This window comes from Chelonobacter oris, assembly GCF_000772535.1.
In the GTDB taxonomy this organism is placed as follows: domain Bacteria; phylum Pseudomonadota; class Gammaproteobacteria; order Enterobacterales; family Pasteurellaceae; genus Chelonobacter; species Chelonobacter oris.
On sequence record NZ_JSUM01000011.1, the window covers coordinates 1 to 115,343 of the forward strand.

Below are 115,343 nucleotides of genomic sequence, written 5' to 3' on the forward strand. Positions count from 1 at the left end.
AGACGTCAATACTAAATCAGTCTATTTTTTAATCCTAAAAAAATAAAAACTTATTTGTAAAGTCGTTTGTGAAAATAAATATTGCTTGATAAAATCCGCAAACCTTAATTTTAGGTCTATTAACAATGACGAAATTAAGTAACAAGCTTCACTTTGTAATATATTAAAAACGTTCATCAAGAAATATTCAGAGAATCGAATGAATATGATTACAAAAGCGGAGTAAAAAATATACTTTATTTATGGCATAAATAAGGTGATTTTAAAATATATCTTATAAGGAATTAAACCCATGAAATATAACGCTATCGAGGAGCAAGCAAGCAAGCAAGCAAGCAAGCAAGCAAGCAAGCAAGCAAGCAAGCAAGCAATAGTTTGTCATATTAATGCTGATAACAATAAATCTTTTTTAACTAAAAAAACCTTCTTCTTAAATACATTATATGCAAGCCTTCTTCTTGCAATTTTTCCCTCTGCCTATGCTTCAACCGTGGTAGAAGCCAATATTGATCCTACCGTAAATAATGATCAACCCGATTCTACGGCAAAAGCGCATAATAAAGGCGGCGACAAGCCTTACAATTATTACAATCCGGGCAACCAAACCTACGATAATGCCAATGAAGGCATGAATAACGGCGATGTTTATAATAATAATGTCGCGCATGGCATGGCAATCGGTTATATGAGTAATGCGGTTGCCGATACCAAATTTAATCAAAATGATAAAGAATACTCTTCCGGCGCCGCTATCGGCGACTACGCCCGTTCTACCGGCCCGCTATCATTAGCCGTCGGGCATTTTGCAACCGCCAATGAACCTTCGGCGACTGCTGTCGGCACCGCCGCATTGGCTTCCGGCTTTAATTCTTTGGCAATCCAGCGTCAATCCGCCGCCACTAAAGACTATGCGATGGCTATCGGTGCAGTCGCATTAGCCGACGGTAAAGCCAGCCTGGCCATGGGGCAATCCGCCACGGCGAAAGGCCACCAATCGATTGCGATAGGCAGTTCCGCCATTGAAGCCGAAACCGTGGCAGAAGACGGTAATACGGCAACTAAAACCAAATATGATGCTGAAACCAACACTCAATCCCTTGGTTACAGCGCCGTTGCTATCGGGACAACCGCCCGCTCAAACGGGAACAAATCGATTGCTATCGGTCATCAGGCTCAGGTGAAAGTCGGTAACGGTACTGATGAAATAAAAGACGATGAATTGCGTAAAAGTGCAAGCTCCATCGCTATTGGTGATCAAGCCGCCGTTGATAATGCCGCCAATGCCACTGTTATTGGCACAAAGGCAAAAACAATTGATACTACAATTAATGGTACTGCCTATAAAGGCGATAACGCCATTGTGGTAGGGCAAAATGCTCAAGGTTCTATTGATGCGGTTGCTATCGGCCAAAATACCATCTCACAACGTACTACTGATGCAGCAACTATTGCTATCGGTCAAAATGCGCAAAGTTACGGTGGTGTTGCGATTGGACAACATGCTAAAACGCTTAAAGACCCGACTAAAGAAATTGCCAGCGCTTCAGTTGCCATTGGTCGCTACGCTACCACTGGTGAATATGGTGTTGCCATCGGTACTAGCGCTGCCGCAGGCGCTAAATTGGGCGATCTCAAAGCGGACGACAATGGAATGCCATATCGTGAAGCAACTGCCATTCCCGGTGCACTTTATACTACGGCAGTTGGTATTGGTTCAAGTGCAACAGCTATGAGCGCAACCGCACTTGGTCATTCCGCCAGCGCTTCTGGCAAAAATGGCATTGCCATCGGTAAAGATTCCAAAGCCGAAGGCGAGCAATCAATCAGTATCGGGGTCGGCAATAAAGTCACCGGCAAAAATGCCGGTGCATTGGGTGATCCGTCTTATGTCAGCGGTGAAGGCACTTATACCATCGGTAATGATAATGGCACGGCAGAGGCTCCGATTGCCGCCAAGAACGCCGGCGTATTCGGTAATAAAAATACGATGGACGATAAAGCAGAAGGCAGCCGTATTATCGGTAATGAAAATATTGTCAAACAGGTCAATACCTTTGTAATTGGTAACAAAGTCACCACCAGCCAAGCAAACAGCGTGATTTTAGGCAATGAATCCGCTGACCGCGCCGCCACCGCAGAAGATACGGCGACAGTCAATGGCTTTACCTACAGCGGATTCGCCGGTAAAGGCAGTGAAGCGAACGGTGTAGTGAGTGTTGGCGCAAAAGATAAAGAGCGTCAAATCATCAATGTAGCCGCAGGTAAAATTGCCAAAGACAGCACCGATGCCGTTAACGGCAGCCAGCTGTATTTGGTCGCAAATGATTTGAGTGTAAAACTGCCGGCGGAAGGCCCTGTGGTCTATACCACGGTTGAGGGCGATAAAGTCTATAAAGTCGACGGAAAATTCTACAAAACCCCGACACCGAATGGAGGAGATGAAGAAGTTTCCCCTGACAATATTATTGCTTCCGTACAAAATGCCAACGGGGACAACAACACAACAACACCGACTACATTAACCAATGTGAAAAGCAATTTAACGCCGGCAGAAGACACCACAACCAAAGCGCCTGAATTGCCCGAAGGGCTAAAACAGAATAATGCGGCAACCGTAAGTGATGTTTTAAATGCCGGTTGGAACCTGCAAAATAACGGCACGGCAAAGGATTTTGTGCGCCATAACGACACTTTGAACTTTGCTGACGGTGCAAACACAACAACGGTGATTGATACTGCCGACAATATCAGCAAAATTGCAGTCAACGTAACAGGCTTGCCGATCAGCTACACCAATCAAGACGGCACGCCGGTCGCAAAAGTCGGTGATAAATATTATACCTTAGATGAAAACGGCAAACCGACCGAGACTGAAGTCCCGGCTGATCAACTGCTAACAAATTTGATCAACCCTGCCGCCGCAAAAGATAAAAGCGGTGATCCGACGGCGCTGACAAACATCAAGAGCGGTTTGACAACCTATACCGAAGGTGCGCCAAACGGTTTAATCAATCTAAACGGTACAGCGCCGACAGTGACTGATAATACAGCCGCAACCGTTGGCGATCTGCGCAAAATGGGCTGGATTGTCAGTGCGGACAAAACGACCGGTGACTTAGAGAACGCTTACAACGGGCAAGTGAAAAATGCGGGCGAAGTAAAATTTATCGGCACCAACGGGGCGATCGTAAGCGGAAAAACAGAAAACGGCGTACATACCATTACCATTGACGTCGATACGCCGGATACCGCCACAACGGTGAAAGAGGGTAAAAATATTACGGTCACGAATGACGGGAATACTTACACTGTCGCCACAAAAGACGATTTGGAAGCCGACACCCTGAGCGTCGGACGCAAACCTGTCGACGGCGCCGAGGGTAAAGACGGTAAAATTTCAGTCACCGATGCCAACGGCAAAGAGAGGGTCGGCATTGACGGTAAAGACGGCGCTATCGGTCTAACCGGTCAGGCAGGCAAAGACGGTAAAGATGCCAAAGCCGCAATCACGGTAGCGGAAGGTCCTGTCGGCGTTGACGGCACGGACGGCACGGACGGCAACAACGGGAAAGACGGCATGGATCGGATCACCTACACCGATAAAAACGGCACACCGCATACGGTTGCAACCATGGAAGAGGGGCTAAAATTTGTCGGCAACGACGGCAAAGAAGTCGTCCGTAAACTCAATGAAACATTAAAACTCGAAGGCGGGATTAATAAAGACGATTTGTCAAACGACAAAAAAGTCTCTACGTCTAATTTAGGTGTCCGTTCCAATGAGAATAACGATGGTCTGGAAATCGTGATGAACAACAAACTCGACCTGACTGAAGACGGCGGCGTGAAAATCGGTGACGTTAATTTAGACAAGGACGGGTTGAATAACGGTGGAAACAAAGTCACCAACGTTGCCAGCGGTCTGGACGGTAAAAACCTGTCGGACTTACCAGACAATGCCCCGGAGTTAACCAATGCCGCCAATATCGGCGATCTGAAAACAGCGGTTGAGGGCGCTAAAACCAGCATTACCAATGCCGCCAATGGTGGTGGATTCGGCTTGAAAGATGATCAGGGCAATGAAGTAAAACAGGATCTGGGTTCATCGATTCAGGTACAGGGCGGTGATAACATCACCACCGCCGTTGTTGATGTGGAGAATGCCGACGGTTCAACAGGCAAGGCACTGAAAGTCAATCTGGATAAAGACATCACCTTGGGCGATGACAAAGACGGCGGCAGTGTCACTTTCGGCACAGCCGACAATGCACCGAAATTGAGCGCAGACAAGCGTGATCCGACAGCGTTAAGTGTCGAAAATAAAGCCGGTACGCCGACGAAAATCACCAATGTTGCCAGTGGGTTGGGCAACAAAGCCGACGGTACGCCGAATAACCTGAGTGATATTCCAGAAGCCGATTTAGCGGAGATTGCGCACAATGCCGTTAATGTGATGGATTTGAAAAACGTCACTTGGAATATGACGACACAAGCCGACGCCGAACAAAACGTGGCGGCAAAAAATATCAGCAGCCAAACCGTTACCGTCAATCATGGTCGAAATACCCAAGTTTCGGCAGTAAACGCCGATGACAAGGGCAACTACAACTATTCGATCGATGTCACCGGTATCCCGATGGAATATGTCGATGCCGACGGTGACAAACTGATTAATATCGGTGGTAAATTCTATAAAGAAACACCGAATGCAGAGGGTAATCTGGTCGGCTCAACACCGGCGAAAGTGTTAATCAGTGCCGATAAGCCGATGCAGTTGACCAATGTCGATAAAGGTGCGGTTAACGACAATTCGACCGATGCCGTCAACGGCAGCCAGTTGAAAGCGCTGGGTGACGTATTGGGCGGAGATAACATCAGCTATGCCGACAACGGCACGACTGCGCAGTTAAAACCGGATGTCTTTAAAGATCTTACCGCAGCCAACGGCGGCAATACGACTGTTGACGGCAAGCCGTTTACTCAGCCGACGAATGTCGTCAATGCGGTCAATACGCTGAATACCGAAGGCACAAAATACTTTAAAGCCAATTCAACCGAACCGGCAGCCAAAGCGGAAGGGAAAAACAGTGTGGCTATCGGGCCGAACAGCGTCGCAAAAGTTGAAAACGGGCTTGCTATCGGCAATGGTGCAACCGTTGCCGATACCGCCCCGATCGGCTCTGTTGCTCTCGGCAGTGGTTCCGTAGCCGCCGCCCCGCATATCGGCAATTACAGCTTGAACAATTATCCTGTTGCCGGCAAAACCGGCGCCGGAACGCAAGTTGTTTCCGTAGGCAGCGAAGGCAATGAACGTCAGATTCAGCATGTCGCACCGGGCGTACTATCCGCCACCTCGACCGACGCCGTGAACGGCAGCCAGCTCTATGCAACCAATCAGCAAATTGGTCAGACCGCACAGAATATCACCAATCTGCAAGGTCAGGTACAGGATCTGGATCGTGATATGCGCGGTGCCGGCGCCTCTTCCGCAGCAATGGCAAGCCTTCCGCAAGCCTACCTGCCTGGACACAGCATGGTTGCCGCTGCCGGAGGATCATACGGTGGTGAAAATGCCGTGGCACTGGGTGTTTCCCGAATCACCGACAACGGTAAAATTATCATTAAATTAAATGCGGGTCACAACAGTCGCGGCAAAACCTCGGCCGGTATCGGTGTAGGATACCAGTGGTAATTCCGTCATAACCAAACCGCACCGACAACGGTGCGGCTCTTACCTAATTTAAGAAGGAAAAAAACGTGAAATTAAGCAAATACATTTTATCCGTTGCCGCAATCGCAACCCTGACCGCCTGCGGAAACTTGAGTAATGTCACAAAAGAAGGGACGACCGACAACCCGGTCTGGCCGGAAATTGAAGATGCCGGCGTAAACTTCAGCGGTTCGCAATACGGCATTTGGCCTAACTGGGACAATGTCCGCATGATTGAAAAAGGCATGAACAAGGATCAATTATATTATCTGATTGGTCGTCCGCATCACGCCGAAGGACTGTTCGCCGTACGTGAATGGAATTATGTTTTTAATTACCGTGAAAACGGCGAACACAAAATCTGCCAATACAAAGTGCTGTTTGATACCGACATGAACGCACAATCTTTCTTCTGGCTGCCGGAAGGCTGCGGCAAACAAAACAATCCTTATGAACTGTCAGGAGATTTTCTGTTTGACTTTGATTCCGCCAATCTAAGCGATAACGGTCGTAACGTGCTTAACCAAGTTGCCGCCGAATTAAAAACCAAGCAGGCAAACAGCATCACCATTGAAGGATTTACCGATCGTTTGGGCAGCGACAGCTATAATTTAGCCCTTTCGCAACGCCGTGCCGAAACCGTAAAAGGCTATCTGGTGGGACAAGGTCTGTCTGCCGCCATGATTAACGCTATCGGCCGTGGTGAAGCGGAGCAAGTCAAAGCCTGCAACGATATCGAGGGAGACGCATTGAAAGAGTGCCTGCGCCCAAACCGTCGTGTTGTGATCAGCAGCGCACAATAACCAACTGATATTTATTAAAAAACCGCACTTTGCTTGTAACACAAAGTGCGGTTTTTTTGATGCTTAGTTTATCAGCATTATTCTACACGTTCACCGTGCAGTACCACATCCAACCCTTGGCGTTCTTCGTCTTTTTCCACCCGCAAGCCGGTGATTTTATCCACGATAAACAGTAAGATTGCACTGCCGACGGCGCTATAGGCGATTGTAATCAATACGCTTTGCACCTGTACCCAGATACTGGCGCCGCCACCGGTAATGTCGGTCGAAACAAATACGCCGGTTAGAATCGCACCGATGATGCCGCCGATGCCGTGAATCCCGAAAGCATCTAAAGAATCGTCATAACCTAACCAGTATTTCAGTTTGGTTGCGCCCCAAAAACAGATCACACCGGAAATCAAACCGATAGCAACCGCACTTTGCACACTGACAAAACCGGCCGCCGGCGTGATGGCAACCAAGCCGGCGATCGCACCGGACGCCAGACCCAACGCCGACGGTTTATGCCCGAACAGGCGCTCGGTTAAAATCCAAGCCAGTGCAGCGGAAGCCGTCGCAACTTGGGTTGTCGCCATCGCCATACCGGCACGGCCGTCCGCCGCCAGCGCTGAACCGGCGTTAAAGCCGAACCAACCGATCCATAGCATAGACATACCAATCAAGGTTAATACCAAGTTATGCGGCGGCATCGCTTCTTTACCGTAGCCGATACGTTTTCCCAGCATAATCGCCCCGACTAAACCGGCAATACCGGCATTGATATGGATAACCGTACCGCCGGCATAATCCAATACGCCGTCTGCCGCCAACCAGCCGTCCGGCCCCCAGACCCAGTGTGCGGTCGGTACATAAATCAGCAATGACCATAAACCGGTGAACAATAAAATCGCTGAGAATTTAATCCGCTCCGCAAAGGCGCCGGTGATAATCGCCGCCGCAATAATGGCGAATGCCATTTGGAACAGCATGAATACCGATTCGGGAATCGTACCCGCCCCCGGGAAAATCGTCAGTTGTTCACTTTCGGTAAAGACGTTCAGCCCGCTTAAAAAGAAACGTTCAGTGCCGCCGATAAAACCGTTATTCGAGGTAAATGCCAGACTGTAGCCGAAGCAGATCCATAACAACGAAATCAAACAGGCAACGGCAATACTTTGTACCATTGTCGCCAATACGTTTTTCTTGCGTACCATGCCGGCATAAAATAATGCCAGCCCCGGCAACGTCATAAATAATACCAACAGCGCCGATACCATCACCCATGCCGTGTCGCCTGCGCTGATTTCCGACATCGGGCGTACCCAATCCGCTGTTTCCGCCGCCAAGGTTGCGGTAGGCGCAAGCAATGCTCCCAGAGTCAAAAGTTGTCTTTTCATCTTCTCACCTATAAGTTGTTCCGAGTTTAAAATTAAATCAAAAATAAAAAGTGACGGCTTAAATCGCATTTTCATCGGTTTCCCCGGTGCGGATACGAATGACTTTATCCACCGGTTTGACAAAAATTTTGCCGTCCCCGATTTTCCCGGTGCGGGCGGTTTGGCAAATGACCTCGACAGCCTGTTCCGCCAACTCATCGGTCAGCACAATATCGAGCGCAATTTTAGGCAGGAAATCAACGGCATATTCGGCACCGCGATACAGTTCGGTGTGCCCTTTTTGCCGTCCGAAACCTTTGACTTCGGTAACCGTGATGCCCTGAATACCGATGTCGGACAAGGCTTCACGGATTTCATCCAATCTGAAGGGTTGCACAATGGCAGTGATTTGTTTCATACAGTTTCTCCTTAGAACAAGTAATAAATTACAACTCGAATCAGGAGCAACATGTCAGTGTCAAACAAATATCGTATGACACTAACATTTGCTTTCCGAGATAAACATCAAAAATAAAAGTCAAAAATAAAAAAGTACTGCTGATTATAAAAATTAAAATTACAAAATGTTGTCGTACTGCTCCATGATTCGCTTCGGCCATACGCTGGATTGTACTTGTCCGATGTGTTGTTTGTGCAATAACAACATTGCCAGACGGGATTGCCCGATACCGCCGCCGATAGACTGCGGCAATTTACCGTTTAACAGATCCTGATGCCATGCAAATTCCGCGCGTTCCTCGTTGCCGGCGATAGCCAACTGGCGACGCAGTGCGGTTTCATCAACCCGAATACCCATTGACGACAGCTCAAATGCCGATTCCAACACCGGATTCCAAACCAGAATATCGCCGTTCAACCCTTTGTATTCGCCTTCACTCGGCGTAGTCCAGTCATCATAGTCCGGCGCCCGACCATCATGCGGTTTACCGTCCGACAACTCGCCGCCGATTCCGATTAAAAATACGGCACCGTATTCTTTGCATACCGCACTTTCACGCGCTTTTCCGCTCAAATCCGGGTAGCGACGTACCAAATCTTCACTGTGGATAAAAGTGATTTCCGGCGGCAAGAAACTTTTGATCCCGAACTGCACCTCTACCATTTGTTCCGTTTCTTTGATGGCCGTATAAATCGATCTGACCGTTTCTTTCAGATACGCCAGATTGCGGGAGCCTTGCGGAATCACACGCTCCCAGTCCCATTGGTCAACAAAAACGGAATGGGTTTGATCCAGACTGTCCTCGTCGGGACGCAGTGCGATCATGTTGACAAACAGACCTTCGTTCGGCTGAAAATCAAATCTGCCCAAGGTGTGTCGTTTCCATTTTGCCAAAGAATGCACGACTTCAAAACGAACGCCGTGAATTTCACGAATATTGACCTGTACCGCATTTTCTACGCCGGACAGGTTATCCTGCATACCGTTTCCGACTTGGCTTAACAATGGGCCTTGCACTTCAACGATTTTCAAATGCTCTTTCAACATCTGGGTAAACGTATTTTTAACAAAACTGATTTCTTGTTGTTGTAAAATAAATGAGTTTTTCATAATTTTTCTGTTCTTTTTAAAAGGGTTTTCTGGGATTATTAAATAAAAAGCGGGTTTAACCTCGTTTTTGTGCATTATTCAACAAACAAACAAAAATTTCCAATACTTTTTTAATTTTTTTTGATAATATGCCTCCATCAATCAATTTAATTGTGATTTCTTTGAAAAAAAACTAAAGTTGGAGAGGCTTATGCAACAGGTTACTCAACATGTCGCTCAAATAGATGCGCTGGATCAGCAAATTCTGCGGGTCTTGACCAAAGATGCCCGTACCCCTTATGCCGAAATGGCAAAAAAATTCGGTGTCAGCCCCGGAACCATTCATGTCCGGGTCGAGAAAATGCGTCAATCCGGTGTTATCGAAGGCACCAAAGTGCGGATCAATGAACGCAAGCTGGGCTACGATGTCTGTTGTTTTATCGGCATCATTTTGAAAAGCGCCAAAGACTACGATGCGGTCATCACAAAACTGCAAACCTTCGATGAAGTGGTGGAAGCCTACTACACTACCGGCAATTATTCGATTTTTATCAAGGTGATGACGCACACGATCGAAGAGCTGCACTCTGTGCTGGCAACTAAAATTCAACTGATTGATGAGATCCAGTCCACAGAAACGCTAATTTCCATGCAAAATCCGATACTGCGTGATATAAATCCGTAATCGTTTGGCGTAAAATGTCTCTTTTTTATAATGATGTAATAAATATAATAACAAGGAGATGTTTATGGCAGATGTATTTCATTTAGGTTTAACCAAAGCAGATTTGGAAGGCGCAACGGTTGCGATCACGCCGGGCGATCCTGCTCGGGTAGAACGCATTGCCAAATTGATGGATACCCCGAAATTCTTGGTTTCAACCCGTGAGTTCACCTCATGGTTAGGCTATGTTGACGGCAAGCCGATTGTGGTGTGTTCGACCGGTATCGGCGGGCCGTCGGTTTCAATTGCGGTGGAAGAGCTGGCGCAATTGGGTGTGCGTACTTTCCTGCGAATCGGTACTACCGGCGCCATTCAGCCGCACATTAATGTCGGCGATATTTTAGTAACCACCGGTGCGGTTCGTCTGGACGGCGCCAGCCAACATTTTGCTCCGCTCGAATACCCTGCAGTGGCTGATTTCCATTGCACTTCAACCCTCTACCAAGTAGCGCAACAAAGCGGCGAAACCACTTATGTCGGTATCACCGCCTCGTCCGATACTTTCTATCCGGGGCAAGAGCGGTATGACACCTACAGCGGCCATATCTGCCGTCGCTTCAGCGGTTCACTGAAAGAGTGGCAACAGCTTAACGTGATGAATTTTGAAATGGAATCGGCGACCTTATTCACCATGTGTTCCGCATTGGGCTTAAAAGCGGGTATGATTTCAGCCGTGATTGTAAACCGTACCCAACAAGAGATCCCGAATGAAAGCACGATTAAAGCGGCTGAAGGCAAAGCGGTGGCATTAGTGGTCAAAGCGGCCGGCTTACTCGCCTGACCGCTTTTATCATAAACAAAATCCCGTTTGCACATGGTGATAACGGGATTTTTTACGGCTGTTGTACCGCACTTTTCAAGATCACGTACAACTCGTCTTTCAAACGCAACTTCTCTTTTTTCAGATTCTCCACCTCGGTGTGCGTACCCAGTTCGATATTACTCTCAATTGCGGCAATTTTATGGTCCAATTCATTGTGCTTGTCAAACAAACGGGCAAAATGCGCATCTTCCGATTTCAATCGGCTGATCAGCTCACGGTATTCAGGAAACATGGTAAACTCCTTGTTGATTATTAAGGGAACTTTCTTCCTTATTCTATCATCGTTCGATAAACCGAATTCAGCGCCAGCTCACAAAAGCGGCGTTCATATTGATTTAATTTCGCTAACGTGATTATCATTTTTTACCGTCGTCTTGATTTGCTGCAATAATTGTTCACAGCAACGATCCAACAAGTGATAGGTTTGCGCAAAATTATCGCTGTACCACGGATCGGGAATATGATCAAACCCCAGATCGGCAACCAAATCGGTAATTTTGCTGATTTTTTCCTGCTTGCCGAACAGCCTCTGCAAATCCGACAAGTTGCTGTCGTCCATAGCAAACAGGTAATCAAATTCATTCAAATCGTTTTTTCGTAGCTTACGGCTGACAAAACCTCGGGGATCAATCCCGTTCTGTCGTAACATTTTTGCCGTACCGCAGTGCATATCTTCACCGTCATGATAGCCTGCCGTCCCGGCGCTGTCGGTCGCTACCCTAGCCTGTAATCCGGCTTGCGCAATCTTATGGCGCAGAATATATTCCGCCATCGGTGAACGGCAGATATTTCCCAAGCAGACGAATAAAATTTTCACGCTATTTCCTTGCGCATATCAAAAAGCATGGCACTGTGATCAGCGCCCGTATTGCGATGGATTTTCCGCTATCGACGCAGTCCGGCGACAAATGCGACAGCCTCTTTGCTCAGACGGGTGACTTCCTCCCAATTGCCTGCGGCAATCGCCTCATTCGGCAGCATCCAAGAGCCGCCAACGGTAGCCACGCAATCCAGCGCCAGATATTGCGCTACATTTTTCAGACCGATACCGCCGGTCGGACAGAATGTCAGCTGCGGCAAAGGCGCCGAAATCGCTTTCAGTGCGGACGCACCGCCGTTGGCTTCCGCCGGAAAGAATTTCAAATGGTCATAACCTAATTCAAGTGCGGTCATCATTTCGGAAGGCGTCGATGTTCCGGGCATAAGCGGCACATCGCCTTGCACCGCATGTTTCAACAGCGAAACCGTCGCCCCCGGTGAAATAATAAATTTGGCGCCGGCATCTCGTGCCGCATCATATTGTTGCGGCGAAATCACCGTTCCCGCCCCGACCAACGCTTCAGGCATCGCCTGACTGATAAGCCTGATCGCATCAAGCGCAGCACCGCTGCGCAAGGTAATTTCAAACACATTAATTCCGCCGGCCGACAACGCCTGTGCCATCGGCAAGGCATCGTCCAAATTTTTAATCACCATCACCGGCACCACCGGTGACGCGGCAAAAACCGCACTTGGCTGTAAACTCCACTGCATGATCACTATCCTTATCGGTTAAATAGAAAAACAGAAACGTCTCCACATGAAGAACGACTGTGTTAAAGATAACAAATTCTTACCGTGCTGTCGCACGGCTGCGGGTGCAAAGTGCGGTTTATCCGGCAAAATGTGATCACGATCACGGCAAGTATTATCATCGCAGCCAATAACACAAACGGGCAGAAAATCTGCCCGTTTGTCGCGTCGCCCGTCAACTTAACGTGACGGTAAATACCGTGTCGGATCAACGGATTTCCCTTTGAAACGGATTTCAAAATGTAACTTGACCGAATTGGTGCCCGAGCTGCCCATTTTGGCAATTTGCTGACCGGCACTCACCTCTTGCTGATCTTTAACCAAAATACTTTCGTTATGGGCATAAGCGCTGAGGAAATCATCATTATGTTTGATGATAATCAGGTTACCGTAGCCGCGTAACGCATTGCCGGCATACACCACTCGTCCGGCGGCGGCAGCATTAACCGCCTGTCCGCGCGATCCGGAAATATCCAATCCTTTGTTACCGCCGTCTGCGGAAGAAAAGCCTTGAATCACCTTGCCGCCGGTCGGCCAACGCCAACTGATAGCCGAGTTGACCGCACTTGGCGGAGTGACAGCCGCCGTAGCCGCTGCCGTTGCGGCGGTTGCCGTGATCGTTTGTTGCGCCTGTTGCTGCGCCATGGTTGCCGCATTACCTGCGGACGCTTTCACCGGTCCGGTGATAGTGCCGTCAGAACCGTATTGTGTGTTATTCGGTCCCGGCGTATAGGTTACTGCCGGCGGTGTCGGCACTGTCGGTGCTGTGGCGGTGGCGGCTGTTGCAGCGGCCGATGCCGCCGTTGCCGTCGCAACCCCGTTACTTGCGCCTGCATTACCGGAACCGATTTGCAGTACTTGCCCGACCCGCAGATTATACGGCTCGCTCATATTGTTTTTTGCCGCCAAATCCGCCACGTCCAGCCCGGAAATATAGGCAATCAGGAACATGGTGTCGCCTTTGCGCACCGTATAGGTTTCGCCTTTATAGAATCCTTTGTCGATTTGATTATAAATCGGTGCATTGGTCGTGGTGTCGCGCGGAATACTGAAATCCTGTGAAACATTATTGGTACGGGTTTGGCTGGTTGCCGTCGGCGCCGCTTGCTGCACCTGTCCTATCGGCTGCTGTACCGCACTTTGCACGTTTTGCTGCACTTGTTGTGCCTGTCCGATCGGCTGTTGCACCGCCTGCTGTACGCTCATGTTTGCCGGCATACTCTGCTGCTGAATTTCAGGCTGCCAACTGCCGCCGCTTGCGCCGCTGGTTTCAACCGGCTGCATAATCCCCGGCGATAGGTTGCCGTCGGCACTTTGCACCGGCGCACCGCCGGAACTGGTACAGCCGCTGATCACGGCAAGGGCAAGTGCGGTGGCAGGAAAGAAGAACAGTTTACTTTTCATGTTTGAATCCTTGACTTTGAATAACGTAAGACTAACGTAAAATAAAATAGGCGATAACGGCTAAGACTACCACGCTCCAGCCGATCACTTCAATAGAACGGCGTAACTTGGCCTCAACTTTCGGGCCGCCCCAAGCCGATAATTTCGCCACCAGAATAAATCTCGCCGCCCGTGAAATAAATGCAGTGAGTGCAAAAGGCAGCAACGCCATATGCAGCAAGCCGCCGGCGATGGTAAACACTTTATACGGGATCGGTGAAAAACCGGCGACAAACAGCACTAAAATCCCCCACTGATGAAACCAGATCGTGACTTGCTCCAGTTTGTCCTGATAGCCGAATTGCACGATATAGTGTTGTACGAAATCAAACGCATAGTAGCCGACAGCATAACCGACCAAGCCGCCCAACATCGAAGCCAGTGCGGTGAAAAGTGCATATTTCAGTGCTTTTTGCGGATTGTTCATCGACATCGGAATCAACATCACATCGGGCGGAATCGGAAAGAAAATCGCCTCAATAAAACTGACGAAAGCCAACCAGTACACCGCCAAATGGTGGCGCGACCAACGCATGGTCCAGTCATACATTTTTCCAAAAATTTTCATTGCAGCGCTCCTGCCACTAACGGTACGAATTTAACATCTTCGATTTTTTCCACGCGGTATTTATCGCCGACCCGTGTGATCAATTGTAATACTTGGTTTACTTCTCCCACCGGAATCACCAAACGGCCGCCGTCTTTTAATTGTTGCAGTAAGTCAATCGGCATACTGTCGGCGGCGGCGGTGACGATAATCGCATCAAACGGGGCTTTGGCCGCCCAGCCTTCCCAGCCGTCCGCATGACGCAACTGAACATTGTGCAATTCCAGTTTTTTCAGGCGGTGAATCGCTTGCCATTGTAATTTCTTAATACGCTCTACGCTATAAACCTGACGGCACAGTTTCGCCAAAAGTGCGGTTTGATAACCGCTGCCGGTGCCGATTTCCAACACCGTATCCTCCGCCGTCGGCTGCAACAACTCGGTCATTTTAGCGACAATATAGGGTTGAGACAGGGTTTGTCCCTCCCCGATTGGAATCGCCATATTTTCATAACAACGACGGGTAAACGCTTCCTGCACAAAAAAAGTTCGCGGCAGTTCATAAATAGCCTGCAACACGGCTTCATTACGAATACCCTGTTCGTGCAGGCGCTGTACCAAACGGCGTTGTTCCGCTTTAGACATAGTTTAATCCGTATCCACCCAATGTTGCAGACGCGGTAACGATTGATGGGCGGTCATATCGGTTTGAATCGGCGTCAATGAGACATAACCGTTCGCCACCGCATGGAAATCCGTCCCCTCGCCGCTGTATTCCGGCAAACCGCTGGCGCCGACCCAGTAAATATGTTCGCCGCGCGGATCAATCTGTTTAACCATCGCACTGGCGGATTCACGATAGCCCAGTTTGGTGACTTTCAGCCCCTGCAATTGCGAATAAGGAATATCCGGCACATTGATATTGATGATTTCCCGTTGCCCCAGTACGTTGTCATGTAAAGTCGGGATAAGATCGCACACCACCTGCGCCGCCGTTTCGTAATAGATCCGTCCGTCAAGGGAAACCGCGATCGACGGCAACCCCAAATGCCGCCCCTCCAACGCCGCCGCCACCGTGCCGGAATAAATCACATCATCTCCCAGATTGGCACCGGCATTGATGCCCGACACCACCAAATCGACCCGACCGGCCAGAAAACCGTTCAATGCCAAATGGACACAATCCGCCGGCGTGCCGTTAATACAATAATCACCGTTCGCTAATTTTAGCGGACGCAGCGGTTCAACCAGCGTCAACGAGCTGGAAGCGGCACTGCGGTTACGATCTGGTGCGACGATAGTGACGGTGGCAAATTTACGCAACGCCGCCGCCATGGTTTGAATTCCTTCGGCATGAATCCCGTCATCGTTACTCAATAAAATATGCATAGATGTCCTTCTTTATTCTTCGTCAGTTGTCAATAAAGCCAGCTCCCGCACCAGCGCAGTGGCGTAACTGCCGCTGTCGAGATAAAACCGCAGCCGCAATCCCGCAGCCTCAAATTGCCACTCCAACTGTTGCGGCTGTGCCAGAATCAAGCGACGGGCATTCTGTAACCGCTCTTTGTGCATCAACTCGAGCAATGCCTGATGCCGATCGACAATCGCCTGCTCGCGTAACAGCGCCTGCTGCGCTGTCTGCAAGGCTTGCGAACCGACAAGCGCCGCCGTCAGCCCGAGATCCCGTTGTTGCAGCCGCTGTTGCAATGCCGCCAATTCGGTTTCCGCGGCGACAAACCAACTGTGCGAACCGTGCAGTTGCAGCACATCGCCGCATAAAACGGTTTCTGCCAAACCGTCCTTAATCCGTTGCGATACCATCAGATTGAATAATTCGCTGCGGGCGGCGGAAAGATAAAAACTGCGTTTTTTACGATCCTTAACGTGAATCTCGCCTTGCGCCCAGCGTATCGCCTGCGTCAGATTGTGGCCGTCACGCCCGAAACGCTGTTCGGTGAAATAGTTTGGAAAACCGTGATTTTTCAGCTTAATCAGACGCCGGTTCAGATCCGCACTTTCGGTTAAATCCCGTAATAGAATCTCAAAATGGTTTCCCTGTAAACTGCCGATACGGATTTTGCGGTTATGCCGTGTTACCGTCAGGATTTCGACCCCGTCCGGCGCAAAATGTGAGAAATCCGGCGTCTCTTTTCCCGGTAAATGCAGGCAAAACCACTGCTCGGTTACGGCATGACGATCTTTCAGTCCGGCATAACTCATATTTTTAGCTGAAATTCCGGCAAACGCCGCCAGTTTTTCGCCGACAAACAAGGTATTGGCATCGGTTTTTCGGATTTTCAAGGCAACGAATTCCCCTTCGCCGCTGAGGTCGTAGCCCAGTTCCTCTCGCACAATAAAATCGCTGAATTCGGCTTTTAAGCGGGCGGTCTGTTGCGGTTTGCCGTATAAATAGTGTAATGCCGACATTATGCCCCCTTAAGCAGCAGGGCAACAGCTTCACAGGCGATGCCTTCGCCGCGGCCGGTAAAACCCAATTTTTCACTGGTAGTGGCTTTGACATTCACCTGCTCAATGCCGCAGGCCAAATCCTCGGCAATGCGGGCGCGCATCGTATCAATATACGACCGCATTTTCGGCGCTTGCGCAATAATCGTGACATCGACATTGCCGACCCGATACCCCTGTAACCGCACTTGACGATAAGCCTCGCGCAGCAAACCGCGGCTGTCGGCACCTTGGTATGCGGCATCGGTGTCGGGGAACAACTTGCCGATATCGCCCAATGCCGCAGCACCCAATAACGCATCGGTCAGGGCGTGCAATGCGACATCACCGTCCGAATGCGCCAACAAGCCTCTCGGGTAAGGGATCGCAACCCCGCCGATCATAATCGGCCCTTCCCCCCCGAAAGCGTGTACATCAAAGCCATGACCTATGCGTATCATTGATTATTCTCCGTTGTGGTTCGTTTGTGCAGGTAAAATGCCGCCAGCGCCAAATCTTCGGGGCGAGTGATTTTCAGATTGTCGGAACGGCCGCTGACCAAGTGCGGTCGGTAACCCGCCGACTCCATCGCCGAAGCCTCGTCAGTCAACGTGCGGTTTTGGGCAAAGGCGTCAGCATAAGCGGCACGTAAAAGTGCGGTCGGGAAGAATTGCGGGGTCAGCGCATGCCATAATTGTGTACGGTCTTCCGTCTTAAGAATCTGCTGCGCTTCATCGGCACGTTTAATCGTATCTGTCGCCGGACATGCCAAAATAGCCCCGTTTTGATCGTGAATCTGCAACAGTTTGTCCAAATCTTGGTGAGTCAGGCAGGGACGGGCGGCATCGTGTACCAGCACCCAACTGTCGGCCGGCGCCCGTTGCAGCGCAGCAAAGACCGATGCGGCGCGCGAATCGCCGCCGGTCACGATTTGAATGCGGGTGCAATCCTCCAATCCCAACGCGCCGATATAGGAATCGTTTTCAGCCACCGCTAAAATAATCCGCTCAATCGGCGGATAGCCTAACAAAATGTCCAGCGTGTGCTGTAAAATGGTTTTGCCGTTTAACGTCAGGTATTGCTTCGGTTTGTCCTGCTGCATACGGGCGCCGATCCCGGCAGCCGGCACGATCGCAATAATTTTTCGGGTTGTCATTATTGGTATTCGTCCGCTTTCATCAGGCGATAAAACACTTCGTTGCTTTTCACCATATCATGTTCGAAACGGGCGCGCTCTTCCACCGCAGCAACGCCTTCTTTCAAATCCTTGATTTCCGCCATAATCAGCTGGTTCCGTTGCGCTAACTGGGTATTTTCCAGTGTATGTTGTTCGATTTCCCGCTCTACCTGCTGATAATCACGATAACCGTTTTTCCCAAACCAAAAGCTGTATTGGAACAACAGCAACAATCCACCCAATATGATGATCAATACTCGCATAATCGCCTGTTTTTTTATCTTGCCTGAAATAGCGAATAGTTTACCTTGAAATGTGACAAAAATGGAATTTTAAAGCGCCGTGTTGTAAAAAAAGTGTTAGGCAAAGCATGAAAAAACCGCACTTTGCATCGTCAAAAACAGACTAAAGTGCGGTTAAAACGTTCACAATATGTGTTTAGATCGGTTTATTACGTGCGGATAAATAATTGACGATGGCTCAACGCCGGCAGTTGACGGCGAACTTCCGCCAAGCGGGCAAAATCTATCTCGCCGACCGCAAACCCTTCGCCCTCGCCGACACCGCTGACAATCTCGCCCCACGGATCGATAATCATACTGTGGCCGAAAGTGGTGCGCCCGCTTTGGTGACGGCCGCCTTGTGCGGAAGCAATCACATAACACTGATTCTCTACCGCTCTGGCGCGCAATAATAATTCCCAATGCGCCTTGCCGGTGGTATACGTGAAAGCCGCCGGCAATACCAGTACGTCATACGGTGTCTGTGCACGGAACAGCTCCGGAAAACGCAGATCGTAACAAATGCCCTGTCCGACATTCACCTCGCCGATTTGCAGCGACGGCACTTGATAACCCGCCTGAATACTGTCTGCCTCACAATACTTTTCGCCGACACCGCTTTCACTGATTCCGGAATAGCTGAACAGATGAATTTTATCGTAACGCGACAGCAACTCCCCCTGCTCGCCGTAAACCAGCAGTGTATTCAAAACTTTGTTTTCTTCATTTCCCCGCAGCGGAATAGAGCCGGCAAACAGCACAATTTGCAACTCTTTCGCCAAATCCGACAACAGCTGTTGCAACGGCCCTTGCCCGAATGTTTCGGCAATCGCCAGCTTGTCCTTTTCATCCGTTGCCATCAACGGCCAATACTCCGGCAGCAATGCCCACTTGGCACCCGCCTGTGCCGCCTTGCGCACCAAAGTCTGCATTGTCTCGACATTGCTTTTCACGTCGGTTGTAGAAACCATTTGAATGGTTGCGATTTTAATAGCCGCTCTCGTCATTTTGCCTATCCTTCTTCCATTTTAAGCTTTTTGTTTCAGTATCCCTTGATTCGATTGAGAAAACAAGCAGCGTGCAAGGTTTTTCAAAAATATCCTCCATTGACAAAATATAAACAATCGCTTCTTATGAAGAATCGTGTTCTGTTATGCCTATGCAGATAGGTTATTGTTACTGAAGCCGATTATTAAACAAACTGCATATGCAGAAAATATAAACACCATATTGAGTGTAAAAACAGTTGTAGTCTGAATCTGAAAAGGGTAATATTCGCCCGTTTGTAAACTAATGAAAGGAAAACAGAGTATGAACAAATATTTTGCCGAATTCTTCGGCACGTTCTGGTTGGTCTTCGGCGGCTGCGGCAGTGCCGTTCTGGCAGCGGCTTATCCTGAGCTGGGCATCGGCTTTGCCGGTGTCGCATTGGCTTTCGGTTTAACCGTGTTGACCATGGCATACGCTGTCGGCCATATCTCCGGCGGTCATTTTAATCCGGCGGTGTCGGTCGGTTTACTGGTCGGCGGTCGCTTCAGCGCAAAAGAGCTGCTGCCGTACATTATCGCCCAAGTCGTGGGTGCCACTGCCGCTGCGGCAGTGTTGTATTTCGTTGCAACCGGCAAAGCCGGATTCGATGCCGCCGCCAGCGGCTTCGCCAGCAACGGTTACGCTGAACATTCCCCGGCTCAATACAGCATGGGGGCTGCATTGGTTATTGAAGTTGTGCTGACGGCCTTCTTCTTGATCATCATCATGGGCGCAACCGATGAGCGTGCACCGAAAGGCTTCGCCCCGATTGCCATCGGTTTGGGATTGACTCTGATTCACTTGATCAGCATTCCGGTAACCAACACCTCGGTAAATCCGGCACGGAGTACCGGTGTAGCCTTGTTCCAAGGCGGTTGGGCAATCGAACAATTATGGCTGTTCTGGCTGGCGCCAATCGTTGGTGCCGCCATCGGCGGGATCATCTACCGCACTTTATTGTCCGGTCAAAAATAATCCCTCACACAAAAGCTAAGCAAGCGGCTTCCGGCAACGGAAAGCCGCTTTTTTATGCTATAATCCCGCCGATTATCTCTAACACCAACACAGAAAAATGGCAAAATCCAATTACATTACCCGTCATGGCTGGAACACGCTGGATCAAGAATTAAAATTTCTATGGCGTGAAGAGCGGCCAAAAGTAACCCAGGCGGTATCGGAGGCGGCGGCATTAGGCGATCGCAGTGAAAATGCCGAATATATTTACGGCAAACGCCGATTGCGTGAAATCGATCGACGAGTGCGCTTCTTGAGCAAACGCTTAGACGTGCTGCAAATTGTCGATTACCACCCCAAACAGGAAGGAAAGATTTTCTTCGGGGCGTGGATTGAGCTGGAAGATCCGAATGGACAGACGAAACAGTACCGTATCGTCGGCTGTGATGAGTTTGACCCGCAAAAAAACTGGATTTCGATCGACTCGCCGGTGGCAAGAGCCTTAATCGGCAAGGCGGTTGATGACGAAATCAACGTCAACACGCCGTCCGGCAAGGCGATTTGGTACATCAATAAAATTTGGTATCAAAAAGATTAAATGCGGCTCAGAATACGCAAGAAAACCGGTTGATAATGCGATTGTCGACTTAAACGATCACCTACTTTTTTGATGCCGAAAAAAGCGGCGACCGTCATCACAAAAATAAACACAGCCAACAACAATTCATGCTGCAAAAATAACGAACCGATTAACGTCGACACTAAAAGTGCGGTCAGCGGCACGATATACAACAATAATGCCGATAACAGCAGCGATTTTTCCTGCAAACCAATTTCAATCCGCTGCCCAATGTACAACGGTTGGTTTACCGCCATTTCAAACAATAACGCACCGTCATTTTGACCGCCGCTGAGCTCGGACAAGGCTGCCGCACCACAGCTCGCTTGTGCGGCGCAGCCGCAACACCCTTTTTTGGTTTCACACCGCACTTTGGCAATGCCGTTACGGTATTCGATGACAAGTGCGGTTTCAATCAGCATAATTAATTCGCCTGCCGCTCAAAACTGACGTCTTTCACAATCCGTTTTGCGGTAATTAACGGGATTTGCCCGATCAGGGTGATTTCACGATTCTCACGCGTTTCGGTATAAATAATATTGCCCGCCTGCTGCCAATACTGTTCGCCGAGATTGTCGGCAATGTTGTGATTGATATACAGGCTGAACGAAAACAATCCGTCACTGAACATCACACTTTCCAGCGTACCGATTTCCGTCTCGTAATTTTCCCGTTTAACCACCTCAAATCCCGGCGGGATCCAAGCCGGCCGCCACTGCGATTGCTCGATGGCGTTTCCGCCCGGAATATTGATTAGCGGTGGTAAGTTCAACTGTTCAAGTAAACTGACCAACGCGTGTGAATTTCCGCTCTGCTGCAAGTCAATCATGCGAAACTGTTCCAGCAATTCGCTGTTGCGATCAAGAATATCGCTGCGCAGCAATAAATGGCTCTGTTCATCAATCCACAATACATACTGATAGCGAAAATCATCTTTCGGCAACACCCGAACCACCTGTGCAATTCGATCGGCAATCCGTGTTTTTCCGGCATCAATAAAATCATAATAAGCTTGTAGCTTGGCATAATCCGCATAAACCGCACTCGGTAGGTTGTCCAGAATATGCGAGCCGCGAATACTGAACGGCTGGTAGCCGCCGCCATAATAGCTAATCACATTGTCGCGCTGTACAACCTCTTGCTGGACGCCGTCCAGTGCGGACAGCTGCGCATAATGGCGTCGATCGGCAAAAACATGCCGATACTGATAACTGTTGACCTGAGAAGGCAGAATCTGAATGAAAGAGGTTTCATAATTACTGCTGCGCCATGCCTGTGACATTTGCTGCAACAGACTCAACAGGCTGTTACCGACCGCAGCGGACTGTTGCAATTCGTCCGATGACGAAACCGCCGATTCACTTTGCTGAGAATTGGCGCTAATCGGCAGCGCCAATGCCGCACACACCAACATAACTGTTTTTAATGACTTCATAACGTTCTCAGAATAAACTTCTCAAAATAAACCGCCCAAAACAAAGTCACCACCGCAAAGGTGGTGAACATCATACTTAGAAAACCGCCGCCGTTTACTCGTGATCGGCAGCCGCACTCAATTGTTGGCTATTTGCCCGACGCTGCAATTCGTAATTTTGCAACATCATATTGATACGTTTGCTTTGCTGTTCCAGTTGCGCCTGAGTCGGCACATCCCGACTCGGTGCATTATAGCTTACCTGCTGAATATTGTCGGTAAACGGTAATGTCTGCAATACCGGATTGTCGGCAACGACAACACCGTTATCGCTTTGCAGATAAGACTGTACGCCGAACACCGCTACCAGACAAACGCTCGCCGCCACCGCAATCTGTGTAAACGGATTCAACCAGCCTTTTAAACGATGCACAAACGATACGCGTTGTAGGGCAAGCGGTGCGTATTGCGCCGCTTGCGGCGTAGGTTCCGCATCAATCAGATCCGCCATTTTTGCGGTAAAATCCGTTCCCAACAGTACCGTCGTTTCCCGACGGACAACCGTACGAACCAAATGGTAGCGATTCCATGCCTGCTGAAGTTCTTCATCTCGGCAGAGCGTATCAAGCAGATGATCGTTTTGATATTCTCCGTCCAGATAAGCTGAAAGTAACTCTTTTTGCATTTTAATCTACTCCGCTATTTTATTGAATCCAGTAAGTCTACATTAAATTTCGTTATTGATGAGCGGCGAGATTTTACTGTCGATGATTTCCCTCGCCCTAAAAATCCGCGAACGTACCGTTCCGACCGGGCAATCCATAATCTCAGCAATTTCTTCGTAACTCAATCCTTCTAGCTCCCTCAATGTAATTGAGGTTCTTAACTCTTCCGGTAGTGCGGCTATCGTCTCAAATACGACGTTTTTCAATTCCGCCGACAGCATCAAATTTTCCGGTGTATCGACATTTCTCAAATTGTCCCCGGCCTCGTAAGTTTCCGCGTCCTCCGCCTGAATGTCCTCACTCGGCGGACGACGTCCCTGAGCCGTGATGTAATTCTTGGCGGTATTCACTGCGATGCGATAGAGCCATGTATAAAACGCACTGTCGCCGCGGAACAACTCCAAAGAGCGGTAGGCTTTGATAAACGTTTCCTGCACCACATCCGGAATGTCGTTTGCCGATACATAACGGGTTAACAAACCGGCGACTTTATTCTGATGGCGTGCAACCAACAAATTAAATGCTTTTTTATCACCTTGCTGTGCCTTTTCTACCAGAGCCTGATCTGTTAGTTGTTCACTCATCAGAAGTGAATCTCCTTACCTCATATTACGCTAACAATCCAATTGCAATGACAGCAGGTCGGTATACTGAATTAGAGCGCATGTGTTTTCAAAAGTTCAATTTTTTATAAAAATTATACGAATTATTTATCCGCCAAGTGATCTTGAATACGTTTTACCATGGCGGCCAGCTCGGCGGTAGGCGCTGTTTGCTGATTCATTAACCAACGGAACAGCTCGGGGTCGGTATACTCCAGCAGCTCGACAAAAGTGGCTTTTTGCGGTTCGGAAAGCAAATCAAAACAGTTTTGGTAAAACGGCATAATCATGAAATCCAGCTCCAGCATTCCGCGCCGACAAGCCCATGCTATTTTTAATTTATTGTATTTACTCATTTTATTCTCCAAAGTGCCGTTCAAACCCTTCGACTACGGCGGGAATAATAGCATAATTCTACCAGTCACAGACATAAAAAAACCCGATATTACATCGGGCTCTTTCAATGGAAGCAGAATTATTTGATTTTTGCTTCTTTATAGATAACATGCTTACGAACAACGGGATCGTATTTTTTGATCTCCATTTTCTCAGGCATATTACGTTTGTTTTTCGTCGTTGTATAAAAATGACCTGTTTCAGCAGTAGAAACCAGTTTGATTTTCTCACGAGCGCCTTTGCTTGCCATAATTCAGATCCTTAGAATTTTTCGCCTTTGGCACGCAAATCAGCCAAAACTGAATCGATGCCTTTTTTATCGATAATACGCATACCTTTCGCAGATACGCGCAAGGTTACGAAACGTTTTTCACTTTCAACCCAAAAACGGTGAGAGTGCAGATTCGGTAAGAAACGACGCTTAGTCGCATTCATTGCGTGCGAACGGTTGTTACCAACTGCCGGACGCTTGCCTGTGACTTGACAGACTCTAGACATGGTTAATTCTCCAATAAAACTTAATTAAGCTCGAGCTTCCGTGGTTCGGATCCCGCCTCGCGGTAACCTCGTCAGGTATGTAACCCGACCCACGCCAATATTAAAGGTGGGGGATTATACCATTTTTTTGGCACGACTCAAGCAGAAAAATCGATTAAATCGCATTTTCGGCACTCAGGATCGTTCGGCGCCAATGTTGGATCCCGCCGCTTTCATAACCAGCCTTGTTCACAAAAAGAGCGGTAACACCCCTGCCCGATGATAAAATGATCGAGCACCCGCACATCGATCAACTCACACGCTTGTCGGATCTTACGGGTAATATGATGATCCGCCTCACTCGGCTCGGCAACGCCCGACGGATGGTTATGCGCCAAAATCAGGGCGGCGGCATTATGTGCAAGTGCGGTTTTGACAATTTCGCGCGGGTGAACGCTGGCGCTATTGATACTGCCGAGAAACATCTCCTCTTTTCGTATCAAGCGGTGTCGGCTGTCGAGAAAAAGCACCAGAAAAACTTCGCGCTGTCGGGTTTCCAACTCGGTTTGTAGATATAACCGCACTTTTTCCGAATCATCAAATTGGATTTCACGCTGCAATTCTTGTTGCAGGTAACGTTTTGTCATCTCTTTACAGGCTTGCAGTTGGATAAACTGGGTCACACCCAGCCCTTTCATTCGGCAAAACGCCTGCTGATCGGCACTCAACAATTGGCGCAGCGATCCAAAATGCCGTAACACTTGCGCAGACAATGCCATAACCGGACAGCCTTTAATTCCGGTGCGCAGAAAAATCGCTAACAGCTCTTGATCGCTTAACGCTTCGCTGCCGTGCCGCAACAACTTTTCTCGCGGCATTAACGGTTCGATCATCATGTTTCCTCCATCATTCTGCGCCTTATTCTGCCTGAATCCTATATCGGAAAAACCGCCGCTCATAATTTTTGCGATCCATAATCCAAATATGATCTTTGCCGCCGCTTTTACCGATTGTGATTAGCTGAACAGATAAAATTGCAGTAAAATAAGCGCCATCGTGCCATTCATATAGGAATAACAAGATGAGCAATTTGTACGGAAAACACATTGTTGTCGGCATCAGCGGCGGCATTGCCGCCTATAAAAGTATCGAACTGGTTCGTCTGCTGCGTAAAGCCGGCGCGGAAGTGCGGGTGGTGCTGACCGAAGCCGCCGCTCACTTTGTCACGCCGCTCACTTTACAGGCGATTTCCGGCAATCCGGTAGCGAACTCGCTGCTCGATCCGCAAGCCGAATTGGCGATGGGACACATTGAACTGGCGAAATGGGCGCATTTGATTGTTATTGCACCGACCACGGCGGATCTTGCCGCCCGTTTGGCGATCGGCATGGCCAATGATCTGCTGAGCACAATCTGCCTGGCAACCACCGCACCGATTCTGGCGGCGCCGGCAATGAATCAGCAAATGTACCGCCAGCCGGTGGTTCAGCAAAATCTGTCGACCTTACAACAACGGGGAATCATGTTGATCGGCCCGAATGCCGGCGAGCAAGCGTGCGGTGATGTCGGAACCGGGCGCATGTCCGAACCGAGTGAAATTTTTGCCGCCGTTCAAACCGCACTTCAATCTCAAGCCGCCCAAGTGCGGTCTGCCAAACCGTTTAACGGTTTAAAAATCGCCATTACCGCCGGCCCGACCAGGGAAGCGATTGATCCGGTACGTTTTATCAGCAATCATAGTTCCGGAAAAATGGGATTCGCCTTGGCACGCGCCTTTGCCGAACAAGGGGCGGAAGTCAGCTTAATCGCCGGTCCCGTCAGTCTGACCACACCGGAAAACGTACAACGTTATGACGTAGAATCGGCACAACAAATGCATGATTTAACACTTTCGCTGGCAACACGACAGCATATTGTGATCGGCTGTGCCGCCGTTGCCGACTATCGCTCGCAAACCGTTGCGGAACAAAAACTTAAAAAGAAAGACGACAGCGAAACCATGATGCTGCAACTGATCAAAAATCCCGATATCATTGCGACCGTCGCCGCACTATCCGACAACCGCCCTTTTGTGGTAGGATTTGCAGCGGAAACCCAAGACGTTCAGCATTATGCCGCCAAAAAATTGCAACGCAAAAATTTGGATATGATCTGTGCCAACGATGTGGCACGGCAAGGACAAGGCTTTAACAGCGAACAAAATGCCCTGACGGTCTTGTGGCGTGATCGGCAACAAACTGTGCAACAGCAACAATTACCGTTAGCCGACAAATACGAATTAAGCCAAAAATTGGCAACATTGATCGTAAAACAGTACCAAATCACCCTATCTGATTAATCGGAAGCGATAATATAATGAAAAAAATTGATGTTAAAATTCTGGATCAACGCCTCGGCACTGAATTTCCACTGCCGACTTATGCCACCCCCGGTTCTGCCGGTCTTGATTTGCGTGCGTTATCCACTGAACAGATCACATTACAGCCGGGTGAAACCCGCCTGATTCCGACCGGCCTGTCCATTTACGTTGCCGATCCCAACTTGGCGGCTGTGGTTTTACCCCGCTCCGGTCTGGGTCATAAAAACGGGATTGTATTGGGCAATCTGGTCGGGCTTATCGACTCCGATTATCAAGGTCCGTTAATGGTTTCACTTTGGAATCGCGGCAACCAGCCCTTTACCGTTGAAATCGGGGATCGGATCGCACAGCTGGTCTTTGTGCCGGTGGTACAGGCCGAGTTTAATCTCGTCACCGAATTCGAACAGAGCGAACGCGGCGAAGGCGGATTCGGCCATTCGGGAAAGCAGTGATCCCTCATGAGCATCACCGTTAATCATAGTGAAAAACGATCGGTAAAAGAACGTCGTAAGCAAGTGCTTACCGTTCTGGCGCACTTGCTGCATTCGGAAAAAGGCATGGAACGGATCACCACCGCCCGTCTGGCGGCGGAAATCGGTGTTTCCGAAGCGGCGCTGTACCGCTACTATCCGAGCAAAACCAAAATGTTTGAAGCCCTAATTGATTTAATTGAAGAAAATTTACTGCATCGAATTAAACAATCCATTAAAAGCGACACCGATACCGTCGTGCGCATTCATAATATCATGCAGATGATTCTGGATTTTGCACGCAAAAATCCCGGTATGACCCGTGTTTTGAGCGGTCATGCGCTGATGTTCGAAGATCCCGGATTAAAAGTGCGGGTAGCCAAATTTTTCGACAGCCTGGAATTGCAATTCAACAATATCCTGCAAATGCACCGTTTACGTAACGGCAAGCCGTTTACAACCGATGAAAAAGTAATAGCCGCTCATCTGGTGACGTTCTGTGAAGGGCAGTTTTTACGCTATGTGCGCACCAACTTCCGCCGCAGTAATCAGGTGGAATTCGAACAACAATGGCCGCTATTTGCGTCCTTATTAAAATAACGTTACTATGCTTATTCCCTGGCAAGAATTGGCGGCGCAAACCCTTGAGAATATCCTTGAGTCATTTATCTTGCGTGAAGGTACCGACTACGGTGCGGTAGAACTTACTCTGGCACAAAAAAAAGAACGACTGAGGCGCCAGTTAGAAGTGGGAAGTGCGGTACTGGTGTGGTCTGAATTACACCAATCTATTGATATAAAAGACAAAAAATTATTTTTACAAGGCAAATAAGCCATAAAAATGACTGCCCATAGTTAAAAGAGGTATCTATGCAAGAGCAATTCTCAGCAAAACCGACATCGCCGGATCCGACTTTGGAATGGTTTCTTTCCCATTGCCATATCCATAAATATCCGTCTAAAAGCACCTTGATCCATGCCGGCGAAAAAGCGGAAACGCTATATTATTTGATCAAAGGTACGGTTTCCGTGTCCATTAAAGATGAAGACGGCAAAGAGATGATTTTGTCCTACCTGAATCAAGGGGACTTTGTCGGCGAAATCGGTTTATTCGAACAAGACAGCGAACGCACCGCTTGGGTTCGGGCGAAAACGACCTGCGAAGTGGCGGAAATCTCTTATAAAAAATTCCGTCAGCTGATTCAAATCAATCCGGAAGTACTGATGTACCTTTCCGAGCAGCTGGCCAGACGCTTACAGCACACCTCCAAGCAAGTCAGTAATCTGGCCTTTCTCGATGTAACCGGGCGGATCGCACAAACCCTGCTGAATCTGGCTAAAATGCCGGAAGCGATGACCCACCCGGACGGCATGCAAATCAAAATCACCCGTCAGGAAATCGGGCAAATCGTCGGCTGCTCACGCGAAACCGTCGGCAGAATTCTAAAAATGCTGGAAGATCAAAATCTGATCTCGGCACACGGCAAAACCATTGTCGTTTACGGCACACGCTAATTTCTCTGCTGCCTTCCGTTAAATGCTCCGCTGTCAGGAGCATTTTCATTTCCAATGTTCAATAACGGCTAAAAAAGCCCGTCTTCCATATTCAGGAATAATTTTCATTTGTAAAAACAAGCGGGATTCTTTATGATAAGATTTATTTAAAATCCATCTTATTATGTGAGGCCTACTATGAAAAAAGACGAAGTCGGACACCATTTTCTTGCGCGGCTGGGCAAAACCCGTCTACGGCCGGGCGGACGCCGTGCAACGGAATGGCTCATCCAACAAGGTCATTTCAATGCCGAAACACAAGTGCTTGAAGTTGCATGTAACATGGCGACCACTGCTGTCGGCTTGGCAACACGGTTCGGTTGTCGAATTGAAGGCATCGATCTGGACGAGCAAGCCCTAAACAAAGCGGAAGCCAATATCCGCCGCCACGGTTTACAGGATAAAATCCATGTCCGCCGTGCCAACGCCACCAAACTCCCCTTTGCCGACCGCACTTTTGATGTCGTGATTAATGAAGCAATGCTGACCATGCTGCCGCTAGAGGCCAAGCGCAAAGCGGTCGGCGAATATTTTCGGGTGCTGAAACCGGGCGGCGTATTGCTGACCCATGATGTCATGCTGACCCGTGACGAAGATTCCGAAGTCCTGCAGCAACTGCGGCAAGCAATCAACATCAGTGTCACCCCACTGAGTAAACCGCAGTGGCTCTCCCTGTTTCAAACATGCGGCTTTTCGGATTGCGAATCGATTAACGACAGCATGACGTTGCTCTCACCGACAGGCATGATCTATGACGAAGGTGTTTTCGGCGCAATGAAAATCGTAGGCAACGCCCTCAAGCCGCAAAATTTGCCGACATTTAAAAAAATGTTCAAGCTGTTCAACGATCCGCAACAGCGGCTCAACTTTATTGCGGTATGCAGTCGAAAATAAGCGGAATAACACCTTGACCGCACTTTCAAAGTGCGGTCTTCCCGCTCCCTTCTCAATTTAGCTTCTGTCGGTTGCTTGGATAAAAGCCGATTGCCGATCACAAAACTCATGTTTTAGCGAGTGATAAGTTCAATCGCCACCACTTCCGCCAACCCGATGTCGACAAAACGGAAGCGGACATTAAACTGCCAGATGCTCATGCCGTAAAGACGCTTCCCAATCTGTCCGTGCTGATAAGCCGGACGCGGATCTTGTTGAATAAGCTGTTCGATAAAACGTTGTAAATTCGGATAATTATTTGCCTGCCGTTCAATCGTTTGCGACGCCTGCGGCAAAAACCGCACGGCTATTTGCGCAGACGGTTTGTTTGCGGCAAAACCGCTGTCGGCATCCGGCTGGCTGTCGGCATAAGCCAGATACGGCTTGATGTCGAAAATCGGCGTGCCGTTGACCAAATCAAGGCTGCCGACCCGCAAGCACACATTGCCGCCTTGACAATCCACACCGTGTAACGAAACCTTAGACAGCCCGAGCGGATTAGGGCGGTGGGTGGCGCGCGAAGCAAACACACCGATCCGCTGATTGCCGCCCAAGCGCGGCGGGCGCACGGTCGGACGCCATTTATTGTCAGCAATTCGGTCAAAACGGAAAATCAGCCATAAATGGCTGAATTGTTCCAAGCCGCGCACCGCTTCCGGTTGATTATACGGCGGCAGTAATTCGATGATACCGCCGCCGTCCCGCACCAAATCCGGTTGGCGCGGCACGGAAAATTTCTCATTGTAAGGCGTATGCGCCACGGCAATCGGCTGAAGTTGCAACGGGTGAAAAGAAAATTCGGATGACATTTTTAAGATTCTCGATAAAAAGCGGCAAAATACCTTGCCAAATCAAAACAAGCACACCATTTTCGCCTATAATAGCACTCAAATTCATCTGTGCAGAGAAACAGGGCGGCTTGAACCGCACTTTTACGTTTATTAATCAAATATGGAAAAAATAGCATTTAATATGTGGCTGGAAACCGCCCGCCCGAAAACATTGCCGCTGGCGCTGGCTTCCATCGTCACCGGTTCGGCATTGGCAGCGTTTGTCGGCGCTTTCAGTTGGACAATCTCGCTACTGTCGATTTTGACCGCACTTTTGCTGCAAGTGGTCTCCAATTTCGCCAATGATTACGGCGATCACCTGAAAGGCTCGGACACCGCGGAACGAATCGGCCCGCTGCGCGGCATTCAGCACGGCGTCATTACGCCGAGACAGTTGCGTAACGGCCTGATTCTGGCGATTGCCGCCAGTTTATGCAGCGGATTGGCGCTGATTTTGCTGGCTACCAAAAGCTGGCAGGATTTGATTGCCTTTGCCGTGCTCGGGCTTTTGGCGGTTATTGCCTCCGTCACCTACACCGTCGGGCGCAAACCCTACGGTTATATCGGTCTCGGCGATATTTCCGTGCTGATCTTCTTCGGCTGGCTGGGTGTCGGCGGAACCTATTATTTACAAACCCACAGCATTGATTTTCCGGTTTTACTGATCGCCACCGCCTGCGGTTTGTTGGCAACGGCGGTCCTAAACATCAACAACCTGCGCGATATCGAACAGGATCGCAAAGCCGGCAAGAACACCTTGGCGGTACGGCTGGGCGACAAACCAGCCAAGCTTTACCACTGTTTGCTGATTTCAAGTGCGGTTTTGCTGTATCTGGCATTTACCCTGTGCTACTTTCTGCATTGGTCCGGCTTTCTGGTGGTATTGGCATTTCCGCTGCTGCTGAAACACGCCTGGACGGTATTGCACGCAACCGAGCCGCAGCAACTGCGCCCGATGCTGGCGCAAATGTCGATGCTGGCGCTACTGGTCAACCTGCTGTTTAGTGTCGGATTACTGCTGTCGGGCGGGTTTAATTGGTAATTTGCCTTTTTCCTGTTTATACTGAGGGCTGATTATTTTTCACAACCCTGTTGATTCATTAGTGTTTAAGGATACTTCCCATGCGTATTGATACTTCCGAGTTATGCGATATTTATCAGGATCAAATTGATGTTGTCGAACCTATTTTTTCCAGCTTTGGCGGCCGCAGTTCGTTCAGCGGCAAAATCACCACCGTCAAATGTTTCGAAAGTAACGGCTTAATCGAAGAAGTATTGGAAGAAGACGGCTTGGGGCGCGTGTTGTTGATTGACGGCGGCGGTTCGCTGCGCCGTGCCCTGATCGATTCCGATTTGGCACAGCTGGCGACAGACAACGATTGGGAAGGCATTATTGTCTACGGTGCAGTTCGCCAACTGGATATTTTGGAAACGCTGGATATCGGTATCCATGCTTTAGCGCCGATTCCGGTATCCGCCGACGACAAAACCCTCGGCGAGACCGATGTACCGGTCAACTTCGGCGGTGTCTCTTTCCTGCCGGAAGATTATGTCTATGCCGATCTGACCGGGATTATTCTCTCCCCCGAACCGTTGGAAATCGGCACGGAAACCCACGATGACGGCGATGAAATTTAACAACCGGCTCTCTCCGCCCTCTCGGCGGAGAGGCGTTCACGCGTTGAAAGCCCCCAAAGCGCTGTAAAATACCGCACTTTTAGCCTAATTATCCGTTTAAGCTCACATTTTTAACAATTCTTTATTTCATTATATTAATAAAATTATAACATCCTGCTATATTTAAAGCATTACATTAAATAATGTCTATTCTCTTGCTTGATATTGTCGCAACGTGCTAAGGAAACCATCATGACAGACCATAAAACAAACAAACCGGAACCGTTACAAAGCGGAATAGAAGATCGTGAATTGAAACGGGGCGGTATCATATTTCTGATCAATATCATTCTCTTTTTCCTGCTGCTTAATTTTCTGCCGTTCGGTGCCGCCGAAAATAAAGGGCTGGCGTTATTGGTGTTTGTCGGTATCTTATGGCTGACCGAAGCGATACACGTCACCATCACCGCACTTTTAGTGCCGATTATGGCGATTGCGCTGGGGCTGGTCGGCACCGGTGCCGCACTGGCAACCTTTGCCAACCCCACCATTTTCCTGTTCTTCGGCGGCTTCGCCTTGGCGACGGCGCTGCACATTCAGGGGCTGGATAAAATTATTGCCAACAAGATCATGAATCTGGCAAGAGGAAAACTGTTCCTTGCGGTGATCTATCTGTTCACCACGACTGCATTTTTGTCGATGTGGATGAGTAATACCGCCACTGCCGCCATGATGTTGCCGCTGGCGATGGGCATTTTGAGCAAAATGGATAAAAACGCCGATCATAATACTTACGTATTCGTCTTATTGGGTATCGCCTACAGCGCCAGTATCGGCGGTATGGGAACCGTGGTCGGCAGCCCGCCGAATGCGATTGTGGCATCACAATTAAACATCAGTTTCGCTCAATGGATGCAATACGGCTTACCGGTGATGCTGCTGATGATGCCGTTAATGATCGGCTCGCTGTATCTGACCTTTAAACCGAAACTAAGCGCCCACTTTGAAAAGACCTTTAATGAACAGAGCCTGCACCGCAAACAATATATCACGTTGGGGATTTTTGTGGTGATTGCCTTATGTTGGGTATTTAGCGGGCAATTGAATCCGTTACTCTCCTCCCTGCTCGGATTGGAAAAAAACATAGCAAGCTTCGACAGCATCGTTGCGCTGGTTGCGGCGGTTCTCATTTGTATCAGCCGTGTCGCCGCGTGGGAAGACATTCAGAAAAATACCGACTGGGGCGTGCTGATGCTGTTCGGCGGCGGTTTGACCCTAAGTGCGGTTTTACGTGACTCCGGCGCCAGCAAAGTCTTGGCGGATATGGTTGTCGCTGCAATTGAAGGCGGACATTTCTACCTCATCGGGTTAATTGTAGCGGCTTTCATTATTTTTCTGACCGAATTCACCTCCAACACCGCCAGTGCCGCATTGTTAGTGCCGATTTTCATCTCGATTGCCGAAACGCTGGGTATGCCGCCGTTGGGCTTGTCGTTGATTATCGGCTTGGGGGCGTCCTGCGCCTTTATGTTGCCGGTCGCCACACCGCCGAATGCAATTGTGTTCGGTACCGGACAAGTCAAACAAAGCGAAATGGTTCGTGCGGGTATTGTGCTGAATATTGTCTCCGTCTTCCTGATTGGGACGATGGCTTACCTATTGTGGTTCTAACCGATTCAGGCTACAAAAATACCGGCATTTTGCCGGTATTTTTTATACCCGTCACAACGGATTCAACGCATTTATCAGCCGGATTTCCTCATAATCCGCCAAGTGTTGCGCTGAAATATTGCGCAAACGGATTTTATTTTCCGCCAATAATTTCGCCCGTTGCGTGCCGTACAGCAGCGGTAGCTCGGGCGTATACCAAATGCCGTTTTGCAACAGTACCAGATTGCCGATCGAGCAATCGGTCACCAGCCCGTTTTTGATAATCAAAATTTCATCACAATCGCCGCGTTGTGCATACAATTGATCGAGCAACGTGCGGTCGCTGTATTTCAGGTGATAATCGATATGGTCGCAAACCAACGGGCGAAAGGTGCGAATCGTACGGCGTTGATAAGGAAAAAACCGCACTTGCTGCTGCTCGGCATTGTAATCCAAACGACAACGCACCAAACCGTGCCGAAAAGCATTCGGTACCTCGATTGTCGCCAAATCCAGCTCTTGCGCCGCCCGGTTCGGATAATAGTCCGCCAGCGCCCGCCGATAACGCTGCTGATGACAAGGTAAATTTTGTAATGCGCCGTTCTGCACGGCGATCGTTTCGATTAACGGATACATGGTGTTACGTCCTGCTCGACAATCGGAATATAGACTTTTTGCAACAGCTCGTGATACTCCTCGTCCGGTTTGCTTTGCGTGGTAATGCCGCCGCCGCTACGGAACAACAAGCCGGATTCGGTCTGTTCCAGATAGCGGATCAACACCGCACTTTGCAGATTTTCTCCGTCAAAAACGCCGAAAACACCGGTATAATAACCACGCTCGCCCTGTTCCGCCTGACGGATAATCTGTACGGTTTTTTCTTTCGGGGCGCCGCTGATGGAACCCGCCGGCAACAACTTCCACAGTAATTCGCCAATACGGTTTTGCCAGTCGTGCGCCAATCTGCCGCAAATTTCCGAACTGGTCTGCAAAATCATGCCGCGTTCGGTATGCAGCTTTTCCACATAGCGCAAGCGAGTAACCTCAATCCGCTCGGCGACAATCGACAAATCATTGCGGATCAAATCCACAATCGTGTTGTGTTCCCACTGCTCTTTTTCTGATGCCAATAACTGTTGTTCGGCATTCGGCAAGGCGGCATCAATCGTGCCTTTCATCGGGTAGGAATAAATCTTGTTGTTAGCCGTCGTCACAAACGATTCCGGCGAAAAACAGACGAAACGGTTATCCCATAACAGTTTGAACGGGGCGCGGCTAAGCTGAAAAATCCGGCGCAGACTGTAATTGCACTCAAGTGCGGTCGGGTAAGTCAAATTCAGCAAATAAGTATTACCGGCCTGAAGCTGCTGCTGTACCCATTCAAAGCCGCAGAGATAACGTTCGAAATCGATAGGCAAAGTCTTCAGTCTGAGCGGTTCGGCTGGCAACGGCAACTGCCAGTCACGATTGGTTTCGCCCCGTATTTCAAAAAAAATCCCGTGTCGTGCCGCCTCGTGCAGCGGAAAAATCAGCGGTTTTTGTTGCTCGAAATCAATCAGAAACAAAAACGGCTGCCGCTGCCGTCCGAAAATATCGGCACGTGCAATAAAATCATTCACCGCCATGACCGCACTTTCCCGCATTGGCCAACAGCGGATGATCCAAACCGCACTTCAACAACAACTGGCCGGTTTCATAAATCGGCAAGCCCATAATGCCGCTAAAACTGCCGCTGATATGGCGGATAAACAAGCTGCCGAAACCTTGAATCGCAAAAGCGCCGGCCTTGTCCATCGGTTCGCCGCTGGCGACATAGGCTTGAATATGCCGCTCGCTCAATTCGGCAAAACCGACCTGATTGGTCTGCAACAGGCTGCGGGTCTGCCCTTGAAAGTAAACGCAAACCGCCGTTAATACTTGATGAGTACTGCCCGACAACAAACGCAAAATCTCGGCGGCGTGCGCGGCCGATTCAGGCTTGCCCAAAATTTGATGCTCGAACGCCACCGTGGTATCGGCGGTCAAAAGCGGAAATTCGGGTTCTGCGCCCAACACCTCGCGCGCACGGCGGTTTTTCTGTTGCGCCATTCGCAACACATAATCCTCGGCGATTTCACCGTTAAACGGCGTTTCATCAATTTCGGCATCAACCCGAATCAGCTTCAGCCCCAGCTCCTGCAACAATTGCCAACGGCGTGGGCTTGCGGAAGCCAAATAAAGTGTATTTTTCATACCGTGTCCACCTGCTCTGTTTAGGTAAGTGCGGTATTTTGCTTTATAATCTGACGAAATAAAAGAGGAAGTTACCCCATGAACGAATTAACCTTGCAACTGTCGCCGCAGCACTGGCTGCTGATTTGTGTCGTGCTGACCGCACTTTGCCTATTGCTGTTTTTCATTGCCGCCCGCCGCAAACGCGACAGCGAAGAATTACAACAGGATTTAAATAAAACCATTGCCGATTTCAATCAGTTACTCAGCAAATACGAAGCGCTGCAACAACAGCGTGAGACTTTGCAGCAGGAGATAATACAAGCCCGAACCCGTGCCGAGGGCTTGCAACAGCGGTTAAACGAGCGTGACGATAAATTGGATTATCTGCAAAAAGAGCTGGACGAAGCCCAGCTGCGCAATGAGGCGGTGAACCGCAATATCACCGAACTGAAAGAGCGGTTCGGCAGCGCCTCGGCACAGGCAAAAAGCCTGCAACAGCAGTTAGGACTGAGCCAAAGTGCGGTCGAACAACGCGAACAACAATTACAGCAACACCGTTCACAGCTGACCGAATTGATTCAAGAACTCACCGAATTAAAAACCACCTTGAGCGAAAAAGAGAAACATTTTGCCGAACAGCAACAAAATTTCGAACACAGTAAGCAGCAGCTTTCGGTAGAATTTCAGAATCTGGCAAACCGCATTCTGGACGAAAAAAGCCAAGCCTTCCGTCAAACCAACCAAACTTCGCTCGACAACCTGTTAAAACCGTTTCGTGAGCAAATCGAAGGCTTTCAAAAACGGGTCAACGAAGTGCATTCGGAATCGATTAAAGGCAACACCGCCTTGGAAAGCGAAATTAAAAAAGTGTTGGATATCGGCCTGTCGATGTCGCAGGAGGCCAATAATCTGACCTCCGCCCTGAAAGGCAGCAAAAAAACCGCCGGAAATTGGGGCGAAATGCAGCTGGAACGCAGCCTACAACTGGCGGGCTTGATATCGGGTGACCACTATAGCAGCCAAGAATCGTTTCAAGACCGTGACGGCAAGCGCAAGCAGCCGGATTTTATTGTCAAACTGCCGGACAATAAGCATCTGATTTTAGACAGTAAAGTGTCGTTAGTGGATTATGAAAGTGCGGTCAGCAGTGAAGATGAGGCGAGTCAGCAGCACTACCTGAGCGAACACGTCAAAGCCATTCGCAATCATGTCAATGAACTGTCGAACAAGGATTACAGTAACCTGATCGGAATGCGCAGCCCCAATTTCGTGTTGATGTTTATTCCGATTGAGCCGGCCTATATCGAGGCGATGAAACAGGATCGCAGCTTGTTTAATGACGCTTATAACAAAAACGTGATTTTGGTCTCGCACACCACTCTGATGCCGATTTTGCGCACCGTGTCGAATCTGTGGCGAATCGAACGCGGCAACAGCGAAGCGCGTGAAATCAGTGAACGCGCCGGCGAGCTGTACAATCAAGTCAGCCTGCTGGCGGAACGGCTGCAAAAACTGGGCGGCTCACTCACCGCCGCCAATAATCACTACAACAACACCGTTACCGCACTGATCGGCAATCAGGGGCTGTACGGCAAAGTGGAACGTTTCAAAACCCTGTCGGCGAAAGTCACCAAAACCCTGCCGGAAATGGAATTGTTGCAGAGTAATATCGAAGCCGATCGCTTGCTCGTCTTAGCCGAACAGTCGTCAAGTGAATTAGCAGATAAAGAATAACCGCACTTTAGATGAAAATATTATGTTGAAAAAACACGTTACCGTCATTACTGGTAAGTAGTGTTCAAGCAAAAAGTCTTGCCGAGCCGATATTGCAACAGTACCCGCAATTGGCGACTGCTGAATTTTTATTAGTGAAAACCTATGCTGAGGGGCTATTCGCTGCTCGTGACAATGCAAAAGCATTCAAACTGTTTAGCCAAGCCGAAGGCTACCCTGAAGCCCAATTCAAAATGGGAAGGGGCTACTATTATGATTTGCAGGCGGATTTTGCACAAACACTGCCATGGTATCAAAAGGCTTGTGATAACAGTGATGTGCAAGGCTGTTTAAGCTTGAGCAATGAAAGGCAAAGTAACGGAAGTGCGGTTAACCGCACTTTACTGTTTCAACTGATGGGTATGCCGGAATGGAACTTGAATTCTTCATCAGGCGTGGAAATTAATTCGGCTTCTACTTGCGCAAAATGGGCGACGCGTGCGCTGATGTCCTGTCCGGCGATCTGTTCCGCCAAGGTCAAATAATCCTCATAATGACGCGCTTCGGAGCGCAGCAGTGAAATATAAAATTTCTCCAACTGTTCGTCTAAATATGGTGCTAATTTGGCAAAACGCTCACAGGAACGGGCTTCGATAAAAGCGCCGATAATCAGTTTGTCGACCAATGTGTGCGGTTCGTGGTTAATCACTTCGCGCATTAAGCCTTTGGCATAACGGCCGGCCGTGATATTTTCCAATTCGATACCACGCTGTTCAATTATTTCCAATACTTGATAAAAGTGATGCAACTCTTCTTTAATCAGCAGCACCATTTTGTCGATAATATCCTGCGCATACGGCTGATCGCTGCGTGCCTCAATTTTTTTGGTGATTTGGCTTTTGCCTTTTAAACTGCTCAAATCACCGATCTTGCGATAGGCAAAATCTTCATAAGGCTTCATCCACTGCAACAGATTTTGATTGCCGGCGGTATCGGCGGCATATTTGCGCAGCAAAAACATCGCCGATTGTGCGGCTTTCAGTTCGCACATCATGTGATCTTGCAAGATTATGCCGAGATTTTCCGGTTTTTTGGCATATTCGATCCACGCATCAGGGGTTTCGCATTGTAAAAATTGATGAATCGGTGCGAGTAATTGTCGGTACATAGTGATTTCTTATTCTCAATCGTATTCAACACTCAAAGTGCGGTTTAACCGCACTTTGATGATCCGTTAATGGGTTTTCAGTAAATTCCAATATTTTTCATAAATATCAATCGCTTCACCGACATCGGCCTGCAATACGCCGTTGGCGATTTCACTCGCCGGCGGGAACAAGGTCGGATCATCGGCATCGGCTGTATCCAACAACGCTTTCACGCCGTTATTCGGCATCGAGAAGCCCATGGTTTCAATCACCACTTTGGCGCTTTCCGGACGCAGCATAAAGTCGATAAATCGATAGGCGGCATCACTGTTTTTCGCCCCTTGCGGAATGGCGTAGTTATCCATCCAGAAAATAGCGCCCTCTTTCGGATAGATAAAACGAACGTCGGGGTTTTCATGATGGGCGCGGAAAGCCGAACCGTTCCAGATCATGCCGATCTCGACTTCGCCTTGTAAATACGGCACTTCCGGCGAATCGGAATTAAATGCCACCACATTCGGCATCAAACTTTTCAACGATTCATACGCCTGTTTAATCTCATTTTCATCGGTGGTATTCGGCGAATAACCGAGCAACAACAAGGCAAAATGGAACACTTCACGCGAATCGGCGGTCAGCAGCACCTTGCCTTTGTAGTCGGGATTCCATAGATCTTGCCAGCTGTCGACCGCACTTGGATCGATTTCCGCCGCATTCAGCCCGATGCCGGTCAAGCCGTAAACATACGGCAGGGAATAGACATTGTTCGGATCGAACGGTTTATCCAATAAATCGGTGCTGATGTTCGCCAAATTACTTAATTTGCTTTTATCCAGCGGTTGCAACATGCCTTCCTGCGCCATTTTGCCGATATAGTAACTGGAGGGAAACACCAAATCATAGCCGCTGTCTTGGGTCAGCTTCATTTTGGAATACATCTCTTCGTTACTTTCAAAAGTCGAATAAATCACCTCAATGCCGGTTTCTTGAGTAAAGTCCGCCAGCAGTTTGGACGGAATATATTCCGTCCAATTATACACATACAGTTTTTGTGCCGATGCCGAGCTGCCGAACAACCCCAGCGTCGCCACCAGTAATGATTTCAACAGACAAGCAGATAATTTTTTCACTTTTCAGATCCTCCAACGCCCGCAACATCGGGCCGAGTCAATATTGACAACATAACGCACTTTTGCGTTGGCAGTATAACAACTTCACCGCCGCTTTTCTAACGCTGTTTCTCATTAATGCCGAATAGCGATATTCTCTTCAAAAAATCAAATTTGCCTCATAAAATGATAAAAAATCAAGATTTTCCGATTTAATTCTCTAATAAGTCCTATTTATATAGTAAAATCAGCCGATTTTAAAAATATAATAAAAGGTGAAGCAATTTTATGTTATCCCGTAAAGACACCGCCATTTTAGGCATGATGATTTTTTCGCTGTTTTTAGGCGCAGGCAATATTATTTTTCCGCCGATGGAGGGCTATCATGCCGGTCAACACTGGCTGTGGGCGGCATTCGGCTTTATTTCGACCGGTGTGCTGATGCCGTTTGTCACGCTGTTGGCGGTGTCGGTAAAAGGGCGCGGCGAAGCGCTGTCGATTGAACTGCCGAAATGGGCCGAAGTGGCATTTTGGTCGATTTTATATTTGGTGCTCGGCTCGACTTTCGCCATGCCGAGAATCACCAATGTCGCCTATGAAATGGCATGGCAGCCGCTGAATCTGTTTAACGGCGAGTATTCGCATATCCTGTTTGCCATTGCTTTTAATCTGGTCGCTCTGTTTTTTATGCTCGGGCGCAGCACCATGATTTCCAGTATCGGCAAAGTGATGGCGCCGTTATTGCTGCTGTTACTGACGCTGGTCGGCATTGCGGTTATTGCCAATCCGCTGTCCGACATCGGCTTGCCCAGCCATGCCTATGCGACAAATTCTGCGATAGCCACCGGGCTGGTCGGCGGCTATCAAACTATGGACGTGCTGTCGGCAATGGCGTTTGGCGGTATTGTGGCGCGCGCTTTGGCAATCAAAGGTGTGGCGCATAAAAGTGCGGTATTGAAATACACACTGGGCGCCGGTGCGGTGTCGGTCGTGCTGTTAGCGGCACTTTATTTGTGCCTGTTTTATCTGGGGGCAACCAGCGAACACGTTGCCGCCGCCGCCACTAACGGCGGGCAGATTTTTTCCGCTTATGTCAACCAACTGTTCGGCAAGAGCGGTTTATTGATGATGAGTGCGATCGTGATGTTGGCCAACCTGACCACGCTGGTCGGGGTCACCAGCGCCTGCGCCGACTATTTCTCAAAATTTCATCCGCGCCTGAACTATAAATTTTTTATCATTCTGTTCACCGTCGCCACGATTATCATTGCCGAAACCGGACTGGATACGCTGCTACGCATCACCATTCCGGCGCTATTGATGATTTATCCGATGGCAATTATGCTGGTGGTTTTACAACTGTTGCGACCGTACTTGCCGGCAATCCGTTTCAGCACCCGTTTCACTATCGGTGTGGTGCTGTTGTTCAGCTTGTGCGACAGCCTGAACAATCTGGGCTGGTTGCCGCTGAAAGTCGATGCGTTACTGAACCATATTCCGTTTTACCATTTGGGCTTAAGCTGGGTTTTGCCGGCACTCATCACGCTGACGCTAAGTGCGGTATGGGGAAAAGCAGCAAAAGCGCTTTAAGTGAATGCGCTGACCGCACTTGATGTATTTGTCCGATATAAAAAATCCCTTTGACTCACATCAAAGGGATTTTTGACATTCAAAGTGCGGTCGGATTAACTGGCAACGGCGATTTTTTTCATGTCCGTCATATAACCGCGCAATTCCTGCCCGATATATTCGATCGGGTGGTTGCGGATAGCGTCATTGACATCACGCAAAGTCACATTATCAATTTCAACCGCCGGTGTGGCTTCGCCCAAATCGCCGCGTAACAAGGTCGGTATGATTTTCTCGCGCAAAATCGGCGTAGCGACATTAGCAAACAGATAATTGCCGTATTCCGCAGTGTCTGAAATCACCACATTCATTTCATACAGGCGTTTACGGGCAATGGTGTTGGCAATCAGCGGCAATTCGTGCAACGACTCGTAATACGCCGACTCTTCATAGATGCCGCTTGCCACCATGGTATCGAACGCCAGTTCTACCCCGGCTTTGACCATCGCCACCATCACTACGCCGTTATCAAAGAATTCTTGTTCGGAAATCTTAATGCCGTCGGCTTTCGGGGCGTTTTCAAATGCGGTTTTACCGGTCTCTTCACGCCATTTCAGCAAATTGGCATCGTTGTTTGCCCAGTCCGCCATCATGGTTGCAGAAAATTCACCGCTGATAATATCGTCCATATGTTTTTCAAACAAGAACGCCAATTCTTGTTTGATTTGCTCGGACAATTCGAAGGCACGCAACTTGGCGGCGTTCGACAGACGATCCATCATCAAGGTGATCCCGCCTTGTTTTAAGGCTTCGGTAATGGTTTCCCAACCGTATTGGATCAGTTTGCCCGCATACGCTGGATCTTTGCCGTCAGCAACCAATTTGTCGTAACATACGATTGAACCGGCTTGCAGCATACCGCACAGAATGGTTTGCTCGCCCATTAAATCGGATTTCACTTCCGCCACGAAAGAAGACGCCAAACAGCCGGCACGATGACCGCCGGTCGCCGCCGCCCACGCTTTGGCAATCGCCCAGCCTTCCGCTTGCGGATCGTTTTCCGGGTGAACCGCGATCAAAGTCGGCACACCGAAACCGCGTTTATACTCTTCCCGCACTTCCGTACCCGGGCATTTCGGCGCCACCATCACCACCGTAATGTCTTTACGGATCTGCTCGCCCACTTCGACGATATTCAAACCGTGCGAATACCCAAGCGCCGCACCTTGTTTCATTAAGCCCATCACATCGGCGATCACTTTAGAGTGCTGTTTGTCCGGCGTTAAGTTGATCACCAAATCGGCACTCGGAATCAATTGATCATACGTACCGACCACAAAGCCGTTTTCACTGGCACGCTGAAAGGAAGCACGTTTTTCCGCAATCGCTTCCGGACGCAGCGCATAACTGATATCCAAGCCAGAATCACGCATATTCAGCCCTTGATTTAAGCCTTGCGCACCACAACCGACAATTACAATTTTTTTGCCTTTCAGAAAATTTGCTTCATCGGCAAATTCTTCACGATCCATAAAACGGCATTGTCCCAACTGCGCTAATTGCTGGCGCAAGTTCAAGGTATTGAAATAGTTAGACATACTCTTTCCTTTGTTAAACGGGTTAAAAAACGTCCTGCTGGACAAGTGCGGTCAGTATAGACTAAAATCCAGATTGCGAAAATTGATATTATTAGAAGTTATGATTGCAAATTTTGCAATCAATAAGGATTTAAAGTGCGGTCAAGATGAATTTTCAAGAGATAAAACTGTTTTTGGATTTAGCGGAAAACCGCAATTTTCATCAAACGGCGGTTCAAAACCATATGAGCCCGTCCACCCTGTCACGCCAGATCCAGAAAATGGAAGCGGAGCTGAAACAGTCGCTGTTTTTGCGTGATAACCGCCAAGTTTCACTCACGAAAACCGGCGAAAAATTCTTACTGTTTGCCCGCCAAAATTGGCAACAGTGGCAACAATTCAAACAAGCATTAAACACCGGCCAAACGGAATTACAAGGCGAACTGAAACTGTTCTGTTCGGTCACCGCCGCCTACAGCCATTTGCCGCCGATTCTGGAGCGCTTTCGCCGTCACTATCCGCAAGTCGAAATCAAACTCACCACCGGCGATCCCGCCAATGCGATTGAGCAAGTGCGGTCGCAGCAGGCGGATTTGGCCTTGGTCGGCAAACCGTTGAAACTGCCGGACAATATTGATTTTCACTTCATCGCTCACATTCAACTGTCACTGATTACGCCGCGAGTCGCTTGCACCTCCACCCGTTTGCTGCAACAACACCCGCCAGACTGGCAGCAGATTCCTTTTATCCTGCCGGTCGCAGGGCCGGTGCGGGAACGGATCGATCTCTGGTTCAAACAGATGAATATCAAACACCCGAAAATTTACGCCTCGGTCAGCGGACATGAAGGGATTGTGCCGATGGTTGCGCTCGGCTGCGGGGTGGCGCTGCTGCCGGATATTGTAATTAAAAACAGCCCGATGAACGGACAGGTTTCCTATCTGGATTTGCCGCTCTCGGTCAAGCCGTTCGAATTAGGCGTCTGTGTGCAGAAAAAACGGTTGCAGCTGCCGCTGATCGATGCTTTTTGGCATATCCTGCAACCAAATTAGCCCCTACCGATAATAAATTTACGTTATACTATCAGGCAGAATCTACACACATAGTCAGGAGGATCCATGAAATTTCCGCATGATTTTTTATTTGGCGCCGCCAGTGCCGCCTATCAGCTTGAAGGCGCTTGGAATGAAGACGGTAAAGGCATGAGCAATTGGGACGAATTTGTCCGAATTCCGGGCAAAACCTTTGAAGGCACAACCGGTGATGTTGCCGTTGATCATTATCATCGCTACCGAGAAGACGTCCGACTCATGGCGGAAATGGGCTTAGAGTCTTATCGTTTCTCGATCAGCTGGCCGCGCATTTTTCCCGACGGCGGCGGGCAAGTCAATCAAAAGGGCTTGGATTTTTACAATAATCTGATCGATGAATGCCTCAAATACGGCATTGTGCCTTTTGTCACGCTGTATCACTGGGATTTACCGTTAGCGCTGGAAAAACAGGGCGGTTGGCACAATAAAGCGACCATTGACGCCTTTGTCCATTATGCCGAAGTCTGTTTTAACGCCTTTGGTGATCGCGTCAAACATTTCATTACCTTTAATGAAATGATTATGTTTTGCGGCAACGGCTACCTGACCGGTGCGCACCCGCCGGGGATCACCAACGATCCGAAAAAATATTTCCAAGTCACACATAATGTTTTTGTGGCACACGCAAGAGCGGTTTTGGCTTATAAACGTTTGAAACAATTCGGCGAAATCGGAATCACACATGTTTTTAATCCGGCTTTTGCGGTGGATAACCACGAAGACAACCTATTTGCCGCCCGCCATGCCAACGAATTCGATACCTATTGGTATTACGATCCCGTGCTGAAAGGACACTATCCCGAGTATGTGCTGCAACAACTGCAAAAGAGCGGTTTGACCCCGGATTGGGATCCGCAGGAATTGGCGGATTTGCAGGCGGCTGCGCCGCAAAACGATTTTATCGGGCTGAATTATTATCAACCGATGCGGGTTGAAAAACTGCACGAGGTACAACAACCGATCGAACACAGCCGTGAAACCTCGACCCTTGCACCGGGCAAAGCCAGTTTCGACAATGTCTACCGCACCGTTAAAATGGCGGATAAAATTTATACCAAATGGGACTGGGAAATTTCACCTGAAGGTTTTCTTGACGGCTTGCTGATGCTGCAAGCACGCTACGGCAACGTGAAAATTTATATCACCGAAAACGGGCTCGGCGACGAAGATCCGATTATCGAAGGCGAAATTTGCGATATCCCGCGGATTAATTACATCAAAACCCACTTAATCGCCTTACAGCACGCCATTGAAAAAGGGCTGAATGTAAAAGGCTATTACGCTTGGTCGGTGATCGATTTGCTCAGCTGGCTGAACGGTTATAAAAAACAATACGGCTTTATTTATGTCGATCACAACGACAATCTGGCACGCCGGAAAAAAGCCTCGTTCTATTGGTATCAACACGTTATCGCCACCCGTGGCGCAGAGTTGCAAAACCAATAATCCCATTCACCCGATTTTTGGAGACACAATGTTAAAAGCAGTTATTTTTGATATGGACGGAATTTTAATTGATTCCGAACCCGCATGGGAAGTCGCAAAATTTGAAGTGATGCAGCGCCTTTGCAATATTCAAATCACACAAGCAGACGCCGACGCCACCGTCGGCAAACGGGTGGAAGATATCGCACATATCTGGTGTCGCCAATTTGATCTGCCATTGGGAAAACAACGCGAAATCAGTGATGCCATGAACAGCAACGTGACTGACTGGATTCGCCGCCACGGCGAACCGCTGCCCGGTGTACGGGAAGCACTGCAATGGCTGCAAGACAACGGTTTAAAAGTGGCATTGGCATCATCTTCCAATATGCAGGTGATTAATGCCGTGGTCGATACCCTGCAACTGCGTGACTATTTTATCTCTCTCAATTCCGCCAATGAGTTGCAATACGGCAAACCGCACCCGATGGTCTACCTCAACACCGCCGAAAAGCTGGCGGTTTCGCCGTTGGCGTGTTTGGCGGTCGAAGATTCCGTCAACGGCGTCATCGCCGGCAAGGCGGCGCAAATGGAGGTGATTGCCATTCCGCCGCAGGAGCTGCGAACCGATCCGCGTTACAGCATTGCCGATCGCCGTCTGGATTCGCTCTTAGCGCTGCCTGCGCTGCTTCACGGCAGATTGTAGGTCGAAAGTGCGGTTTAAACTTTCGTCAACCCCGTAAATGACGTATTATCAGCGGCAATCACTGCTGAACCAAGGATATTTTATGAGCCAATACGCACTCGCCCGCACCAAACAGGGCAAAACCCTTTCTTTGACTGCCAACATGGCCAATCGCCACGGCTTGATCGCCGGCGCAACCGGAACCGGCAAAACCATCAGTCTGCGCAAACTGGCGGAAGCTTTCAGCGATGACGGCGTGCCGGTATTTTTGGTCGATGTAAAAGGCGATATTTCAGGTCTGGTAAACGCCGGCGAACTGCAAGGCAAAGTTGCCGAGCGAATCGAACAGTTTGAATTGGGCGGTGAACGTTATCTCAGCGGTTATCCGGTATCGTTTTGGGACGTCTTCGCTGAAAGCGGCATTCCGCTGCGCACCACCATTTCCGAAATGGGGCCGTTGCTGCTCTCCCGTTTACTGAACCTGAACGCTACGCAAGAGGGCTTACTCAATCTGGTATTCCGGGTTGCGGACGATAAAGGCTTATTATTGATCGATCTGAAAGATCTGCGCGCCATGTTGAAACACGTTGCCGACAACGCCGCAAGCTATCGCGTGGAATACGGCAATGTCTCCGCCGCCAGTGTCGGGGCGATTCAGCGTTCGTTGTTGACGCTGGAAAACGAAGGCGCCGCCAAGCTGTTCGGCGAACCGGCGCTGAATCTGGAAGACTGGCTGCAAACCCGTGACGGACGCGGTGTGATCAATATTCTGAATTCGGAGAAATTGATCAATTCCGCCCGAATGTACGGTGCGTTTCTGCTGTGGCTGATGGCGGAACTGTTCGAACGACTGCCGGAAGTCGGCGATCCGGAAAAACCGACGTTCGTGATGTTTTTTGATGAGGCGCATTTGCTGTTCGACGGCGCTCCGACCGCACTTGTCGAAAAAATCGAGCAGGTTGTCCGCCTGATTCGCTCCAAAGGCGTCGGCGTCTATTTTGTCACCCAGAATCCGCTCGACTTACCGGACAGCGTGTTGGGACAATTAGGCAACCGCATTCAACACGCGCTGCGTGCCTTCACCCCACGCGATCAAAGAGCGGTCAAATCCGCCGCCGAAACCTTCCGCAGCAATCCCGAAGTCAATGTCGTGGAAGCCATTACCGCACTTGGCGTCGGCGAAGCACTGGTTTCTTTCCTTGATGAAAAAGGTATGCCGACGCCGGTCGAAATCGCCTCTATTTATCCGCCGAAAAGCCAACTAAAACCCATCACGGACGAAGAGCGGTCAAGCCGGGTGAAAGGCGATGATCTATACCCTTTCTATCGTGACGACGTCGATAACGAATCAGCGTTTGAAGTGTTGGCCGCCGAACAGCAAAACCTGCAAGTGGTTGCCGAAAAACAACAGCAACAGGCGGAACAGCAGCAAGACGACGGCTTGATGGGCAGCTTGAGCCGTCTGATTTTCGGCACTAAAAAACGCGGTGAACAACTGACCGCCACCGAACAAGTCGTCAGCAGTGTCAGCAAAAGCATCGGGCGCAATATCCGCAACCAAATCACCCGCCAAATCGTCAGGGGGATTTTGGGAGCGCTGAAGAAATAACATATTAAATCACCCGGTCAATATGACGTTATCGCACGATTAAATGCCGGTTCGGTCTGTTTTCGGATAAACCCAGTCCGCTAAAATCGGTTCGTGATCGGACAACGGTGTGCCGTCGGGGGCGAATGCCGATAGAATTTTGCCGTGCGAACAACGAATATCTTTGGCACAGAACCAGTCCAATTTTTGCTGCCGCTGTTGGCGCAGGGTAATACGTGAATGGTGAGTGGTAACGCCTTCCGGATTGGCTTGCCAGTGATAGCCAAGCCGTTCCATACTGTGAAAGAGCGGTTCGGCATGGTGATCCAATCCATCCGCCAGATTATTGCCGGTGTTTAGATCACCGCCGATAATCACCGGCAGATTCGGTTTAAACTGTCGGCAGGCTTGCGCCAACGTCAGCATTTGTTGTTCACGGTAATGAATATCCTGATTAACATTACTTTCCAAATGGGTGCTGACCAGCAGCACATTGCCCTGTGATGTCGCCACTTCCGCCAACAGCGCCATTCTGCCGCCGATTCGTGCTTCACCAAAATGATCGCCGACTTTTTGTCCGCCAAACCAATGCCCGTGATCATCAAAACGCAACATGGCGACCGCTTTGAACGGCACTTTGCTCAGAATCGCATTGCCGTGCCAGCCTTTACTGTTGAAATCGTCCGTCGCCAGTGTACGTTCGATTTCACTCCCCAAATCCAGCTCCAAAAACTCAACGCCGTACAGATAATACATGCCCAGTTCTTTTGCCAGCGCCTGTGTAGTATGGCGCTGCTGTGTACGCGCCATGCCGTTGTCCATTTCCGACAACAACACAATATCGGGCTGATGCCGACGCAATAAAACCGCACTTGCGTCCACATCCAAACAGCGCTCCAGATTCCATGCCGCTATGCGGAAGTGACGCGACAGCTGCCGCTCCGTTCCCTGATGACCGCACTCAATGCTTTGCAGACAAGGCAACTGCATATAACGGCGATGAGCTTCCGTACTGCGTTCGGCCTGAACGATTTCATTCATCATCTGTTTCGGCACGTACTCCAGTTCCGCACAAACTCGGGTAATGAATGTAACGTGGTGTTGCGGCGCAACATCGTGTGAATAAACTGCGACCATCATCGCCTCCTTTTGCCGATCGAGAATCTCAAGCAACAGGATAAACCGCCTGTCCGCTTTCGCTGTCAAACAGGTAAATATCCCGACTTGCCACACTAAAATACAGCGTATCCTGCGCTGCAACCGTATTCATTTCCGTTACCGCCAACAACGACTGCGAACCTAAATTACCGTGAATCACCCGCTGCGCCCCCAAATCTTCAACGATCTCCGCCGACAGTAAAAACGGATTCTCCACATCGGGGCGCTGATACGACAACTGAATTTTTTCCGGACGGATACCGATTTTTAACGCTTTGCCCTGCCAATTTGACGGCAAGTTAAAATCCGGTTTGAAGTAGTGTCCGCTCGGCAGGCGCAGCACCCCTTGCTGTAAAGTGGCGTCCAAAATATTCATCGCTGGTGATCCCATAAACGTCGCGACAAACAGGTTTGCCGGACGGTGATAAATCTCTTTCGGCGTGCCGATTTGCTCCACTCTGCCGCCGTTGAGAATCACGATTTTATCCGCCATCGTCATCGCCTCCACCTGATCGTGGGTCACATAGACGGCGGTGATATTCAGCCGCCGCTGCAACGCCTTGATTTCCAAACGCATGGTATTGCGCAGTTTGGCATCCAGATTGGAAAGCGGTTCGTCAAACAAAAACAGCGTCGGCTCACGCACAATCGCCCGCCCCATCGCCACCCGTTGTCGCTGTCCGCCGGACAGCTCTTTCGGCTTGCTATGCAGATATTCGCTCAATTGCAACAGTTTGGCGGTCGCCTCTACCCGCTTTTCGATCTCCTGTTTCGGATATTTACGGTTAATCAGCCCATACGCCAAATTCTTGAATACCGTCATATGCGGATACAGGGCATAATTTTGGAACACCATCGCAATATTGCGATCCGCCGGTTCCAAATCATTAATCCGTTCACCGGCAAGATACATCTCCCCCGAGGTGATTGATTCCAAGCCGGCGATCATGCGCAATAAGGTTGATTTACCGCAGCCGGACGGGCCGACAAACACCACAAACTCACCGGCTTCAATGCGGATGTCGGCATGATAAGTTGCCGCTTTGCCGTTGGGATACACTTTACTGACGTTTTTGATTTCTAATGCTGACATAATTTTCTCTTATTCATTATTTATCGGAATCGACTAACCCTTTGATAAACCATTTCTGGAACAGCACCACCACCAACACCGGCGGCGCAATCGACAACACCACCAAGGCAAAAGCGCGGTTATAGGCCGGAATTTTGCCGTCGTCCAACACATTGATGATGTCCTTGATGCCTAACAACAGGGTTTTGAAACTGTCGTCGGTCGTCATCAAAATCGGCCATAAATACTGGTTCCAGCCCACCACAAACATAATAATGAAAATGGCGGCAATCATCGCTTTCGATAACGGCAATAAAATATCCATGAAGAAACGCCACGGCCCGGCATTGTCCATTTTTGCCGCTTCAATCAATTCGTCCGGAATCGAGAGAAAAAACTGGCGAAAGAAAAAGGTAGCCGTCGCCGAAGCAATCAGCGGCAAAATCAAACCGGTGTAGCTGTTGACCATGCCTAACTGCGCCACAATTTCGTAAGAGGGAATGATCCGCACTTCCAACGGCAACAACAGCGAACTGAAAATAACCCAGAATAAAAATGTCCCCAGCGGAAAACGGAAGTAGACAATGGCATACGCCGCCAGCATGGAAATCACAATTTTGCCGACAGCAAATCCCAGCCCCAAGATCAGCGAATTTTTCAACATCGTCAAGCCGCTGGCGCCCTTGATTTGTGTCGATACATCATTCAAAAAAACACTGGAGCTGCCGACCAGCAAATCTTTATAAGTGCTGATGAACTCATCGCCAAACCAGAATTGGATCCCGTTACGTGCCAGATACTCGGCACTGTGCGTTGATGACGCCAATGCCAGCCACACCGGCAACATCAAAAAAATCACGCCCGAAATCAGTATAAGATGGTCAAACAGTTTATTTTTCATGCAAATTTTTCCTTTTGGCGCCAATCAGTAATGCACTTTCTTTTCCAAAAAACGGAATTGAATCACGGTCAACAGCATCACAAACACCATCAAGATCACCGATTGTGCCGAGCTGCCGCCCAAATCGGCGCCTAAAAAACCGTCTTGGTAAATTTTATAGACCAGAGTCGAGGTTTCGCCGCTCGGTCGCCCGCGGGTCAAGGTGTCGATAATGCCGAAGGTTTCAAAAAAGGCATAGGTGATATTGATCACCAGTAAGAAAAACGTGGTCGGCGCCAGCAGTGGAAAAGTTATCGTCCAAAAGCGCTTGCTGCGGCTTTTACAGTCAATCGCCGCCGCCTCCTTGACCGACTGCGGAATGCCCTGTAAGCCGGCGATAAAATAGACAAAATTCACGCTGACCTGTTTCCATACCGAAATCAGCACCAGAGCCAACGTGGCATCGAACGAATCCAGCTTGTGATCAAACGCCCACATTCGGTTCAACAGTTTGTACAACGGGCCGACATGCGAATCGAACAAAAATACCGCCAGCAGCCCGGCAACCGCAGGGGCAATCGCATAAGGCCAGATAATCAACGTTTTGTAGCTGTTTTTGGCACGAATCACCTGATCGGCTTTTACCGCCAACAACAAGGCAATCGCCAATGAAAAAAATGTGACCAACACTGAAAAAATCACAGTAAAGCGGAACGAACCGAAATAATTCGGGTTGCTCAAGGCATCAATATAATTTTGCAGGCCGACAAAAGTCGCGCTGAAACCAAACGGATCTTGCAGATAAAAGCTCATGTTGACCGATTGAAACGCCGGCCAGACAAAAAACACGGCGATAATCAGTAATTGCGGCGCAATAAACAAATAGGGCAACACCGAATGTTGGAACGTTCTTTTATTCATCGTCTTATCCAAACAGAAAGAAAATACCCGAAGCGGGAATTCCGCCCCGGATTTGACCGCACTTGGCTTATTTTACGGTTTGTGCGAAGCGGGAAAGCAATTGATTACCCTCTTTTTCAATCACGCTCAATGCGCTTTCCACATCGGTCGCACCGGTAAACAGTTTGGTGACTTCACTGCGGATCACTTCACGGGTTTGCGGATAAAAGCCCAAACGGTAGCCTTTGGTCCATTCGCCGCCCGGCAGATTCAACTGCAAAATCCCGGTTTCCGCCGCCGGCTCCTGCGTGTAGTAGCCTTCGGCTTTGACTTTTTCATAAGCGGCGGTGGTGATCGGCACATAGCCGGTCTCTTTATGCCAGCCGGCCTGCACCTCGGCGCTGCTCAGGTATTTGAAAAAATCGGCCGAACAGGCATTTTGCTGTTTTGATTTGCCTGAAAACGCAAACAATGCCGCACCGCCGATAAAGGTGTTATATTGTTTGCCCTGTGTGACGGAATCCCAATACGGCAGATATGCAGTACCGAACTCAAAATCGGCTTGCGTTTTAATGCCGCCGAACGAACCGGAAGAGCCCAGCCACATGGCGACTTCGCCTTTTTCAAACGGGGTTTGGTTGTCGCCCCAACCTTCGCCGTAGTAACCGTAATAGCCTTTGTCTTTCCACGTTTTGAATTTATTCAAATGCATTTTCAGCTGATCATTGTTGTAATCCAGCTTGCTTGCCGGTGCGTCAAAGCCGTTATTTTGATCAGCCAGTTGCAGATTATGACGGGAATGGAAATTTTCGAACAAAATCCACGGCGAATGCGACTGTGACAGGGCGATATAACCGGCTTGTTTCAATTTTTCCGCCACGCCCTCAAATTCTTCCCAGGTTTTCGGCGGTTGCACACCGGCTTTTGCCAGCGCCGCTTTATTGAAATAGAGGATGACGGTGGACGAATTAAACGGCATACCGATCATCTTGCCCTGACTGTCGGCATAGAAATTTCGGATCCCCGGCAGATAATCGTTTTTATCAAATGCCACACCGCTCTCAGCAAACAGATCCGCCACCGGCGTCAACGCGCCTTTGGCATTGATAATCGTTGCGGAGCCGGCTTCATATACCTGAATGATGTTCGGTGCCTGTTTGGCACGAAATGCCGCAATGCCGGCGGTCAGCAGTTCTTCATAACTGCCTTTATAAATCGGATCAATCTTACACTGATTCTGAGAGGCGTTATAAGTCGCCGCCATCTTGTTGACCGTCTCCCCCAATTGACCGCCCATGGCGTGCCACCAGGTAATCTCGGTTGCGGCAGTCGCGGAAAAAGAAACGGTTGCAGTAGCAAGTGCGGTCATCAAAAATGATTTCTTAAACATAAACAGTCCTTCGGTGAATGCGAAAAATGATAGCTCGACATTGAGCCGAATCACTGTAGCAAAAAATTGTTACACTATTATTACAGCAAAAATAAAGGCGGGCGCATGAAGCGGCATAATCGATTCTGCCCAAAATCATTGGCATAACCACTGCTTAAGGGTAAACTTAATAGCGATTTTGTAGTCAAAAATAGGTCAATCCGTCATTATAAAACAATAAACCACTCACGGAGTTTATGTGAAATTGTCTAAATGGAAATTCGTCAGCCGCCTGTTCTGTTTTTCGCTGCCGTTCCTTTTTTCGGCAGCCGCGGCGGCACAGGGACAAACCGTCCTGTTACGTGTACAAGGCATTGAAAACCCGGTTTTAAGCGACAACGTGCGCATTCATCTGTCACAGTTAAGCAATGATGAAGCGGACGGATCGGAGCGCTACCAATATCTGGTCGCTCAAACCATCGAAAACGCCCTGCGCGCACTCGGCTATTTCAACAACCAAATCACCTTCCGCCTGCAACAGCGTGCCGCACCGGCAAAGGATTTGCTGTTTGCCGAGGTGGTACTGGCGCAACCGGTAAAAAATGCCGAACCTGAAATCCAAATTCTGGGCGATGCCAACCTCGATCCGGAATTTATCGCCTTGCGAAAAACCCTGCCGTCGGTCGGAACCGTGCTCAACCAAGGCGAATATGACCGCTACAAATCCTCACTGCAAAGTCTGGCGGCAAAGCGCGGTTATTTTGATGCCGATTTCGTGTTGTCACAACTGCTGGTCACGCCGGAAGAGCATGAAGCCGTATGGCATATCGTATTTAACAGCGGGCAGCGCTATCACTATGGCGATGTCCGCTTTAAAAATTCACAAATCCGTGAAGATTATTTGCGTAACATGCTGCCGATTGAAGCCGGAGAGCCTTATCTGATCAACGATCTGTCCACCCTAACCTCCAACTACACCTCCAGCAACTGGTTCAGCTCAGTGTTGCTGGAACCGCACTTGGACGAAGCAGCCAAACGGGTCGATCTCGATGTGTTGCTGCGACCGAAAAAGAAAAACAGCGTCGAACTGGGGATCGGCTATTCGACCGATGTCGGCCCTCGTCTCCAAGTCGGCTGGACACGCCCGTGGATTAACAGCCGCGGCCACAGCATTCGCAGCAATCTATACCTGTCTGCGCCGCAGCAAACGCTGGAAGCGACATACCGTATGCCGCTGCTGGCCAACCCGATGAATTATTATTATGAATTCTCCGGCGGGATGGAACGGGAAGACAACAACGACACCAAATCCAGCACCATCACGCTGGCAGGGCTGCGCTATTGGAATCACAGCAGCGGCTGGCAGTATTTTGCCGGTGTGCGCGCCCGTTACGATGATTTTACCCAAGCCGACATTTCGCACAGCACTCTGCTGCTCTATCCGACCGTCGGCTTTAACCGAACCCGCTTGCGCGGCGGCATGTTCCCGACTTGGGGCGACGCGCAGAATCTGACGTTCAATATCGGCCGCAAAATCTGGGGTTCCGACGTGGATTTTTACAGCATACGCGCCTCTTCCGCTTGGATTCGCACCTATTTTGACAATCACCGTTTTTTAACTCGGTTTGAAATCGGTTACATAAACACCAAAGACTTGGCACGTATTCCGCCGGCATTGCGCTTCTTCGCCGGCGGCGATCGCAGTATTCGCGGTTACGGCTATAAAAAAGTCTCGCCGAAAGACCGTGACGGCAAACTGATCGGCGCATCACGCATGGCGATTGCCAATTTCGAATACCAATATCAGGTTTATCAAGACTGGTGGGCGGCAGTATTTTACGACACCGGGCTTGCCGCCAACAAATTTTCTACGGCGGAATTGCGTTCCGGCGCCGGCATCGGCGTACGCTGGGCATCGCCGATCGGTGCGGTAAAATTTGATATCGCCACTCCGATTCGGGATAAAGACAATAGCAAAAACATTCAATTTTATATCGGACTGGGAACGGAATTGTAATGAACAGCACACAAACAGCGCCACAAGAGCGGACAACGGCAACGGAAAATCGACAAGACGACACACAGGCACAAAATAAAAAACACAAGTGCGGTTGGCGCAAATGGCTGTGCGGCTTTGCCGTGCTGCTGTTACTGCTGCTGGCCGTGCTTATCGGCTTACTCGCCAGCGGCTACGGACAGCGCGGGCTACTGAAACTGGCGGATAATCTGCTGGACGAGCTGCAAATCGAGCAGATCAGCGGCAGTCTGAGTGACGGCTTGCACCTGAAAAACGTGGAATATCACAGCGACGGCATCGGCGTTTCAATCGCCGAAACCCATGCGCAATTACGATTTTCCTGCTTGTGGCAGCGCAAAGTGTGCATCGATGACCTCTCCCTCGACAAGGTTACGATCGGGGTGGATACCGCACTTTTGCCGCCGTCGGAACCGAATCCGCCTTCATCGGGGGAAATGCGCCGCATCACGTTGCCGTTAGCGATCGATATCAACAATATTGCGCTACAAAACGTAAACGCCAAAGTGGATAACATGGCGTTTAATATGAATCGTTTTCAGACCGCACTTTCGCTGAATAACGATCAGGGGCTGACCATTCAACCGATTCAAATCGAACAATTTGCGGTCGAAACGGCAGAACCTGCAAGCGACAATGGCGGAGAAAAAGCGCAAACGGCAACAGAACGTGCGCTTGCACCGCAAACCACAGACTGGGAAGCCCTGCAACAGCAACTGGCAAAACCACTGTTGGCGAATGTACAGCAGATTACCCTGCCGTTTGATCTCCATATACTCGGTTTACACGGCCGTGACTGGCACTATCGGGAACAAGGTGAAAACGGGCTGGATATTGCGATTCCGATCGTTGATCTGGTCGCCGATGCCAGCGGTTATGACGTCGTCTTGCAACAGTTGAAAATCAACAGCGATCTGATAGACCTGGACGCACAGGGCGAAATCACGTTGGCGCAGGATTTCCCGCTTGATTTCCGACTGAGCGCCGATATTTACCCGTTGCTGCAAGCGGAAAAATTGATACTGCCGCAAAGTGCGGTCAAATTAAACTTGAACGGCGCGCTCAAACAAACGGCTACGCTGCAACTGGTGACCCAAGGCGCCGCCGATTTACAACTGGACGGACAACTGCAACTCAATCAAACGAATAACCCGTTTAATCTGCACCTGCAAAGTCCGCAATTCCGCTATCCGTTCAGTGCCGCACCGCAATCCGACGCCGATCAAGCCAACAACCGCACCAATGCCGATATCGCATTACACGATTTGGATCTGCAACTGGACGGCAACCTATCGCAATACCGAATTGCCTTGCAAAGTGCGGTCAGCGGCAATGCCGTGCCGCCGTCCCGTTTATCGTTCAACGGCAACGGCACCCTTCGTGATCTCACTATTCAATCGCTGCTGATCGAAGCCTTGAACGGCAAAGCCGAATTGAACGCTAAGCTGGCGTGGCATGACGGCATACACTGGCAAAGTGCGATCACGCTGGAGAATATCGACACCCGCCATTACCTGCCGGAATGGGCGGCATTACTAAACGGCGGCTTAAACAGTGAGGGCACAGTCAACGGTGAAAACTGGCAAGTGGCAATCAGCGATGTAGCCCTCGACGGCCGCCTCAACAACCAACCGCTGCAATTGAACGGCAATTTGCAAAGCAGCCGCCAACGCTGGTTGAATGCCGAACAGGTCAAGCTGGTTTACGGCAATAATACCGTTACCCTGAACGGACATTTTGATGAAAACTCGGATTTACAGGCAGACATCAATGCGCCGAATCTCGCCGGGCTGTTGCCGAATTTATCCGCCTCACTGAACGGCAACATCAATATTCAGGGCAGTCTGCAAAAGCCGTCCGCCGACATCGACTTAATCAGCAAAAACATCCAGTATCAGGATTTTCGCCTGCGCAATTTCAGTGCCAAAGGGCGGTTGAACATGGACGAAATCATTGCCGGTGCGCTGTATCTGAATCTGGATTCGTTCAAATACGCTGATATCGAACTGCAGCAAACCAAATTAATTGCCGAAGGCAACGAGAAAAACCACAAACTCAACCTGCGCACCGCCGGCAAGCCGGTGTCCGGTACGTTGAATATTTACGGTGGATTCGATCGCGCCGCCGAAATGTGGCAAGGCACATTTAGTCAAGTGCGGTTGAATTCTCCGGTCGGCGACTGGCGCAACAACCATAATATGCAGGTCGGCTTCAATGCGGCACAAAACGAAGCGGAAGTCTCCGCCCACTGCTGGCTGAACCAACAAGCACAAATCTGTTTCCCACAAACGTTCAAGGCGGGCAATAACGGCGATATTCCGTTTGAACTGAAGCAGATCAATCTGGCGATGATCAACGATTTTCTGGATAAAAACAGTCAGGTCTCCGGCATTATCGACGGCAGCGGCAAAGTCGCATGGTTCAGCGACAAACCGTTTGAACTGGCGCTGGCGTTAAAGAGCGGTCAACTGGGGTTCAAACAGCGGATTGACTACCGCACTTTTCAGATTGAATTACAGAATCTGAACATCGACAGCCAAATTCAGAACAATAATCTAACCCTGAAAACCGCCGCCGAAATCAACCGCAGCGGCCGCTTGGCAACCGATTTAACCGTTTCCGATTTGTCGGCGGCACGCACACTGTCCGGCGATATCCGCTTGCAGGATTTTAATTTGGATTTGCTCAATCAGTTGCTGGCCAAAGGCGAACGGGTACAAGGCGTGATCAACAGCCGCCTGCAACTGGGCGGCAACTTGCAGGCGCCGTTGCTGAACGGCGGCTTTAATCTGGAAAATCTGAGCGCTAAAATGTATTCCTTGCCGTTTCAAGTCTCCGACGGCCGGATCAATATCGCCTTTAACGGCACCTCTTCCACTTTAAACGGCACATTGCAAACCCCCGAAAGCCGACTCAACCTGAGCGGCAATGCATCGTGGCGCACATTGGAACAGTGGCAGGCACAGATCGCGGCGCAAGCCGACCGTTTCAAACTCGATATGCCGGGCATTGCACAAATTGAAATCAGCCCGAACGTGGAAGCCAATATCAATCCGCAATTGCTAAGCCTGACCGGTAATGTCGATGTGCCGTGGGCAAGAATCGAAATCGAAGCGCTGCCGGAAAGTGCGGTCGGCGTCAGCAGCGACTTGGTTATCATCGACAGCAAAAACAAAGCCGCTATCCGTCAGGCGTTGCAAGAACAAGCGCTCGCCCGTCAAGCAGGCATGGCGGTTTCATCGAATATCACGCTCAATATCGGCAATGATGTGCGACTCAACGCCTACGGACTGAAAGCCAACTTAAACGGCACGCTGGCGGTGCGGCAAGAAAAAACGCTGGGGTTATACGGTCAGGTGAACATTCAAAACGGGCGCTACGCCTCTTTCGGGCAGGATTTGCTGATTCGGCGCGGACAAATCAGCTTTTCCGGGCTGGCATCGCAGCCGTTCCTGAATATCGAAGCCATTCGCAATCCGGAAGCGATGGAAAACAGTAAAATCGTTGCCGGGATCAAAGTAACCGGCATTGCCGAACAACCTGATGTAGCAGTCTTTTCCGAACCGGGCATGTCGCAGGACGAAGCGCTGTCCTATCTCTTGACCGGACGCGGGCTGGACAACAGCGGCGATTCGGCGTCCAGCGCCTCTATCGGCGCCGCCATGCTCGGACTGGGTTTATCCAAGAGCGGCAAGCTGGTCGGCGGCATCGGCGAAGCCTTCGGCATCAGCGATTTAACGCTGGATACCGCCGGCATCGGCGACAATTCGCAAGTGGTGGTCAGCGGCAATATTACGCCGCGGCTGCAAGTCAAATACGGCGTCGGGCTATTTCAACCGTTGGCAGAACTCACCTTACGCTATAAAATAATGCCACAACTTTTTTTACAATCGGTTTCGGGGGTGAACCAGGCGGTCGATTTGCTGTATCAGTTTGAATTTTAACTTTAATTATAAAAAGACAGTATGCATGACAAAAGGAGACCTCGGATGTTGACGTTGGAAAGAGACAAAAACAGCTATACTTCGAAAGAACTGAGCTGGCTGGCATTTAACGAGCGGGTGTTGCAAGAGGCTTATGACGAAAGCAATCCGTTACTGGAACGGATTCGCTTTTTGGGTATTTTTGCCGCCAACTTGGACGAATTCTACCAAGTGCGGTTTGCCAATCTGAAGCACAAGCTCCTGATTATCCGCGAACAGGAATCATTGCCGGCTAAGCAGATTCGCTCACAATTGGAAGTGATTCAGCAACGAACGGAAACCTTGAATCAGAAATTTGACGAAATCTACAGCCGCCTGATGTTACGACTGGCAAAACACAAAATCTTCCTGCTCAACGAAACCCAACTTTCTTCTTATCACCAAAACTGGCTCAAAGAACATTTCAAGCGTGAAATCAAACAGCATATTTTCCCGATTATTCTGAATGAAGATATTGACCTGCTGCAATCCCTCAGCGCGCACAATTCCAACCTGATTATCGAACTGAAGAAAAATAAAAAAATCCAGACCCTTGCCATTTTGCCGATTCCGTCGGATACGATTTCACGCTTTGTGATTCTGCCCAAAGAGCGGTATAAACGCCATCAGGGCATTATCCTGCTGGATAACGTACTGCGTTTTTGTCTGGCGGAAATTTTCGCCGATGCGATTTTTGACTACGATGAAATCACCGCCTATTCGATTAAAATGACCCGTGATGCCGAATACGACCTGATTACCGAGGTTGAATACAGTCTGCTCGAACTGATGTCGTCCAGCCTGAAACAACGGGTAACCGCACAGCCGGTTCGCTTTCTGTATGAAAAATCGATGCCGAAAAACCTACTAAAAATGCTGAAACAGCGCTTGAATATCAGCAGTCTGGATTCCGTCGAGGCCGGCGGGCGTTATTTAAGTTTCAAACATTTGCTGCAATTCCCGGATTTGGGCAACAAAGAGTTGGTGAATGCGCCGTTGACGGTGATTGCGCACCCGCAGCTGAAAAACGAACGGATCATTCTCGATGCAGTCAGTAAAAAAGATATTCTCTTGTATTATCCATACCACAGTTTTAATGTGATTTGCGAACTGCTGCGCCAAGCGTCGTTCGATCCGAACGTGACGGCAATTAAAATCAATTTATATCGGGTGGCGAAACAATCGCGCATTATCGAAGCACTGATGAATGCCGCCAATAACGGCAAGCAAGTGACTGTGATCATCGAATTGCAGGCACGCTTTGACGAACAAGCCAATATCGACTGGGCAAAACGCCTGACCGACAGCAATATCAAAGTGGTTTTCTCCTCACCGGGGTTTAAAATCCATTCGAAACTGTTCCTGATCACTCGCCGTGAGAACGGTCAGCTGGTCGATTACGCCCATGTCGGCACCGGCAATTTCCATGAGGGGTCCGCCCGAATTTATACCGACTTCGCCCTGCTGACAAAAAACGGCAAAATCACCGAAGAAGTCAAACGAGTGTTCCGCTTTATCGAAATGCCGTTCAGCCCGACCAAATTCAGCCACCTGCTGGTGTCGCCGATCAACGTCCGAAAACGGCTGGCCTATCTGGTCAATCGTGAAATCCGCCATGCCCAAGCAGGCAAAAAGAGCGGTATTATCCTGAAAATCAATAACGTGGTTGATCCGGAAACCGTCGATTTACTGTATAGTGCCAGTCAGGCCGGCGTGAAGATTCGCATGATTGTGCGCGGCATGTGCGCTTTGCGCGCCGGGGTTGCCGGATTGAGTGAAAATATCGAAATCATCAGTGTCATCGACCGCTTCTTGGAACACCCGCGGGTCTATTATTTTGAAAATGACGGCAATCCAGACGTCTATATCTCTTCCGCCGACTGGATGACCCGCAACCTTGACCGTCGGATTGAGGTCGGCACGCCGTTATTGGACGCCGACACCAAACAGTGTGTGATCGATATTTTAAATATTCAGTTATCAGACAACGTCAAAGCGCGTATCATCGATGCAGAAGAAAAAAACGATTATGTCCGCAATGACCTGCCGCCTTGCCGTTCGCAGCTGGCCATTCACGACTACTTGCTGGCTAAAACCTTATCCATAAAATAGAGTAACCATTATGAATCAACACACAACCTCGACTGACTCGGCAACCAAAGAATTCGCGGCAATCGATCTGGGTTCCAACAGCTTTCACATGATCATTGTCCGTATCGTCAACGGTTCAATTCAGGTGCTGTCACGCCTGAAGCAGCGAGTGCAGCTGGCACAGGGGTTGGACGACAACCAGCATTTAAGCCGTGAGGCAATCGAACGCGGCGTGGCTTGTCTGGCGCTGTTTGCCGAACGTTTGCAGGGATTTTCGCCTGAAAATGTGCGTGCCGTCGGCACCTACACCCTGCGGCGCGCCAGCAACAATAGCGAATTTTTACAGGCTGCCGCAGAGGTTTTTCCGTTTCCGATTCGGATTATTTCCGGTACTGAAGAAGCGGAGTTAATCTATTCCGGCGTGTCGCACACCCAGCCGGAAAACGGGCGTAAGCTGGTGGTGGACATCGGTGGCGGATCAACCGAAATGATCATCGGCGAAGGCTTTAATCCGTTGATCGCCAACAGTCGCAACATGGGCTGTGTCAGCTTCGGCAAAACGTTTTTCCCCGACGGTAAAATCACAAACAAAAGCTTCAACAACGCCAAACAAGCGGCACTGGAAAAAATTGAAGACTTATCGTGGGAATACCGCCATCTGGGGTGGCAATCCGTGCTGGGCTCATCCGGCACGATTAAAACCGTCAGCCAGATTATCAACGAAAATTTCAATAAAGACGGCGTGATCACCGTCGAAAACCTGCAACAATTAATCGAAAAAGTACTGAAATACGACAGCTTCGACAAACTGAAACTCGCCGGTCTGAGCGATGATCGGGTCAGTGTATTTGTGCCCGGCTTGGCGATTCTAAGTGCGGTTTTCGACAATTACCGCATCGAACAAATGCGTTATTCCGACGGCGCCCTGCGTGAAGGCGTCATGTACGGATTAGAAAACAGTTTTCAGGTCGACGACATTCGTGAACGCACCGTCAACAGCCTGATGGAACATTTCAGTGTTGATCAGGAGCAAGCGCTGCGGGTTGCCGACACTGCCGTATTACTGGGGCAGAAATACCAGCGTTGGAAAAACAGTGATTGGATTCAGGATATGCAGAATATTCTGTTGTCTGCGGCTTTGGTGCATGAAGTCGGAATTGCAATCAATCACAGCGGTGTGCAACGACATTCCGCCTATATTGTACAAAACAGTGAACTGCCGGGCTTTGACCGCAGCCAGCAACGGCTGCTGGCAACACTGGTGCGTTACCAAATCAAATCATTCAAAACAGCCGATTTACTGCCGGATAACCGCTATGATGCACAAGATATACTGGCGTTGATCACGCTGTTACGCTTAGCACTGATCATCAACCGCTCACGCCGGGCGACCGAATTGACCGAGAAATTTACTCTCGATGTCAGCAGTGATTCGAAAATCTGGGAGCTGGAATTTGAACAAGGCTATCTGGAACGCAACCCGCTGACCCGCAGTGAACTGGGCGAAGAACAAGCGTTTTTAAACGGTTTGAATATCAATTTACAATTTAAATAATAAAGATTATCGACCATCATGCCGCAGGCAAAAGCGCGATTAAAAAATCGGCTTCAGCAGCTCGCTTTCCGATAAATGGCAGAAAATGCGGTGATTGTCGGCAAAAGTGCGGTTTGGCGGAATGTGGCTTTCACAGATGCCGCTGATTTTTTTCGGACAACGGCGCCGGAACGGGCAGCCTTGCGATGACGGTGATTGTTCAATGCCGTCATCCGCCAACAGCTTCGGTTCGCTATCGGGATCCGGCTCTAAAACCGCCCCCAACAAAACTTCGGTATACGGGTGAAACGGCGCTCGGAAAATACGATCGGTTGTGCCGATTTCACAAATACGCCCCTGATACAGCACCGCAATCTGATCGGCAAACGCCCGCACCACCGCCAAATCGTGCGACACAAAAATATACGCCGTGCCTTGTTCTGCCTGTAGTTGTTTCAGCAAGCGCAAAATCGCCGCCTGAATCGAAACGTCCAGTGCCGAGGTGACTTCATCACACAAAATCAGCTTCGGCTCGGCGGCAAACGCACGGGCAATGCCGATCCGCTGTTTTTCGCCGCCGGACAGTTGCGCCGGAAACCGTTGCAAGTAAGTTTTCGGCAGGCGCACCGCATCAATCAGCTGTTCACAACGCTGCTGAAGTGCGGTTCCGGTTAAACCGAAGTAACGTTTTAACGGTGCCGCCAGAATTTCAGCAATGGTGTGGCGTGGATTAAGCGCACTGTCGGCATTTTGAAAAATCATCTGTAATGCCTGCAACTGCTCGCGGCTACGCTGTTTTACCGTTGCCGCCAACGGTGTATTACCCACATCGACACGCCCGCGGCTCGGTTTTTGCAAACCGGCAATCGCACGCAAAATCGTCGATTTCCCTGAACCCGACTCCCCGACCAACGCCAGCGTCTTCCCCTGTTGCAGCGTAAAATTAATATCGTCAACCGTATTGTGCGGCGCTTGCTTTTTCAAACGCTGCAACCAGCTTTGCCGTTGATAGCTTATCGCCAAATCCGTAACGTTCAGTGCCGGAATTGCCGTATCGGTTGCCGAAACGGTATTGATGGTGTTGTGTATTGCCGGCTGATATTCAATCGTAAAATGACAACGCACCTCACCGACAGCCGTGTCGCGTAACGGCGGTGCGATTTGGCGGCACAGATCACGGGCATGGCGGCAACGAGGTGCAAACGCACACCCTAACCGCACTTCGCCTACCGGCGGCGGAAATCCCGGCAGAGCGGACGGAATCCGTTGGTCTTCCATGTGCGGAATCGCCTGTAATAACGCCTGCGGATAAGGGTGCTGTGGTTTGGTCAGCAAAGTACGGCTATCGCCCTGCTCGACAATTTCGCCGGCATACATCACTACGATACGTCGGCAAACACGGGCAATCACCCCTAAATCATGACTGACATAAATCATCGCCACTTGTGTGCGTTGTGCCAGCTCGCGCAAAAATTCCAAAATGTGAGCCTGCGTGGTCACGTCCAAGCCGGTGGTCGGCTCGTCCAACAATAATACTTTGGCATCGCACGCCAATGCCATCGCAATCGCTACCCGTTGCTGCTGTCCGCCGGACAGTTGATGCGGATAGCGTTTTGCCAATAAGTGCGGTGTCGGCAGGCGCACCAAGTTCAACAATGTCACGACTTTTTGCCGACGCTGTTTTGGGTTAAGTGCGGTGTGGAGTTGCAGCGCTTCGTTAATTTGTGCGCCGACGGTTAAGGTCGGTGTCAATGCTTGTCCGGCATTTTGCGGAATCAAGGCAATTTGTCCGCCACGCAACCGGTTCAACTGCTTACTTTTCAGGCTGAACAGCGGCTGCTTGGCAAAATAGACCTCGCCTTCAAACCGCATTAAACCGCTCTTGAGATAGCCCATTAACGCCAGTGCCAACGTAGATTTGCCCGAGCCGGATTCACCGACAATACCAATACACTCACCTGCTTTTACGCTTAACGAAATATCGCGTAGAATCGGATATCGGCGGTTTTGCTTTACAAAGCCTAGGCTGAGATTTTCGACTCGGATCAATTCGGCTGTCATCGTTAAATTCTCTCTTTTGCCCGATCAACGCCGAGCGCTTTGCCCAAGGCGTCCGCCAACAGGTTAATGCCGATAATCAAACCGGAAAGCGCAATACAGGGATAGACAATCGCCCAAGGGGTAATCGCAATAAAACCGCGCTCATTGGCGATCATCAAGCCCCAATCCGGTGTCGGCGGTGTTGCGCCGAAACCGAGAAACGACAAAGAAGAAAACGCCAACAACATCCAGCTCCAACGCATTGCCCCTTCGACCAATAAAATATCCGCCACATTCGGCAGTACTTCATGCCGAATCAAGGTAAAAAGCCGCTCGCCACGTGCGTTGGCGGCAGTGATAAAATCACGGGCAACAACTTGCAGTGTGGCCGCTCTGGCGACCCGAATCACCGCAACCCCGTAAAAAAAACCGAGAATCGGGATCACCGTCCAAGCGCCGCCCTGAGTAACCGATGCCACCAACAGCAAAAACAGTAGCCATGGAATCGATAAAAACGCATCGACAAAGCGCATACTGATTTCATCGGTTTTACCGCCGACAACCCCCAACAAAATGCCGACAAAACCGCCCCACAGCACTGCAATCGCTGCCGCACAGGCGGTTACCAACAACGCCAGACGTCCGCCGTACAATACCCGACTGAACATATCTCGCCCCAAACTGTCTGTGCCCATCAAATGCGCCATAGAAGGCGCTTGCTGAATTAAATCGGGATATTGTGCGGTCGGGTCATGCGGCGCGAGCCACGGCGCAAACAGGGATAACAAGATATAAGCAACGGTCAAGCCCAAGCCGATCAAGCCCGAAGGGCGGGCAACAATCCGTTGTAACGTGCGGTGAAAGGCCTGAAACATCGTGGTTATTTCCTGTGGTTCAACGTGCGGTTTTGGCATGGCGTAAACGTGGGTCAAGCAGCAGAATCAACAGATCCGCCAAGAGATTCACCACAATATAGACGACGGCAAAAATTAGGGCGATCGCTTGCACCAGCGGCAGATCGCGATCATAAATCGCCTGCAACATCAGCGTGCCCATGCCGGGATAATTAAACACCTGCTCAATAACTACCACCCCGCCAAGCAGCCAAGCAACCGTCAGCGCAATCACGTTGATTGCCGGAATCAGCGCAGAAGGCGCAACGTGCCTGAAAAACAGCCGCCGCGCCGGAACGCCTTTCAGTTTTGCCATTTGCACAAAATCCGATGCCGTCACCTCAATAACCGCCGCTCTGGTCATGCGTAAAATATGGGCGGTCATCACCCACGCCAGCACCGTCACCGGCAACACCAAATTCGGCAGCAAATCGGCTATCGGTGCATCGGGCGGTACGGTGGTAATTGCCGGAAACCAGTTGAGCCAGACCGCAAAGATAAAAATCAGTAACGCCGCACTGACAAATTCCGGAATCGTCATCGCCAACATCGCCACCGTCGAAATCAGCAAATCACTCGTTTTATCCCGCCGGATCCCCGCCCAAAAGCCCAACAATAATGCCAACGGAATCCCGACCGCAGCGGCAAAACCGGATAAAAGTGCGGTGTTGCGAAACCGCTCTTGCACCAATTCGCCAATCGGTTTACGCCGTTTCAGCGATGTGCCGAAATCGCCCTCGATAATGCCGCCGACCCAGTGACGATAACGCTGCGCCGCCGGTTTGTCCAAGCCCTGCTGTTTGATACACTGTTCCAAGCGCGGCCCTTGCGCCGCACGCTGCAAATAGGCGGTACACACATTGCCGGGCAGCAGTTCGACCACGGTAAATACCAACCCTGATACAAAAATCAGAGTAAACAGGGCAAAAAATAGTCGGTGAAAAATGAGCTTAATCATAAGTGCGGTTTTCAGCCGTCACGCAATATGCAACGGCTGGGATCAATACCTACTTTTTCTCAATATCTTGAAAACGGATTGCCATTTCTTCGGTATCCGCCGCCAGACCCGACAATTTGGCAGAAATCACCCGCACTGCATTTTGGTGAAATGGAATAAAAGCACCGCCTTCGGCAAACAGCTGTTGCTGCAAATCCAGATAAATCGCCTTGCGTTTGGCAAAATCCAACTCTTGGCGCGCCGCATCCAATTTTTGATCAAATTCGGCATTATTCCAATGGCTTTCGTTCCATTTGGCGCCGCTACGATAAATTTCGTTGAACACCTGATCCGCCTGACGTTGGAACCACGAAGTGACAAAGAACGGCTCGACCATCCAAGTATCCGTCCAATAACCGTCCGCCGGTGTTAGCGCCAACGTCACGTTGATCCCTGCCGTTTTCGCCTGTTGCTGATAGACTTCCGCTAACCGCAACGTGCCGTAATCAACGTCGGAATAGTGTAACGTCACATCAAGCCCGTTCGGATAACCGGCTTGTGCCAGCAATGTTTTCGCTTGTTCGATATCGGCAGGGCATTGCATCTCGGCAGCATATTGATCACCCGACCAAACCGGCGTGTCACAACTGACAATGTAACCGCCGTCACCCATCACCAGTTTGCCGAAGGTATCCCGATCGGCAAAAATCCGCATCGCCTGCCGCACTTTCGGATTATCAAACGGCGCCGTATCGGTGCGCATAATCAAGCCCGCCCAACGCCCGGTCGGGACATTTTGAATGGTATAACGGTTTTTATCGGCAAACAGCGCTTGCTGTTGCGATGTCACTGACGGCAACAGATCGATCTGCCCGGCCTGCATGGCAGAAACGCGCGCCTGCTGATCAGGAATGGCGATGATTTCCAGCTTTTCAATTTTTGCCGGCCCCTCCCAATAATTCTCAAAACGGGTTAATTGTGTCGTGCCGAGCGGATCGAGTTTCACCACTTTATACGGCCCTGTGCCGTTGTCGCTTTCACACAGCTTGCTCATGTCATTACCGCAGCTCTCTTTATCCATTATCCGCACCCGATAATCCATCAGCAGGATCGGGAAATCGGCATGGGCGGATTGTAGATTGATTTGCACCGTGTGCGAATCCAATGCGCTGATTGAATCCACAATATCCAGCACCGCTCTTGCCGGGCTGTCGATAGTTTCCGATTTGATTCGGCTCAAGGAATACACTACATCGTCGGCATCAAATACGTTGCCGTTATGAAAAGTTACGCCTTGGCGCAGTTTGAACGTCCACACTTTTGCATCGGCGTCGGACGACCATTCCGTTGCCAGATCCGCCACGGCCTGATCGTGTTCGCCCTGTCGCACCAGACGGCTGAAAACGGTTTGTGACAATTGCGAAAACGGCGTCGGCGAAATCGGATCGAGCGATTCCGCACCACCGTAGCCTAACTCATGGGAAATGCGCAAGGTTTCGGCTTGAACGGAGAATGACAGTGTTGCCAACGCAACAGCGGTAATAACGGCGGATTTCATGTCAATTAAATACCTTGTATAAAGAATGTAAATTCAGACGAAAAGCATAACACTAGCCGCCAAATGAAACAAATAAAAGTGCGGTTTCTGCGCAGCTTTTAGCGCAGCCGATCCAAGCGTGCAATATGTTGTGGGGTGATACCGCAGCAACCGCCGATAATGCTTGCGCCCGCTTGGAGCCACTTTTCGGCATAAGCGCGGTATTCTTCATCGGACAGATCACGCAATTCGCTTAAGCCTTCATTTGCGGCGCCGTCATTGGTTTTTGGTGAAAAACCGTTGGCGTAGACCCCGATTTGAAGGGTTGAGCCGTTGCTGTCCAACCACTGTTTACACGTTTCAACCGCACTTTGCATCACTTCAGGAATCGAGCAGTTAAACAAAATTGCATCAAGCCGGCTTAAATCCAGCGTTTCAAGCACCGCCGTCAACGGCTCTCCCGAACGCAACTGCGGCTGAAGTGCGGTATCGTCTAGGGTAAACGAAATCCAAATCGGCTTGTCTTCATCAGCCAAGAGCGTTAACAATAATGCCGCTTCGGCGCAAGACGACAAAGTTTCCCCCAGCCAAATATCGGCATAATCACGTTGTTGACGGATAAAAATCCGCCAGACCGCACTTGCCTGATCGGCATCAAACAAATCCGCCCGATAACTGCCCGCCACCGGCGGCAGACTGGCGGCTACACGCCGATTAGAATAGTCATTCGCCGCATCACGCGCCAAACGCGCAGCCAGTGCGATCAAATCCGCCCCCTGCCGCTCAAACCGCACTTGGCCGATATGAAACGGCACACAGGCATAACTGTTGCTGGTGATAATATCCGCCCCCGCATCAAGAAAATTGCGGTGAGCCTGAGTCACCCAATGCGGCGCCTCAATCAGCGCCAACGCCGACCATTCCGGCTGTTTGAACGGTGCGCCGATGCGCAATAACTCACGCCCCATGCCGCCGTCAAGTAATGTAAACTGCATATTATCCTCTCTTTTGGTTACCAACAAAATATAGAGCAGCCGATTTGAAATGGCAACAACCTCTCGCGGTTTCTTTCTCGATTTTTCTTTGTTATAGTGCCTACGATTTAAACCTATTGTGACATTGACAAGGAATTGATATGGCATTTGCTTCTCTTTTTACATTACTTGACGATATTACCGCCGTACTGGACGATGTAGCGCTGATGACCAAAGTCGCCGCCAAAAAAACCGCCGGCGTCGTCGGCGACGATTTGGCACTGAATGCCAATCAGGTCGCCGGCGTCCGTGCCGATCGCGAACTGCCGGTGGTGTGGGCGGTAGCAAAGGGATCATTTTGGAATAAAGTGATTTTAGTGCCGCTGGCGTTGCTGATCGCCTCTTTTCTCCCGGCGGCGATTCCTTATTTGCTGATTATCGGCGGTGCTTACCTCTGTTTCGAAGGGGTCGAAAAAATTTTTCACAAACTGCTGCATAAAGCGGATGAACAAGCTGAAAGTGCGGTCGCCGCCGAACTGACGCCGGAACAGGAACAACAAAAAATTAAGGGAGCGATTCGAACCGATTTCATTCTGTCTGCCGAAATCGTCACCATTGCACTCGGCATGGTCAGCGATTACAACCTGCTGACCCAAACACTGGTCTTATCCGTGATTGCACTCGGAATGACCGTGTTGGTCTACGGGCTGGTCGGCGGCATTGTCAAACTGGATGATTTGGGCTTGTGGCTGATGCGCAAGCAAAGTGCGGTCAGCCAACGCCTCGGCAAGGGAATTATTGCGGTCATGCCGCATTTTATGCGCCTGCTGAGCATCGTCGGCACGGCGGCTATGTTTTTGGTCGGCGGCGGCATCATTGCCCATAATTTCGGCCCGATTCATCATTGGTTGGAACAAATGAACTGGCTTGACGGCTGGATATTCAACCTTGCCAGCCTACTGATCGGCGTGATTTGCGGCACCATCGTCTTGGCGATCGTGGCAGGCTTCAGCTCGCTGTTTAAAGGAAAAAATGACGCAGCGCATTAATTTGCCGATTAAAGTGCGGTTTAACCGCACTTTAGTTAGCTGCAATCAAAACCGATTATTCAGACCGACCATTCCGATACAGCCGAAAACACACTTCTCCGCCGATTTTTTCTTTCAACAGCTGCCAATGCGGCGGCACAGGCAGAATGCCGAGTTGTTTTTCCGATTCGATATAAATCAGTGCATTGTCTGCCAACCAATTACCGTTATCTAGCGCTTCAATTGTTGGTGCCAGTAATCCCTGTTGAAACGGTGGATCAAGAAATGCTATGTCATAAGGAGTATCCGAATTACCTTGAGAAAACAATTGCAGGCTATTTCCCTGTTGTACATTACCAGTATGACAATTTAGATGCTGTAAATTTTGCTGCAATTGCTTAGCGATGTCTTTATCCAGTTCGAAAAATTGCACTGCACTTGCTTGTCGGGATAACGCTTCAAATCCCAAACTGCCGCTGCCGGCAAAGCAATCCAGACAACGGGCACCGACAATATGCGGCATCAGCCAGTTGAACAGGGTTTCTTTAATCCGATCGGTGGTCGGGCGCAAGCCTTGCCCGTTCAACACCGGCAGTTTCCGTCCGCGCCAGATACCGGCGATGATCCGCACTTCCCCTTTGTTTTTACTGTGGTGTTTAGCGGATTGAGGAGAAGCTGAGTGTCTCGGTTTTTTCATAACGGCATATCGGTTCAATGTTGGTTGGCGGCTAGTTTATGTTATTTTTGCAAAAAAAGGGATACGCCGACAGCAAAACCGCACTTTTTACGTTATAATTTCGCCATGTTAACCCATTTCCGATATTCCGGATTGCCTGAAATGACATCTGTAATGCGTAAAATACGCTATTATCTGCGGCATAAAGGCCACCAAACTTGGCGTTTGTCGCGCAAAAGCCTTGAATTCGCCTGCCTGTTACTGGGGGCTGCCTGGGTGGCGCTGTTTTCGCTGGGTTTTGCCTTGCTGGCGGATCTGGGGCTGGAATGGAACGCCCATTGGACAACACAGCACCCTTATACGGCGTGGTTGGTGTTACCGCTCGGTATGACCGCACTTGCTTGGTTTACCGCCAAATATGCGCCATATGTTGCCGGCAGCGGTATCCCGCAAGTTATCACCAGTATCGGGCTGCCGCATGGCGCCAATAAAACCCGCTTGGTCGCTTTCACGCAAACACTGTGGAAAATTCCCCTCACCTTTCTCGCCATGTTACTCGGTGCCTCTGTCGGGCGCGAAGGCCCGTCGGTGCAAGTCGGCGCAGCGGTGATGCTGGCATGGGGCAATTTTTGCCGTAAACACAATATCGCCTTCAAAGGACTTTCCGCCAATCAGTTGATGGCAACCGGTGCCGCCGGCGGTTTGGCGGCGGCATTTAATGCGCCGTTGGCAGGCGTTATTTTTGCAATTGAAGAACTGGGACGCGGCGTTCTGCTGCGCTGGGAGCGGCAGGTATTGTTAGGCGTGCTGGCTTCCGGTTTTATTGTGGTGGCGTTGATGGGGAACAACCCCTATTTTCCGCACTATTCAGGCGCTACCGGCGTACCGCAGATGTATCTTTGGGTCTTACTGTGTGCCGCCGTTTGCGGCCTTTTCGGCGGGCTGTTCGCCCGTTTGTTAGGCAAAGGGTTGGCGGCATATTCACCGGCAAAATGGCGCGGTTGGATTCGCCGTCATCCGCTGTGGATCGCCTTTCTGTTAGGTTTGGTGCTGGCGGCATTGGGCAGTTATTCCAACGGCAATACCTATGGCACGGGTTATGATGTCGTCACTCATTTGTTGCATGATGCGCCGCTACAAACCGAAGGCTTAGGCATCGCCAAACTGTTTGCCACCGTTGCCACTTATTGGACCGGCATTGCCGGTGGAATTTTCACTCCGGCACTAACCATCGGCGCATCATTGGGCGCACAAATTTGGGAGGTTAGCGGCGGGGCGGTCGATCAACGGCTATTAGTGTTATTGTCGATGGCGGCCTTTTTAGCCGCCGCCACCCAATCGCCGGTCACCGCCAGTGTGGTAGTGATGGAAATGACCGGCAGCCAGCCGGTGCTGTTCTGGCTGTTGGTTTGCAGTTTACTGGCTTCACTGCTGTCGCGCCAGTTTTGTCCGAAACCGTTTTATCATTTTGCCGCCGGCCGTTTTCGCCAACGCATTCTGGAAAATTCCGCCGAATCCGGTGCGCAAAATAAGGCATAGTACCGTTCACCCATTCATGAAAAGACGTTATGACATCAAATTTTGACTACCACGGCCGTTTTTCGGTCGCCCCGATGCTGGATTGGACAACACGCCATTGCCGCTATTTCCACCGTCAATTCAGCAAACATGCATTGCTCTACACCGAAATGATTACCACCGGTGCGATTATTCACGCCAAATACGACCATTTGCTTTACTCGCCAGACGAACACCCGCTGGCATTGCAATTGGGCGGCAGTAATCCCGAGCAGTTGCGTCTGTGCGCCGAGAAAGCGCAACAACGCGGTTATGCTGAAATCAACCTGAATGTCGGCTGTCCGTCGGATCGGGTACAAAACGGCTTTTTCGGTGCCTGTTTAATGGCGAAAGCCGGTTTAGTGGCGGAATGTGTGGCAGCAATGCAAAGTGCGGTCAAAATACCGGTGACGGTAAAAACCCGTGTCGGTATTGACGATCTCGACAGTTACGATTTTTTATGTGATTTTGTACAAAAAATCGAACGAGCCGGTTGCCGTGAATTGATTGTCCACGCACGCAAAGCGTGGCTTTCGGGCTTAAGCCCGAAAGAGAACCGAGAAATTCCGCCGCTGGATTATGAACGGGTGTATCAACTGAAACGTGACTTTCCAGCCTTATTCATCAGTATTAACGGCGGTATTAAAACCATTGCCGATATGCAGCAGCATTTACAATTTGTCGACGGGGTTATGGTCGGGCGAGAGGCGTACCAAAATCCAAGCTTGCTCGGTTATGTCGATCAGGCTCTGTTTGATCCGCAAAGTGCGGTTGTCACACCGCATCAGGCGGTAGAGGCGATGCTGCCGTACATTGAAAACGAATTGGCGGCAGGTACACATTTGAATCACATCAGCCGTCATATGGTTGGGGCGTTTCAAGGCTGTAAAGGTGCGAAGCAGTGGCGGCGCTATTTAAGCGAGAACGCCCACAAGCCGAACGCGGGAACGGAAGTCATTCAAACCGCACTTTCATTTGTCGACTAGGCATTTGTGAGCCGGATCACAAAAAGTTTTTGAAATTTAAGTCATTGAGATTATCTATCAGCATTTCTCAATGGATTAGTGTAAACTCATCACACTATTTTTTTGCAAATAATTATTTCTATTTTGAACAGGAGAAACACATGGCTTCACGCAGAGAATTGGCAAATGCGATCCGTTTTTTAAGCATGGATGCAGTGCAAAAAGCAAAATCAGGACACCCGGGCGCCCCGATGGGCATGGCGGATATCGCCGAAGTCTTATGGCGTGATTTTTTGGTTCATAACCCGACCAATCCGAGCTGGGCAAACCGTGATCGCTTTGTGCTGTCGAACGGGCACGGTTCGATGCTGATCTACAGTCTGTTGCATCTGAGCGGCTACGATCTGTCGATTGACGATTTGAAACAGTTCCGCCAGCTGCACTCCAAAACGCCGGGCCACCCGGAATACGGCTATGCGCCGGGCGTGGAAACCACCACCGGTCCGTTGGGACAAGGTATCACCAATGCCGTTGGTATGGCGATTGCGGAAAAAACGCTGGCCGGACAATTCAACCGTGCCGGTCATGACATTGTCGATCACCACACTTATGTATTTCTCGGCGACGGCTGTCTGATGGAAGGCATTTCACATGAAGCCTGTTCGTTGGCCGGTACGCTGGGCTTGGGCAAACTGATTGCATTCTATGATGACAACAACATCTCCATCGACGGCCATGTCGACGGCTGGTTCACCGATGACACCCAAAAACGCTTTGAAGCATACGGCTGGCAAGTCATTCCGGCAGTGGACGGCCATGATGCCGAACAGGTGAAAAGTGCGGTTGAACAGGCAAAAGCCGAAACCGGCAAGCCGACCCTGATTATCTGTAAAACCATTATCGGCTACGGCTCCCCGAACAAAGCCGATTCCCACGACAGCCACGGCGCGCCGTTGGGCGATGATGAAATCGCATTAACCCGTAAAGCGCTGAACTGGGCGCACGCCCCGTTTGAAATTCCGGCGGATATTTATGCCGAGTGGGATTGCAAAGCCAAAGGGCAGGCCGCCGAAAAAGCGTGGGACGAAAAATTTGCCGCTTATCAAACCGCCTATCCCGAACTCGCCGCCGAATTAAAACGCCGTGTTGCGGGCGAATTGCCGGCAAACTGGCAAACCGAATCACAAAAATTCATTGAAAAACTGCAAGCCAATCCGGCCGCTATCGCCAGCCGTAAAGCGTCACAAAATGCGATTGAAGCCTATGCCCCGTTATTGCCTGAATTTTTGGGCGGTTCCGCTGATCTGGCCAGCTCGAATTTAACCTTATGGTCAGGCTCCAAGCCTATCCGCGCCAACATTGTCGACGGTAACTATGTGAATTACGGCGTGCGTGAATTTGGTATGTCCGCCATCATGAACGGGATTGCGCTGCACGGCGGTTTCATTCCTTATGGTGCCACCTTCCTGATGTTTATGGAATACGCCCACAATGCGGTGCGCATGTCCGCTCTGATGAAGCAACGCGTATTGTTCGTCTATACCCACGACTCTATCGGCTTGGGCGAAGACGGCCCGACTCACCAACCGGTCGAACAAACCGCAGCCTTGCGTTTAATCCCGAATCTGCAAACCTGGCGCCCGTGCGACCAAGTGGAATCGGCGGTGGCTTGGAAAGCGGCGGTAGAACGCCAAGACGGTCCGAGCGCAATGATTTTCACCCGTCAAAATCTGGCGCAAATGGATCGCAGCGCCGAACAATTGGCCAATGTCGCCCGTGGCGGTTATGTGCTGAAAGATTGCGACGGCACGCCGGAACTGATTTTGATTGCCACCGGCTCTGAAGTGGAATTGGCGGTCAAAGCTGCGGAACAGCTCAGCGCCGACGGCCGTAAAGTACGCGTGGTATCCATGCCGTCCACCAATGTGTTTGATGCGCAGGACGAAGCCTACCGTGAAGCCGTGCTGCCAAGTGCGGTCACAAAACGTGTCGCCGTCGAAGCCGGTATCCGTGATTTCTGGTATAAATACGTCGGCCTCAATGGTCGCATTATCGGTATGAACAGCTTCGGTGAATCCGCTCCGGCAGACCAACTGTTCAAGTTGTTCGGCTTCACCGTTGAAAACGTCGTGGAAAAAGCGAAAGAACTGCTGTAATCACAACACCGCACTATATAACTAATCCCTGTTATCTATTGAAATAACAGGGATTTTTTACGATATCAATTCAAACTCCAACACCCAAAGTGCGGTTTCGTTCGGATAAATCTCTCGAATTACCTCTTTTAACTCACTCAACAGCATATTTTCCTGAGAAGCGTGCCGTTGATTTAATTGGTTAAACGTAATCGGTGTAACCGATAAAATCCGAATTTTTGCAAACCAGCGCTGCATTTCATAAGTCAGCACATCCACCACCGAATCGGGCAAATAGTGACTCTCAGCCTGATCACGAATGGTAATGGTTTTACTGCCGTTGAGAATATCCGCTTCAAAACGTTGGAAAAATGTAATTTGGGTTGGGGGTATCATAAAATATTCCTTATTGCTTTGTAATAAACGGATTTACCCTAAATTATAGGAAGAATCAAAAAGAGTTGCTATACTCAAATTCATCCATGTCCGAATATAAATATTGCCTTAAATGAATATATTGCCCAAAAAAACGCCTTTATACCTTCAAATCATTGAAAAGCTAAAACACGAAATTTTAGCCGAAACCATTCAAGGCTTTCTCCCTTCAGAGGCAGAATTGCAAAAAACATTCAATGTCTCCCGTTCTGTCGTTCGCCAAGCGCTTTCCAAACTGGAAGCCGAAGGTCTGATCGGCAAGGCACAGGGAAAAGGCAGCTTTATTCTGCCGACCACCCGAATCCATCGCATGGTTCAATCATTGAATGGTTTGGGTATGCAAATCGAAAAAATGGGAACGTTGGTTAATACTAAAGTTGTCTCATTTGAACCAGTCGCTTATGAACAGGCAAAACAATTTTGGCATGAAGAAACCGCACTGCATCTCATCAGAGTGCGATCGGATATTACCCAACCTATTGCTTATATCGAAACTTATCTACCGACCAAATACCATCGGTGGCTGACACCGGCCAAGCTGGAAAACCATTCATTGCATCAAATTTTGCAACAAGAAGCCAATATCCGATTAGAACGCTCAACCCGTAGTATTTATGCAATAGCCGCCCCAACCCATATTGCCGAGCAACTCAATATCCCTGTCGGTAATCCCCTTTTGTTACTTAAAGGTCTTACGTTTAATCATCATAACGAAGTGGTTGAAGCATTCTCGACTTACCATCGTGGTGATCGAATAATGTTTGATCTGGAAACCACAATTTAATTTTGCTTATTGACAATCCCAATTTTCTGCCACATTATAACTTGTACGTACATGTTGTGCGTAATTTTAAATTAAGGAGAAGATTATGTCAGTCAAATCGGATTCACCCCCTCAACAAGGAATATTCCCGTTATATGATTATATGAATAAAATTCCGGGCGGCACGATGGTTGTTCCCTTAATTTTAGGTTCAATAATCGGGACTTTTTTCCCAACATTTTTAGGCATAGGTTCCTTTACTACCGCGCTTTTCAAATCCTCCGCCGGCTCATTAATTGCTTTGTTGATTTTTGCGACCGGTATGCAGATTACGCTCCGCAGTTCCGGTCCGGTAATTGCACACACCAGCGTCATCTTATTGTTTAAGACGATTATTCCGGCAGCATTAATTACACTAGTGGGGCTATGGATCGGATCGGACGGCATTATGGGCATTTCTCTGCTGGCTATATTGACTGTCGTTGCAAATTCAAACGGCGGAATTTGGTTGGCCTTCACCGGGAAATACGGTGATTATCGGGATCGAGGTGCTTATATCGCTTCTGCGGTCAATGACGGCCCGTTTTTTGTTTTACTGTTTCTCGGTGTTTCGGGATTAGCCGATATTCCTTTTTCCTTAATGTTGGCAGCGGTTATTCCTCTCTTGGTCGGCATGATTATCGGCAACCTTGATCCTAAATGGACTAATATTATGAAACCGACCGGCGCAATTGTGATCCCTTTTTTTGCCTTCGCACTCGGCACCGGGATTAATCTACATGCAATTGTCACCGGCGGAGCTACCGGCATTATTTTAGGTATTGCCGCCTCGCTACTGACCGGAGCATTCGTTTTCTTCGGTTATAAAACCATTTTACGCAGAGGTAATCAATCGGGTATCGGATTCGCAGCAGGCACCACCGCCGGTAACGCCATTATCACACCAGAAATTGTGGCACAAGCCGATCCCAATATGGCGCAATACGTACAAACTGCTACCGCTCAAATTGCCGCCGCCGTCTTAGTCTCCGCCATCCTCGCCCCGCTTATCGCGGCATGGGTATTAAAACGCCAAGGCGGTCTGGAAGATCATTTCAAAGAGGGAAACTAATATGAAAAAGCCTATTCTTGTTATTGCCGACGACTTGACCGGCGCCAATGATACCGGGGTTATGTTTGCGGAAAAAGGGATGGCAACCATTTTGAATATTAACCCTGATTATTTAAAATACAGTCATTTTTCACAAGCCGACGTATTAACCTTTTCTACCGATTCACGCCCGCTCGGCAAAAAAGCACGGGGAAAAACGAAAAGTGCGGTTGAAATCGGTATGACCCAAGGGATTGATCAAATTTACCTCAAAATCGACTCAACCATGAGAGGCTCTGTGGCCTATCAAATAGAAGGTGCACTTGAAGCATGGCGCACACGCTATCCTGATGCTAAAGCCATTATTTGCCCCGCTTATCCCGAGATGGGCAGAACGATCGAGCAGGGTAAATTATACGTTAACGGTATTGCAGTGAATGAAACCGCCTCCGGTAAAGATCCGATTTGCCCGGTATTATCCGCCTCGATGGAAACGCTATTACCGCAGGCAAGTATCATCAGCAATATTTCCTCGCCGGACGCACTATTCAAAGCCATACAAACATCTGCTGCAACACAATTGGTTATTGATGCAAAAAATCCCCAAGATTTATCCGTCATTGCGGATGTGATCGCTCAATCGGGCAATCGTATTATTCCTGTCGGATCAGCCGGCCTTGCACAAGCACTGAAAATCACACAAAACCGCACTTCTGTTTGCCCGAATACATTCAAATTAAATCGGGCACTTATTTTAGTTACTTCAGTGCATGAAATCAGCCAATCTCAAGTTGATCAATATATTGCGACCACCGGAGGAAAAACCGTCGTATTTAGCCCCCATCCTTCACAATTGATGAATTCCACTATTTCGGAACCGGCTTTAAAACAGCAATTAAAAGCACTGATTCAATGTAGCGACGACAACATTATCATCCGGGCAAATCCGGCTAATATTGTTCAAACAGGAGCGCGGATTAATGACATAGCTCGGTTAATTTCCGCACATTTGGCTGATTTGGGGAAATTCTGTCTTGATAATAGTCTGTTCGATACATTAATTCTATTTGGTGGCGATGGTGCGGCCGCACTGTTAGAAAAATTACAGGTGCATGAAATGGAGATATTACATGCTGTTGTACCGGGTGTGCCTTTATGTACGATTCACGGCGGAAATTACCAAGGCTTAAACGTCATGACCAAATCCGGTGGTTTTGGTGATAAGCAGCTTTTAAGCCATATCATGTCAAAATATACAAAATAGAGGATATATATTATGCCATTACCCATCTTAGCGATCACCATCGGTGATCTTGCCGGCATCGGCCCCGAAATTACGGTGAAAACACTGTTAGCCCACCCGACTCTACGGGAGAAAGCCAAGCTATTTGCTATCGGAGATTACACGGCATTAACCCGTGCGTGTATCCTTTCAGGATATTCGCCAAATCAAATTAAACGAATAACGAATTTAGACGAATTATGCAATACACCTGATACGATAGAGTTATTGGAGATCGGCGAACCATTACCCGCGGTCGAAGCCGGTCAAATTTCCGCTATTGCCGGTGATGCGGCATACCGTTTTTTAGTCAAAGCCTGTCAATTAGGGCAAGAACGCAAAATTAACGGCATTGTCACCGCCCCGCTGAACAAGGAAGCTATGCACGCTGCCGGACATCATTGGCCCGGCCATACTGAAATTTTGGCGCATGAATTCGGCGTAAAAGATTATTCAATGATTCTATCCTCCGGCGATTTCTATCTATTCCATTTAACAACCCATCAATCCCTACATTCCGCCATTGACGATTGTACGACAGAACGAACCTCTACCGTGATTAATTTAGCGTTTGCATTAGCGAAATCACTCAATAAGCCGAAAGCTAAAATCGGGGTATGCGGAATCAACCCGCATGCCGGAGAAAACCGATTATTCGGTAATGAGGATTTGGATCAACTGGCTCCGGCAATTCGGCAAGCACAGAAACATCAGATTAATGTACAGGGCCCCTTGCCTGCCGATGCATTAATTCCACAAGCAGTGAGAGGCAAATGGGATATTGTTATCGCCTGTTATCACGATCAGGGGCATGCGCCCTTCAAAGCCGTATATGGTGACGATGGTGTCAACATCACAGCCGGACTGCCGGTTGTCAGGGTATCGGTGGATCACGGCACCGCTTTTGATATCGCCGGGACAGGCATCGCCAGAGAAACCTCCTTGGTCTTAGCCTGTGAACGGGCTGCGGAACTGGCACCCCAGTGGCATTTAGTCTGGAAATCCCTTCCGCTCTAGCATCATTGAAAAAGCGGATACCGCACTTGGTATCCGTTTATCTGTCGGTATGTATTATTTGGCTAATTCTTTGGCTAATACAGTTTCTTGCTGTAATTCCAGCCCACGATCCTTTGCCTGTTCTTTCTTTACGCATTCCCGTTCATAAGCCTTAAAGAACGGATAATAGATAAAAATATCAAGAATAATCAGACCGATACTAAGAATCGGTGCCCATATATCGCCGCCTGAAACCAAATAAGCACCAATTGGCGCCGGCGTTGTCCACGGTGCCATAAGATAGACACGGTGAATCAAGTCAAAGTCCAGAATTAGGTAAGCGATCACCGCATTTGCCATCGGGGCAAAAATCAGCGGGATAAAGAATAACGGGTTAACCACCATCGGGACGCCATACACAATCGGTTCTCCGATTGAGAAAAACGAGGGTACCAAACCGATTTTACCGATAGAACGTAAATGTGCCGAACGGCTGCGTACCAGTAAAAATGCCAACGCTATCACACCGCCGGAAGCGCCGTGTACTACATAAAAATCCCAAAATGAATTAGTGACAATAAACGGCAATGCCTCGCCCGCTTGCAATGCCGCCAGATTTGCCGCCATATTTTGTAGCAAGAACGGTGTCCACAGCTGCATTAACACCAAGGAGCCGTTAATCCCCAGAAACCACAATAAATGGGTGGCAAATACAAACAGCATAATCGCCCCCAAAGAATCGCTCACTTTAATCAGCGGCGCCATATAATCCATGATCAGCTGAGGAATGGTGACACCCGTCAGGTGTTCAATATAGATGGACAACGGAAAAATAGTGATTAACATGGTTAAAATCGGAATCACAATATTCAGTGATTCGGCAACCGCACTTGGCACTTCTTTCGGTAAACGAATCCGAAGATTGAGGTATTCCAGCAAACGGGTCACTTCCACCGTATAAATCGCAACAAAAATCGCTGAAAACAGCCCGATTCCGCCAAAAAATTTAATATCCATCACCCCGTCTTTGACCGGCGCCGCAATCAGTAAAAACGTCATCACCGACAAAAAAGCGGCCGGCAACGGCTCCCGTTTATAAGCCTTTGCCAAATTGTAAGCAATACTGGCAGAGGTAAATAACGAGATTGCATTAAACGACATTTGAAAAAATGTCCAGCCGTAGTCACTTGCCCAAGTGGCAAATCGCCACCATGCTATCCCAAAACTGTTAGTCGTATTCTGCTCAAAAGGCGGAATCAGTAAAATCATGATAAAACTGCCGACAATCAAAAACGGCAATACGACAATAAAGCCGTCGCGAATGGCGGAAATATGCGGTTGCTTTTCCAGTCTAAGTGCGGTCGGCGTAACATATTTATCCATATAATGGATCATTTTTTGGCTAAATGTACTCATAAAACCGTCTCCTATTCACCATCAACCGCTTTAAAGCACAATACTTGCCACGCCGATTGGTAGTTATGGACGGTTACTTCAATTTCACCATGTTGCTTCGCTTGCGAAAAATCAACCTGCGGATTTAACGCGCTAAGTGCGGTATCACACGGCAAGCTAAAGCGGTTCTCACCTTCGGATAAACCGTCAACAAAGCAATACAAATCCGTCCCTTTACGAGTAAAATGGAAAGTCAGATTCCCGCCTGAACAGGATTCCCGACGACTACACCGCGTGGCATAAATCCCTTCACTGTTCACTACCAACCATGCCCCTAAGCCTTGCAAGCGCTCGACTTGTCCTTCCGGAATCGTACCGTCGGCTTTCGGCCCGATATTCAATAATAGATTCCCGTTGTTCGCCACCACTTCCACCAGCAGTGAAACCAGTTTTTTAACCGAAATCAGATCTGAATCACTTTCATTTTGGTTATATCCGAACGACAAACCCAAACCGCGGCACATTTCCCATTTATGCTCACGGGAAGCTTCACCGTGTTTATATTCTTTCGAAGTAAAGTCACACCAAAGTCCATTCCAACGGTCATCAACCACCCCGTCCCGCACACGATTATAATAATGCGAAAACAATGTCGGCAGCATATGCTCACCTTGCTTCGGCCAACCAATGTCATTCCATAAAACCGCAGGTTGATACTGATCGACCAACTCCATTACCTGATTAAATGCATAATCTGCATAGGCATAAGTCGGACTGGCATTGGACATATTTTGGCTTTCAGTAAAAATCGGTGCAGAAGAAAACGTCCAGTCAATCACGCCCGAATAATAAGTCCCCATTTTTAATCCGACAGCTTCAACCGCACTTTTTAACTCACCCAAGATATCCCGTTTCGGACCGTAATTAAGGCTGTGATAATCGGTATAACGGCTGGGGAACAGGCAAAACCCGTCATGATGTTTGGTAGTCAGCACCACATATTTTGCTCCGGACTGCTTGAACAGTGCCGCCCATGCATTCGGTTGCCATTTTTCGGCCTTCCATAACGGTAAAAAATCACGATAGACAAAATCCTCACCATACGTTTTGACATGATATTCATAAGTTGGCCCCTGTTTCACATTAATCGAATTGAAATACCATTCCGCATACGGATTATTACAAAACCATTGTTCATCGATATCCACTTCCCCCAATTCCCATGTCAACGGTGCAAAAGCAGGCACGGAATAAATTCCCCAATGAACAAAAATACCGAATTTGTAATCCTCATACCAATCAGGCAGTTGGTGGGTTTTGACCGATTCCCAAGTAGCAGAATAGTTTTTTTTCATAATAGTCCCTCAACAATGTGTTAGTCCTTAAAGTAAAACAAGCATAAAAATATGAAAATACTATTCCATATAATCACAATTCAGACAAAATTTTTTATTTCCGTTCACTCATTACTGTGATAAAAATCACGAAAGCATCACTGAAAGACATAGAAGATCCTATATAAAGATGACCGAATTTTTTCTAATTCAGCAAATTCGGTCATCAAAATACCGGCATCACAAAAACCGCACTTCAAATAATAGTATTAAATATAATAGATTAATTTGAAATGCCCGATATTTATTCATCTTTATTAATTTCGGGCAATGAAATAAATAAATCTGCCGATCAAAACAAAGTATATTGTGATGCCCATCACAATACTCAGCCCTGTGGGCTGAAAACATACCTACACACCCTAAATTATGGAATCATTTTTCCAATAATGATTATTGAATTTCATTGTTTACATTAATAGTTTCAAATTTCACTTTATTGAACTGCATGCTCATGTAATCCTGCAAGGAGGTCATATGAAAAAAATCTCATTTAATGAAAAACTGTCTTACGGAGCAGGTGACGGTGCAACCGCATTCGCCGCAGTAACCGTCGGTAGTTTTGCCATGTACTACTTTACCGACGTTATAGGATTATCAGCGACTTTACTCGGGACAGTGCTTTTCTTTACCCGATTATTCGATGCAATCACCAATGTGTTGATGGGATATATCGTAGATATCACCAAAACTAAGCATGGTAAAGCAAGGCCCTGGATCCTCTGGTCTGCAATCCCGTTGGCAATTTCAATTATTCTGCTTTTCAGTGCATCAAAAGGTTGGTCGGAAACATTCTCAATAATCTATGCCGTGACTGCTTATCAACTGTTTTTTCTGATTTATACGGCAAGCAATATTCCCTACGGCACGCTAGGCGCATTAATTACACAAGATCCTAAAGAACGCAGTATGCTCAATGTATTCAGAATGATCTCTTTTTTTATCATGATGTTACTGATTTTAAATATCACCGTACCTTTAGTTGAATTTTTCGGCGGCGATCCCCGTGCCTGGCAAATTGTTGCCATTATTTATTCTGTCATCATGGTACTGATCTTTCTCTATACTTTTTACTTTACCAAAGAAAGAGTTACGGCCGCACAAAAACAAGAACGGATATCCTTATTAAAATCATTTAACTTATTATTAAATAATAAATATTGGATTTTGGTATTCTTGATTATGCTGATGACATGGACATTGCTCGGCACAATGACCGGCATTAATGTTTACTATGCCGACCATATTTTAAAAGATGCCGCATTAGTCGGCGTATTATCGATGTATTTTCTGCTGCCGCTTTTAATCGGATTTTTTAGCATGCCCTATCTCTTAAATCGATTTAAACGGCGCAATATCATTATTGCAGGTCTTGTTTTACTGATACTCGGCAGTAGCTTGATTCTAATTAAAACAGACTCGCTTTTGATTGTTTATAGCGGATCGATATTACGGGGAATCGGCTTTGCCCCGATTATGGGCAGTGCCTATGCTATGCTCGCCGATACCATAGATTATGGCGAATGGAAACAAGGTATTAGAATCGAAGGAATTGTTTACAGTGGAGGAACATTCAGTACAACCTTAGCAGGGGGGCTCTCTGCCGGTATTGCCGGCTGGGTACTCGGTTTTGGCGGCTATATCTCCGGTGTTGCCGCCGGCGAACAACCGCAAACCGTAAAAACCGCAATTGAAACTATTTTTATCCATATCCCGATAGTGCTCGCCGTCATAACCATCGGCTTAATGGTGATTTATAAATTAGATAAAGAATACCCGAAAATTTTAAAGGATTTGAAATTACTGGCTGAAAAATAAGGTAACCGGCTAATTCATATTATTCTTTAAAACGCCCCGATTTAAGGGGCGTTATCATATAACACTTAAAATGCTGTTTTATACACGGCCAAAATCAGCTCCGGGGTACATTCTCTCGGATTTCCGCCGGTGCAGACATCATTGAACGCATCAATCGAAAGTGCGGTCAAATCGACTTCTTTAACCCCAATTTCAGACAATTTTTCCGGTATGCCTACATCTCTTGACAGCTGTTTGACCGCATTAATCGCAGCAAAACGATATTCGCTTTGTTGCATATCGTCCACATTTTTCACTCCCATCGCACGGGCAATTTCACGGTATTTTTCACCGCTGTAATCTTGATTAAACTCCATCACATACGGCAGCAGTACCGCATTAGCTATGCCGTGCGGTGTGTCGTAATAAGCCGAAAGCGGGTGCGCCATGCCGTGCACCACGCCCAAGCCGACATTGGAAAAGCCCATCCCGGCAATGTATTGCCCTAATGCCATGCCTTCTCGACCCTCAGGTTCATTATTGACCGCACTTCGCAACGATTTGGCAATCAGTTCTATCGCTTTCAAATGCAAGGCATCGGTCAGTTCCCATGCCGCTTTGGTGGTGTACCCCTCAATTGCGTGGGTGAGTGCATCCATGCCTGTCGCTGCCGTTAATCCTTTCGGCATGCTGGACATCATGTTCGGATCGACAATAGCCACTGTCGGCACGTCATGTACATCAACACAGACGAATTTGCGTTTATGTTCTTCATCGGTGATCACATAATTAATCGTCACTTCTGCGGCTGTACCTGCGGTTGTCGGCACGGCAATAATCGGCACGCATTTTTTATTGGTCGGTGCCACGCCCTCAAGCGAAACGACGTCGGAAAATTCCGGATTATTGATAATAATGCCGATTGCCTTTGCGGTATCAATCGGTGAACCGCCACCGATGGCAATTAAATAATCCGCCTCTGCCTGCTTAAACGCTGCAACGCCTTGCTTGATGATAGCCACACTCGGATTGGCTTTGACCCGATCAAAAATATCATACGCCAGACCGGCTTGATCCAAAAGTGCGGTCACTTTGCTTGCCACGCCGAATTTAATCAGCTCGTTATCAGTTACCACCAGTGCTTTATTAAAACCACGACTGACGGCTTCATGTCCAATATGATCAATCGCACCGTTACCGTGATAACTGGTTTCGTTCAGAATAATTCTGTTTGCCATAATTTATACCTCGTTTTAAGTGAATGAATACCAAATATAGTGAAAATGATTATGCCGCCTGCTTCAATGTACAAGCTTTGCCTTTATTGTTTTAAATAAATTAAGGCAGGAATTTTCCTGCCTTAATTTGTTGATGTTATTAATACAACACGCCTTGCGCTTCTTCCGAATCAATATTATCTTTGGTAATGAAAACCACCCCGGTATCGATGAATTTTTCGATTTGTTTGCCGTCAATCACGTCTTTAATAGCAGTTACGCCTTTGTAGCCCATTTGGTAAGAGGATTGCACCACAATGCCTTCCAGTGTCCCGTCACGCACAAAACTTTGCAAATCCTGATTGCCGTCAAACCCGACCGCCACCAGTTTACCGGCATACCCACGTTCTTTTATCGCCCGAGCCATACCAACCGCAGTCGGCTCATTGGCACCAAAGATCGCCGTTAAATCAGGGTGAGATGTCAACACATCAATGGTTTGATTCAGTGCGGTCACCATGTCCGATTGAGAGTAGAATGGTCCGACCATAGCGATATCGGCATTTTCTTTGATTTTATCTACAAAACCGCCGGTGCGCTCAATTGCACTGGCCGCACCGGGGGTGAACGACATCACTGCCACTTTGCCTTTAGTCCCGTTCTTCTCTAACAGTTTTTCTGCCGCCAATTTGCCCGCTGCACGATTATCAGTAGCCAGAAAAGATTGATAATATTTGCCGTCACTGTTGATACCGGAATCGATCATCACCACCGGAATGCCTCGCTCATAAGCGGCTTTCACCGCCGGCACCAGCGCATCGGGGTCGGAAGCCGCCAAAACAATCCCTGCCACCCCACGATTCACCGCATTGTTGACCATATTAACCTGTTCATCGATAGCGGTTTCGGCTTGCGGCCCTTGGAAAGAAATATTGTATTGTCCGCCAATCTCTTTTCCGGCCTGTACCGCACCTTTGTTGACGTTTTGCCAGAAGTTAGCATTTGCGGTTTTAACGATAACCGCAATTTCACTGGATTTTGCCATCACCGATGCGCTGATTAAGGCAGAAAAGCCAACGAGAGCTGCCAATGTGGCGACTGCGAATTTTTTCATGTTGTGCTCCTTGTTTGTGGTTAAACTGGATTAGGAAATGAACCGCTTATTTCTTTTTGGTCTGTCTTAACTGATCAATAGACACCGTCACAATGATCACCAAACCGATGATAATTTGTTGAATAAAGGCTGATACTCCGTTCATATTCAGGCCGTTACGCAACACCCCGATAATAAAGGAACCGATTAATGTACCCGGAATCGTACCGACACCGCCCATTAACGATGTTCCACCGACAACCGCACTGGCGATTGCGTCTAACTCATAAGCCACACCACCGTTCGGTTGTGCCGTAACCAAACGAGACGCCAAAATCACACCGGCCAAACCCGATAATAAACCGCTGGCAATATAGGCATAATTTTTCACTTGATTGGTTTTGATGCCTGATAGTCGGGCCGCCTCTTCATTCGAACCGATAGCGTAGATATAGCGTCCGACACGCAATTTATTCAGGGCAAACGTGAACATCAACGCAATGACAATCATAATAATCACCGGATACGGAATCCCCGGGAATTTGACTAGCGGCAAGCCGTTTGCCCCTTGTTCCACCACACGGAACAGTGCGCCGTTACCCAAATAAGAGAATGATTCAGGCATGCCGGAAACCGGGGCGGCGTTGGTCACATATAACGCAACCCCACGGGCGACCATCATCATACCAAGGGTAGCAATAAACGGCGGTAGTTTCATTTTGGTGACGAGAATACCGTTGGCATAACCGCAAATACCGCCGACCAAAATGCCGCCGATCATACCAATCGGTACCGGAATTCCGGCATTAACAAACATTGCCGCCGCAACCCCGGACAACGCCACCACCGAGCCGGTGCTCAAATCGATTCCACCGGTTAAAATCACACAAGTTGCGCCGATCCCGATTAGCGCAATAGTTGATGTCTGCAAACCAATGGTCATAATATTATTGAGCGTAAAGAAATAATCATTACTGACACTAAAGGCGACTACCAACAGCAACAACCCCGCCAATGATGCCAATTTTCTCAACATGTCTTTTTGTTTATCGTTCATCTCGTCACCCTGTTATTTTTAGCAAATATAATCTCTGGCAAACATATTCTTCACCCCGGTGGCATACTGCATAATCTCTTCTTGGTTTGTCGACTTAGTTTCCAACATGCCGGTCATTTGCCCTTCCCGCATGACAATGACACGGTCGGAAACCCCTAAGACCTCAGGCAATTCCGACGAAATCACAATCACCCCGACGCCGTTTGCCGCCAATTCGTCCAATAATTGGTAAATGGCATATTTCGCACCGACATCAATACCCCGTGTCGGTTCATCAAAAATCATCACCGTCGCATCACGGAATAACCATTTGCCGATCACCACTTTCTGCTGGTTACCACCACTCAGGTTATTCACCAATTGTTCAACAGTCGGTGTTTTAATTTCCATTTTATCGACAAAGGTTTTGGCTGCTCTCACTTCCGCATCTTTGGAAATCAGCCCCACAGCACTGCAAACTTTATCCATTGACGCCATAGTAATGTTTTCACGGATACACATTCGCACCGCTACACCGTTCAATTTGCGGTCTTCGGAAAGATAGGCAATCCCGGCTTTGATCGAATCAGACGGACTTTTAATACTGACTTTCTTGTGATGGACAAAAATTTCCCCTTTATCCAACGGATCCGCACCAAAAATCGAGCGTGCCAACTCAGTCCGTTTTGCCCCGACCAATCCGGTAATCCCCAAAATTTCACCGCGCCGTAAATCAAAATTAAGCGGTTTAAACACGCCGTAACGTTCTGCATTCATCACCGACAAAATAATATCGTCTTCGATAATCGCTGTTTTCGGCGGGAAATGGTTATCCAGAGAACGCCCCACCATTTTAGTGATGATCTGATCCATACCGATCTCGGCAAAACGATGATTGGAAACATACATGCCGTCACGAAAAATCGTAATGTGATCGCAAATCCGCTTCAGTTCTTCCATGCGATGTGAAATATAGACTATACAAACCCCTTTGGCTTTTAAACGATGCACCAACTCAAACAGACGGTCGATCTCTTTTTCGGTCAGGGCGGAAGTCGGTTCATCCATGATCAATACTTCCACATCAAAGGACAATGCTTTGGCAATTTCAACCATCTGCTGTTTCGCTACCGACAACATATTAACAATATCACCGGGCGCCACATCAATATCAAACATCGACAATAACTCAGCCGCATCGTTGTTCATTTTGCGCTTATCGACCAAACCGTATTTCAACGGTTCGCGGGCAAAGAAAATATTTTCCGCCACCGTCAAGTGCGGTATCAGGTTCAATTCCTGAAAAATCATACTAATCCCGTTTTTTTGCGCCTCCAGCACCGATGCAAACCGCACTTTCTCCCCTTTGTAGCGGATCTCGCCCTGTTCGGGGTGATGAACCCCGATTAGGCATTTCATCAAGGTCGATTTCCCTGCACCGTTTTCCCCCATCAATGCATGAACTTCACCTTTACGCAGTGCTAAATGCACCTCTTTTAGTGCATGTACTGCGCCGAACGATTTACTGATGTTGGTCATGGAAAGCAGCGGGGCTGCTTGAGATTGATTTTCCATGTCACACTCCTGATTTTGTTTTTAGCGATGGCTATTCTTCGATTCTTAATCCATAAGTGCTGAATTTACCGAGTACGACCTGAATTTCATCATCCGACAATACCGGCACGTTATCCGTAATCGACAACAAGCGCATATACCAAGTCGCCAGCACTTCCACTTCATGCGCCAGCCACAACGCTTTTTTCAGATTTTTTTCCGCTGCAATTAGCCCGTGATGCTGCAATAAAATCGCCTTGCTTTGGCTAATGCCTTGCTGCACATATTCCGCCAGTTTCGGTGTACCGAAGGTGGCGTAAGGTACACACGGAATTCGATTGGTTCCGCTGACGGCAATCATGTAGTGAATTGCCGGAATGTCTTTGCCTAAAATCGACACCGCCGAACAGTTGATCGAATGGTTATGCACCACCGCATCCAAATCCGGCCGCACTTCATACACCGCATGGTGAAAACGCCATTCGCTGGACGGTAATTTACCCGCTTCATAATGACCGTCCGCATCGACATACACGATGGAATCTTCGGTCATTAAATCGTATGGCGTACCGGTCGGGGTAATCAACATACCGCCGTTATAACGTACACTGACATTGCCTGCCGTACCTTGATTCAAGCCTAAACGCGTCATTTCAAGGCAGGTATCGATAATTTCTCGGGAAAGTTGTTTTCTGTTCATTTTTTATCCTTAGCTGTCGGCATTACGCAATCGGCGTAACACCTTTTTTTAAAATAATATTGCCGTATTTCGCCAGTTCACCGCTGACCACCACCGCATAAGCCTTCTCCGCTCGCGCATAAAAAGCAAAACGGTCAATGCGTTCAAATTTCGGCACGCTGCCGACCGCACTTTCAATTGCCGCCATATAACGAATCTCAACGCTCGAATCCAGGCTGTCTCCGGCAACGGCGCTCATCATGATTAACGGAGCGTCAACATATTGATCGTATTCAAACAACGGGCTGATTGCCGTCAATAACGTCGCGACATCAATCCCGTCGGCACGAATCACCCGAGAGTGCAATTGATGCGCCGGAAAATGAGCATCGGACAACACAATCTCGTCACCATGTCCCATTTCCGCCAATGTTTTTAATAACACCGGCGAAATTGCCGGATGAATCCCTTTTAACATAGTCTTTCCTTCATATTGCTACTCATGTTCAGAATAACGTTGTAGCCATGCTTGATAAGCCTCATGGTCAGCCGACGGCAAAATTTGTTTGCGCTGCGGCTGCATATGCTGTTGGGCAACCTCAATCGAGCGATAATATTGTGCGCCGGCAAAAGTGAACATCGCCGCCCCCAATACCGTCGCTTCCGCCACATCAACAATTTCAATCGGCAGCCCCAACACATCAGCCCGAATTTGATTCCACAACCGATTTTTTGAACCGCCGCCGACACAAATCAAACTGCTTGCTTGAAAATGGCTGACCTGTTCCAACGTAGTCAAACCGCACTTGAGCTGATATGCCATATATTCCAGTGCCGAACGATAAATTTGCGCCCGTTGGCTGTGCAGCGACAAGCCGCTAATTTTGCCGCTCCGAGCAAAATTCTCCGCATTATTAAAATTGCCGTGCCACTCGACACCGCCGGAGCCAACATCAATATTTTCTGCTTCGCTGATCATGGTGTCGTAATAATGCGGTGTATTCAGGACATCGGTATAAAACCGCTTGCCGACCCATTCCACCACGCCTGATCCCAGCCACTGTACCCCGGGCGTGAAATAGCCTGTTTTGGCATCAAATTCCGTGGTCAGCCCCTGATTAATCAAACTAAAGTGCGGTTCGGCTTTGGCAGTACGCGCCATCAGAATTTCCCATGTGCCGGAGCTCAATACCGGCTGATTCGGCTTTGCGCCCGAACCGAAAATCGCAAACTGCGTATCATGGCCACAGGAAATAACCGGAATAGCGGCAGGCAGCCCCATCTGACGGGCAATCTCAGCTCTCAATTCTCCGACAGGTTGTCCGGCTTCGACTATCGGCGGAAAATGTTTGTCGGTCAGCGCCAACACGGAAAGGATATTCGGCTCCCAATCACCGCGTTGCAAATTGGTTAACATTGACGTACCCGCCATGGTTTTATCAGTGCTGAATACGCCGGTTAGCCAGTGATTCAACATTGACGAGATAAAAACAAATTTATCCATACGCCGGTAAATATCGGAACGATTTTCTTTCAACCACAGCAGCTTAAATAAAGTATTGAAGCTGTACAGCCCGATTCCGTTAGCAGTATAAAGCTGTTCAACATCAATATAATCGGCAATGTTTTGCATAATCGGAATAGTGCGGGGACATTTCCATGAAATAATCGGATAAATCTGTTTGCCGTGTCGGTCAAACGGAGCGCCATCAACGCCGAAAGTCGTTACCGAAATACCGATAATATCTTGAATATCATAATGATGATGACCAAGCTGAACGACCACATGACGCGCGCACTCAGATAATTTGTTACAAATTTCCTCGAAATCCCAAATGTGAAAATCGCTTGATTCTTCGCCTGTTTTAGTCGCACTGGCAATATGGTGCGATGCCAGAATCTTGCCCTTTTCATCAAGTGCAATCGTTCTGGTGTTGGTCGCACCACAGTCAAAAATCAGTACAATAGGCATAAAATTCTCCCAAGTGCGGTTTAAATTAACCGCACTTTATCTTGGTCAGGCATCAAATGCCCGACCTTGTCTTATCAATACGATGAGAATAGTTGGATACGATTAACGGTACAGCGGGCCGAAATTTTTACAGGCGCGGTAATCCTGCCCCTCTTTGTCCATGCCGAATGCATTCCAAGTACTCGGACGGAAGATATTTTTCTCCTCTACGTTATGCATACAGACCGGAATCCGTAACATGGAAGCGAGGGTAATAAAATCGGCACCGACATGGCCGAAGGTAGCGACACAATGGTTAGCCCCCCAATTTGCCATCACCGAATAAACATCGGTAAATGCGCCCTTACCGGTCAACCGTGGTACAAACCACGTTGTCGGCCAGGTTTCATTAGTGCGTTTATTCAAAATTTCATGTACATGTTCAGGCAAATCGATTGACCAGCCCTCTGCAATTTGCAACACAGGGCCGATGCCTTTGATGATATTGATGCGGGTCATGGTGAACGGCATGCCGCCTTTGGTCAGGTACTGCGAGGAGTAACCGCCACCGCGGAAATATTCGTGAACCGCAGGACACCAACGGGTATTTTCCAGACAACGCTTACCGTCTTCCTCACTCACTTCCCACACCGGCTTAATTACTGCATTACCGTTTTTGTCCTGATGCTGACCGGTGCCGTCCAAGGCTGCCGAACCGGAATTAATCAGGTGGATAAAACCGCTTTCAGGCCGCCAACCGGTAACACGCTCTACCGCATCTTCACTCCAATATGTCCGCACATCGGCAAAAATCTGCGCCTGTCCGGTCAATTGGTTGCCAAACAACATACAAACGGCATTTAACGCATCATTTTCTGTCGCTAAAATATACGGCGGACGCACCCCGTTCCAGTCATAAGTTGAATTGAGAACCGCCTCCATAAAGTCACCGTTCGGCAGATGATCCGTCCATTGGCGCTGACCTTGAAAACCGGCGGCAATGGCATTGTGTCCCAATGCCTCTTCTTCATAATCAAGCTCTACCAACTTAGGATTGCCGACCATTAAATCACGGGTAATAATCGCCATTTTGACAACATTTTCCCAAAGTTCGGCACGTTGTTCGGCAGTGCGCTGATTGTCAGGGGAATTTACGTCAATCCCTTCCTTGCAATATGCTTTCACCCAGCCTAACGCCAACTCCACTTCGTGTTGGTCATAAATTTTGCGATCCAAACGGCGTTTAATCTCGGTCATATCGACATATTCGTTGCGCATACCCAGATATTCTTGGAAGAACGTTTGATTAACGATCGAACCGGCGATACCCATCGAAACCGAGCCGATAGACAGATAAGATTTACCGCGAATATTGGCAACGGTTAAACCGGCACGGGCAAAACGCAACAATTTTTGCTGCACGTCCTGCGGAATACTGGTATCGCCGCCTTCCTGCACTTCAGTTCCGTAAATCGAAAACGCCGGTAAACCCATTTGAGAATGGCCGGCCAACGCAGCCGCCAAATAGACGGCTCCCGGCCGTTCAGTGCCGTTAAAACCCCAAATTGCTTTTGGCATATGCGGATCCATATCAATAGTTTCGGAACCGTAACACCAGCAAGGCGTCACCGTCAGCACGACACCGACATTATTCAGTTTAAATTTTTCCGCACAGGCCGCCGCTTCCGCCACGCCGCCAATACAAGTATCGGCAATCACACATTCGACAAAACTACCGTCCGGATGGCGAACTTGTGAGGTCAGTAATTCGGCGACTGACTTCGCCATCGTCATGGTTTGATCTTCCAGCGACTCACGCACACCTAAACGACGTCCGTCAATTGTCGGGCGAATACCGATTTTAACCGCTTGGGATTTAGCTAAACTCATAATACTGTTCCTCTTGCTTATCAATGAAGTGAAATAGAAATACGAATAATTTTTCTGAAATCTATCTTCAAGAGAAAGTGGCGGGAAGAAAAGTCTTTTGTTTAAAATCACCTCGGTTTCGTGATGGCAATCACGAAAAAGTCATCAAAAAGTCACAAAAACGGCAAAATAAATGCCCGATTTAATTATATAAAATTAAAATCGGGCAATTCGGGCATTCAATACAACAAGTCGAACAATCATCTCTCAAGGCGTAATAATCAATAAATTGTGCTGCTCACAATAAACTTTCAACTCTCCGTTTGGCTGTTGGTCACAGAAAAGAATATCGATCTGCGATAAATCACAGATCTTGAGCAAACTTTTTCGCCCCATTTTACTATTATCCACCAACAAAAATTTTTTTTCCGATGCCGCCATAATCTTACGTTTCACCGAAGCATTCAATTCATTCGACTCCCATACGGATCCGCCTTCATCCACCCCGATACAGGAAAAAATCCCAATATCAATGTGCAGGCGCTGCAACAATTGCTCTGATAACGGACCATAAAAAGCATCGTATTTAACCGAATAAACCCCGCCGGTTGCAATCGTCCTGATATTCGATTTATTGGCTAACGCATTGATATTATGCATGGCATTGGTAACGACCGTACACGGAATATCAGGCATTGCCTGAGCAAAATACCAACTGGTCGTACTGGCATCCAGCCCAATGACGGCGTTTTCAAAAATATACTCCACCGCACTTTCGGCAACTAAGCGTTTCGCATCGGAATTGCTTTTCTGCCGATTTTGAAAAGAGCGCCCTAAATCTTGGGCTTTCAAACATACTGCGCCGCCATGCGTGCGATGTAACAATCCTTTGCGATCCAGTTTGCTTAAGTCACGGCGAATAGTTTCCAACGATACCATCAACTCCTCAGACAGCTGATCGACCGCAACTTTGCCGTACTTGCTCACTCGCTCCAGAATGAAGCGCTCTCTCTCTTTCATTATCACTGTCTCATCATTAAAACGGTCAAACGGGCAATTTGATTATATGCCGATTAACCGCTAATTGATACATTTTTGTACACGTGAAAAAGTGTAATGATATTGCGATTAAACACGTTAAATCACAATTATCTCAGAGATAATAAGCCATATAACATTAATTATCGATATTTCCCTCACCCTGTCCCCTCCTCAGTTTGGCAACATCACTCAACAGTCGCTGAATCTGCGGGTCGCTAAACATCTCCTCCAAAGTGCGGTTCAAGCGGCGGCGCCAGTTTTTATACTGCGTGCTGGTGCCGGGAATGTTGACCGGTTCGGTCATGCCGAGCCAATCTTCCGGTTGTAGGCCGAACAAGGCGCTGTTGACGCCGGCGGCGTAGCGCTGTAAATCGTGGTTGAAATTTAACGGGCAGGCCGATGTCAGACCGGCATCAACCCCGTCCGGTACATTCACTTGCGCCTGTTGCAAACGTTGCAGGATTTTAGTTTTGGCATTGATACGATCTTTTTTCAGCATCGCCAAAATATCAGCATCGGGATAAACATCAAACTGCTGTCCCAATTCAAAATCATAGCCGCGCCAATATCCGTTCACCGTCGGCAGATCGTGAGTACTGAGCGTGGTCATCGCCTGATACGGGTAATCCTGCACGGCACGGCTGCGGCCGTGTTGGTCGAATTCGAAATAGAAAATTTTATAGGAAAAAATAGCGGCGTTTTTCAATTTGTCGATAATCGCCTTCGGTACGGTGCCGAGATCTTCACCGATAATCATACATTGATGGCGCTGACTTTCCAGCGCCAAAATTGCGATCAAATCATCGACCGGATAGCCCACATAAGCGCCGTTTTTTGCACTGTCGCCCCGTTTTACCCACCACAACCGCAACAGACACATGATGTGATCGATCCGTAGTGCACCGCAACTTTGCATATTGGCACGGATCATCTCAATAAACGGGCGATAAGCTTGCTGCCGCAAGACATGCGGATTCATCGGCGCCAAGCCCCAATTTTGCCCCTGCGGTCCTAAAATATCAGGCGGCGCACCAATCGATGCGTTCAAACAAAACAGCGCTTTGTTATACCAGGTTTCCGCACCGTTTGCCGTCACGCCCACCGCAAGATCACGATATAGCCCGATCGGCATTTGCCGTTGTCGGCAAACGGCATAGCAATCGGCAAGCTGTTCGGCGGCGCACCATTGCAGCCAGGCATAAAACCGCACTTCGGCAGCGTGTTCACGCTGAAATGCGGCAACCGCATCGGTATGATAATCCTGATATGCCGCCGCCCAGCAATCCCAACCCCATTGATTGTCGAAACGGGCGCTTAAGTCTGCATGTAAGGCATCGAAAGTCGCTTGTACCAACAAACTCTCCCCGCCGTCATGTAAAAACCGTTCGAATTGTGTCAGCCGTTCCGCTTGCGGCTGTTGCTCAAATTGTGCAAATGCCTGTTTTAAGCCGCTCAGTTTTAACGCCATCACCGCACTGTAATCAATCCATTGTGCCGCCCGCAAGCGGTTTAAAGTTTGCTGAACATCGGCTGACGCCAGCCATTGCTGTGCGACCGCACTTTGCTGAAATTCAGGCAGGGCGGCAACATCGATATAAATCATGTTCAACCACTGGCGTGACGACGGGCTGTAAGGACTGGCCCCTTCCGGATTGGCTGGGAACAGGGCGTGAATCGGGTTCAAACCGACAAAATCGCCGCCATGTTGTTGAAAATCGGTGATAAACCGCTTTAAATCGCTAAAATCGCCGACTCCCCAATTATTCGCCGATTTCAGGGTATAAAGCTGTACGCAGCTGCCCCACAACTTCTGTTTTTGTTGAATTTCAGGCGATTGATAGCATTGACGAGGCGCAATAATCACACTGCACTGTTCGCATTTTCCATCGAGGGTTTTCAACGCTAACCGATGGTAGCCGATCGGTAAATCAGCCGGCAGATTCAAGCAGTTACGCTTAATTTTACCCTGATAACACCGCTCGCCGTTTTCCAACGTGAGTAGCCAGTCGCCATGATAGCGTCGGCTGCGATCCGCTGTTTGCAAGCGGATATAAAACGGGCTGTTTTGATAGCCGACTTTCACCGCAGGCAACAACGATTTCGGCAAATTTTGTGGAGTTTTGCCGTCAAATGCCGCCAAAATCTGCTGTTTGACCGCACTTGACGGATATTTCCGCATGCCGTGTTCATTCAAAAAATAGCGCTGAATTCCGGCTTGCTCAAACATGGCTTGCTGTTTTTTGCTCATACCGTATTCCTATTTTTTCAACCAAATACGCTGCTGATAATCACGAATCGACCGATCGGAACTGAATGCGCCTAAGCGTGCGGTATTCAAAATCGCACTGCGCAGCCAAGCCTCCTGATCCAAATAGCGCTGTCCCACTTCCTGCTGTGCCGAGACATAACTGTCAAAATCGGCAAGCACCAAAAACGGATCGCGCTCCAGTAAGCTATCAAGCATCATGCGGAACATCTGTTTATCACCGCGGCACACGTTGCCTTTAGTCAGAAAATCCAACGCCGCTTTCAATGACGGATTGTCGCTATAATACTGTTTCGGGGAATATCCCGCTTTCAATAACGCTCGTACGCTTTCCACCGTATGCCCGAAAATAAAAATATTCTCCTCACCGACCATTTCCGCAATTTCGACATTGGCGCCGTCCAGTGTACCCAATGTTAAGGCGCCGTTGAGCGACAGCTTCATATTGCCGGTGCCGGACGCCTCTTTACCCGCCATTGAAATCTGTTCGGAAATGTCCGCCGCCGGAATGATTTTTTCCGCCAGACTGACCCGATAATCGGGCAAAAACGCCACTTGCAATTTGTCTCTCACCGACTTATCGCGGTTAATCACCTCGGCAACGTTATTAATCGCATGAATAATGTTTTTCGCCAGATAATAGCCCGGCGCCGCCTTGCCGGCGAACACGAACAGGCGTGGGGTATACGCCATATTCGGATTGTCTTTCAGCTGCCGGTAACTGTGGATAATATTCAGTAAATTCAGATGTTGCCGTTTATACTCGTGAAAACGTTTAATTTGAATATCAAAAATCGCATCGGTATTCACTTGCAGCCCCAATGTGCGCTGGATTTCTTCCGCCAACAGCTGCTTATTACCCTGTTTGATACGACGGTATTCATCACGAAAAGCGCCGTCGTCCACCTGCTTTTCCACACCGCTGATCAACGCCAGATTCTGTGTCCAGTCGCCGTCCAAAGTGCGGTCGAGCAAAGCGGCGAGATTCGGGTTCGCCAGACGAATCCAGCGCCGCGGGGTAATGCCGTTGGTCACATTACAGAATTTGTTCGGGAACAATTGATGATATTCCGGGAACAGATCACTGACAATTAAGTCGGAATGAATTTGCGCCACGCCGTTAACCGCAAAACACGACACCACACATAAATTCGCCATTCTGACCCGATAATCGTATAAAATCGCCACTTTCTGCCAAATGTCGGCATCTTCGCCAAATTGTTCGACCACCCGCCGTTGAAAAAGTGTATTGATTTTATCCACAATCTGGAAATGGCGCGGCAACAGCCGTTTGAACAGGCGTTGATCCCACTGTTCCAGCGCTTCCGGCAATAAAGTATGGTTGGTATAGGCAAAAGTGCGGTTACAGATAGACCAAGCCTCGTCCCATGAAAGCCGGTATTTATCCAGCAACAGCCGCATTAATTCCGGAATCGCCAATGTCGGGTGGGTGTCGTTCAGCTGGATAACCTGTTTTTCCGGCAATTGCTGTAGGGTGTGGCCTGCACTGAAATGGCGATCGAGAATATCCGCCACTGAACAGGCGCAATGAAAATATTGTTGCATTAAACGCAATTGCTGCCCGTTTTTGTGGTTGTCGTTCGGATACAGCACTTTGGTCAGACAGGCGGCATTCACCACCTGTTTTTCCGCTCTCAGGTATTTGCCGTCGTTGAAATCCGCCAAATCAAATGTTTGTTCATTATCCGCCTGCCACAAACGCAACGGCTGTACCACACCGTTATTATAGCCGAATACCGGTAAATCATACGCCTTGCCGTGAATAATCCGTTTCGGTTCCCAGTGGTATTGCTCGCCGTCGACTTGCCGGCTTTTGCCGCCAAAACCGATTTGGCGGGTTTTACCGTGATTATAGGCCTGCCACGGGTATTGACTGCGCGCCCAGTCATCACCGCTTTCCATTTGCCGCCCGTCAGCAAACGATTGTTTAAACAAGCCGTATTGATAATGCAAACCGTAGCCGGTCGCCGGTTGTTCAATCGCCGCCATCGAATCCAGATAACACGCCGCCAACCGCCCCAAACCGCCGTTACCCAGCGCCGGATCACGCTCTTGTTCCAATAAATCGGTCAGCTCGATTTGATACTGTTGCAGATAAGACCGCACTTCGTCATACCAGCCAAGGTTCAGCAGGTTATTGCCGGTCAAACGGCCGATTAAAAACTCCATCGAGAGATAATTGACATGACGCTTGTCCGATTGTAACGGTTTCGTCTCGCTGTAGGTCAAATCCAACACCGCCTGAGATAGCGCCTGATACCACTGCTCGAGCGAAAGCTGCTCCGGGCCGTCGACATTTAAATAACGGCACTGTTTTTGAATTGCCGCCGCAAAGTGCGGTCGGTGAAACGGAAGAGTTGCTGACATGAAATTGCTCCTGTACAAGAAACATAAATGAATGATTTGGCATCATTATGCGACAATTGTCGGGTTTGCCCTCCTCCCTGCCCGATTCTTTACGGGAGGATAATCAAGGCGTAACGGCAATTAGGCTTGTATGACCCCGAAATAGCTCTTATCATTAGCGCTAGGCCACTCCCACTATACCAATATTTTACAGGAAAAAATAATGCTTATTCCTTCCAAACTCAGTCATTCATCACGTTTACAGCATATTGTTATTCGCTCTCGGCTGTTGAATTTGTTGGAAAAAGCACAAGATTACCCGCTCGTGTTGATCAATGCGCCGGCAGGCTACGGCAAAACCACGCTGTTGTCGCAATGGGCGGAAACCCGCCGGCATCTCGGCTGGTATTCTCTTGACGAGAGTGACAATGAATGCGAACGTTTTATTGCCTATTTTCGCGCAGCGCTGGCCAAAGCGACCGATCAGGAACCCCCTCAAGCCCATCAGGCGCAAAGCAATTTTCTTGCCGGTTTAAGCCAGCTGCTGATCGAAAACAGCCGTTTCACACCGCACTTTTACGTGGTGATCGACGACTATCATCTGATTGATAACAGCGAAATCCATGACGGGATTAAATTCTGGATCAAAAACCAGCCGCAAAATATGACGCTGCTGCTGATTTCCCGCAGTATGCCGCCGCTGAATATCGCCAATCTGCGTGTGCAGGAACTCCTGCTTGAATTGGACATTACCCAGCTGCCGTTCACCCACGATGAAAGCCAGCAATTTTTTCTTAACCGAAACAACGATCCTCTGCCCGACAATGAAATCAATCAGCTGTGCGACCAAGTAGAAGGCTGGCCGACCGCACTTCAGCTGGTCAATTTGTACGCCCGCCAACATAACACCTCGTTACATGAAGCGGCAAAATCGATCACCAAAATCAACAATAATCACATCAGTGAATATTTGAATGACGAAGTATTCAGCAATATCGAAGCCGATACCCGCCTGTTTTTACTGCGCTGTTCGTTATTGCGTTCGATGAATGAATTTCTGGTAGAAAAAATCACCGGTATGCCGGACAGTCGGTTAAAACTGGACAATCTGGTGAAGCAGGGCATGTTTGTCTATCCGATTAATATTGACCAACAGGAGCAATGGTGGCGTTTTCACCCGCTCTTTGCTTCTTTCTTGCAGCACTTCCGCGATCTGGAACTCAACGGCGAATTACAGACATTACACCAAAAAGCGGCCGATGCTTGGTTGGAAATCGGCTATCCGACCGAAGCGTTATATCACGCTATGCAGCTGCAACAGCCGCAACCGCTCTTGGTTATGTTGCAACAGACCGGCTGGCCGCTGTACCATCAGGGTGAGCTGAAATTATTGGAAGAGAGTCTAAGTGCGGTCAGCTTTAAACTGTTGGCGGCTTATCCGCGACTGGTACTGCTCAAGGCTTGGCTGCTGCAAAGTCAGCATAAACACCACGAAGTCGGCGGCTTATTAAAAAAATTCAGTGACACCGCACAACAGCAACAGCTCGACATGGATTTGGCAATACAGGCCGAATTTGATGCCCTGCGGGCGCAGGTGGCGATCAACGCCGGCGATGACAAAACCGCATTAGTGCTGGCCTCACAAGCGCTGAAACACTTGCCGCAGGAAAAACAGTACGCACACATTGTGGCAACCGCCGTGATCGGCGAAGCGCAACATTGCGACGGACAATTAAATCAGGCGCTGAAAATGCTGCGTGAAGCGGAAAAATTGGCGCAACAAAATCAGGCTTACCACCATATTCTCTGGTCACTGCTACAGCAGGCTGAAATTTTACAGGCGCAAGGATTTCTACAAACCGCCTATGATATTTTGGACAAAGCCACGCACTTGGTCAAAAAACAGCATCTGCAAAAACTGCCGATGTATGAATTTCTCTTACGCTTAAAAGGGCATATTCTGTGGGAGTGGTACTCGCCGGATAAGGCCGAAGCGATGGCGGAAGCCGGGCTGGAAGTGCTGTCGAATGAAGCGGACAAACTGCAATGTTTATCATTGCTGGCAAAGATTTCGCTGACCCGCGGCAATCTGGATAATGCCGAACGGATTTTACAGCGCCAACGGACACTGTTGCAAAACCACCATTACCACAACGACTGGCTGTCGCACCATAATGAAGTCGAACTGCTGTACTGGCAAATGAAAGAGGATCAACAGCAAACACGTTCCTGGCTATTACAAGCAGACAAACCCGAACAAAATACCAACCATTTTTCACATCGCCAATGGCGTAATATCGTACGCGCCAATATTATTTTGCAACAGTACCCCGATGCCCTGCTGCTGACCGAGCATTTGATCAATACCGCCAGAACCTACAATTTCATCAGTGAATTAAATAAAGACTTGGTATTGCACAATCGAATCTGCTTCCTGCAAGGCGATTTTGCGGCGGCACAAACCAGTTTGCTGGAAGCGCTGGAACTGAGCAAACAAACCAACTTTATCAGCATTTTTGTCATTGAAGGCGAAATCATGGCGCAGCAACTGCGCCAGTTGTTACGTTTGAATGTGCTGGACGAATTGCTGACCCACAAAGCGCAATTTATCCTGCGCAGCATCAACCAGCACTATCGGCACAAATTCGCCCACTTTGATGAAAGTTTTGTCGAAAAACTGCTGCAAAATCCGCAAGTTCCGGAGTTATTGCGCATCAGCCCGCTGACCCAGCGCGAATGGCAGGTGTTAGGCTTAATCTATTCCGGCTACAGCAACGAACAGATCGCCACCGAATTGCAGGTCGCCCCGACCACCATCAAAACCCACATCCGTAATCTGTACCAAAAAATCGGCGTCAACAACCGCACCGAATCGATTGAATACACCCGAAATTTATTGAAACTGATGGGGTATTCGAGTTAAAGCGAATCAATAAACACGATGATCACTAATCTATAAATACAAAACCGAGGTATATTCTCGATACCGCCCTCACTCCCCCATAAACTTGTCTATCCAAGTAAAGCCTTTTTATGACAAAGGTCACATTTTTTAACTAAATAGTCAAATTTATTTTACCAAAATCCATTTTTAAATTAAATTCCTTGCAACTTTAGCAACGGAAATAATCATGATGGAAGAATTTATATACTTAAATAACCCTAAAGATCAAAAAATTATGGCCTCCTACTTCTCATTAGCCGACTCAATTGCCGAACTTTTGGGAAAACAGTGTGAAATTGTGATTCATTCGGTAACGAATTTTGAAAATTCAATTATAAAAATCATAAACGGCTATCATACAAACAGAAAAGTGGGCGATCCTATCACCGATAAAGGTTTGCAATTATTAAAACACTACCAACAACATCATGCCGATTCTGAACGCTGCTATTTTTCACACTTACCTTCCGGAGATCTTATTAAGTCAACAACCCATATCATTATAGGAAGCCAAGGAGAACCTATCGGAATATTTTGCATAAATCTTAATCTTTCCTATCCTCTTGACAAGATCATCACTTCATTAATGCCGAAATATGAGTTTTTAACACCACAAAAAAATGAAACTTTTACAACGACCCCTCAAGAACTTATTGAAAACACGATAAATAATGCAATTATAGAAGTTGAAAAAAAACTTCCGAAAAACTCAAAATCTTATAAAAAATCAATTATTCGCTATTTAGTCGACAATGGTATTTTCGAATTAAAAGATGCAATATCTCAAGTCTCAAAAAAACTGAATATAACCCCTCATGCAATTTATAAACACCTACGAGAATTAAAAAAATAAATCCTAATAAATAATTGGAGTTACTTATGAAAAATCAAATATTAACACCAGAAGAATTTAGAATTGCAACAAAATTTGATGCAACCGACTTTGGATGGATTATCATGAGCATCGGTATGGCAATCGGTGCAGGTATCGTATTCCTTCCCGTTCAAGTAGGATTAATGGGAATGTGGGTATTCTTACTATCCTCTATCATCGGCTATCCCGCTATGTATCTATTTCAAAGGCTATTCATCAATACATTGGCGGAATCCCCAAAATGTGTAGACTATCCGTCGGTGATTACAGGCTATTTAGGGAAAAACTGGGGAATATTTTTAGGAATACTCTATTTTATCATGTTAGTCATTTGGATGTTCGTATATTCAACGGCAATAACAAATGACAGTGCATCTTATCTGTTTACCTTTGGTATCACCGATACACTATTATCTGAAAATCCTTTCTATGGCTTACTGCTAATTTGTATTTTAGTCGCCCTCTCTTCACGCGGTGAACAATTATTATTTAAGATATCTAGTTTCATGGTCTTAAGTAAATTACTTGTTGTCGCCGCACTCGGTTTTTCCATGGTTGGAATGTGGAAATTATATAATATCGGTGTACTACCTCCATTCGGACAATTAATCAAAGATGCCATTATAACTCTGCCATTCACATTAACTTCCATTTTGTTTATCCAAACGCTAAGCCCTATGGTTATTTCATATCGTGCAAGAGAAAAATCATTGGAAGTCGCCCGATATAAGGCATTACGGGCAATGAATATAGCTTTCTTGATTTTATTCATCACCGTATTCTTTTATGCCGTCTCATTTACTCTGGCGATGGGACGCGATGAAGCAATACAGGCATATGAACAAAATATTTCAGCGCTTGCAATCACCGCTCAATTTTTTCCGGGAAGTTGGGCTACTTATGTCAGTATTGCGCTAAATATCTTTGCAGTGATGACCGCATTTTTCGGCGTTTATCTTGGCTTTAGAGAAGCCACACAAGGTATTGTGATGAATTTATTATTACGAAAATTCAGCATAGATCAAATCAATCCGCAATATGTGCAAAAAAGCATTATGGTTTTTGCTATCTTGCTCGCTTGGTCAGCAATTGTTCTAAATGCACCCGTCTTAAGTTTTACCTCTATTTGCAGCCCAATTTTTGGCTTTGTCGGCTGTTTAATTCCGGCATATTTGGTTTATAACGTACCAACTCTATTTAAATATAAGGGATTAGCTTTACATCTCATTATTTTTACCGGCATTTTACTGTGCGTATCACCATTCCTTGCATTTCTATAATAGTGTTTTGAGGAAATTTAAAATGAAAAGCTACGATATAACCGATGAAGAGATAATTTTAAATATCGTTAAAAATGAAGTGGTTCCTGCACTGGGTTGTACCGAACCAATTTCCCTGGCTCTTGCTTCAGCCGTTGCTCGCTTTCACTTAAATGCAATACCTGATCGTATTGAAGCCAAAGTCTCTCCTAACTTAATGAAAAACGGCATGGGCGTTACCGTTCCCGGCACCAATACGGTCGGACTAAATATGGCTACCGCAATCGGCGCCATAGGCGGAAATCCTGATGCCGGTTTGGAAGTATTGAAAAACATCACGCCAGAGCACATTATCCAAGCCAAAACGATGCTACAAAAAAAACAGGTTACTGTCTCAATATTAGATACGGAACATATAGTATATTCTGAAGCAACCTTATTCAGGGGCAATACCTCTGTTTGCGTACGCATTGCCGCACATCATACAAACATTATCTACATTGCTAAAAATAACCGAGTTATCTTTTCTAAACCCTGTTCAGCTAAAACAGAATGTTCGCACAATATTTTTACCAAACTCTCGGCCAACGATATTTTTGATTTTGTAATGAACATCAAACTTGAAAAAATCGAATTTATCACTGAATCAGCAAACCTAAATTGTGCTTTATCACAAGAAGGCTTACAAAATGACTATGGCTTACATATCGGCCGAACGCTGAAAAAGCAAATCAGTAGCGGGCTAATGAGTGATGATTTGATGAATAGAATTATTATTGAAACAACCGCAGCATCTGACGCTCGAATGGGAGGTGCAAAATTACCGGCGATGAGTAATTCCGGTTCAGGGAATCACCGCCACCATTCCGGTTGTCGTTGTTGCCCGATATTTAAATGTCGGCAAAGAACAGCTGACCCGAGCGCTCTTTTTATCTCATCTAATGGCCATTTATATTCACAGTAAACTGCCAAAACTGTCCGCTCTTTGCGCCGCCACAACAGCCGCAATGGGAAGCTGTGCCGGTATTGCCTGGCTACTGACAAAAGAATTTAATACCGTCAGTATGGCGATCAGCAGCATGATAGGCGATATCAGCGGTATTATTTGCGACGGCGCGGCAAATAGCTGTGCCATGAAAGTATCGACAAGTATTACCTCAAGCTATAAATCCGTTTTAATGGCACTGGACAATATGCAGGTGACGGGTAACGAAGGTATTGTAGAGCACTGTATTGACCGCTCAATAAACAATCTATGCAGTATTGCATCACACAGTATGCAATATACCGATAAGCAAATTATAGAAATTATGGTAAATAAGCCCAGCGTATAAATTGGAAACGCCGAAATTATCTAGAAATATCCCAAAATCCGATAATAAAGATTTTGGGGTATTAATCCCCAAACATCTCTTCACATTTTGACCCGCTAACATGATCGGCGTTGTCCCCGACTAAATTTGATAACAATTGAATGATGAATTTTCCGAGCTATCGCTCAACATAGCACACCGTTTCATTCGCGCTTGCCTGCCCAAACGACAATGACCTTGTCTTCGCCCCAACGACGTTCAAACGCATAATACCGCTCGCGGGATAATTCGGTTTGTATACCGGCGCCGATAGCGGGATGACGTTGACGAAACCGTGCCAATTTCTGCCAATGTTCGAGGAGATGACGATGAACCGCACTTTGCGCCAATTGTTGCCAGTTCATGTCGGAACGCGTTCCCTGAGCGGGATCGGAGCCCGTAACACCAAACGCCCGACCGCTTTCATCCCCATAATAAATCTGTACCGCCCCCGGCGTCAGTAACAATAACGCCGCCGCGGTTTTTTGTTTGGCCAGATCATTTTGTGCATCACTATGCAGAAAAAGGCGAGTATCGTGCGATGAGATATAACTCAGCATATTAAAATCAGAAAGTGTCTTACTCATCTCTTGATAAGTCGGCGCAATGTCGGCAAAACATTCGAGGCTATTTTTAGCCTGATCCTGCAAATCGAAATTCAACATTGCATCAAACCCATGTTGGAAATAATCACTTTTTATCACACGATGTCCCCAAGCTTCTCCCACCATCCAGAAGTCGGCATTATCAACCGCACTTTGCGGATGTTGCTTTTTCCATTCGCGCAAGGCACCAACAGCTGCCGTTTTCAACTGCAACCAAGTGCTTTGCTCCACATGTTTGGCCGTATCCACCCGAAAACCGTCAATCCCGTAATCCCGCACCCATCGAGTAAGCCAGTCGATTAAATAATCTCGCGGCACGGCGCCTGCCTTCTCGACAGCTAGAGTATCGCTTTTATGTCGATAAAAGTGCGGTAATCCGCTGACTTGATCGGATTCGGTTTTGATATCCGGCAAAGAAGCCAACGACATTCGCAGGTCGTCAAAACGCGGCCGATCATAATCGCCGATATCGCTACGAATCCACGCCTTGCCCCACCAATTTTGCCAACCTTGCTTGTCGCTGAAGTTAATATAATCATTAAAGCTATGCCAGTTTTGCCCTTGTTTCGGCTGCCAGTCCGTCCAGTTCTTGCCTAGTGTTTGCGCTATTTCATCGCCTTTCAGATATAACGAACCGAACTGATATTGCTGCATATCCGCCAAAGTCGCGTAGCCTGTATGATTCATCACCACATCAAATAAAATCCGAATACCACGCTTGTGCGCTTCCTCTACCAATCGGCGCAAGTCCGTTTCATTGCCCATATTGGCATCCAGTGCCGTCCAATCCTGATGGTAATAGCCATGATAGGCATAATGCGGAAAATCCCCTTTGTCTCCGCCGCCGACCCAACCGTGAATCTGCTCCAGCGGCGAGGTAATCCACAACACATTCACGCCAAGTTGTTGCAGATAATCCAGTTTTTGCTGCAAGCCGATTAAATCTCCGCCATGAAACGTGGCAATTTCCTGCATGCCGTCAGGCTTACGGCCATAACTGCGATCATTGTCCGGATTCCCGTTATAAAAACGATCGGTCATCACAAAATAAACCGTGGCATTTTTCCATTCAAAGTGCGGTTCTATCGGCTCTGCCTCTTTCACCCTTTCCAATAACAGTAAGCCGTCAGCCTCAGGAGCGGGTTGAAAACGGACTTGCCCGTTATACACCCGTGCAGTCCGGCCGGAATAAAAATCACGGATGATTTCCCCTTCCTGAAAACTGCGTCCGACATTAATGACCACAGCATTGCCGTCCCAGCTTGGACAGCGGTATGCTGTTTCCGATGTGCTGTTTACGGCATCCACGCTGACTTTCAACGTCGGCATACCACTGCGCAAATCGATCTCTGCCCGATAATGGCCATCACGAAACAGGCGTAATGACATATCATCTTGTCCGCCGCAAGGCCGCAAACCGATCACCCGATTCAGCCTGACCGCACTTTCGGGCTGATAACACTGCTGTCCCCAAAAGAACCGAGCAGAATAATCGCCTTTTTGTGCATCGGCTTCGGCAAGGTAACGATTTTCACCCTTCGGCCGGAAAGCAATAAAGAGATCGTGGTGCCAATCCGTCGCGTAGGCGTTAGCAGCAAGGATTAATGGCAATATTGTGAACGTCGTTAGCTTCTGCATAATCTGATCCTGAGCATAAAGGGGCGAAACGCCCCTTTGTTCTTACCCCTTCACCCCGCCGGCGGTTAAACCGCCGACCAGCCAGCGTTGTGCCAACAGGAAAACCAGCGTAATCGGAATAGCGGACAGCACGGCAGCGGCGGCAAAATCGCCCCAAAGGTAGTTTTGCGGATAGAGATATTGCTGCATACCGACCGCCAGCGTATAGCTGTCGACATCCCGCAGTAACAGCGAAGCAATCGGGAATTCGGTGATGGCGGCGATAAACGATAGAATGAATACCACCGCTAAAATCGGTACGGAAAGCGGCAACAACACCAGACGAAAGGCTTGCCACGGGGTTGCGCCGTCTAGGGCGGCGGCTTCTTCCAGCGAGCCGTCGATGGTTTCGAAATAACCCTTAATTGTCCAAACGTGCAATGCAATACCGCCCAGATAGGCAAAAATGACACCGCCGTGCGTATTCAATCCTAAAAACGGGACATACACGCCCAGACGATCGAACAAGGCATAAAGTGCGACCAATGACAGCACCGCCGGGAACATTTGGAAAATCAGCATACCTTGCAAAATTGTTTTTTTGCCCTTAAATTTCATGCGGGCGAAAGCATAGGCACAAGTCGTAGAAAGCACCACAATGCCGACCGCACTTATACCGGCGACTTTGATTGAATTCCATAACCATAACAACACCGGAAACGGCGGTTTGGTGACGGAGCCGTCCGCATTGACCACTTCCATGCCCAACGCCAAGCGCCAATGTTCCCATGAAATGTGTTGCGGAATAATGTCGCCAATCGCCAAATTACCGGGACGTAACGAAATACCGATCACCATCAGCAGCGGAAATAAAATCAGCACCAGAAAACAAATTAATAAAATATGCGTCGCCCATACACGGTAACGCATGGATTTAGGTTGCACCATCGCCATAATCTTCCTCCTAATCCAGTTTCAGTTTGGTAGCTTTCAGGTTCAATAATGCCAATCCGCCGACCAACAAGAAAATAATCGTTGCAATTGCCGCCGCCAGTCCGAAGTCTTGTGCGCCGCTGCCTTCAAACGCAATACGATAAGTATAGCTGACCAGCAAATCGGTATGCCCTGCCGGTGTTGACGTGCCGATCATATCCGGTCGGCCGTTAGTCAGTAATTGAATCAGCACAAAGTTATTGAAGTTAAAGGCAAATGAGGCAATCATCAACGGTGTGAGCGGTTTGATTAACAACGGGACGGTGATTCTGCTGAAATTTTGCCAAGTGGTGGCGCCATCCATTGCCGACGCTTCGTATAAATCATGTGGAATGGCTTTCAGCAAGCCCATGCATAAAATCATCATATACGGATAACCAAGCCAAGTATTGACGATAATGATCATCACTTTTGCCAAGGTCGGGCTGTTGAACCATTCCGGGCGAACACCGAACAGTTGGTTTAAAATCAGGTTGATTTCACCAAAGCTCTGATTAAACAAGCCTTTAAAAATCAGAATCGAAATAAACGCCGGTACGGCATACGGCAAAATCAGCAGCAGCCGATAAAGCCCTTTCGCACGCAGCGGCTCCCATTGCACCACGCACGCCAACACCATGCCGATCACCACGGTGAAGAAGACCGTCAGCAGCGAAAACAACACTGTCCAGATAAAAATTTGGATAAACGGTTTTTGAATGCCTTCATCGGTAAAAATCCGACTAAAGTTACTCCAACCGGTGGCCACGGTATAGCCCGGCTCCAGCGTTTCGTTTTGGAAACCGCCGTTTTGATCGATTAAACGGAAAAACCCGCTGTCGTTATCGGCACGGTACTGCTTGCCGTTTTCCAGATTCAGCAGGGTTTCGGTTTCGCGGTTATAGTGATAACGTTGACTTTGCTGTGCAAACTGACGCAATGAACTCATACTGAGTTGAGCGCCGTCCGGCAACAGCAGACGGCTTTGTTGCAGCAACGTGCGGTTGTCGATCACCGTTTTTAGCGGCGCTGCCGTCATTTCGCCGACCGCACTTTCGCTATTCATCCGAACGGTTTCATCACCCAACGTAAAAGTATCGGAAAGATAATGCGCACCTTGTGGCGAGCCGACTTCAATTTTCCATTGGTTATCCGCTTGTGCAAACAGCTTGAAATTGTATTTTTCGCCGGAAAAATAGCGTTGTTGCGATAAAACAGCGAGCGCTCTTTCAAACGAAAGCTGATTCGTGCCGCTGTAATTGGTAAACGCAATCACGATGGTGCAAATCAGGGGGAACAGGATAAAAATCGCCATACCCATTATCCCGGGGTAAACATAGCGCCAAGCATAGGTTTTTTTATTGGCAAACACATAAATACCGGAGCTGATTACCACCAACGTCAAAATGGCAAACAAGATTTCGCCCTGAAGATACATGACGGAAACCAGATAAAAATCAAGCAACAGCACCAGCGAGATAACGCCCCATTTAAGATACGTTGCCATCCGGTGATCGGCTGTCGTGTGCCGCGATTGAGTGATAGTTTGTTGCATAAAACCGCCTATCCGAAAGAAAATACCGCACTTTGTATTTCGTTAAAAAGGCAAAGTGCGGTTAAAACAAAAGACTACGAGCATTTTACTGCGCTTTAATCCGCCCAGCGGCATCATCAAGCGCGTCTTTCACGCTTTGGCGCTGATTGACGGCATTAATAATCGCACTGCGCTCGGCATACCAAAACGCCGTCATTTGCGGGATATTCGGCATGATTTCTCCGTTTTCCGCATTCTGCATGGTAGCGGCAATCCGCGAATCTTTCGCCAACGCCTCCTGATACGATTTCAATGCGACCGCCCCCAACGGTTTATCCTGATTGACGGTCGCCAGTCCTTCATCGGTCAATAAATAGTTTTCCAGAAATTCAACGGCCAAATCCTGATTCGGGCTGGCGGCGTTGATGCCGGCGCTCAAGACCCCGACAAACGGTTTCGACGGCTGTCCGTTCAATGTCGGCAACACGGCAACGCCGTAATTGATACCGCTCTTGTCGATATTGCCCCATGCCCAAGGCCCGTTAATCGTCAGTGCGGTTTGCCCTTTATTAAAAGCCGCTTCGGCAATCGCATAATCCGTATCGGCGTTGATTACTTTCGTTTTCACCAAATCGACCACAAACTGTAACCCACGCTGCGAACCGGCATTGTTCACGCCCACATCATTGACGTTATACTGCCCGTTTTCATATTTAAAGGCGTATCCCCCGTCTGCGGCGATAATCGGCCAAGTGAAATACGGTTCCGCCAGATTCCACATCACCGCATTTTTTCCTTCTTTTTTCAGTTCGGCATCCAGTGCCGCTACGTCTTCCCAGCTTTTCGGCGCTTCTGCAACCAAATCTTTATTGTAGATCAAGGATAAGGCTTCAATCGCCACCGGATAGCCGATAATTTTGCCGTTATAGGTTTGTGCGTCCCAGGCAAAAGGGACAAATTTCGCTTTAAATTCCTGGCTCGGATGCAATTCACTCAGTAAACCTGACTGAGCATATCCCCCGAAACGGTCATGCGCCCAAAATACAATATCCGGACCATCGCCGGTGGAGGCGACCTGCGGATACTTTTCTTCTAATTTGTCAGGGTGTTCCACCAAGACCGGAATGCCGGTGTCCGCTTCAAATCTTTTCCCCACTTCCGCCAAGCCGTCATAGCCTTTATCGCCATTGATCCAAATGACCAGCTTGCCCGCTTCCGGTTTTGCAAGGCTTGAGCCGGAAAAAACCAATGCCGCAACCGCACTTAAGGTTAATCTCAACAATTTATTTTTCATCATAAGCTATTCCTCATAGAGTAGAAATGAAAGCACCATGCCGTCATCGTCATTAACGCACATCATGCCCCCGATCGGGGAGTATTGGCATCATCCCTGCCGCTCCTCCCCTTGTCGACAAAGCGTGATCGCGATCACAATCAACCCGTTTTTGTGATCATGATCACTAAAAAAACGGCGCCAAATAAGATCTTGATCACAATATAACACGATAAAAGGGTTTTCTCTTCGTTTCGGTTTTTTTGCGCTAATCCTTAAAAAAAATAGCAAAGGAGGATTTTTTTATTGTGTTATCCGTGCATACTGACACACATAAAAATGGCATCATATCGAGCGGAAATAAATTAAAACGGTGTAAAAAACCGTACGGCTTTCACAAGGGGAAAATATGTCGAGTCTTTCATTACGCAAGGTCTGCAAATCTTACGGCGATATCTATATCTCCAAGGATATTAATCTGGACATTGACGAAGGCGAGTTTGTCGTCTTCGTCGGGCCTTCCGGCTGCGGCAAATCCACATTACTGCGCATGATTGCGGGGCTGGAAGACATTACTTCGGGCGAGCTCTATATCGGCAATACACTAATGAATGATGTGCCGCCCGCCAAACGCGGAATCGGCATGGTGTTCCAGTCCTATGCACTCTATCCGCATCTGGATGTGGCGGAAAACATGTCTTTCGGTTTAAAACTGGCGGGCACGAGCAAAGCGGAACGCAATAAACGGGTCAATCAGGTGGCTGAAATCCTGCAATTGGCGCATTTACTCGATCGCAAGCCGAAAGCACTGTCCGGCGGGCAGCGGCAGCGTGTCGCGATCGGACGGACGCTGGTGTCGCAGCCGCAAGTATTTTTACTGGACGAACCCCTGTCCAATCTGGATGCCGCCTTGCGGGTACAAATGCGGGTCGAGATCGCCAAGCTGCACAAAAAGCTGAACCGCACGATGATCTATGTAACCCATGATCAGATTGAAGCGATGACGCTGGCCGATAAAATTGTGGTGCTCAATGCCGGCGGTATCTCGCAGGTCGGTAAACCGCTGGAGCTCTACCATTATCCGGCCAACCGTTTTGTTGCCGGTTTTATCGGTTCCCCGAAAATGAACTTTCTGCCGGTCAAAGTGACGGCGGTCGAAAAGGAAAGAGTACAAATCGAATTGCCGGATGCCAATCATCATAATTTCTGGATACCGGTAGAGGGCAGCCATATCAACATCGGCGAAAACCTTTCGCTGGGGGTTCGCCCGGAGCATTTGATTCCCGCTGAAAATGCACAAGTCAAACTGAAAGGGATCGTCACGGTGGTCGAACTGCTGGGAAATGAAACCCAAATTCATCTGGAGATTCCTGAAATCAAGCAGCCGACGCTGGTGTACCGTCAAAATGACGTGGTCTTAGCTGAAGAAGGGCAGATTATGGATATCGGTATTGTGCCGGAGCGCTGTCATCTGTTCAGGGAGGACGGCACCGCCTGTAGGCGATTGCACAAAGAAATTGGGGTGTAGCCCTTTTTAACCAACAAGCTTTTTTCATTACGTTTAATCATATCGAATATTCATTGAATATTCGGACGGGATTGTTTTGTCCTAAAACCACTACTTAACCTAAAGAGGCCAACATTATGAACTGTAAAAAAACATTACTCGCCATTGCTATCAGCAGCACCCTGTTTGCCGGTACGGCAAGTGCGGTCGATTTCCACGGCTATGCCCGCTCCGGCATCGGTTGGACGGCCGGCGGCGGTGAACAAAGTGCATTTAAAGCAACCGGTGCGCCGGCAAAATACCGTTTGGGCAATGAAGCCGAAACCTATGCCGAATTTAAATTAGGTCAGGAGTTGTTTAACCAAGGCGAAAAAAGTATCTATTTGGATACCAATGTTGCCTATTCCGTTAATCAGCAAGTGGATTGGGAAGATACCAGCCCGGCATTACGTGAAGTCAATGTACAGTTTAAGAATTTTGCCGATTCTCTGCCCGGCGCAACATTATGGGCAGGTAAACGTTTCTACCAACGTCATGATGTCCACATGAACGACTTTTACTACTGGGATATTTCCGGCCCCGGTGCGGGGATTGAAAATATCGATCTGGGCTTCGGCAAACTTTCTTTAGCCGTAACCCGTAATACCGAACCTGCCGGCGCTTATTCTTGGGAATATAACGACACCACCAGTCAGTGGGAAACCAATAAAGATAAAGATGTTTACAATGATGTATTTGACATTCGCTTAGCCGATCTAAATATCAATAAAAACGGTAAACTGGAATTCGGGGTTGATTTTGGTAATGCCCACACCAAAGACGGCGTAACATTGGCTGACGGCGCCAGTAAACGTGGTTATATGTTGACCGCAGAACATACCCAAAACGAGTTCTTTGGCGGCTTTAATAAATTCACTGTGCAATATGCAACAGATTCGATGACTTCATGGAATACCGGCCACTCACAAGGCGGTTCGGTTAATAATAACGGTAATATGCTGCGTTTAATCAATCAAGGCGTCGTACAATTCAGTGATCGGGTTGAAACCATGTACGCCTTAATTTATCAAAAAACCGATTTAGACAATAATCAAGGTAATACTTGGTATTCTGCCGGTATTCGTCCAATGTATAAATGGAACGATACCATGAGCACCTTATTGGAAGTCGGTTATGATCGTGTCAAAGACCAAGCCAGCGGCAAAAAGAACGATTTGAAGAAAGTCACCTTAGCGCAACAATGGCAAGCCGGAAACAGC

General features: G+C 48.5%; 98 protein-coding genes and 1 pseudogene (1 of these 99 running past the window's edge). 40 read left to right on the top strand and 59 right to left on the bottom strand.

Going from position 1 to position 115,343, the window contains the following annotated elements:
- Nucleotides 1-292 precede the first annotated feature (292 nt).
- The gene (locus tag OA57_RS12255) at nucleotides 293-5,692 is read left to right on the top strand and encodes a YadA-like family protein (RefSeq protein WP_052122413.1); all 5,400 of its coding nucleotides are present in this window, start codon (nucleotides 293-295) and stop codon (nucleotides 5,690-5,692) included.
- 65 nt (nucleotides 5,693-5,757) lie between these two features.
- On the top strand, nucleotides 5,758-6,513 hold the full coding sequence (locus OA57_RS06880; protein WP_034615437.1) for an OmpA family protein: 756 nt from the start codon (nucleotides 5,758-5,760) through the stop codon (nucleotides 6,511-6,513).
- Nucleotides 6,514-6,590: 77 nt separating this feature from the next.
- On the opposite strand, the gene OA57_RS06885 is transcribed toward OA57_RS06880, so the two are convergent.
- The 3 genes from OA57_RS06885 to asnA all read right to left on the bottom strand — a co-directional run bounded on the left by OA57_RS06885 (nucleotide 6,591) and on the right by asnA (nucleotide 9,441).
- Entirely contained in the window at nucleotides 6,591-7,892 is a 1,302-nt protein-coding gene (locus tag OA57_RS06885) for an ammonium transporter (protein ID WP_034615689.1), read from the bottom strand.
- 58 nt (nucleotides 7,893-7,950) lie between these two features.
- A complete protein-coding gene (locus OA57_RS06890) occupies nucleotides 7,951-8,289 on the bottom strand; it encodes a P-II family nitrogen regulator (protein WP_034615440.1) in 339 nt (112 codons plus the stop codon).
- Nucleotides 8,290-8,448: 159 nt separating this feature from the next.
- On the bottom strand, nucleotides 8,449-9,441 hold the full coding sequence (gene asnA / locus OA57_RS06895; protein ID WP_034615442.1) for an aspartate--ammonia ligase: 993 nt from the start codon (nucleotides 9,439-9,441) through the stop codon (nucleotides 8,449-8,451).
- A gap of 190 nt (nucleotides 9,442-9,631) precedes the next feature.
- Between asnA and asnC the strand changes: the two genes are divergently transcribed.
- A complete protein-coding gene (asnC, locus tag OA57_RS06900) occupies nucleotides 9,632-10,105 on the top strand; it encodes a transcriptional regulator AsnC (RefSeq protein ID WP_034615444.1) in 474 nt (157 codons plus the stop codon).
- Between the two features lie 64 nt (nucleotides 10,106-10,169).
- Nucleotides 10,170-10,925: a uridine phosphorylase gene (gene udp / locus OA57_RS06905; protein ID WP_034615446.1), complete on the top strand. Its 756-nt coding sequence runs from the start codon at nucleotides 10,170-10,172 to the stop codon at nucleotides 10,923-10,925.
- Between the two features lie 52 nt (nucleotides 10,926-10,977).
- On the opposite strand, the gene OA57_RS06910 is transcribed toward udp, so the two are convergent.
- The 12 genes from OA57_RS06910 to OA57_RS06965 form a co-directional block, all read right to left on the bottom strand.
- Nucleotides 10,978-11,199 (bottom strand): YdcH family protein, encoded by a 222-nt coding sequence (locus OA57_RS06910; RefSeq protein ID WP_034615448.1) that lies wholly within the window; start codon nucleotides 11,197-11,199, stop codon nucleotides 10,978-10,980.
- Between the two features lie 93 nt (nucleotides 11,200-11,292).
- On the bottom strand, nucleotides 11,293-11,784 hold the full coding sequence (locus OA57_RS06915) for a low molecular weight protein-tyrosine-phosphatase (RefSeq protein WP_034615452.1): 492 nt from the start codon (nucleotides 11,782-11,784) through the stop codon (nucleotides 11,293-11,295).
- A gap of 68 nt (nucleotides 11,785-11,852) precedes the next feature.
- Entirely contained in the window at nucleotides 11,853-12,500 is a 648-nt protein-coding gene (locus tag OA57_RS06920) for a bifunctional 4-hydroxy-2-oxoglutarate aldolase/2-dehydro-3-deoxy-phosphogluconate aldolase (protein WP_034615454.1), read from the bottom strand.
- Between the two features lie 219 nt (nucleotides 12,501-12,719).
- Nucleotides 12,720-13,943: a murein hydrolase activator NlpD gene (gene nlpD / locus OA57_RS06925; RefSeq protein WP_034615456.1), complete on the bottom strand. Its 1,224-nt coding sequence runs from the start codon at nucleotides 13,941-13,943 to the stop codon at nucleotides 12,720-12,722.
- Nucleotides 13,944-13,974: 31 nt separating this feature from the next.
- Nucleotides 13,975-14,550: a YqaA family protein gene (locus OA57_RS06930; protein WP_034615458.1), complete on the bottom strand. Its 576-nt coding sequence runs from the start codon at nucleotides 14,548-14,550 to the stop codon at nucleotides 13,975-13,977.
- The gene (locus OA57_RS06935) at nucleotides 14,547-15,173 is read right to left on the bottom strand and encodes a protein-L-isoaspartate(D-aspartate) O-methyltransferase (RefSeq protein ID WP_034615460.1); all 627 of its coding nucleotides are present in this window, start codon (nucleotides 15,171-15,173) and stop codon (nucleotides 14,547-14,549) included. Before OA57_RS06935 ends, OA57_RS06930 begins: the two co-directional genes overlap by 4 nt.
- Nucleotides 15,174-15,176: 3 nt before the next feature.
- Complete coding sequence (surE, locus tag OA57_RS06940) at nucleotides 15,177-15,917, bottom strand: 5'/3'-nucleotidase SurE (RefSeq protein ID WP_034615462.1); 741 nt, start codon at nucleotides 15,915-15,917, stop codon at nucleotides 15,177-15,179.
- A 12-nt stretch (nucleotides 15,918-15,929) separates the two neighbouring features.
- Nucleotides 15,930-16,955, bottom strand: a complete 1,026-nt coding sequence (gene truD / locus OA57_RS06945) for a tRNA pseudouridine(13) synthase TruD (RefSeq protein WP_034615465.1) — start codon at nucleotides 16,953-16,955, stop codon at nucleotides 15,930-15,932.
- Nucleotides 16,955-17,434, bottom strand: coding sequence for a 2-C-methyl-D-erythritol 2,4-cyclodiphosphate synthase (gene ispF, locus OA57_RS06950; protein ID WP_034615468.1), 480 nt, complete (start codon nucleotides 17,432-17,434; stop codon nucleotides 16,955-16,957). Before ispF ends, truD begins: the two co-directional genes overlap by 1 nt.
- Entirely contained in the window at nucleotides 17,431-18,129 is a 699-nt protein-coding gene (ispD, locus tag OA57_RS06955; protein WP_034615471.1) for a 2-C-methyl-D-erythritol 4-phosphate cytidylyltransferase, read from the bottom strand. The genes ispF and ispD overlap by 4 nt, the downstream gene beginning before the upstream one ends.
- Nucleotides 18,129-18,413, bottom strand: coding sequence for a cell division protein FtsB (gene ftsB, locus OA57_RS06960; RefSeq protein ID WP_034615474.1), 285 nt, complete (start codon nucleotides 18,411-18,413; stop codon nucleotides 18,129-18,131). Before ftsB ends, ispD begins: the two co-directional genes overlap by 1 nt.
- A 188-nt stretch (nucleotides 18,414-18,601) precedes the next feature.
- Entirely contained in the window at nucleotides 18,602-19,438 is an 837-nt protein-coding gene (locus OA57_RS06965; RefSeq protein ID WP_034615478.1) for a carbon-nitrogen hydrolase family protein, read from the bottom strand.
- 304 nt (nucleotides 19,439-19,742) lie between these two features.
- On the opposite strand from OA57_RS06965, the gene aqpZ reads away from it, so the two are divergent.
- Nucleotides 19,743-20,435, top strand: a complete 693-nt coding sequence (aqpZ, locus tag OA57_RS06970; protein ID WP_034615480.1) for an aquaporin Z — start codon at nucleotides 19,743-19,745, stop codon at nucleotides 20,433-20,435.
- Between the two features lie 97 nt (nucleotides 20,436-20,532).
- Complete coding sequence (gene greB, locus OA57_RS06975; protein WP_034615482.1) at nucleotides 20,533-21,012, top strand: transcription elongation factor GreB; 480 nt, start codon at nucleotides 20,533-20,535, stop codon at nucleotides 21,010-21,012.
- Here greB and OA57_RS06980 read toward each other — a convergent pair.
- From OA57_RS06980 to radC, 8 genes are all read right to left on the bottom strand, one after another.
- Nucleotides 21,009-21,455 carry a SoxR reducing system RseC family protein gene (locus OA57_RS06980; protein ID WP_034615485.1) on the bottom strand — a complete coding sequence of 149 codons (447 nt, stop codon included), beginning with the start codon at nucleotides 21,453-21,455 and terminating at the stop codon, nucleotides 21,009-21,011. The genes greB and OA57_RS06980 overlap by 4 nt on opposite strands.
- Nucleotides 21,456-21,457: 2 nt before the next feature.
- Complete coding sequence (locus tag OA57_RS06985; protein WP_052122414.1) at nucleotides 21,458-22,468, bottom strand: MucB/RseB C-terminal domain-containing protein; 1,011 nt, start codon at nucleotides 22,466-22,468, stop codon at nucleotides 21,458-21,460.
- A 94-nt stretch (nucleotides 22,469-22,562) separates the two neighbouring features.
- On the bottom strand, nucleotides 22,563-23,132 hold the full coding sequence (locus tag OA57_RS06990; RefSeq protein WP_034615488.1) for a sigma-E factor negative regulatory protein: 570 nt from the start codon (nucleotides 23,130-23,132) through the stop codon (nucleotides 22,563-22,565).
- Between the two features lie 42 nt (nucleotides 23,133-23,174).
- Nucleotides 23,175-23,756 (bottom strand): RNA polymerase sigma factor RpoE, encoded by a 582-nt coding sequence (gene rpoE / locus OA57_RS06995; RefSeq protein WP_034615491.1) that lies wholly within the window; start codon nucleotides 23,754-23,756, stop codon nucleotides 23,175-23,177.
- 122 nt (nucleotides 23,757-23,878) lie between these two features.
- Complete coding sequence (locus tag OA57_RS07000; protein WP_034615493.1) at nucleotides 23,879-24,130, bottom strand: FAD assembly factor SdhE; 252 nt, start codon at nucleotides 24,128-24,130, stop codon at nucleotides 23,879-23,881.
- A 119-nt stretch (nucleotides 24,131-24,249) separates the two neighbouring features.
- Entirely contained in the window at nucleotides 24,250-24,420 is a 171-nt protein-coding gene (gene rpmG, locus OA57_RS07005; protein ID WP_034615495.1) for a 50S ribosomal protein L33, read from the bottom strand.
- An 11-nt stretch (nucleotides 24,421-24,431) separates the two neighbouring features.
- Complete coding sequence (gene rpmB, locus OA57_RS07010; RefSeq protein WP_034615498.1) at nucleotides 24,432-24,668, bottom strand: 50S ribosomal protein L28; 237 nt, start codon at nucleotides 24,666-24,668, stop codon at nucleotides 24,432-24,434.
- A gap of 212 nt (nucleotides 24,669-24,880) precedes the next feature.
- Entirely contained in the window at nucleotides 24,881-25,543 is a 663-nt protein-coding gene (radC, locus tag OA57_RS07015; protein WP_200883606.1) for a RadC family protein, read from the bottom strand.
- 185 nt (nucleotides 25,544-25,728) lie between these two features.
- Between radC and coaBC the strand changes: the two genes are divergently transcribed.
- The 6 genes from coaBC (at nucleotide 25,729) to OA57_RS07045 (ending at nucleotide 29,924) form a co-directional block, all read left to right on the top strand.
- Nucleotides 25,729-26,985 (top strand): bifunctional phosphopantothenoylcysteine decarboxylase/phosphopantothenate--cysteine ligase CoaBC, encoded by a 1,257-nt coding sequence (gene coaBC, locus OA57_RS07020; RefSeq protein ID WP_034615504.1) that lies wholly within the window; start codon nucleotides 25,729-25,731, stop codon nucleotides 26,983-26,985.
- 17 nt (nucleotides 26,986-27,002) lie between these two features.
- Nucleotides 27,003-27,458: a dUTP diphosphatase gene (dut, locus tag OA57_RS07025; RefSeq protein ID WP_034615506.1), complete on the top strand. Its 456-nt coding sequence runs from the start codon at nucleotides 27,003-27,005 to the stop codon at nucleotides 27,456-27,458.
- Between the two features lie 6 nt (nucleotides 27,459-27,464).
- The gene (slmA, locus tag OA57_RS07030) at nucleotides 27,465-28,076 is read left to right on the top strand and encodes a nucleoid occlusion factor SlmA (protein ID WP_034615509.1); all 612 of its coding nucleotides are present in this window, start codon (nucleotides 27,465-27,467) and stop codon (nucleotides 28,074-28,076) included.
- Between the two features lie 7 nt (nucleotides 28,077-28,083).
- Entirely contained in the window at nucleotides 28,084-28,308 is a 225-nt protein-coding gene (locus OA57_RS07035; protein ID WP_034615511.1) for a YheU family protein, read from the top strand.
- A 38-nt stretch (nucleotides 28,309-28,346) separates the two neighbouring features.
- Nucleotides 28,347-28,991 (top strand): cAMP-activated global transcriptional regulator CRP, encoded by a 645-nt coding sequence (gene crp / locus OA57_RS07040; protein ID WP_034615520.1) that lies wholly within the window; start codon nucleotides 28,347-28,349, stop codon nucleotides 28,989-28,991.
- A 177-nt stretch (nucleotides 28,992-29,168) separates the two neighbouring features.
- Entirely contained in the window at nucleotides 29,169-29,924 is a 756-nt protein-coding gene (locus tag OA57_RS07045; protein WP_034615522.1) for a class I SAM-dependent methyltransferase, read from the top strand.
- A 113-nt stretch (nucleotides 29,925-30,037) separates the two neighbouring features.
- Here OA57_RS07045 and tsaA read toward each other — a convergent pair whose 3' ends face one another.
- Complete coding sequence (tsaA, locus tag OA57_RS07050; protein WP_034615525.1) at nucleotides 30,038-30,772, bottom strand: tRNA (N6-threonylcarbamoyladenosine(37)-N6)-methyltransferase TrmO; 735 nt, start codon at nucleotides 30,770-30,772, stop codon at nucleotides 30,038-30,040.
- Between the two features lie 142 nt (nucleotides 30,773-30,914).
- Between tsaA and OA57_RS07055 the strand changes: the two genes are divergently transcribed.
- From OA57_RS07055 to OA57_RS07065, 3 genes are all read left to right on the top strand, one after another.
- Nucleotides 30,915-31,835, top strand: coding sequence for a 1,4-dihydroxy-2-naphthoate polyprenyltransferase (locus OA57_RS07055; RefSeq protein ID WP_034615528.1), 921 nt, complete (start codon nucleotides 30,915-30,917; stop codon nucleotides 31,833-31,835).
- An 80-nt stretch (nucleotides 31,836-31,915) separates the two neighbouring features.
- Complete coding sequence (gene rraA / locus OA57_RS07060; RefSeq protein ID WP_034615531.1) at nucleotides 31,916-32,431, top strand: ribonuclease E activity regulator RraA; 516 nt, start codon at nucleotides 31,916-31,918, stop codon at nucleotides 32,429-32,431.
- 231 nt (nucleotides 32,432-32,662) lie between these two features.
- Nucleotides 32,663-34,081, top strand: a complete 1,419-nt coding sequence (locus tag OA57_RS07065) for a DASS family sodium-coupled anion symporter (RefSeq protein ID WP_084589888.1) — start codon at nucleotides 32,663-32,665, stop codon at nucleotides 34,079-34,081.
- Nucleotides 34,082-34,132: 51 nt separating this feature from the next.
- Here OA57_RS07065 and OA57_RS07070 read toward each other — a convergent pair whose 3' ends face one another.
- From OA57_RS07070 to OA57_RS07080, 3 genes are read right to left on the bottom strand one after another with little or no spacing between them, the layout of a single operon-like run.
- Nucleotides 34,133-34,696, bottom strand: a complete 564-nt coding sequence (locus OA57_RS07070; RefSeq protein WP_034615534.1) for an aminotransferase class IV family protein — start codon at nucleotides 34,694-34,696, stop codon at nucleotides 34,133-34,135.
- The gene (locus OA57_RS07075) at nucleotides 34,684-35,703 is read right to left on the bottom strand and encodes an aminodeoxychorismate synthase component I (protein ID WP_235424653.1); all 1,020 of its coding nucleotides are present in this window, start codon (nucleotides 35,701-35,703) and stop codon (nucleotides 34,684-34,686) included. Before OA57_RS07075 ends, OA57_RS07070 begins: the two co-directional genes overlap by 13 nt.
- The gene (locus OA57_RS07080; protein WP_034615539.1) at nucleotides 35,672-36,292 is read right to left on the bottom strand and encodes a Maf family protein; all 621 of its coding nucleotides are present in this window, start codon (nucleotides 36,290-36,292) and stop codon (nucleotides 35,672-35,674) included. The genes OA57_RS07075 and OA57_RS07080 overlap by 32 nt, the downstream gene beginning before the upstream one ends.
- Nucleotides 36,293-36,370: 78 nt before the next feature.
- On the opposite strand from OA57_RS07080, the gene rmuC reads away from it, so the two are divergent.
- Nucleotides 36,371-38,008 carry a DNA recombination protein RmuC gene (gene rmuC / locus OA57_RS07085; protein ID WP_052122415.1) on the top strand — a complete coding sequence of 546 codons (1,638 nt, stop codon included), beginning with the start codon at nucleotides 36,371-36,373 and terminating at the stop codon, nucleotides 38,006-38,008.
- Between the two features lie 388 nt (nucleotides 38,009-38,396).
- Here rmuC and miaE read toward each other — a convergent pair whose 3' ends face one another.
- Together miaE and OA57_RS07095 are read right to left on the bottom strand one after the other, a co-directional pair.
- Nucleotides 38,397-39,155 (bottom strand): tRNA isopentenyl-2-thiomethyl-A-37 hydroxylase MiaE, encoded by a 759-nt coding sequence (miaE, locus tag OA57_RS07090; RefSeq protein WP_034615541.1) that lies wholly within the window; start codon nucleotides 39,153-39,155, stop codon nucleotides 38,397-38,399.
- A 66-nt stretch (nucleotides 39,156-39,221) separates the two neighbouring features.
- Nucleotides 39,222-40,265, bottom strand: coding sequence for an extracellular solute-binding protein (locus OA57_RS07095; protein ID WP_034615544.1), 1,044 nt, complete (start codon nucleotides 40,263-40,265; stop codon nucleotides 39,222-39,224).
- 267 nt (nucleotides 40,266-40,532) lie between these two features.
- Between OA57_RS07095 and brnQ the strand changes: the two genes are divergently transcribed.
- Nucleotides 40,533-41,834 carry a branched-chain amino acid transport system II carrier protein gene (gene brnQ, locus OA57_RS07100; RefSeq protein WP_034615547.1) on the top strand — a complete coding sequence of 434 codons (1,302 nt, stop codon included), beginning with the start codon at nucleotides 40,533-40,535 and terminating at the stop codon, nucleotides 41,832-41,834.
- A 95-nt stretch (nucleotides 41,835-41,929) separates the two neighbouring features.
- Here the strand turns inward: brnQ and ilvC are convergent, their stop codons facing one another.
- Nucleotides 41,930-43,411, bottom strand: coding sequence for a ketol-acid reductoisomerase (gene ilvC / locus OA57_RS07105; protein ID WP_034615550.1), 1,482 nt, complete (start codon nucleotides 43,409-43,411; stop codon nucleotides 41,930-41,932).
- 146 nt (nucleotides 43,412-43,557) lie between these two features.
- Here ilvC and ilvY point away from each other — a divergent pair, with 146 nt between their 5' ends.
- The 4 genes from ilvY to OA57_RS07125 all read left to right on the top strand — a co-directional run bounded on the left by ilvY (nucleotide 43,558) and on the right by OA57_RS07125 (nucleotide 48,200).
- Nucleotides 43,558-44,442: an HTH-type transcriptional activator IlvY gene (gene ilvY, locus OA57_RS07110; RefSeq protein WP_034615553.1), complete on the top strand. Its 885-nt coding sequence runs from the start codon at nucleotides 43,558-43,560 to the stop codon at nucleotides 44,440-44,442.
- 66 nt (nucleotides 44,443-44,508) lie between these two features.
- The gene (locus tag OA57_RS07115; protein WP_034615557.1) at nucleotides 44,509-45,927 is read left to right on the top strand and encodes a GH1 family beta-glucosidase; all 1,419 of its coding nucleotides are present in this window, start codon (nucleotides 44,509-44,511) and stop codon (nucleotides 45,925-45,927) included.
- 28 nt (nucleotides 45,928-45,955) lie between these two features.
- Nucleotides 45,956-46,612, top strand: a complete 657-nt coding sequence (gene hxpB / locus OA57_RS07120) for a hexitol phosphatase HxpB (RefSeq protein ID WP_034615559.1) — start codon at nucleotides 45,956-45,958, stop codon at nucleotides 46,610-46,612.
- Between the two features lie 82 nt (nucleotides 46,613-46,694).
- Nucleotides 46,695-48,200, top strand: a complete 1,506-nt coding sequence (locus tag OA57_RS07125; protein ID WP_034615572.1) for a helicase HerA-like domain-containing protein — start codon at nucleotides 46,695-46,697, stop codon at nucleotides 48,198-48,200.
- 39 nt (nucleotides 48,201-48,239) lie between these two features.
- On the opposite strand, the gene OA57_RS07130 is transcribed toward OA57_RS07125, so the two are convergent.
- The 5 genes from OA57_RS07130 to OA57_RS07150 form a co-directional block, all read right to left on the bottom strand.
- On the bottom strand, nucleotides 48,240-49,319 hold the full coding sequence (locus OA57_RS07130; RefSeq protein ID WP_152596724.1) for an endonuclease/exonuclease/phosphatase family protein: 1,080 nt from the start codon (nucleotides 49,317-49,319) through the stop codon (nucleotides 48,240-48,242).
- 25 nt (nucleotides 49,320-49,344) lie between these two features.
- Nucleotides 49,345-50,430 (bottom strand): ABC transporter ATP-binding protein, encoded by a 1,086-nt coding sequence (locus OA57_RS07135; RefSeq protein ID WP_034615574.1) that lies wholly within the window; start codon nucleotides 50,428-50,430, stop codon nucleotides 49,345-49,347.
- A 16-nt stretch (nucleotides 50,431-50,446) separates the two neighbouring features.
- Nucleotides 50,447-51,310, bottom strand: coding sequence for an ABC transporter permease subunit (locus tag OA57_RS07140; RefSeq protein WP_034615577.1), 864 nt, complete (start codon nucleotides 51,308-51,310; stop codon nucleotides 50,447-50,449).
- 24 nt (nucleotides 51,311-51,334) lie between these two features.
- A complete protein-coding gene (locus OA57_RS07145) occupies nucleotides 51,335-52,210 on the bottom strand; it encodes an ABC transporter permease subunit (RefSeq protein ID WP_034615580.1) in 876 nt (291 codons plus the stop codon).
- A gap of 67 nt (nucleotides 52,211-52,277) precedes the next feature.
- Complete coding sequence (locus OA57_RS07150) at nucleotides 52,278-53,579, bottom strand: extracellular solute-binding protein (protein WP_052122417.1); 1,302 nt, start codon at nucleotides 53,577-53,579, stop codon at nucleotides 52,278-52,280.
- Between the two features lie 238 nt (nucleotides 53,580-53,817).
- Between OA57_RS07150 and tamA the strand changes: the two genes are divergently transcribed.
- The 4 genes from tamA to ppx are packed head-to-tail and all read left to right on the top strand — an operon-like array spanning nucleotide 53,818 to nucleotide 63,201.
- Nucleotides 53,818-55,575 (top strand): autotransporter assembly complex protein TamA, encoded by a 1,758-nt coding sequence (gene tamA / locus OA57_RS07155; protein ID WP_034615583.1) that lies wholly within the window; start codon nucleotides 53,818-53,820, stop codon nucleotides 55,573-55,575.
- Nucleotides 55,575-59,537 (top strand): autotransporter assembly complex protein TamB, encoded by a 3,963-nt coding sequence (gene tamB, locus OA57_RS07160; RefSeq protein ID WP_052122418.1) that lies wholly within the window; start codon nucleotides 55,575-55,577, stop codon nucleotides 59,535-59,537. The genes tamA and tamB overlap by 1 nt, the downstream gene beginning before the upstream one ends.
- Nucleotides 59,538-59,582: 45 nt before the next feature.
- Nucleotides 59,583-61,667 carry a polyphosphate kinase 1 gene (gene ppk1 / locus OA57_RS07165; RefSeq protein ID WP_052122419.1) on the top strand — a complete coding sequence of 695 codons (2,085 nt, stop codon included), beginning with the start codon at nucleotides 59,583-59,585 and terminating at the stop codon, nucleotides 61,665-61,667.
- 10 nt (nucleotides 61,668-61,677) lie between these two features.
- Entirely contained in the window at nucleotides 61,678-63,201 is a 1,524-nt protein-coding gene (gene ppx, locus OA57_RS07170) for an exopolyphosphatase (RefSeq protein ID WP_034615586.1), read from the top strand.
- 39 nt (nucleotides 63,202-63,240) lie between these two features.
- On the opposite strand, the gene OA57_RS07175 is transcribed toward ppx, so the two are convergent.
- The 5 genes from OA57_RS07175 to OA57_RS07195 all read right to left on the bottom strand — a co-directional run bounded on the left by OA57_RS07175 (nucleotide 63,241) and on the right by OA57_RS07195 (nucleotide 69,582).
- Nucleotides 63,241-65,241, bottom strand: a complete 2,001-nt coding sequence (locus tag OA57_RS07175) for a dipeptide ABC transporter ATP-binding protein (protein ID WP_034615588.1) — start codon at nucleotides 65,239-65,241, stop codon at nucleotides 63,241-63,243.
- Nucleotides 65,242-65,243: 2 nt separating this feature from the next.
- Nucleotides 65,244-66,095: an ABC transporter permease gene (locus OA57_RS07180; RefSeq protein ID WP_034615590.1), complete on the bottom strand. Its 852-nt coding sequence runs from the start codon at nucleotides 66,093-66,095 to the stop codon at nucleotides 65,244-65,246.
- Between the two features lie 19 nt (nucleotides 66,096-66,114).
- On the bottom strand, nucleotides 66,115-67,071 hold the full coding sequence (locus OA57_RS07185; protein ID WP_034615592.1) for an ABC transporter permease: 957 nt from the start codon (nucleotides 67,069-67,071) through the stop codon (nucleotides 66,115-66,117).
- Nucleotides 67,072-67,120: 49 nt separating this feature from the next.
- Nucleotides 67,121-68,608, bottom strand: a complete 1,488-nt coding sequence (locus OA57_RS07190) for an ABC transporter substrate-binding protein (RefSeq protein ID WP_052122420.1) — start codon at nucleotides 68,606-68,608, stop codon at nucleotides 67,121-67,123.
- A 98-nt stretch (nucleotides 68,609-68,706) separates the two neighbouring features.
- The gene (locus OA57_RS07195; RefSeq protein ID WP_034615594.1) at nucleotides 68,707-69,582 is read right to left on the bottom strand and encodes a homocysteine S-methyltransferase family protein; all 876 of its coding nucleotides are present in this window, start codon (nucleotides 69,580-69,582) and stop codon (nucleotides 68,707-68,709) included.
- A gap of 140 nt (nucleotides 69,583-69,722) precedes the next feature.
- On the opposite strand from OA57_RS07195, the gene OA57_RS07200 reads away from it, so the two are divergent.
- Nucleotides 69,723-70,610 carry a DUF808 domain-containing protein gene (locus tag OA57_RS07200; RefSeq protein WP_034615597.1) on the top strand — a complete coding sequence of 296 codons (888 nt, stop codon included), beginning with the start codon at nucleotides 69,723-69,725 and terminating at the stop codon, nucleotides 70,608-70,610.
- A gap of 55 nt (nucleotides 70,611-70,665) precedes the next feature.
- On the opposite strand, the gene rsmD is transcribed toward OA57_RS07200, so the two are convergent.
- Complete coding sequence (rsmD, locus tag OA57_RS07205) at nucleotides 70,666-71,286, bottom strand: 16S rRNA (guanine(966)-N(2))-methyltransferase RsmD (protein ID WP_034615601.1); 621 nt, start codon at nucleotides 71,284-71,286, stop codon at nucleotides 70,666-70,668.
- Nucleotides 71,287-71,427: 141 nt separating this feature from the next.
- Here rsmD and OA57_RS07210 point away from each other — a divergent pair, with 141 nt between their 5' ends.
- The 3 genes from OA57_RS07210 to tkt all read left to right on the top strand — a co-directional run bounded on the left by OA57_RS07210 (nucleotide 71,428) and on the right by tkt (nucleotide 75,943).
- A complete protein-coding gene (locus tag OA57_RS07210; protein ID WP_034615716.1) occupies nucleotides 71,428-72,804 on the top strand; it encodes a chloride channel protein in 1,377 nt (458 codons plus the stop codon).
- Nucleotides 72,805-72,833: 29 nt separating this feature from the next.
- On the top strand, nucleotides 72,834-73,808 hold the full coding sequence (gene dusA, locus OA57_RS07215; RefSeq protein WP_034615603.1) for a tRNA dihydrouridine(20/20a) synthase DusA: 975 nt from the start codon (nucleotides 72,834-72,836) through the stop codon (nucleotides 73,806-73,808).
- Between the two features lie 140 nt (nucleotides 73,809-73,948).
- Complete coding sequence (tkt, locus tag OA57_RS07220) at nucleotides 73,949-75,943, top strand: transketolase (RefSeq protein WP_034615606.1); 1,995 nt, start codon at nucleotides 73,949-73,951, stop codon at nucleotides 75,941-75,943.
- Nucleotides 75,944-76,000: 57 nt separating this feature from the next.
- Here the strand turns inward: tkt and yqfB are convergent, their stop codons facing one another.
- Nucleotides 76,001-76,318, bottom strand: coding sequence for a N(4)-acetylcytidine aminohydrolase (yqfB, locus tag OA57_RS07225; RefSeq protein ID WP_034615609.1), 318 nt, complete (start codon nucleotides 76,316-76,318; stop codon nucleotides 76,001-76,003).
- A 112-nt stretch (nucleotides 76,319-76,430) separates the two neighbouring features.
- Between yqfB and OA57_RS07230 the strand changes: the two genes are divergently transcribed.
- The 4 genes from OA57_RS07230 (at nucleotide 76,431) to pdxA (ending at nucleotide 80,509) form a co-directional block, all read left to right on the top strand.
- Complete coding sequence (locus OA57_RS07230; protein ID WP_034615612.1) at nucleotides 76,431-77,141, top strand: GntR family transcriptional regulator; 711 nt, start codon at nucleotides 76,431-76,433, stop codon at nucleotides 77,139-77,141.
- 142 nt (nucleotides 77,142-77,283) lie between these two features.
- Nucleotides 77,284-78,231: a 2-keto-3-deoxygluconate permease gene (locus OA57_RS07235; RefSeq protein ID WP_052122423.1), complete on the top strand. Its 948-nt coding sequence runs from the start codon at nucleotides 77,284-77,286 to the stop codon at nucleotides 78,229-78,231.
- Nucleotide 78,232: 1 nt separating this feature from the next.
- A complete protein-coding gene (locus tag OA57_RS07240; RefSeq protein WP_034615616.1) occupies nucleotides 78,233-79,474 on the top strand; it encodes a four-carbon acid sugar kinase family protein in 1,242 nt (413 codons plus the stop codon).
- A gap of 12 nt (nucleotides 79,475-79,486) precedes the next feature.
- Entirely contained in the window at nucleotides 79,487-80,509 is a 1,023-nt protein-coding gene (gene pdxA, locus OA57_RS07245) for a 4-hydroxythreonine-4-phosphate dehydrogenase PdxA (RefSeq protein ID WP_034615620.1), read from the top strand.
- 54 nt (nucleotides 80,510-80,563) lie between these two features.
- Here pdxA and OA57_RS07250 read toward each other — a convergent pair whose 3' ends face one another.
- A complete protein-coding gene (locus OA57_RS07250; protein WP_034615623.1) occupies nucleotides 80,564-81,904 on the bottom strand; it encodes a PTS sugar transporter subunit IIC in 1,341 nt (446 codons plus the stop codon).
- Between the two features lie 11 nt (nucleotides 81,905-81,915).
- Nucleotides 81,916-83,238, bottom strand: a complete 1,323-nt coding sequence (locus tag OA57_RS07255; RefSeq protein ID WP_034615624.1) for an alpha-L-fucosidase — start codon at nucleotides 83,236-83,238, stop codon at nucleotides 81,916-81,918.
- A 516-nt stretch (nucleotides 83,239-83,754) separates the two neighbouring features.
- Between OA57_RS07255 and OA57_RS07260 the strand changes: the two genes are divergently transcribed.
- Complete coding sequence (locus tag OA57_RS07260; protein WP_034615627.1) at nucleotides 83,755-85,095, top strand: MFS transporter; 1,341 nt, start codon at nucleotides 83,755-83,757, stop codon at nucleotides 85,093-85,095.
- A 65-nt stretch (nucleotides 85,096-85,160) separates the two neighbouring features.
- Here OA57_RS07260 and fucO read toward each other — a convergent pair whose 3' ends face one another.
- From fucO to malP, 11 genes are all read right to left on the bottom strand, one after another.
- Entirely contained in the window at nucleotides 85,161-86,312 is a 1,152-nt protein-coding gene (gene fucO, locus OA57_RS07265) for a lactaldehyde reductase (RefSeq protein WP_034615630.1), read from the bottom strand.
- Nucleotides 86,313-86,451: 139 nt separating this feature from the next.
- Nucleotides 86,452-87,405 carry an ABC transporter substrate-binding protein gene (locus tag OA57_RS07270; protein WP_034615633.1) on the bottom strand — a complete coding sequence of 318 codons (954 nt, stop codon included), beginning with the start codon at nucleotides 87,403-87,405 and terminating at the stop codon, nucleotides 86,452-86,454.
- Between the two features lie 46 nt (nucleotides 87,406-87,451).
- On the bottom strand, nucleotides 87,452-88,441 hold the full coding sequence (locus tag OA57_RS07275; RefSeq protein ID WP_034615636.1) for an ABC transporter permease: 990 nt from the start codon (nucleotides 88,439-88,441) through the stop codon (nucleotides 87,452-87,454).
- An 18-nt stretch (nucleotides 88,442-88,459) separates the two neighbouring features.
- Nucleotides 88,460-89,995: a sugar ABC transporter ATP-binding protein gene (locus OA57_RS07280; RefSeq protein ID WP_034615639.1), complete on the bottom strand. Its 1,536-nt coding sequence runs from the start codon at nucleotides 89,993-89,995 to the stop codon at nucleotides 88,460-88,462.
- 31 nt (nucleotides 89,996-90,026) lie between these two features.
- On the bottom strand, nucleotides 90,027-90,674 hold the full coding sequence (locus tag OA57_RS07285) for an L-fuculose-phosphate aldolase (RefSeq protein WP_034615642.1): 648 nt from the start codon (nucleotides 90,672-90,674) through the stop codon (nucleotides 90,027-90,029).
- Between the two features lie 22 nt (nucleotides 90,675-90,696).
- On the bottom strand, nucleotides 90,697-91,131 hold the full coding sequence (gene fucU, locus OA57_RS07290; protein WP_034615644.1) for an L-fucose mutarotase: 435 nt from the start codon (nucleotides 91,129-91,131) through the stop codon (nucleotides 90,697-90,699).
- A gap of 18 nt (nucleotides 91,132-91,149) precedes the next feature.
- A complete protein-coding gene (gene fucK, locus OA57_RS07295) occupies nucleotides 91,150-92,625 on the bottom strand; it encodes an L-fuculokinase (RefSeq protein WP_034615646.1) in 1,476 nt (491 codons plus the stop codon).
- Between the two features lie 102 nt (nucleotides 92,626-92,727).
- Nucleotides 92,728-94,494: an L-fucose isomerase gene (gene fucI / locus OA57_RS07300; protein ID WP_034615649.1), complete on the bottom strand. Its 1,767-nt coding sequence runs from the start codon at nucleotides 94,492-94,494 to the stop codon at nucleotides 92,728-92,730.
- 246 nt (nucleotides 94,495-94,740) lie between these two features.
- Nucleotides 94,741-95,493, bottom strand: coding sequence for a DeoR/GlpR family DNA-binding transcription regulator (locus tag OA57_RS07305; protein ID WP_034615652.1), 753 nt, complete (start codon nucleotides 95,491-95,493; stop codon nucleotides 94,741-94,743).
- Nucleotides 95,494-95,650: 157 nt separating this feature from the next.
- Nucleotides 95,651-97,762, bottom strand: coding sequence for a 4-alpha-glucanotransferase (gene malQ / locus OA57_RS07310; protein ID WP_034615656.1), 2,112 nt, complete (start codon nucleotides 97,760-97,762; stop codon nucleotides 95,651-95,653).
- Nucleotides 97,763-97,771: 9 nt separating this feature from the next.
- On the bottom strand, nucleotides 97,772-100,168 hold the full coding sequence (gene malP / locus OA57_RS07315) for a maltodextrin phosphorylase (protein ID WP_034615659.1): 2,397 nt from the start codon (nucleotides 100,166-100,168) through the stop codon (nucleotides 97,772-97,774).
- Between the two features lie 202 nt (nucleotides 100,169-100,370).
- On the opposite strand from malP, the gene malT reads away from it, so the two are divergent.
- From malT to OA57_RS07335, 4 genes and pseudogenes are all read left to right on the top strand, one after another.
- Complete coding sequence (malT, locus tag OA57_RS07320) at nucleotides 100,371-103,070, top strand: HTH-type transcriptional regulator MalT (RefSeq protein ID WP_034615662.1); 2,700 nt, start codon at nucleotides 100,371-100,373, stop codon at nucleotides 103,068-103,070.
- A gap of 208 nt (nucleotides 103,071-103,278) precedes the next feature.
- A complete protein-coding gene (locus tag OA57_RS07325; protein WP_052122421.1) occupies nucleotides 103,279-103,944 on the top strand; it encodes a helix-turn-helix transcriptional regulator in 666 nt (221 codons plus the stop codon).
- A gap of 26 nt (nucleotides 103,945-103,970) precedes the next feature.
- A complete protein-coding gene (locus OA57_RS07330; RefSeq protein WP_034615666.1) occupies nucleotides 103,971-105,245 on the top strand; it encodes an SLC5/6 family protein in 1,275 nt (424 codons plus the stop codon).
- A 22-nt stretch (nucleotides 105,246-105,267) separates the two neighbouring features.
- Nucleotides 105,268-106,558, top strand: a pseudogene (locus OA57_RS07335) (L-cysteine desulfidase family protein).
- Between the two features lie 182 nt (nucleotides 106,559-106,740).
- Here the strand turns inward: OA57_RS07335 and OA57_RS07340 are convergent.
- The 4 genes from OA57_RS07340 to malE form a co-directional block, all read right to left on the bottom strand.
- Nucleotides 106,741-108,819: an alpha-amylase gene (locus OA57_RS07340; protein ID WP_034615668.1), complete on the bottom strand. Its 2,079-nt coding sequence runs from the start codon at nucleotides 108,817-108,819 to the stop codon at nucleotides 106,741-106,743.
- 42 nt (nucleotides 108,820-108,861) lie between these two features.
- Nucleotides 108,862-109,752 carry a maltose ABC transporter permease MalG gene (malG, locus tag OA57_RS07345; protein WP_034615670.1) on the bottom strand — a complete coding sequence of 297 codons (891 nt, stop codon included), beginning with the start codon at nucleotides 109,750-109,752 and terminating at the stop codon, nucleotides 108,862-108,864.
- Nucleotides 109,753-109,762: 10 nt separating this feature from the next.
- Nucleotides 109,763-111,325 (bottom strand): maltose ABC transporter permease MalF, encoded by a 1,563-nt coding sequence (malF, locus tag OA57_RS07350; RefSeq protein WP_034615672.1) that lies wholly within the window; start codon nucleotides 111,323-111,325, stop codon nucleotides 109,763-109,765.
- Between the two features lie 85 nt (nucleotides 111,326-111,410).
- A complete protein-coding gene (gene malE, locus OA57_RS07355) occupies nucleotides 111,411-112,598 on the bottom strand; it encodes a maltose/maltodextrin ABC transporter substrate-binding protein MalE (RefSeq protein ID WP_034615722.1) in 1,188 nt (395 codons plus the stop codon).
- 388 nt (nucleotides 112,599-112,986) lie between these two features.
- On the opposite strand from malE, the gene malK reads away from it, so the two are divergent.
- A complete protein-coding gene (gene malK / locus OA57_RS07360; RefSeq protein ID WP_034615674.1) occupies nucleotides 112,987-114,105 on the top strand; it encodes a maltose/maltodextrin ABC transporter ATP-binding protein MalK in 1,119 nt (372 codons plus the stop codon).
- A gap of 116 nt (nucleotides 114,106-114,221) precedes the next feature.
- Nucleotides 114,222-115,343 carry the 5' portion of a maltoporin gene (locus tag OA57_RS07365; protein ID WP_034615677.1) on the top strand. 147 nt of this gene lie beyond the right edge of the window, so only the first 1,122 of its 1,269 coding nucleotides appear in the window; its start codon is at nucleotides 114,222-114,224; the stop codon falls past the right edge of the window.

Bases quoted from the DNA above. Each gene is read 5' to 3' on its own strand.
- OA57_RS12255 (WP_052122413.1), top strand. From the start codon at position 293: ATGAAATATAACGCTATCGAGGAGCAAGCAAGCAAGCAAGCAAGCAAG.
- OA57_RS06885 (WP_034615689.1), bottom strand. From the start codon at position 7,892: ATGAAAAGACAACTTTTGACTCTGGGAGCATTGCTTGCGCCTACCGCA.
- OA57_RS06890 (WP_034615440.1), bottom strand. From the start codon at position 8,289: ATGAAACAAATCACTGCCATTGTGCAACCCTTCAGATTGGATGAAATC.
- asnA (WP_034615442.1), bottom strand. From the start codon at position 9,441: ATGAAAAACTCATTTATTTTACAACAACAAGAAATCAGTTTTGTTAAA.
- asnC (WP_034615444.1), top strand. From the start codon at position 9,632: ATGCAACAGGTTACTCAACATGTCGCTCAAATAGATGCGCTGGATCAG.
- udp (WP_034615446.1), top strand. From the start codon at position 10,170: ATGGCAGATGTATTTCATTTAGGTTTAACCAAAGCAGATTTGGAAGGC.
- OA57_RS06910 (WP_034615448.1), bottom strand. From the start codon at position 11,199: ATGTTTCCTGAATACCGTGAGCTGATCAGCCGATTGAAATCGGAAGAT.
- OA57_RS06920 (WP_034615454.1), bottom strand. From the start codon at position 12,500: ATGCAGTGGAGTTTACAGCCAAGTGCGGTTTTTGCCGCGTCACCGGTG.
- nlpD (WP_034615456.1), bottom strand. From the start codon at position 13,943: ATGAAAAGTAAACTGTTCTTCTTTCCTGCCACCGCACTTGCCCTTGCC.
- OA57_RS06930 (WP_034615458.1), bottom strand. From the start codon at position 14,550: ATGAAAATTTTTGGAAAAATGTATGACTGGACCATGCGTTGGTCGCGC.
- OA57_RS06935 (WP_034615460.1), bottom strand. From the start codon at position 15,173: ATGTCTAAAGCGGAACAACGCCGTTTGGTACAGCGCCTGCACGAACAG.
- surE (WP_034615462.1), bottom strand. From the start codon at position 15,917: ATGCATATTTTATTGAGTAACGATGACGGGATTCATGCCGAAGGAATT.
- truD (WP_034615465.1), bottom strand. From the start codon at position 16,955: ATGTCGGCATTACACTATTTATACGGCAAACCGCAACAGACCGCCCGC.
- ispF (WP_034615468.1), bottom strand. From the start codon at position 17,434: ATGATACGCATAGGTCATGGCTTTGATGTACACGCTTTCGGGGGGGAA.
- ispD (WP_034615471.1), bottom strand. From the start codon at position 18,129: ATGACAACCCGAAAAATTATTGCGATCGTGCCGGCTGCCGGGATCGGC.
- ftsB (WP_034615474.1), bottom strand. From the start codon at position 18,413: ATGCGAGTATTGATCATCATATTGGGTGGATTGTTGCTGTTGTTCCAA.
- OA57_RS06965 (WP_034615478.1), bottom strand. From the start codon at position 19,438: ATGACGAGAGCGGCTATTAAAATCGCAACCATTCAAATGGTTTCTACA.
- aqpZ (WP_034615480.1), top strand. From the start codon at position 19,743: ATGAACAAATATTTTGCCGAATTCTTCGGCACGTTCTGGTTGGTCTTC.
- greB (WP_034615482.1), top strand. From the start codon at position 20,533: ATGGCAAAATCCAATTACATTACCCGTCATGGCTGGAACACGCTGGAT.
- OA57_RS06980 (WP_034615485.1), bottom strand. From the start codon at position 21,455: ATGCTGATTGAAACCGCACTTGTCATCGAATACCGTAACGGCATTGCC.
- OA57_RS06985 (WP_052122414.1), bottom strand. From the start codon at position 22,468: ATGAAGTCATTAAAAACAGTTATGTTGGTGTGTGCGGCATTGGCGCTG.
- OA57_RS06990 (WP_034615488.1), bottom strand. From the start codon at position 23,132: ATGCAAAAAGAGTTACTTTCAGCTTATCTGGACGGAGAATATCAAAAC.
- rpoE (WP_034615491.1), bottom strand. From the start codon at position 23,756: ATGAGTGAACAACTAACAGATCAGGCTCTGGTAGAAAAGGCACAGCAA.
- OA57_RS07000 (WP_034615493.1), bottom strand. From the start codon at position 24,130: ATGAGTAAATACAATAAATTAAAAATAGCATGGGCTTGTCGGCGCGGA.
- rpmG (WP_034615495.1), bottom strand. From the start codon at position 24,420: ATGGCAAGCAAAGGCGCTCGTGAGAAAATCAAACTGGTTTCTACTGCT.
- rpmB (WP_034615498.1), bottom strand. From the start codon at position 24,668: ATGTCTAGAGTCTGTCAAGTCACAGGCAAGCGTCCGGCAGTTGGTAAC.
- radC (WP_200883606.1), bottom strand. From the start codon at position 25,543: ATGATGATCGAACCGTTAATGCCGCGAGAAAAGTTGTTGCGGCACGGC.
- coaBC (WP_034615504.1), top strand. From the start codon at position 25,729: ATGAGCAATTTGTACGGAAAACACATTGTTGTCGGCATCAGCGGCGGC.
- dut (WP_034615506.1), top strand. From the start codon at position 27,003: ATGAAAAAAATTGATGTTAAAATTCTGGATCAACGCCTCGGCACTGAA.
- slmA (WP_034615509.1), top strand. From the start codon at position 27,465: ATGAGCATCACCGTTAATCATAGTGAAAAACGATCGGTAAAAGAACGT.
- OA57_RS07035 (WP_034615511.1), top strand. From the start codon at position 28,084: ATGCTTATTCCCTGGCAAGAATTGGCGGCGCAAACCCTTGAGAATATC.
- crp (WP_034615520.1), top strand. From the start codon at position 28,347: ATGCAAGAGCAATTCTCAGCAAAACCGACATCGCCGGATCCGACTTTG.
- OA57_RS07045 (WP_034615522.1), top strand. From the start codon at position 29,169: ATGAAAAAAGACGAAGTCGGACACCATTTTCTTGCGCGGCTGGGCAAA.
- tsaA (WP_034615525.1), bottom strand. From the start codon at position 30,772: ATGTCATCCGAATTTTCTTTTCACCCGTTGCAACTTCAGCCGATTGCC.
- OA57_RS07055 (WP_034615528.1), top strand. From the start codon at position 30,915: ATGGAAAAAATAGCATTTAATATGTGGCTGGAAACCGCCCGCCCGAAA.
- rraA (WP_034615531.1), top strand. From the start codon at position 31,916: ATGCGTATTGATACTTCCGAGTTATGCGATATTTATCAGGATCAAATT.
- OA57_RS07065 (WP_084589888.1), top strand. From the start codon at position 32,663: ATGACAGACCATAAAACAAACAAACCGGAACCGTTACAAAGCGGAATA.
- OA57_RS07070 (WP_034615534.1), bottom strand. From the start codon at position 34,696: ATGTATCCGTTAATCGAAACGATCGCCGTGCAGAACGGCGCATTACAA.
- OA57_RS07075 (WP_235424653.1), bottom strand. From the start codon at position 35,703: ATGCGGGAAAGTGCGGTCATGGCGGTGAATGATTTTATTGCACGTGCC.
- OA57_RS07080 (WP_034615539.1), bottom strand. From the start codon at position 36,292: ATGAAAAATACACTTTATTTGGCTTCCGCAAGCCCACGCCGTTGGCAA.
- rmuC (WP_052122415.1), top strand. From the start codon at position 36,371: ATGAACGAATTAACCTTGCAACTGTCGCCGCAGCACTGGCTGCTGATT.
- miaE (WP_034615541.1), bottom strand. From the start codon at position 39,155: ATGTACCGACAATTACTCGCACCGATTCATCAATTTTTACAATGCGAA.
- brnQ (WP_034615547.1), top strand. From the start codon at position 40,533: ATGTTATCCCGTAAAGACACCGCCATTTTAGGCATGATGATTTTTTCG.
- ilvC (WP_034615550.1), bottom strand. From the start codon at position 43,411: ATGTCTAACTATTTCAATACCTTGAACTTGCGCCAGCAATTAGCGCAG.
- ilvY (WP_034615553.1), top strand. From the start codon at position 43,558: ATGAATTTTCAAGAGATAAAACTGTTTTTGGATTTAGCGGAAAACCGC.
- OA57_RS07115 (WP_034615557.1), top strand. From the start codon at position 44,509: ATGAAATTTCCGCATGATTTTTTATTTGGCGCCGCCAGTGCCGCCTAT.
- hxpB (WP_034615559.1), top strand. From the start codon at position 45,956: ATGTTAAAAGCAGTTATTTTTGATATGGACGGAATTTTAATTGATTCC.
- OA57_RS07125 (WP_034615572.1), top strand. From the start codon at position 46,695: ATGAGCCAATACGCACTCGCCCGCACCAAACAGGGCAAAACCCTTTCT.
- OA57_RS07130 (WP_152596724.1), bottom strand. From the start codon at position 49,319: ATGATGGTCGCAGTTTATTCACACGATGTTGCGCCGCAACACCACGTT.
- OA57_RS07135 (WP_034615574.1), bottom strand. From the start codon at position 50,430: ATGTCAGCATTAGAAATCAAAAACGTCAGTAAAGTGTATCCCAACGGC.
- OA57_RS07140 (WP_034615577.1), bottom strand. From the start codon at position 51,310: ATGAAAAATAAACTGTTTGACCATCTTATACTGATTTCGGGCGTGATT.
- OA57_RS07145 (WP_034615580.1), bottom strand. From the start codon at position 52,210: ATGAATAAAAGAACGTTCCAACATTCGGTGTTGCCCTATTTGTTTATT.
- OA57_RS07150 (WP_052122417.1), bottom strand. From the start codon at position 53,579: ATGTTTAAGAAATCATTTTTGATGACCGCACTTGCTACTGCAACCGTT.
- tamB (WP_052122418.1), top strand. From the start codon at position 55,575: ATGAACAGCACACAAACAGCGCCACAAGAGCGGACAACGGCAACGGAA.
- ppk1 (WP_052122419.1), top strand. From the start codon at position 59,583: ATGTTGACGTTGGAAAGAGACAAAAACAGCTATACTTCGAAAGAACTG.
- ppx (WP_034615586.1), top strand. From the start codon at position 61,678: ATGAATCAACACACAACCTCGACTGACTCGGCAACCAAAGAATTCGCG.
- OA57_RS07175 (WP_034615588.1), bottom strand. From the start codon at position 65,241: ATGACAGCCGAATTGATCCGAGTCGAAAATCTCAGCCTAGGCTTTGTA.
- OA57_RS07180 (WP_034615590.1), bottom strand. From the start codon at position 66,095: ATGTTTCAGGCCTTTCACCGCACGTTACAACGGATTGTTGCCCGCCCT.
- OA57_RS07185 (WP_034615592.1), bottom strand. From the start codon at position 67,071: ATGATTAAGCTCATTTTTCACCGACTATTTTTTGCCCTGTTTACTCTG.
- OA57_RS07190 (WP_052122420.1), bottom strand. From the start codon at position 68,608: ATGAAATCCGCCGTTATTACCGCTGTTGCGTTGGCAACACTGTCATTC.
- OA57_RS07195 (WP_034615594.1), bottom strand. From the start codon at position 69,582: ATGCAGTTTACATTACTTGACGGCGGCATGGGGCGTGAGTTATTGCGC.
- OA57_RS07200 (WP_034615597.1), top strand. From the start codon at position 69,723: ATGGCATTTGCTTCTCTTTTTACATTACTTGACGATATTACCGCCGTA.
- rsmD (WP_034615601.1), bottom strand. From the start codon at position 71,286: ATGAAAAAACCGAGACACTCAGCTTCTCCTCAATCCGCTAAACACCAC.
- OA57_RS07210 (WP_034615716.1), top strand. From the start codon at position 71,428: ATGACATCTGTAATGCGTAAAATACGCTATTATCTGCGGCATAAAGGC.
- dusA (WP_034615603.1), top strand. From the start codon at position 72,834: ATGACATCAAATTTTGACTACCACGGCCGTTTTTCGGTCGCCCCGATG.
- tkt (WP_034615606.1), top strand. From the start codon at position 73,949: ATGGCTTCACGCAGAGAATTGGCAAATGCGATCCGTTTTTTAAGCATG.
- yqfB (WP_034615609.1), bottom strand. From the start codon at position 76,318: ATGATACCCCCAACCCAAATTACATTTTTCCAACGTTTTGAAGCGGAT.
- OA57_RS07230 (WP_034615612.1), top strand. From the start codon at position 76,431: ATGAATATATTGCCCAAAAAAACGCCTTTATACCTTCAAATCATTGAA.
- OA57_RS07235 (WP_052122423.1), top strand. From the start codon at position 77,284: ATGAATAAAATTCCGGGCGGCACGATGGTTGTTCCCTTAATTTTAGGT.
- OA57_RS07240 (WP_034615616.1), top strand. From the start codon at position 78,233: ATGAAAAAGCCTATTCTTGTTATTGCCGACGACTTGACCGGCGCCAAT.
- pdxA (WP_034615620.1), top strand. From the start codon at position 79,487: ATGCCATTACCCATCTTAGCGATCACCATCGGTGATCTTGCCGGCATC.
- OA57_RS07250 (WP_034615623.1), bottom strand. From the start codon at position 81,904: ATGAGTACATTTAGCCAAAAAATGATCCATTATATGGATAAATATGTT.
- OA57_RS07255 (WP_034615624.1), bottom strand. From the start codon at position 83,238: ATGAAAAAAAACTATTCTGCTACTTGGGAATCGGTCAAAACCCACCAA.
- OA57_RS07260 (WP_034615627.1), top strand. From the start codon at position 83,755: ATGAAAAAAATCTCATTTAATGAAAAACTGTCTTACGGAGCAGGTGAC.
- fucO (WP_034615630.1), bottom strand. From the start codon at position 86,312: ATGGCAAACAGAATTATTCTGAACGAAACCAGTTATCACGGTAACGGT.
- OA57_RS07270 (WP_034615633.1), bottom strand. From the start codon at position 87,405: ATGAAAAAATTCGCAGTCGCCACATTGGCAGCTCTCGTTGGCTTTTCT.
- OA57_RS07275 (WP_034615636.1), bottom strand. From the start codon at position 88,441: ATGAACGATAAACAAAAAGACATGTTGAGAAAATTGGCATCATTGGCG.
- OA57_RS07280 (WP_034615639.1), bottom strand. From the start codon at position 89,995: ATGGAAAATCAATCTCAAGCAGCCCCGCTGCTTTCCATGACCAACATC.
- OA57_RS07285 (WP_034615642.1), bottom strand. From the start codon at position 90,674: ATGAACAGAAAACAACTTTCCCGAGAAATTATCGATACCTGCCTTGAA.
- fucU (WP_034615644.1), bottom strand. From the start codon at position 91,131: ATGTTAAAAGGGATTCATCCGGCAATTTCGCCGGTGTTATTAAAAACA.
- fucK (WP_034615646.1), bottom strand. From the start codon at position 92,625: ATGCCTATTGTACTGATTTTTGACTGTGGTGCGACCAACACCAGAACG.
- fucI (WP_034615649.1), bottom strand. From the start codon at position 94,494: ATGAGTTTAGCTAAATCCCAAGCGGTTAAAATCGGTATTCGCCCGACA.
- OA57_RS07305 (WP_034615652.1), bottom strand. From the start codon at position 95,493: ATGAAAGAGAGAGAGCGCTTCATTCTGGAGCGAGTGAGCAAGTACGGC.
- malQ (WP_034615656.1), bottom strand. From the start codon at position 97,762: ATGAGCAAAAAACAGCAAGCCATGTTTGAGCAAGCCGGAATTCAGCGC.
- malP (WP_034615659.1), bottom strand. From the start codon at position 100,168: ATGTCAGCAACTCTTCCGTTTCACCGACCGCACTTTGCGGCGGCAATT.
- malT (WP_034615662.1), top strand. From the start codon at position 100,371: ATGCTTATTCCTTCCAAACTCAGTCATTCATCACGTTTACAGCATATT.
- OA57_RS07325 (WP_052122421.1), top strand. From the start codon at position 103,279: ATGATGGAAGAATTTATATACTTAAATAACCCTAAAGATCAAAAAATT.
- OA57_RS07330 (WP_034615666.1), top strand. From the start codon at position 103,971: ATGAAAAATCAAATATTAACACCAGAAGAATTTAGAATTGCAACAAAA.
- OA57_RS07340 (WP_034615668.1), bottom strand. From the start codon at position 108,819: ATGCAGAAGCTAACGACGTTCACAATATTGCCATTAATCCTTGCTGCT.
- malG (WP_034615670.1), bottom strand. From the start codon at position 109,752: ATGGCGATGGTGCAACCTAAATCCATGCGTTACCGTGTATGGGCGACG.
- malF (WP_034615672.1), bottom strand. From the start codon at position 111,325: ATGCAACAAACTATCACTCAATCGCGGCACACGACAGCCGATCACCGG.
- malE (WP_034615722.1), bottom strand. From the start codon at position 112,598: ATGAAAAATAAATTGTTGAGATTAACCTTAAGTGCGGTTGCGGCATTG.
- malK (WP_034615674.1), top strand. From the start codon at position 112,987: ATGTCGAGTCTTTCATTACGCAAGGTCTGCAAATCTTACGGCGATATC.